This is a genomic window from Curtobacterium sp. MEB011 (genome assembly GCF_030209655.1).
Classification (GTDB): Bacteria; Actinomycetota; Actinomycetes; order Actinomycetales; family Microbacteriaceae; genus Curtobacterium; species Curtobacterium poinsettiae.
The window spans coordinates 227,549-340,447 of record NZ_JARVRN010000006.1; the positions used below are offsets into that span (position 1 = coordinate 227,549).

Consider the following 112,899-nt stretch of genomic DNA (forward strand, 5'->3'; position numbering starts at 1 on the left):
GGCGCGTCCGGTGGTGAGGGGGATGTCGTCGTGCATGGGGCCTTCCGGGGTCAGGGCGTGGTCGCGGGGTGGGCGACGCGGACGGTGGTGGTGTCGAGGTCGGACGGCACGTCGACGCAGCGGTCGATGCCACGGTCGGCCAGCAGTGCCGTGTCGGACAGTCGGGAGCGCAGGACGACCTGGGGGCCACGGCCGTCCGGCGCGGCCTCGGCCAGCGCGAGCCAGGCGGCGGCGAACCGCCCGCCGGGGGCGCAGTCGGCGCGGGTGCCGCGGCGGTCGGTGCCGTCGGTCAGCACGTCGTCGAGGACGAGTGCGGTGGCCGGCGGCGCTGCGGGGGCGTCGCGGGTGCGCTCGGCACGGGCGAGGGCGGCGAACGCCTCGCCAGCGGGCTTCAGCCGTCCGTCGTTCGTGAACAGCCCGAGGTCGTACTCGAGCTCGGGGAAGTCGGCGAGGGACCGCGCGACGTCGTGGGAGCACCACCACGTCACCCCGAGCACGTGCTGCGCGTCGAGGACGTGCCGGATGGTCTGCTCGGTGAACGCGGCGGCGTCGGCGGGGTCGACGACGTTGGTGGGGGCGCCGACCTCCTGCAGCCAGTTCGGCCGGGCGGCGTCGCGGTTCCAGGCCGCGGCGAGCTGGAGCAGGTACTCCCCGTGCCGCACCGACCCGGGCCCGAGGGCGCCGTGCAGGGCCGCCGAGCCGTTGAACACCCACGAGTGCGTGACCGTTGCGTCGCCGTGGTCCGCCGCGTGCTCGGGGCCGAAGGGCTGGGCGTCGTCGTACCAGGCCGCGTCGTACTGCGCGACGGTGACCAGGGGCCCGGGACGCGACCCGGTGGCGGACGGGACCGACGAGGCGGCGCCGAGCCGCGCCTCCAGACCAGATCCCAGCCCCGCTCGCGCCGCCGCGACCATCGCCGCCGCCCACGCGTGCCCCTGCTCCGCCGAGACGGCGTGCGGCGCGGGGTGCGGCGCGTGCGCGAACTGGTTGACCTCGTTGCCGATGGTGATGCCGAGCAGGTTCGGCTTGTCGGCGACCGCTCCGGCGAGCGCCCGGACGTACGCGGCGGTCGAGGCGACCACGTCCGGGTCGGTGAACATGTTGCGGCGGTGCCAGCTGTCCAGCCACGACGGCACGAAGTCGAAGCTCGACAGGTGCCCCTGCAGGGCGTCCACGTTGACGTCGAGCCCGAACGAGCCGGCGAGGTCGACGACCGTCGCGACGTCGTCGAGGGCCTGCTGCCGGATGAGGGTCCGGTTGGGCTGGACGACCGGCCAGAGCGGGAAGATCCGCACGTGGTCGGCGCCGAGCGACGCGATGGCCTCGAGGTCCCTGGCGGTGTCCGACGGCGAGAAGTCCAGCCACGAGTGGAACCAGCCGACCGCGGGCGTGTAGTTGACCCCGAACCGCATCAGCCCTTCACACCGCCCTCTTCGACGCCCTTGAAGAAGAAGCGCTGCAGGACGGCGAAGATCACGGCGATCGGGATGAACGCGATCATGGTGCCGGCCGCGATCATCCGCTGGTCGGTGGCGAACGTGCCCTGCAGGTACTGCAACCCGACGGTCAGGGTGAGGTTCTCGGGCGACTGCAGCACGATGAGCGGCCACAGGAAGTCGTCCCACGCCCCGATGAACGAGAAGATCGCGATGACGGCGATCGTCCCCTGCACGGCGGGCAGCGAGATGTAGCGCAGCCGCTGCAGGGCGTTCGCACCGTCCATCACCGCGGCCTGGTCGATCTCCTCGGGGATCTGCCGGAACGCGTTGAACATCAGCAGGACGTTGAGCGCCGCGATCATGCCGGGCAGGGCGACGCCGACCAGGTTGTCGGCGAGGCCGAGGTCCTTCACGGTGACGAACTGCGAGATGATCGTCGCTTCGCCGGGCAGCACCAGGGTGCCGAGGAACAGGCCGAGCACGAGCTTCCGGTGCCACCACTGCAGACGGGCGAGGGCGAAGCCGGCCAGGGTCGCGAACACGATGTTGCCGAGCACGTCGATCGCGGCGACGAGCAGCGAGTTGCCGATGTACCGCCACACCGGGATCGCGGCGGCGACCTTCAGGTAGTTCTCGATGGTCGGTTCGGACGGGATGAACGACGGGTTCGCCGTGTAGATGTCCTCACCGGCGCCCTTGAGCGACGTGGACAGCTGCCACAGGAACGGGCCGATCGTGATGAAGAGCACCACGATGAGCAGGACGTAGCGGACGACCTTCTCGCGGGTGGACATGACGCCCCAGACCGCGCGGCGCCGCTTGCGTCCGTCGCGTCCGCCTCGTCCGTTCTGCCTGGAGGCCCGTCCAGCGCCCGTCGCGCCGGTCACGTCCGGCGTCGGGCTGGCGGCGCCCTGCGCGCCGCCGATGACGGGTTCGGTCGTGCTGGTCGTGTTCGTCACTTGTCCGCCTTGCTGTTCATCCGGGCGAGGGCGAGCATCGGCACGAGCGTCACGACGAAGAGCAGGAGGCTCAGTGCGGACGCGTAGCCGAGGTTGCCGGTGAAGCCGCGGGCGTACTGCTGGATGAGCATGACGAGCGAGTTGTCCTGCCCGCCGGGTCCGCCGGTGCCGTTGGTGAGGATGTAGAGCTCGCTGAACACCCGGAGCGCGGAGACGCACACCAGGATCCCGACGAGCGTCATGGTGCCGCGGACCCCGGGCATCGTGACCGACCAGAAACGTCGGACCGCGCCGGCGCCGTCGAGGGCGGCGGCTTCGTGCAGGTCCTTGCCGACGTTCCCGAGGGCGGCCAGGAAGATGATCATGTAGTAGCCGAGCCCCTTCCACACCGTCAGGCTGATGGCGCTGAGGAGCAGCAGCCACCGGTCGGTCAGGAACGGGACGCTGCCCTGCACGACGCCGAGGGCCTGCGCCATCTCGTTGATGACACCGCGGTCGTCGAGGATCCACGTCCAGATGAGCCCGACGACCACCGCGGACGCGATGACCGGCGTGTAGAACGCGGTGCGGAAGAACGCGATCCCGGGCAGCTTCTGCTGCACGAGCACCGCGATGAGGAGCGGAAGGACCGTCAGCAGCGGCAGGCACACCGCCATGTAGATGACGCTGTTGAGCAGCGCCTCCCACACCTGCGGGTCGGCGAGCAGGGTCTCGAAGTTCTTGACCCCCACCCACTGGCTGACGCCGCCGAGCGGGCTGGCGTTCGTGAACGACAACCGGACCGTGTTGATCGATGGCCACAGGCTGAACGCGACGAGCCAGATCAGTGCCGGCAGGACGAGCAACCAGGGTGTGTACCAGCGGTTGGCGCGCATGGCGATCCTCCCTCTTCTTTCGTCGGGGCCGGATCAGCCGTTGGCCAGCAGGCTGTTCATCTTGGTCTGAGCGGTCTCGAGCGCCTGCTTCGGCGCCACCTGCCCCTTCATCGCGAGCGCGATCTGCTGGTCGAGGAAGTCCGTCATCGCGGAGTTCGCCTCGACCGGGTTGATGACTTTCGCCGACTTCAGGGCCTCGTTCGCCAGGACCCGGGCCTCGCCGTTCACGGTGCCGTCGTCCTTCGAGAAGTACGGGTCGGACTGCGACGACGTGGTGGACGGGAAGATGTTCACCTTGTGGGCGAACGCCTCCTGGTTCTTCGCGTTCGTCATGAACTTCGCGAAGGCCTCGGCGGTGGCGAGGTGCTTCGACTTGCTCGACACCGACAGGCCCTGCACGTAGAGCGGCGGGGTGTCGAGTGCGGGGCTGACGGTGACCTTGCCCTTGAGCGACGGGTTGTTCTTCTCGAAGTCGGCGAGCGAGGTGGCGCCACCGGTCGTCCAGGCGACCTTGGCCTGTGTGAACAGGGTGGAGTTGCCGAGGTAGTCGCTGTTCAGCACGTTGGAGGGCATGTAGCCGTCCTGGTACGCGTCCTTGTAGCGGTCGATCAGGTCGGCGGCCTTCGACGAATCGGCGAAGGTGAACTTCGTGCCGTCGGCGTTGAGCACCTTGACGCCGGCGAGCGTGAAGTCGCCGAGGCCGGGCTTCCGGCTCATCAGGTAGTCGGTCGGGCAGTTGTCGTGCATGGTCTTCGCCTGCGTGAACAGCTCGTCGGTGGTCTTCGGCGGGTTCTTCGCGTCGAGGCCGCACTTGGCGAACATCGTCGAGTTCCAGTAGTTCACGTCGGTGTTGAGGTACCAGGCGTACCCGAACGTGCCGTCCACTCCCTTGTACTCGTACGAGTCCACCGCGCCGGCGACGTACGTGCTGGCGAGCTTCGAGTCGTCCTTCGCGACGTCCTGCAGGAACCCGCGCTTCGCGAGCGGCAGGGCGATGTCCGGCGGCAGGTTGATCACGTCGGGCAGGCTGTTCGACGAGGCCTGGCTGAGCACCTTGTCGGCGTACCCGTCGCCCGGCTGGTCCTGCAGCTTGACCTTGGCGTCCGGGTGGGCTTCCTCGAAGTCCTTGATGACCCCGTTGAGGTACCCCGTGTAGGTGGGCGTGAGTGCCCAGGTCTGCAGGGTGATGGTGCCGCTGATCTCGCCGCCGCCGTTGTCGGCCGCGTTCCCGCCGCTCGAGCAGCCGGTCAGGACGAGCGCCGTGGCGGCGGCCGTCGCGAGCAGCGCGGTGGCGCGGCCCCTCGTCATGCGTGTGGTGGTCCTCATGGCGTCTGACTCCCTCGTCATAACTGAACCGGTTCAGCAGCAGTCACCGAACCCGTGTGTGGCAGCCACTGTGAATGACTAAAGCGCTATAGTCAACCCCGTGGCCACCAAGCGTCGAACGACGATCGCCGACATCGCCGCGCGGGCCGGCGTGTCCATCAGCGCGGTGTCGTTCGCGTTGAACGACCGCCCCGGCGTCTCCGACGAGACCCGTCGCCGCGTGCGCGAGATCGCCCGCGAGCTCGATTGGCAGCCGCACACCGCTGCCCGGGCGCTCGGCGGCGCGAAGGCCGGTTCCATCGGGTTCGTGCTGAACCGCCCGGCCCGGACCCTGGGCACGGAGTCGTTCTTCGGCGACCTGATCTCCGGTATCCAACTCGGCCTCGCCGGCACCCACGTCGGCATGAACCTGCTCGTCGCGCGCGACGCCGAGGAGGAACTCGAGACCTACCGGGACTGGTGGCGGGGCCACCGTGTCGACGGCGTGATCGTGATCGACCCCCGTCGCGACGATGCCCGGCTCGCCCTGCTCGCCGACCTCGGCATGCCCACCGTCGTCGTCGGCTCGCACCCTTCCCCCGACGGCGCCGCCCCCACGGTCTGGATCGACGACTCGGACGCCACCGACACCGTCCTGCGGTACCTGCACGCGCTCGGGCACCGGCGCATCGCCCACGTCGCCGGGCGGCCCGAGTTCGAGCACACCGCGATGCGCATGGACCGGCTGCGCGCCTTCGCCGCAGACGAAGGGCTCGACGACACGGTGTCCGTACCGACCGACTACTCCGCCGAGGCCGGCGCGAGCGCCACCCGGACCCTGCTGTCCCGGAGCGTCCGACCGACCGCGATCGTCTACGACAACGACGTGCTCGCCGTCGCCGGGCTGGGCGTGGCGAGCGAGATGGGCGTCGCGGTGCCCGGGGACGTCTCGATCGTGTCCTTCGACGACTCGGCGATGATCCGGCTCGTCCGCCCCGCGATCACCTCGCTCACCCGCGACACCGTCGAGCTCGGACAGCGTGCGGCGACCCTGCTGCGCGCGCAGATCGACGCCAGCGCCCCGCTCCCCTCACGCCCGGGTCCCTCGCTCACCCTGAGCGTCCGCGAGTCCACCGGCCGCGCCCCCGCCTGACCCGCACCGGACGTCGGCGCCGACGACTCGCTCCCGCCGCCGCCGCGCCCCCACCTGACCCGCTCCCGCTGCCGCCGCGCCCGCCGCAGCTTCCGAAGCGCGGCGCGGCTGCCTGCACCTGGCGCGCACGCACCGCACTGCGCCGACGCGGGACGACGTGGTCTTCTCCGCGCCGTGACGGTTCTGGTTCACGAAACCCGAGGATCGCGAACCAGAACCGTCATCGACGCGGAGCGGAACCTCCTTCTCCCGCGGGCGACGGTCACCGGCGGTTCCTCGGGGGTCGGACCCGCTCGAGGGCACGCCACATGGACGACGTCGTGCTGAAGCCGAAGCGGGTCGCGACGTCGGACGGGCGGTCGCCCCGCGCGAGTGCGCTCCGGACGGCGAGACTGCGGTACCAGCGGCCGAGCTGCGCGGGCGAGCATCCCGTCGCTGCGACGCACCGGCGCTCGAGGGTGCGCTCCGACATGTCGATGTCGGCGAGGAGCGCCCGCACGGATGGTTGACCGGCCGGATCGAACAGGCGGTCGAGGATCCGCGCGAGACCGTTGTCGCCGAGCATCGGGGGCGGGTTGTCGCGGAGCACCGTCGTGACGACGAGCCGGGCGAGGGCCTGCTGCTGCGCGCCGTGCCACCTGCCGCCGTCGAGGTGCCCGACGTGGCGCAGCGCGAGGCCGACGTCGGGCGAGGGAGCGCCGGGCGGGCCGGTCGTCGCGACGGGTGGGAGCGCGAGGACCTCGTCGGCGAGCGGGCCGAGCGTTGCGGTGCCGACGTCGACGATCGCGATGTCGTCTCCGCGCCGGATCCAGACGGAGCGGGACCGCGTCGCCACCCAGACGTGCGTGCCCGTCGGTTCGACGTCGAGCGTCCATGCCTCGTCGTCGGAGCGGACCTCGGTGCCCGGCCCGACCTGGAGCCCGACGGCGTCGATCAGTGCTCGGAGCGCATCAGCCATCCGACGAGCGTGATCCACGGGCAGGACGCGCGGACGTGGAGCGGGCAACCTGTGGAAGAGGGGGGATAACCCCACCCGGGGTGGGGAGAGGGCAGGATGGGGGAACGGCTCCGCGATCGCGAGGCTGGATGCATGACCGACACCGACCGCCTCGACCAGGCGCGAACCGTCCCGCTGGACGACGTCACGCCTTCGCCCGACCAGGCCCAGACCGTCCCACTGGGCGAGTCCGTGCCCCCTGGAGCCACCAAGCCGATGCCCCAGTACCCGCGCCAGCACCAGCACGACACCGGGGACACTCAGGGTGCCCGGCAGTCCCCGCCGGCGTCGTGGAGCGCCACCCCGCGCGTCGGGTCCGGCCCGGTCGGCGACCCCGGTTCGGGTCGTGGGTCCGGCATGACCGCTGGACAGTTCTACCGCGACGCGTGGAGGCGCCTGCCGCGGGACTTCGGCTACATGGCACTCACCGCCGTACTGCTCTGCACGCTGTACTTCGCGTTCCCGGCGGCGGTCTTCGGCGGCGGCTTCCGCGACCTGTTCAACCCGTTCGTCCTGCTCATGTTCTTCATCGCGCTGTTCGTGGCGCGGTGGCTCGGACAGTTCGAGAAGCTCCGCATGAGCTGGGCCGACCGACGCCCGATCCGCCCGGTGGACTGGACGCCCCGCTGGCAGCAGAACTGGTGGACCCGCACCGGCTCGGCAGTCGCCAACCCGCACTACTGGCTCTACCTGCTGCACGCCGCGGTCGTCTACCCGCTCGTCGCGGTCGCGACCGTCGGGACCGGTGCACTGCTGCTCGTCGGCTTCGCCTGGCCGATCGTCGTGGGCGGACTGTACTTCGCGAACAACGTCCGGGTCGGCTACTTCACGGACAGCGTCGGGTTCGTGACCGGCGTCGGTGCCCTCGGCCTGCTGTCGATGACCGCTTCGGTCGTGCTCTTCCCGCTCTGGGCCCGCGGGTCCGTCCTCGCGCACTACTGGGTCGACTTCGGCCTGCTGGGTGGCTTCCGGGCCGAGCAGCTCGAGCAGCGCGTCGCCGGCCTGCAGGCCTCCCGTGCCGGTGCCGTCACCGCCGAGGGGCAGGCGCTCCGCCAGATCGAGCGCGACCTGCACGACGGCCCACAGCAGCGGCTGGTGCGACTCCGCATGGACCTGTCCGCCGCCGAGCGCGCCTTCGAGAAGGACCCCGAGAAGGCCAAGCAGCTCATCGGTGAGGCATCCGAGCACGCCCAGGACGCCCTCGACGAACTGCGCGCACTGTCCCGCGGCTTCGCCCCGCCGATCCTGCTCGACCGCGGACTCGTCGCGGCGCTCGAGGCACTGGTCGCCCGCACCCCGATCCCGGTGGGCCTGGACGTCCGGCTGCCCGAGGGCCTGGAGCTCGCCACGGAGATCCAGCGCAACGTGTACTTCACGGTGAGCGAACTCCTGACGAACACGATGAAGCACGCCGGCGCCACCACCGCCGGGGTGTACCTCGGCCTGGTCGTCGACGCCTCGGGTCTCTGGTACCTGACGGTCAGCGTCACCGACGACGGCCGGGGTGGCGCACGACCGCAGCAGGGCCACGGGATCGAGGGCCTGATCGGCCGCATGCGGGCCCTCGACGGCGACCTGGTCGTCTCGAGCCCCGAGGGCGGCCCGACCGAGGCCACCGCCCGGATCCCCCTCGGAGCCCTGAACGGCGTGCCGACGGCGGCGAACCAGCGGTCGTGACCCCACGGGGGCGCCCGCGCTCCCACTAGGCTGGTCGGCATGACAGACGGCCCGGATGCAGCACGCATCCGGGCCGTCGTCGTCGACGACGCCGTCCTGCTGCGCGAGGGCCTGGCCCGCGTGCTCGACGAGGCCGGCATCGACGTCATCGGGCAGTACTCCGACGCCCGGGCCTTCCTGGCGACGCTGCCCGACGGTGCGCCGGACGTCGTGGTGATGGACGTGCGGATGCCGCCGACCTTCACCGACGAAGGGGTCCGCGCCGCCGTCGAGACCCGCCGGATCGCGCCACGGACGGGTGTGCTCCTGCTCTCCCAGTACGTCGAGGCCACCTACGCCGAGGACGTCCTGGCCGCCGGTGCGACCGGCATCGGCTACCTGCTCAAGGACCGTGTCACCCGGCTCGAGGAGATCGACGACGCCGTCCGCCGCATCGCCGCCGGGGGCACCGTGCTCGACCCCGAGGTCGTCACGCAGCTGATGAGCCGCCGCCGCGACCCGCTCGCAGCCCTCACCCCGCGCGAGCGTGACGTGCTCGGGCTGATGGCCGAGGGCCGCACGAACGCCGCGATCGCCCGCGCCCTGGTGATCGGCACCGGCGCCGTCGAGAAGCACGTGTCGAGCATCTTCGGCAAGCTCGCGCTCGAGGACACCGGAGAGGACCACCGCCGTGTCCTCGCCGTCCTCGCCTACCTCGGATGAGCCGAGCCCTGTGATGAACCGGGTCCCCGCGCCCCTGCTGGCCCTCACCGCGATGGTGTCCGTCCAGCTCGGCGCCGCGATCGCGAAGACCCACTTCGACGACGTCGGTGCGGTCGGGGCCGCCACGCTCCGGCTCGTCATCGGTGCCGTCGTCCTCGCCCTGGTGGTCCGTCCCCGCGTCCGGCACTGGACGCGGGCGCAGTGGCTCGGTGCGGTCGGCCTCGGCCTGGCGCTCGGCGGCATGAACGTCTTCATCTACCTGTCGTTCGCGAGCATCCCGATCGGTGTCGCCGTGACGATCGAGTTCCTCGGGCCGCTCGCCCTGTCGCTCGTGCACACCCGGCGCTGGCGCGATGCACTGTGGGCCGTGCTGGCGCTCGCCGGGGTCGTGCTGCTCGGCGTCGGCCCGACCGCCGTGACCGAGGTGGGCGGGGTCGTCTGGGCGGTCCTCGCGGCCGGGTGCTGGGCGGGCTACATCGTGATGAACCGGCACGTCGGCGCCGCGATCCCCGGTGTCGACGGGCTCGTCGTGTCGATGGTGGTCGCGATGCTCGTGTCGCTGCCGTTCGGGCTCCGGTCTGTGGTCGACGGTGTCGTGCGCGAACCGGCGCTCCTGCTCGTCTTCGGTGCCGTCGCCGTGCTGTCCAGCGTGCTGCCGTACGCCCTCGAGATGCTCGCGCTCCGCCGGATGCCGACACGGGTGTTCGGGGTGCTGCAGAGCCTCGGCCCGGCGATCGCCGCCCTGGCAGGCCTGGTGGTGCTGGCCGAGGGGCTGTCGGTGCTCGAGACGGTCGCCCTGGCGTGCGTCACCGCCGCGAGCGTCGGCGTGACGCTGTCGGCGCGTCGCCGACGTGGCGGACCGGTGGGGTGAACGAAGAGGAGGCCCGGATCACGTCCGCCGACGGCGGTGCGTGATCCGGGCCTCCTGAGAAGTCCGTCTACTCGTCGCGCAGGAAGTCTGCGTACGTGGGTTCCGACTGCTCACCCGACAGCAGGGCCGGATCGTTGATCCGACGCTCGACGTAGGCGCTGATGACCTCGGGCGGGGTGAGCACGTGGGCGACCCAGGACGGCACCGCTGCGTTCTTCATGGTGCCTCCTTCGTGAGCACGGGTCCGGACCGAATGCCTCGATCAGTGAGTTACTTGCTGAACCCGTGTTCGCTAAACCATCCTCGGGGTGTGGGCGGAAGTCAACGCAGTGCGTTCTGCGGACTCCGGTTCGCGCTGTCCCGGTCGGCACGGAGCGTGCGGTGCTTCACCGCGGAACGCCACACCCACGCCTCGGCCTGCTGCCCGAACTGCGCCCACTCCACGAGCACGGCGTCGCGGGTCCAGCTCTTCGCGAAGGCCTTCACCCGAACGTGGAAGGTCGGGAACTGGATCCACGCCCAAACCGGCTTCGGGGTGACGGCGTGGCAGACGTCGTCGCCGCGGGCGTCCTCGGACAGGGAGTAGGCGCGCGGACGCTCGACCTCCGGGTGTTCCGGGGGCTGCCACCGGTTCTCGCGACGCCGTCCCACGACGGTATTCGAACGTGTGTTCGAACAGCCGTCAAGTCGACCGCGCCGTCTGGACGACGACCCGGTGCCCGACGGGCGTGTCGCAAGGGGCGCCGAACCGCGGGGAACGTGTTCCGCTGGCGCCGCCCCGGGGCATAGGGTGCGGGCATGCAGAGCAGCACGGGGGTACGGGTGGTGTCGGCGGCCGCGGTGGTGGCGGCGCTGGTGTTCGGAGCGGCCGGACTGGTCGGGACGGTCTGGTTGGCGCCCTGGGACCTGCCCCGCGGGCTGCTCCTCGGCGCCACGGTCGTCGGGGGCATCGCCGCCGCCGTCGTGCTCGTCGCCGCGGTGCGTGCTCGGGACCGCCGGGCGCTCACGTTCGCGGTGTCCGTGCTCGCGTTCGCGCTCGTGTCGCTGGTTCCCGGACTGTTGATCGACGTGTTCCTCGTCGTCGCGCAGGCGGCGCTCGTGGCCTTCGGCGTGGTCACGGTCCGGAGCGAACCGGGTGCGCAGCGGGCCTTCGGCTGGATCGTCACGGTGGCGGCTGCGGCGTGGTTCGTCACCGCGCTGCTGTCGAACACCGTGCTCCTCACGGCACTCCCGCAGGAGTCCCTCGGCGTGGCCCTCGCGGTCCCGGGCCTGCTGCAGACCGTCGCGTACCTGGCCGCCGCGGCGCTCGTCGCCGTGCCGCTGCTGCGCCCGGTGGGCCGCGGCGTCGGCGTGCTGTGGGCCTCGGCCGAGGTGCGCTGACCCGGACTCCCGCCCGCCTCAGCCCGCGCGGGCAGCCAGACGCTCGGAACGCCGTCGTGCCTGCTCCCCGGGGTCCGGCACCGGGGCAGCCTGGATGAGCCGTCGTGTGTACGGGTCCTGCGGCGAGCGCAGGATGGCGTCGCGCGTCCCCTGTTCGGCGACCCGGCCCCCGTGCAGCACGACGACCCGGTCGCACAGCGTGTCGACCACGGCCAGGTCGTGGGTGACGAACAGGCACGCGAACCCGAGGCGCTCCTGCAGCTCGCGGAACACGTCGAGCACGCGGGCCTGCACCGACACGTCGAGTGCGCTCGTCGGCTCGTCGGCGATCAGGAGCGCGGGGTCGAGCGCCACCGCGCGGGCGATCGCGACGCGTTGCCGTTGGCCGCCGGAGAGTTCGTGCGGGTAGCGCTCGGCGTACACGCCGTCGAGACCGACGTCGGCGAGGAGCCGCTCGACCCGTTCCTCGACCTGCACCGCCGGCAGCCGGAGGATCTGGCGGAGCGGCTCGGCGACGGTCTGCCCGACGGTGTACCGGGGGTTGAGCGACCGGAGCGGGTTCTGGAACACCACGCCGACGTGCTGGCGCATCTGCCGTCGGGCGGCTCGTCGTGCGCCGGCGACGTCGGTGCCCTCGATGACCACCGAGCCCGAGGTGATCGGCGCGAGGCCGACCGCGGCCCGGCCGATGGTGGTCTTGCCGCTGCCGGACTCCCCCACCAGGCCGACGATCTCGCCACGGCCGACGGTGAACGACACGTCGTCGACGGCACGGAACCGGCCCCGCAGGGCGCCGCCGTACTCGACCACGAGGTGCCGGACGTCCAGGACGGCGGCCGGGGGCTCCGTGGCGGAGCCGAGCCGGGCCTCCAGACCGGACCCGGTGCCCATGCGCGGGACCGCAGCGAGGAGTTCCCGCGTGTACTCGGCGGACGGTGCGGCGAAGACCGCCTCGGCGGTGCCGGTCTCGACGACGCGGCCGCGGCGCATCACGACCACGCGGTCGGCGAGGTCCGCGACGACACCCATGTCGTGGGTGATGAGCAGGATCGCGGTGCCGGTGCGTTCACGCAGCGCGCGGAGGACGTCGAGCACCTCGGCCTGCACGGTGACGTCGAGGGCGGTCGTCGGCTCGTCCGCGATGAGCAGGTCCGGGCCCGCGGCGAGCGCCATCGCGATCATCACGCGCTGGGCCTGCCCGCCGGAGAGTTCGTGCGGGTACTGGCCCAGGCGGCGTTCGGGTTCGGGGACCTCCACGGCGCGGAGCAGCTCGAGCGAGCGTTCCCGGACGGCGGCGCGGTCGTGCGGGCCGCCGGTGCGTCGGACCGCCTCGGCGAGCTGGAACCCGATGGTGAACACCGGGTTCAGGGCCGCGGACGGGTCCTGGAAGACCATCGACACGCTGCGGCCCCGGACCGACCGGAGGGTGCGCTCGTCGGCGCCGATGACCTCGAGGTCGCCGAGCCGGATGCTCCCCGAGGCACGGGCGCCGTCGGGGGCGATGCCCATCGCGGTCATCGCCGTCATGCTCTTGCCGGAGCCGGACTCCCCCACGACGGCGACGACCTCGCCCCGGGCGACGGTGAACGAGGCGTCGTCGACGGCACGGACGACCTCGCCGTCGACGTCGAAGGTGACGGTGAGGTGCTCGACGGTCAGGACGTCGGTGGTGCCGCTCATGGGGTCTCCGGGGGGTCGGTGTCGTCGCGGGCGGCCTTGAAGGCCTCCCACTCCTCGAGCATCTTGCGGTGGTAGCCCTGCAGCCACTGCATGTAGTCGCGGCCGTTGAGCAGACGTTCGCGGACCTCGGCGTCCACGTCGCCCGTGCCGGTGCGGCCGGCTCCCTCGACGACGGCGAGCCCGCGGCCGATGATGTCGCGCTGCCGGTCGAGGTACTTCCGTTCGCTGGCGAGCCAGGAGCCCCAGACGTCGGCCTCGGCACGGAAGTAGTGGCTGCGCTCGCCGGGGACGATGTGGCGCTTCACGAAGCCGGTGTCGACGAGCCGTCGGGTGGCCATCGACACCGACCCCGAGCTGGCACCGAGCGCTGCCTGCAGGTCGGACGACGACGAGTGCGGTGCGCGGGTCATCATCAGGTAGCCGAGCACCCGGGCGTCGGTGAGGGGCATGCCCGCACCGTCGTTGAGCATCAGGGCGAACTCCTCGACGAACGCCTGGCGCTCCGGTCCGAGCAGCCGGTCGTCGTCGGCGTCGGTGCCGACACCGTCGGTGCCGTCGGTGCCCCGGTCGTCGGTCACGAGGCCAGTCCGGCGGCCACCTCGGGTCGTTCGTCCGGGATCGACCAAGGCTCCTGGGACATGCCGCCACCGCCACGGATCGCCCGCACGGTGCCGTCGTCGTCGCGGGTGTAGGTGATGTCCTCGTCGACGGAGCCGAAGCGGTTGCCGTGGGTCATCCGCAGGGTGTCGGCGTCGACGACCTCGAGCCGGGTGGGTGTGTCCATCGGCTCGGGGCCGGACGGGTCGACCTCGACGAGCCGGTCACCGATCCGGGCGACGTCGGTGACACCCCACGGGTTCGCGAAGCGTCCGGTGAAGGCGGTGGTGTCGACGTCGTCGGGCACCGGGGTCCCCGGGGCGCCGGTGTCGGCCGCGGCGTCGAGCATGGCGATGACCGCGGTGGCGATGACCGTCGCGGGTCCGGCGGCGGCGCTGGTCAGCACGGACACGACGAGCCCGGACGCCGGGTCGAACATCGACTGGGTGATGTGGCCGGGGAACCCGCCGGAGTGGCCGCGGATCTCGCGTCCGCCGATCCGGTCGACGATGAACCCGGCGCCGTAGCCGCGGGCCGCGGGGTCGTCGGTGGCGCTCCAGGCCTTCCGCTGTGCGAGGCGCTTGGAGTGGTCGTCGAGCAGGGTGCCCTGCCCGATCACGTGCTGCGAGAAGTAGCGGACCAGGTCGGACGCGGTGCCGTGGAACCCGGTGGCGGCGGCCATCGCGCGGGTGTCGACGTGGTCGATGCGCTGCCGGTGCCTGGCGGTGTGGAACCCGGTGTACCCGACCACGAAGTCGTCGGCGCGTGCGGGGTCCCAGTCGGGGCCGGTGTTCCGCAGGCCGAGGGGTTCGGTGATCGACTCGCGCACGAAGTCGTTGTACGACTGCCCGGACACCGCGGCGATGACGAGGCCGAGCAGGGAGTAGCCGAGGTTCGAGTAGTTGAACGACGAGCCGGTCGGTACCTTCTGGCCCCGGTCGAGCACGAGCGCCAGGAGTTCCTGCTCGTCGGGGAACGGGCGGAGCAGGGACCAGTAGTCGCCGTCGTGTCCGTCGCGGATGACGCCGGCCCCCATCTCCATCAGCTCGCGCAGGGTGGCGTCGGCGAGCGGGGAGCCACCGTCGACCAGCGCCGGGACGTACGTGCCGACGGTGTCGTCGAGCCGGAGCGACCCGCGCTCGGCGAGCTGCAGCAGGGCCGTCGCGGTGAACGTCTTCGAGTGCGAGGCGATGCGGAACAGGTCGGTGGTGGTCAGGCGGCGCCCGGCCTCGACGTCGGCGTAGCCCCAGGCCTCGTCGAACAGGACCTCGCCGCCGAAGCCGACGGCGACCTGCACGCCGGGCACCCGCAGCTGCCACACCTTGTACGACACCCACTCACGGATGTAGGGCAGGGTCTTCCGGTAGGCGGAGAGGGTGTCGGTCACGGTGGTCCTTTCGAGGGGCGGTGGTTCGAGTCTGGCGCGTCGATCGCTGCGGCGTCCGCCGCGACGCACGTCAGCGCCGACGTGGGTCGAGCGCGGCGCGCAGCGTGTCGCCGAGCGCGATGACGGCGAGCACGGTCACGGCGAGGAACGCCGCCGGCGCGATGAGCATGTGCGGGGCCCGGAGGAACTGCGACGTCGCCGCGGACAGCTGCAGCCCCCACGAGATCGCCGGACGCTCCAGCCCGATGCCGAGGTAGGTCAGCGACGACTCGGACACGATGACCCCGCCGACGGTGATGGTGGCGAGCACGAGCAGCGGCGAGATCGACGACGGCAGCACGTACCGGGTGGTGATCCGCCACGTCGACAGCCCCATCGTCCGGGCGGCGAGCACGAACTCGGCGCCCCGGACGCTGCGGACGCTCGACCGCACGAGCCGCGCCATCGTCGGCCACCCGAACAGGGCGAGCACGAGCGACACGGTGAGCACCGACCGCTCCCCCACGCTGTTCAGCACGACGACGGCGCCGAGCAGGAACGGGAACCCGAGGAACACGTCGGTGAGCCGGGCGAGGACGGCGTCGACCCACCCGCCGACCATGCCCGCGACGGTCCCGACGACGACCGCGACCATGCCGGCGAGCAGGGTCGTGAGCACCGCGACGGCGATCGACGACCGGGTGCCCCAGATGACGTTCGCGTACACGTCGCAGCCCTGCAGGTCGAAGCCGAACGGGTGCCCGGCGGTCGCTGACGCCCCGCTCCGGCCGAGGTCGCACACCCGCGGGTCGCCGTGGCCGAACAGTCCGGCGAACAGCTGCGGGAACGCCGCGATGAGCAGGACCACCACGAGCACCGACGCGGGCACCCAGAACCCCGGCGTCCGTGCGGCGGCGAGCAGTGGCCGACGCCGGACCCCGACGACGGGTTCGACGGTGGCGCCGAGGGCTTCGGTGGTCATCGGGAGGCTCCTGTCCGGACGCGCGGGTCGAGGGCGGCGTGCAGCAGGTCGACGAGCACGCTCGTGACGAGGAACACCAGGATGAGGGCGGTCGAGATGCCGACGACGACGGCGCCCTCGTGCGAGCGGATGCCCTGGAACAGCAGGTTCCCGACGCCCGGCAGGTTGAAGATGCCCTCGATGATGACGGTGCCGCCCATCAGGTACCCGAGGTCGGTCGCCAGGTAGGTGGCGGTGGGGATGAGCGAGTTCCGCAGCACGTGCACACCGACGATCCGGCCCGGCGCGAGCCCCTTCGCGCGGGCCGTCCGCACGTAGTCGGCGTCGAGCGTCTCGATCATCGACGTCCGGGTGAGCCGGGACACCGCGGCCAGGCCGAACAGGGCGATCACGAACGCCGGCAGGACGTACGCGGTCGGCCACCCGGCGGTGACGCCCGCGACCGGGAACCAGTCCAGCCGCACCGAGAACACCAGCTGCAGGGCCACGCCGAGCACGAACACGGGGACCGCCCCGACGACGATGGTGCCGACGAGCACCGTCTTGTCGAGCACCGTGCCGCGCTTGAGCGCCGAGACCACGCCGAGTCCGATGCCCAGGACGATCTCGAGCGCCCACGCGCTGAGCGCCAGCGTGATCGTCACCGGCCAGCGCGAGGCCATCTGCTCGCCGACGGACTGCCCGTTGAAGTCGGTGCCGAAGTCACCCCGGAACAGGCCGCCCAGGTACTGCACGTACTGCAGCCACAGCGGCTGGTCCAGGTGGTACTCCGCCCGCAGCGCCCGCACGACCGAGTCGGTCAGGGGGCGCTCGCCGCCGAGGGCCTTGATCGGGTCGCCGGGCAGCGCGAACGTCATCGCGTAGATGAGGAAGGTCACCCCGAGGAACACGATGACCAGGCCGCCGAGCCGGCGACCGACGGCGAGCGTCGGACGCATCACGCGCCTCCCGACACGGCCGCCGACACCGGACGGGAGGCACGGCTCGGGTCCGCCACGTGGCTCGCGCAGGCGAGGATCGCCCCGTACTGCACGCCCACGAGCTTCCCCACCGGGATCGGCTCGGCACCCGTCGACGCGTCCGCCTGCCAGTGCGCGTACCGCTCGGCCAGGCGGTCGCGGAGCCGCCGGAGCGGCGCGGACGCCGTGCCGGCGGTCGTCTCCGCCTCGACGGCGCGCAGGAGCATGCCGCCGTAGCGCAGGCGGAAGCAGCGGACCAGGTCCTCGCAGCCGAAGCGCTCCGCGACGGTGGCCGTCCGGTCGGCCGGTTCCCGTTCGGCGCGGCGGCGGTCGGTGTCCGCCATCCCGGCGAGCATCGGCACGAACGCCCGGGAGGCCTCGACGAACGGCGACGGGATCGAGAGCATCGGCGACGCCTCGTCGAGGAACGCCTGCAGTTCCGCACCCGAGGCGCCGAGCTCGTCCGCGCACCGGCGCAGCAGGTCGGCGTACGACTCGTCGGTCGCGGTCTGGTCGTCGGCGTCGGGGTGGCTCCAGTACGGCAGCTCGGCCACCATGCAGAGGGCCCCGTGCCGCATCGCCCACGCCGCGCTCGACCCGCCGTGGATGTGCTCACCCGGGTCGACACCGAGCTCCTCGAGGTAGGCGTACGCCGTCTCGATGCCATCCATCGCGAACACCGCCGGTGCGAGCTCCCGCAGGTACGGGGACTCCGGCTCCCCGGTGTCGAGCGGCAGCCCGAGGGCGGCCGGCACCGCGTGCAGGGTGTCGACGACGTCGGGCAGGTCCTCGGACAGGTAGTAGTAGACGCCGCCCATCTCGCCGTTGTGCAGGCTCACGAGCAGCTCCGGCTCGGTGTCGTCGATGAGCCGCATGAACGCGAGCGTCTCGGGCAGCACCTGGTCGAAGTACACGGACCTGTAGCTGTTCGGGAACGTCCACTCGACCTGGCTGTCCGGGGCTGGCCGGTAGAAGTGGCGCGAGTAGAACACCCGGTCGTGCGGGTCGTGGAACCACGCCTCGTTGAGCCGCATGCCGTCCGGGTCGATCGTCGGGACGATGTGCCAGGTGACGTCGAGCGCCTGCACCCGCTCGTCACCGAGGGCCGTCTCGGCGAGGTGCAGCGCCGTCCACGAACCGATCGGCTCGTTCGGGTGCACCCCGCCGACCACGACGGCCGCGTGCGACCCGGTGCCGATGCGGTAGCTGTGCAGGGGTTCGCCGAGGCGGCTCGTGCCGATCCGGGTGACCGTGACCCGGTCGGGGTGCGCCACGGCGAGCGCGGCGAACCGGGCGTGCAGGTCGTCGACGAGCGGGAAGCCGTCGTGGTCGGGGACGTCGCGGACCAGGTCGAGGACGGTGTGCTGCTCCATGCTCCGCCCTACTTCACGGCGATCTGCGCGATCACGGGGCTGCCCGCCACCGCCGGCAGCTTCGCGATCTTGTCGCTCGTGACGTACGAGTACTTGTCGAAGAAGGTCGGGACGATCGGGAAGTCCTCGAGGACGGCCTGCTGCGTCTTCGTGTAGTACCCGTTCGCCTCGTCCTGGGACCCGGCGGAGTCGGCCTTCGCGAGCAGCGAGTCGACGTCGTCGGACTGGTAGTACCCGGTGCACGGGGAGCACCCGCCGGCCGTGGTGAACAGCGCGCGGAGCGTGTTCTGCTGGCTGATGTAGAGCGCGCCCCAGTGCCCGAAGTGCGGGCCGGCGACCTTCTTGTCCGTGAGCTCCGAGTAGTACGACGCCCAGTCGGTGGTGGCCTTCGCCTCGGCGTCGATGCCCAGGTTCTGCCGGATCTGGTTGGCGTACGCCTCGTACAGGGAGTCGAGGCCGGAACCGCCCGGGTAGACGAGCGTCATGGTGCCGTCGAACCCGCCGGCACCGGCGAGGAGCTTCTTCGCCGCCGCCGGGTCGAACTCGCAGGCGTCGCCGCAGATGCCCTCCTCGGTGCCGGACATCGACGGCGGGGTCAGTGCGGTGGCCGGTTCGTACAGACCGCCGTAGATGGCGTCGTTCACCTGGTCACGGTCGATCGACATCGAGATCGCGCGGCGCACGTCGGGGTCGGAGTACCGGTCGTCCCACAGCGGGAAGCCGAGGTAGTCGATGCCGGGGGCGTCGAAGGAGTGCAGGCGGTCGCCGAAGTCGGCCTTCGCGCTCGTCATCTTGTCCGTCGGCAGGAACAGCACGTCGGCGTTGCCGGCAAGGACGTCGGTGTACGCGGTGTTCATGTCGGAGTAGCTGCGGAAGGTCACCTCGTCGGTGGCGGGCTTCGTGCCCTCGTAGTCCTTCCAGGCCGTGACGGTGAACTCCTGGTCCGCCTTCCATGCCTTCGTCATCTCGTACGGGCCGTTGCCGATCGGCTTCTCGTCGTACGCCTTCAGGTCGTCGTAGGCGGCCTCGGGCATCGGGTAGAACGCGGTCTGGGCCTGGCTGAGCTGCAGCGGGAACTGGCTGTCCGCGTGGGTGAGCGTGACCGTGAAGGTGTCCTTGCCGGTGACCTTGAGCCCCGACATCTCCTTGGTCTTCGGGGTGCCCTTCGCCGGGTTGAGGTCGGAGTACCCGACGATCCCGGCGAGCTGGCCGCTGTTCTCCCATGCGTTCGGGCCGTAGGCGACGTGGTTCCAGGCCTTCACGTAGCTCTCCGGCGTGACGGGCTCGCCGTTCTGGAACGTCCAGCCGTCCCGCAGCGTGATCGTCCACGTGGTGGCGTCGTCGCTCTCGACGCTCTTCGCCGCGACGTCGTGCAGGTCGCCGTCGGCGTCGGTCTGGGTCAGCGGTGCGAAGACGCTCATCACCTGGTCGAAGGCCACGGTCTGCCGGCCCGGGGTCAGGTGGTCGGGCTCGCCGGTCGCGTACACCAGGCTCGAGGGAGCGTCGTCGTCGGCCGTGCCGCCCGCCGAGCAGCCGGTCGCCACCAGGGCCAAGGTTGCCGCCGCGGCCAGCGCGGCGATCGTCCTGCGTCGCATGATCTCTCCTCGATCGGGTGCGGCCGGATCCCTGCCCGGTCGTCGTGGTGGGAAAGCTAGGACGGTTCGAATCCCGACCACAAGACTTCTTTCAATGCGCTCTGAGAGTGTTACCGCGCAGAAACACCAGCGAAACCACGCCCGTCGCAGGACCCGGCTCGTTGTGCCACGCTCGGAGGATGCGCCACACACCGCACTTCCTGCTGACCGACGTCGACGAGGTCCGACGCCTCATCACCGGGAACCCGTGGGCGACGATCGTGTCGCACACCGCGGACGGACTGGTCGCCTCGCACTACCCGGTGCTGCTCGAGACCCCCGGCCCCGACGACGACCCGGACGCCCTCGTCCTGGTGTCCCACGTCGGCCGACCCGACGAGGTCGCGCACGAACTCGGACAGCACGAGGTCCTCGTCGTGTTCCAGGGCCCGCACGGCTACGTCTCCCCCGCCTGGTACCCGCCGGAACAGTTCGTGCCCACCTGGAACCACGTCACCGCCCACGTCTGGGGCACCCCCGAGATCCTGTCCGACGACGAGAACTTCCGGGTGCTCGGCGAACTCGTCGACCACTTCGAGCACGTCATGCCCTCGCCCGTGTCGTTGCAGGTCGACGAGGAGACCGCCCGCCGGATCGCGAAGGGCACCGTCGGCATCCGAATCCGCGTCACCCGGTTCGACGCCCGCGCCAAGCTGTCGCAGAACAAGGCCCCCGAGGTGATCGACCGCATCGTCGCCGGCCTGCGGGGCGACGGCCCCTACGCGTCGCCGGCGCTCGCCGACGAGATGGCACGAGCGCACGCTGCGCGCGCTGACGACCGGGAGGCTCGATGAGCGAGATCCTGCTGCGCACGGTCCGCAGGGTGGGCACCTCCGGGGCCCCTGCCGACGTCCGCGTCGTCGACGGCCGGGTCACCGAGATCGCCCCGACCGGCACGCTCGACCCCACGAGCGTCGACACCGACGTGGTCGAGGCCGGCGGCGCCTGGCTCGGTCCGGGCCTGCGCGACCACCACACGCACTTCGACCAGTGGGCGCTCGTCCGCCGCCGTGTCGACGTCACCGGCTGCGACTCCGCCGAGGCGACCGCCGACCTGCTCGCCGCCGTCGCGCGGGCGGGCGTGACGGACCGCGTCCTGGTCGGACACGGCTACCGCGACGGGACGTGGCCGCGCCCTGCGCGACGCGAGCTGCTCGACCGTGCCGCACCGAGCCTCCCGACCGTCGTCATCAGCGCGGACCTGCACGCGGTGTGGTGCAACGCCCTCGCGCTCGCGCACTTCTCCGCCGCTGTCGGCCGCCCGCTCGAGGCGGGCGAGGACGGGGTCCTGCGCGAGCAGGACGCGTTCGACGTGACCGGTGCGTTGTCGCAGGTGCCGGACGATGCGCTCGACGCGTCCGTGGCGGACGCTGCCGAAGCAGCGGCGGCCCGCGGGGTGACGGGCGTGGTCGACCTCGAGATGCGCTTCGGGCTCGACCGCTGGCGCCGCCGGATCCACGCCGGCACCGACGCGATCCGGGTCGCGTCCGGGGTGTACCCGGCCGAGCTCGACGAGGCCATCGCCCGGGGGCTGCGCACCGGCGACGTGGTCGAGGGCACCCGTGGGCTGCTCACGATGGGACCGTTCAAGGTGGTCACGGACGGGTCGCTCGGCACGCGGACCGCCGCGATGACCGACGGCTCCGGCGTGCTCGCCTGGCCGTTCGAGGACCTCGTCGCGATCACCCGGCGTGCCGTCGACGCCGGACTCGTCCCCGCGATCCACGCGATCGGCGACCGTGCGAACGCCCTGGCCCTCGACGTCTTCGAGACCGTCGGGACCCGCGGCACGATCGAGCACGCGCAGTTGCTCGTCGACACCGACGTCGACCGGTTCGCCCGGCTCGGGGTCGCCGCGTCGGTGCAGCCCGAACACGCCATGGACGACCGGGACATCGCCGACCGGCACTGGGCCGGGTACACCGACCGGGCGTTCGCCTTCGCCTCGCTCGCACGGGCCGGAGCGCGCCTGCTGCTCGGGTCGGACGCCCCGGTGGCGCCGCTCGACCCGTGGGTCTCGATGGCGGCGGCCGTCGGGCGGGACCGCGACGGCCGCGATCCGTGGCACCCGGCCGAACGGCTCTCGTCGCTCGTCGCGTGGCAGGGGTCGACCGACGGGCGGGTCGGGGTGTCCGTCGGCGACGTGGCGGACCTGGTGTTCGTCGAGTCCGACCCGCTGGCGGCATCGTCCGCCGCTCTGCGCGGCATGCGGGTGCTCGGGACGGCCGTCGCCGGGCGGTTCACGTACCGGGAGCTGTGAGCAGGAGGACGGGCGGGTGCGTCCGTGTTCCGTGGGCTACTTCTGGTCCTTCGGGCACCAGTAGAGCTTCCGGCCGGCCATGTCGGCCATCCGGATCTCGGTGCCGCACACCCGGCAGGGCTCGCCCTGACGGTGGTAGACCCAGTGGCGGTCCTTGCGGGAGCGCAGGGCCTTCTTGTGGTCGGCCTCGGACAGGTCGTCCATCGTCATCATCAGACCGTCGCGGACGCCGTCGTGCAGCAGCTTCGACCAGTCCGCCCAGAGCGCCTTGGCCTGCTTGACGGTGATCTTCTTGCCCGGCTTGTACGGATCGATGCGCTGCCGGAACAGCAGTTCGGCGCGGTAGATGTTGCCGATGCCGGCCACCACGGACTGGTCCATGAGCAGCTGCCCGATCGCGACGTTGCGCTTCCGGACGTTGTCGACGAAGGTCTTCTCGGCCTCGGGCCCGTCGTCGTTCATCGGGTCGGGGCCGAGCTTGTCGAGCGCGCGCTGCACCTCGGCCGGGGTCTCCACGACGCACGCGGTCGGGCCGCGCAGGTCGGCGATGGTGTCCTCGGTGAGGATCCGCACGCGCACCTGGCCGACCGGGTCCGGCGGGAACGACTCGATCGGGTCCTCCGCCTTCTCCTGCTCGGCCATCCGGTAGCGGGCGAGCCGCGGTGCGCCGATCGAGCTGAGCGACTCTTCGCGGTCGTCGTCGTCGGACAGCGCCTCGGCGGTGGAGATCACGCCCGCGAAGTCCCACGCGCCGTACAGGCCGAGGTGGACGCGGAGGAACAGGTCGTCCTCGAACTCCAGGAACATCTGCTTCGCGACCGCCCGGGCGGCGATCAGGCGCTTGCCGTCGAGCTGCGCGGCCCCGGCGGCGAAGCGGCCCTGGGGACTCGACACCTCGCAGCGCTTGCCGACGAAGTGCCGGGTGAACTGGTTGGCGATGCGGTGGACGGAGTGACCCTCGGGCATTGGTCTTGTCTACTCGGTGCTGCTCGGTGTTGCTGGACCGTGGGTCCGAGCCCTACGCGTCGATCTGGCGACCGGCGATCAGCCCGGTGGTCTCGTACTCGGCGAGCTGGGCGATGCGGCGGGCGTGGCGCTCCTCGCCCGAGAACGGCTCGGCGATGAACAGGTCGACGAACCGGATCGCCTCGTCCTCGGTGTGCTGGCGCGCGCCGATGGAGATGACGTTGGCGTCGTTGTGCTGACGGGCGAGCAGCGCGGTCGACTCGTTCCAGACGAGCGCGGCCCGGATGCCCTCGACCTTGTTGGCGGCGATCTGCTCGCCGTTGCCGGAACCGCCGAAGACGACACCGAGGGCCTGGACACCGTCGCGCTGGTCCTGCACCACGGCGTGCGCGGCGTTGATGCAGAACGAGGGGTAGTCGTCGAGCGCGTCGTACTCGGTCGGACCGTGGTCCACCACCTCGTGCCCGGCGTCGGTCAGATGGGTTGCGAGGGTCTTGTTGAACTCGAGGCCGGCGTGGTCCGTTCCGAGGTGGATGCGCATGGAACCGATCCTATTCCTGCGGCTCCGGGGCCTGGACCACCACGGACTACGGTGCGCGGACCACCACGACGAGGTACCGGGTGGGGTCCTCGCCCGGGTTGCGGTAGACGACGTCGGCGGGGTCGCCGAGCTCGATCCGGTCCCCCGCCGCCAGCCGCGTCGGCTCACCGCCGACGACGACCTCGAGCACGCCGTCGACGACCCAGATGCAGTGCCGCAGGAACGCGTAGGCGGACGCCGGGTAGGCCACTTCGCGGCCGGCCGGGAGGCGCACCTCGGTGACGTCGGCGGGGAACGCTGCGCTCGAGACCGGACGGCGGCGGTACCCGGTGTCGGGATCGGTCCAGGAATCGGCGGTCGCGCCGCGTTGCACCCCACGCGCCTCGTCGGGGTCCGTCGCCCTGGGCACCTCGTGCTCCAGGGCATCGTCGAGGAGCTGCGAGATCGTCAGGCCGAAGGCGCCGGACAGGCGACCGAGGATCGTCGCGGTGGGGCTGGAGACCCCGCGCTCGACGCGGTTGATCATCGCGCGGGAGACGCCGGACTCCTCGGCGAGCTCGGTGAGGCTCCACCTGCGCTCGCTGCGGAGGCGCTGGAGCCGTTCGCCGAGCGCCCGCTGCTCGGCGACCGAGGTGTCGTCGGCGCCGGTTGCGGGATCGGCATGCGCGTCGTCTACGATGTGAGACATGACGACAGCATATGCGACGAACGGGGTCGTGATCCGCGACTGCACCCCGGCCGACCTCGACGTCGTGCACGCCCTGCACGTCGATGCCGTCCTGCACTCCACCGCCATCTGGCAGGACATCCCGCACCCGCGTCCGTACTTCGACGGGTGGCTCGCCGAGCGGCAGGGCGGCGGGTACCCGGTGGTCGTGGCCGAGGTCGACGGGGTCGTGGCTGGCTACGCGACGTACTCGCAGTGGCGGCAGCCGGACGGGTACCGGCAGACCGTCGAGCACAGCGTCTACGTGGTCGAGGCGTTCCGCGGCCGGGGCATCGCGACGACGTTGATGGCCGAGTTGGTCGCGCGGGCCACCGCCGAGGGCCGACACGTGATGATGGCCGGGATCTGCAGCACCAACACGGGGTCGATCGCCCTGCACGAACGCCTGGGCTTCGCCACGGTCGCGGTCGTGCCCGAGGTGGGACGCAAGTTCGACCGCTGGCTCGACCTGACGCTCATGCGGCTGCCGCTCATCTGACGCGACGGGCGGGGCGGGCGCACCACGGGCCTCCCGGCCACCCGTCCCCCGCCGGTCAGCGCCGGATCAGTCGGTGGTGTCGAAGATCGGGCCGACGGTGCGCGAGCGCTTGAGCTCGAAGAACGCGGGGACCTTCGCGACGGCGACGACGCCGTCCCACAGGTCGAGCGCCTCCTGGCCCTTGGGGGCCGGGGAGATGACCGGTCCGAAGAACGCGGTGCCCTCGACGGCGATGACCGGCGTGCCGACGTCCTGCCCGACACGGTCGATGCCGTCCTGGTGGCTGGCGCGCACGGCGGCGTCGACCTCGTCGGTCCAGGCGTACTCGAGCAGGTCGGCGTCCAGGCCGAGCTCCGCGAGCACGGCGGGGACGACCTGCTCGGGGTCGGACTCCTGGCGGTGGTGGATGTGCTCGCCGAGGGCGTCGTACAGCGGCTTCACGACGTCCTGGCCGAGCCGGAGCTTCGCCGCCGCGACGATGCGCGGGTAGACCTGGCCGGCGTGCAGGCGCTCCTTGTAGCTGTCCGGCACGTCCTGGTCCTCGTTGAGGACGAACAGGCTCATCACCTTCCACGTCACGTCGAGGTCGCGGTGCTCGGCGACCTCACCCACCCAGCGGCTCGTCATCCAGGCCCAGGGGCAGTTCGGGTCGAACCAGAACTCCACGGCGGTGCGCTCGGTGGTGGGGTCGGTCGGGTTGTCCACAGTCGTCTCGGTCACGATCCGAGCGTACGCGGCGTCGCTAGGCTGGAGCCCATCGTCCCGCCGGCGCACGACGCCGTCCGGGGCCCCGTACGCGGACACCGATCGTCCGCGTCCCCAGCGAAGATGGAGCGTTGCGTGCCCGGAGAGAACCTCACCCGAATCGAAGCCCAGGAGCGCGCGGCCGTCGTCGCCGTGCAGACGTACGACGTCGAGCTCGACCTGACCCGCGGTGCAGAGAGCTTCGGCAGCACCACGCGGGTGCGCTTCACCGCCACCGCCGGCGCATCGACCTTCATCGACGCCATCACGAAGACCGTGCACTCGATCACGCTGAACGGCACGGCGCTCGACGTCGCCGCGGTGAACGACGGCGTCCGCATCCAGCTCGACGACCTGCAGGAGCAGAACGAGCTCGTGGTCGTCAGCGACGCGCTGTACACGAACACCGGCGAAGGCCTGCACCGCTTCGTCGACCCGGTGGACGACGAGGTGTACCTGTACTCCCAGTTCGAGGTCCCCGACTCGCGCCGCATGTTCGCGGTGTTCGAGCAGCCCGACCTGAAGGCCGAGTTCTCCTTCACCGTGACGGCGCCGTCGCGGTGGCAGGTCGTCTCGAACTCCCCCACGCCGGAGCCGCACGTCGACGGCGACGTCGCGACGTGGGCGTTCCCGCCCACCGCGCGCATCTCGAGCTACATCACCGCGCTCGTCGCCGGCCCGTACGAGGTCGTGCGCGACGAGCTGACCAGCCGCGACGGCCGGACGATCCCGCTCGGCGTGTTCGCGCGCAAGTCGCTCGCCTCGTACCTCGACCCCGAGTACGTGTTCGAGACCACGAAGAAGGGCTTCGCGTACTTCGAGGAGAAGTTCGACGTCGCCTACCCCTTCGACAAGTACGACCAGCTGTTCGTGCCGGAGTTCAACGCCGGCGCGATGGAGAACGCCGGGGCCGTCACCTTCACCGAGACCTACGTGTTCCGGTCGAAGGTCACCGACGCCATCAAGGAGCGCCGGGTCGTCACGATCCTGCACGAGCTCGCTCACATGTGGTTCGGCGACCTGGTCACCATGAAGTGGTGGAACGACCTGTGGCTCAACGAGTCCTTCGCCGAGTGGGCGTCGACGATCGCCACGGCAGAGGCCACCGAGTGGACCGAGGCCTGGACCACGTTCCAGGCGATGGAGAAGTCCTGGGCCTACCGCCAGGACCAGCTCCCCTCGACGCACCCGATCGTCGCGACGATCAACGACCTCGAAGACGTCCAGGTCAACTTCGACGGCATCACCTACGCGAAGGGCGGCTCGGTCCTCAAGCAGCTCGTCGCGTGGGTCGGCATCGACGCGTTCTTCGCCGGTGTCTCCGCCTACTTCAAGAAGCACCACCACTCGAACACCGAGCTGCGCGACCTGCTCGTCGAGCTCGAGGCGACGAGCGGCCGTGAACTCACCGAGTGGTCGAAGCTCTGGCTCGAGACCGCGGGCGTCAACACCCTGCGCCCCGAGATCGAGACCGACGAGTCCGGCGTCATCACGTCGTTCACGGTCCTGCAGGAAGCCCCCGCCGACTACCCGACGCTGCGTCCGCACCGTCTGGCCATCGGCGTCTACGCGTTCCGGAACGACGAGTCCGCACCGTTCGGCGCGGACACGGCATCCGCCGGCGGCAAGCTCGAGCGGGTCCAGCGCGTCGAGATCGACGTCGACGGCGCCCGCACCGACGTGCCCGAGCTCGTCGGCGTGCACCGCGGCGACCTCGTGCTCCTGAACGACGACGACCTGGCCTACGCCAAGATCCGTCTCGACGAGCACTCCCGGCGCACCGCGATCGAGCACCTCGCGTCCATCGCGAACCCGCTCGCCCGCTCGATCGTCTGGGGTTCCGTGTGGGACGCCACGCGCGACGCCGAGTCCCCCGCCAGCGACTACGTCCGCCTGGTGCTCGGCAACATCGCGACCGAGACCGAGTCGACCACCATCCGCACGACGCTCTCGCAGCTGCTGCTCACCGCACGCAACTACGTGGCGCCGGGCTCGGTCGAGGCCACGGTCCGCACCGTCGGCGACACGCTCTGGCAGCTCGCGTCCTCGGCCGAAGCCGGTTCGGACGCGCAGTTCCAGTTCGTGAAGTTCTTCGCGCAGATCCCGTCCACGCCCGAGCACGTCGCGACCCTGCAGGGACTGCGCGACGGTTCGGTCACGCTGCAGGGCCTCGAGATCGACACCGACCTGCGCTGGGAGCTGCTCGAGGGCCTCGTGCTCGCGGGCGCCGCGGGCAGCACCGAGATCGACGCCGAGCTCGCTGCGGACAAGACCGCGTCCGGCGAGCAGGCCGCGGCCCGCGCCCGGGCGACGATCCCGACGGCCGAGGGCAAGCTGGCGGCGTTCTCGTCGCTGGTAGACTCGTCCGAGCTGCCGAACGCGATCGTGCGGCAGACCACGGTCGGGTTCCAGCACGTGAACAGCCCGGTCCTGCTCGAGGGCCTCGTGCCCAAGTACTTCGAGGTGCTCACGCGCATCTGGGCCGAACGCAGCTACCACATGGCGGACACCATCGTCTCGGGCCTCTACCCGGCGCCGCTCGCGTCGGCCGAGCTCCGTGACGCCGCCGCCGCGTGGCTCGCGGAGCACCCGGAGACGCCGGCGCTGCGCCGCATCGTGTCCGAGAGCCTCGCGGGCACCGAGCGGGCGCTCCGGGTCCAGGCCGCGGACGCCTGAACCCTGCGCTGATCCGGCGGGGTCTTGGTGTTCCTCCAGGGACGCCGAGGCCCCGCCGCTTAGCATCGACCGGATATGAACCTGGCTGCAGCAGACACCACCGACGTCCCGAAGTGGGCGTCCAACGCGTTCCTCCAGTTCGTCGACGCCTGGCAAGCACCGATCACGATCGTCATCACGATCCTCGCGGCGATCGTCCTCCGGCTGATCCTCCGTCGCATGATCAAGCAGGTCGTCGACCGGATCGTGAACGGCGTCAAGAAGCGTCAGGGGGCGGCCGACACCCAGGCCCTCATCGCCTCCCCCGTGCAGACCGCGCGTGTCGTGCAACGGACCCGGACGCTCGGCAGTGTCCTCGAGAACCTGGCCACCGTGGTCGTCGTCGTGATCGCGCTCGTGGTCATCGCCACGGCGTTGTGGAAGGGTGCTGCGGTCGGCATCGTCGGCGGTGCGTCCCTCGTCGCGGCCGGCCTCGCCGTCGGCGCCCAGTCCATCGTGAAGGACCTGTTGTCCGGCATCTTCATGATCCTCGAGGACCAGGCCGGCGTCGGTGACGTCGTCGACACCGGGCAGGCCACCGGCGTCGTCGAGAACGTCGGGCTGCGCGTCATGCAGATCCGCGACGTGAACGGCATCCTCTGGTTCGTCCCGAACGGGCAGATCCTGCGCGTCGGCAACCTGTCCCAGGGCTGGTCACGGGTGCTCGTCGACATCACCGTGCCGTACGACACCGACATCGACGCCGTGCAGGACGCCCTGCTCAAGGCCGCCGTGACGATGTCGCAGGAGCCGCGCTGGCGCCAGCGGATCGTCGAGAAGCCGGAGATCTGGGGCCTGCAGTCGATCACCGACGCCGGGATGGTCTTCCGCCTGGTCGTGAAGACCCGCGCCTCCGAGCTCGACGTCGTCGGCCGGGAGCTCCGCACCCGACTGAAGCACGCCGTCGACGAACTCGGCATCACCCTGCCCGCGATGGCGATGATCATGCCCGAGGGCTGGGAGAACGCCACCTCGATCAACGGGCTGCGCACCGTCCGCACCCAGCCGATGGCTGCGACCACGAAGCCGCGGCGCACCAAGCGCAACATCCTCGGGCAGCCGATCCGCACGGACGACGAGCCCGACAGCGGGAAGGACCCCCGATGACCGACCTCACACCCCCGACCGGCCCGGGTGGGCCAGGAGCACGCGGTTCGCTCGGCATGCCCGGCGTTCCCGCGCAGCCGATCACCCTGCGCGTCGGTGAGCACGGCACCTCGGCCACCGGGTCGCTGTACGAGCGGATCGGCGGTGCCCCCACCTTCGACCGGCTCGTCCGGCGCTTCTACGAGGGCGTGCAGCAGGACGAGGTCATCTGGCCGATGTACCCGGCCGACGACCTCGAGGGCGCGATCTGGCGCCTGTCCGCCTTCCTGCAGCAGTACTGGGGCGGGCCGGGCACGTACAGCGAGCAGCGCGGGCACCCCCGTCTGCGGATGCGCCACAACCCGTTCCGCATCACGTCCGAGGCGCGGGAGCGCTGGCTCCACCACATGCACGAGGCGGTCGAGTCGCTCGAGCTCGCTCCCCTGGACGAAGCCGAGCTCTGGGGCTACCTCGACCGCGCTGCCCACGCGATGACGAACACCTTCGACTGACGCGCGTCCGGCGCGGACGCCGTCGTGTCGTCGAGACGCCTCCGGATCCGGCGGCGTCTCGACGCTCCCGCGGTGTCTTCCGCGGACGCCGGCGTGCAGTGATCGTCACGAGCGCCGGACGGGAGGCCCGTGGCGGCGTCGCCACGGGCCTCCCGTCCGGCGGTTCCTGCGTTCTCGTGCTGGCGAGACGCCGGCGTCTCCGTCCGACGCCGCCACGTGCGTTCCGCGCCTCCGAATTCGACGGCGTCTCGCGGAATCGGCGGCGTGCCCGCGGGACGCCGGCGTCTTCGGGCAGTGCGTCTCAGCGCGGTCAGCGGACGTACGAGCCGGAGGCGAGGTCGTCGACCAGCGACGGCCGTGACGGCCGCCAGCCGTGGGCCGACCGGGCGTGCGCGCCGGACGCCTCTTGGTGCAGCAGCAGCGCGTCGGCGAAGTCCTGCCCGAGCCGTTCGCGGCTCGCATCGACGCTCTCGGCGACGACCGGTGCACCGTGGGCCCCGGCCTCGGCGAGCTCGCGCACGGTCGGGTTGTCCCCGGTCGCCGCGACGATGTACCCGTCGAGCTCGCCGCGGTGCAGCGCGAGGACGTAGAGCTCGCCGAGGTCGTCCACGTGCACCGTCGTCCACCGCTGGGAGCCATCCCCGACCAGCCGCACCGGCTGCTCGCCGTCGCCGACGAACATCGCCGGGATGCCGGCGCCGCGTCCGTACACGATGCCGGGCGCGACGATGGTGCTCCGGACGTCGCTGGCGCGCAGCAGGGCCTCGTTCGGACCGCGCCACGCGGTCAGCGCCGGCGGGTCGATCGGCGATTGCTCCGAGATGTCCGTCGAGTCGCCGAAGGTGAAGATCCCGCCGGTGTGCACGAACGGCTTGGGGGTGCCGGCCAGTGCAGCGATCGCGGTGCGGATGAAGTCCGGGTCGACGTCCGGGGCCGATGCCGTGTGGACCACGCCGTCGCTCTCGTGCAGCAGCCGTTCGACGACCTCGGTGTCGGTGACGTCACCGACCAGGGCTCGGCCACCGGCGTCACGGACGTGCTGGGCCTTCTCGTCGGACCGGACGAGTGCGGTGACCTCGTCGCCGTGGGCGACCAGGGAGCGGAGGACGGAGGAGCCGATGTAGCCGGACGCACCGGTGAGGAAGACGTGCATGCGGCCAGCCAACCACGGCGGCCGGGCGGCGTGGTCCGCGGCGGTCATCGTCCTCGCCGTCTTCTTCGTCGTCGTCGTCGTTACGAGCTCAGGGTCCAGGCGCGCCGCTTCACGAGCACGTGGCCACGCGAGGTCGTGAGACGGCTCCACGGACCGGTCTCGAACAGGCGCACCGGGTCGTGCCCGAGGAAGCCGAGGCTCTCGCCGGCGAACCCCGCACCAGCCGGCAGGTGCTCGACGCCGGGGACCGGTCTGCCCCAGACCTCGGCACGGATCCGCCGGACGATGGCCTCACCCGAGTTGGACGGCACGGCGTCCGCGACCTCGGCGATGCCGTCACGGGTGGCCCGGCGGAGGAGTTCGGGCGAGACGTCCGGCAGCGGGACCCAGCCACCGCGGGGCGGCGAGATGGCCGCCCACGTGACCGTGTGGACCTCGTGCGGCAGCTCGACCTCGATCGGGGTGGCCCGCGTCGGGTCCGCGCCCTCGGCGTGCTCGGCGTCCTGCGTCTCTGCCAGCAGGCGGAGACGCTCGAGCAGCGACTGCAGCGGCACCACGGTGTCGATCGAGGCGGGCTCGGTGAGCGAGAACGTGCGGAGACCGAGCACCGTCGGCAGCTCGTCGAGCAACCCGAGCGGGTAGAGGATCGCCGTGTACACGGCCAGGACGCCCGAGTCGGCGATGAGCCGGACCGAGCCGTCCTCGATCCGAGCGGCACGGCCGAGGTACGTGCGGAGGTCACCGAGTGAGGCGGCGTCGGGAAGCGTGAACGAGTTGCCCATGTCGTCCACGATCCTACCGGCCGTCGACGTCGCACCGCCTGGGCGTGGTGACCCTGCATCGAGGCCGGGCAGCCGTTCGTAGACTGCACAGCGTGAACGGCGAACCCGACTTCCTGCGGACCCTGCGACTCGAGGACACCGGCGCGAGCACGGGCGAGACGATCCTGACCGGTGCCAGCCACTGGTCCCCCGGCGGACGGGTGTTCGGCGGGCAGGTCCTGGCCCAGTGCATCGTCGCCGCGCAGACCACGATCGACGGTCGCGACGTCCACTCGATGCACGGGTACTTCCTGCGGCCGGGCGACGTCGACGTGCCGATCACCTTCGCCGTCGAGCGCATCCACGACGGTCGTTCGTTCGCGACCCGCCGCGTGCAGGCGTACCAGCGCGGCGTCCCGATCTTCTCGATGATCGCGTCGTTCCAGGTGCCGGACACCGGTCTCGAACACCAGGACCCGTACCCGGTGGACACCCCGGACCCGGAGTCCCTGCCGTCGGCCGCGTCGATCCTGTCCGCCATCGACCACCCCGTCGCACGGGCGTGGGCCGCACGGTCCATCGACCTGCGGCACGTCGAGGGTCCGGTGTTCATCGACGTGCAGGGCGAGCACGTGCCGCACCAGGCGGTCTGGTTCCGGGTGCAGGGCGACCTGCCCGAGGACCCGGCGCTGCACCGTGCGGTGCTCGGCTACGCCAGCGACATGTCCATCCTCGAGCCGATCATGCGGCGGCACGGCGTCGCCTGGGGCACCCCCGGTGTGAAGAGCGCCAGCCTCGACCACGCGATGTGGTGGCACCGCGACGGTCGCGCGGACGAGTGGATCCTGTACACGCAGGAGTCCCCGAGCGCGCAGGGCGGACGGGGACTCGCGTTGGGGCGGATGTTCTCCCGCGACGGTCAGCTGCTGGCCACCGTCGCCCAGGAGGGCATGATGCGGGTGCCTACGGGCGGCTGAACTGCACCGGGTCCTCGAGGTAGCGCTCACACGCGGCACGCTCGGGGTCGGTCAGCCGACGCGGACGGTTCGTCGCCGCGTCGACCATCACGAGTGCGGTCGTGGCCCGGGTGTACAGGACCGCGGGGGACTGTCCCACGGGCGACCAGACCTCGTACGAGACGTCGATGCTCGCACCGCCCACCCGCCCGATCCACATCTGGATGTCGAGCGGCTGACGGAGGTACGGGATCGATGCCAGGTACTCGAGGCGTTGCCCGGCGATGATCGTCATGGTGCCCGAACCGGGCCGACCGTCGATGATCGGCTCGGGCAGGGCGCCGTCGGGGTCCTCACCGGGGTCGGCACCCCAGAACCCCACGATGCGCGCCTCTTCGAGGAGGCGCAGCATCGCGGAGTTGTTGACGTGGCCGTAGGCATCGATGTCGCTCCACCGCATGCGGATGGGAGCGTGCAGTCTCGCCACGCGGGTCAGTCGCGGGTGAGCTTGCGGTACGTCGCGCGCCCGGGCTTCGCGGCATCGGCGCCGAGGCGCTCGATCTTGTTCTCCTCGTACGCCTCGAAGTTGCCTTCGAACCAGTACCAGTTCGGCGTGCCGTCCTCGTTCAGGCCTTCCCACGCCAGGATGTGCGTGGCGATGCGGTCGAGGAACCACCGGTCGTGCGTGATGACCACGGCGCAACCGGGGTACTCGAGCAGGGCGTTCTCGAGGCTGCCGAGCGTCTCGACGTCCAGGTCGTTGGTCGGTTCGTCGAGCAGAAGCAGGTTGCCGCCCTGCTTGAGCGTCAGCGCGAGGTTCAGACGGTTGCGCTCACCACCGGACAGGATGCCGGCGCGCTTCTGCTGGTCCGGCCCCTTGAAGCCGAACTGCGACACGTAGGCGCGGGACGGGATCTCGGTCTTGCCGACCTGGATGTAGTCGAGTCCGTCGGACACGACCTCCCACAGGTTCTTGTTCGGGTCGATGCCGCCACGGCTCTGGTCGACGTACGAGATGTCGACCGTGTCGCCGATCTTCAGCGTGCCGCCGTCGAGCGGTTCGAGGCCGACGATCGTCTTGAAGAGCGTGGTCTTGCCGACACCGTTCGGGCCGATGACGCCGACGATGCCGTTGCGGGGCAGCGTGAACGAAAGGTCGCCGATGATGACGCGTTCACCGAACTGCTTGCGCAGGTGCTCGGCGTCGATGACCTGCGAGCCCAGACGCGGGCCGACCGGGATCACGATCTCCTCGAAGTCGAGCTTGCGGGTGCGCTCGGCCTCGGTGACCATCTCTTCGTAGCGAGCGAGACGGGCCTTGGACTTCGCCTGGCGGCCCTTGGTGTTGCTCCGGACCCAGTCGAGTTCCGAGGACAGGCGCTTCGCGAGCTTGGCGTCCTTCTTGCCCTGGACCTCGAGGCGGGCGCGCTTCTTCTCGAGGTAGGTCGAGTAGTTGCCCTCGTACGGGTACAGGCGACCGCGGTCGACCTCGGCGATCCACTCGGCGACGTGGTCGAGGAAGTACCGGTCGTGGGTCACGGCGAGGACGGCACCGTGGTACTGCTGCAGGTGCTGCTCGAGCCAGAGCACGCTCTCGGCGTCGAGGTGGTTGGTGGGCTCGTCGAGCAGGAGCAGGTCGGGCTTCTGGAGCAGGAGCTTGCAGAGCGCGACGCGGCGCTTCTCACCACCGGACAGGTGCGTGACGAGCTCGTCCCCCGGGGGGCACTGCAGCGCGGCCATCGCCTGGTCGAGCTGGGAGTCGAGGTCCCACGCGTCGGCGGCGTCGATGTCTTCCTGCAGCGTGCCCATCTCGGCCAGGAGCGCGTCGAAGTCGGCGTCCGGCTCGGCCATGAGCGCCGAGATCTCGTTGAAGCGCGCGAGCTTGCCGTGGATCTCGCCCACGCCTTCCTGCACGTTCTCGAGCACGGTCTTCGTCTCGTCGAGCTCCGGCTCCTGCATGAGGATGCCGACCGTGAAGCCGGGCGTGAGCTTCGCTTCACCGTTGGACGGCTGGTCGAGACCCGCCATGATCTTCAGGATCGTCGACTTGCCAGCACCGTTCGGTCCGACGACGCCGATCTTGGCACCGGGGAGGAACGACATCGTGACGTCGTCGAGGATCAGCTTGTCGCCGACCGCCTTGCGGGCGCGGACCATCTGGTAGATGTACTCAGCCATATCGGCCCCAAGTGTAGTGACACCGTCGGAGCAGCGCTCGCCCGACGCCGGATCGCCGCTTCCCGCACCTGTACGAACCGGCCTGTTGTTCGCGTCACGGACGACGTAGCTTTGCCTCACCCAGCAACCTGGGGCCCGTCGCCCACCACGACGAGGACCAGGATCAGGACCACGGACAGGACGAGGACCATGACCACGCACACGACAACGACCCCGTCGCGGCTCCGCCGCCTCGCGCTCCCCTTCGTCGGAGCGATCGCACTCACCGTCGGACTCATCGCACCGGTGTCGCCGGCATCCGCCGTGGCCCTGCCGAAGGGCGCCCCGTACCTGCTGTACACCGCGAGCATCAGCGCGAACGGCTCGGGGACCGGCTACTCGTCGTACATCAACGTGCACGACGCCCACAACAACGCCTACGCCTTCGGGATCCAGTCGGACAAGGGCTCCACCGTGAGCAAGGGCAAGCCGCGGTACATCTGGGAGCGCGTGCAGAACGGCAAGTTCACGTACGGCTACCTCGGCCCGGCGACGAACAAGCTCACCCCGATCGGCATGCGCTGGTACAAGAACGACGTCGCGACGATGATCGTGAACCACAAGACCGTCGCCAACCTGAAGCTCAACCTGGACGGACGGCTGTTCTTCAACGCCGAGGCCAACGCCCGTCTGAACGGTGACGTCGTGCACTCGACGGTGCAGAACACCCGCATCACGGTCGGCGACCGCAAGTCGAACACCGGGCTGAACGGCAAGTGGAACACGGGCTTCTCGTTCCACGGCCTGAAGGCCACGCAGACCAACAGCCCGCGGGTGCAGGGTGCGAGCTTCAAGATCGACGGCCGTGTGACCGGGCTGCCCCGCGGTGGCAACTGGGACACCGACCAGGTCTCCGGCATCGGGATGATCGCCCAGAAGTGGTGACCGACGCGAGGCGGTGAACCGCACGCGGAACACGCGGCCTGACCCGGCGCACCGACTCCGATCGGCTGCCGGGTCAGGCCGCTTCGTCGTGGTCGGTGCGGTCGGCGTGGTCGGCGTGGTCGTCGAGGGGTGGCGCAGGGTCCCAGGGCGCGGCGTCCTGCTCGAGGACGTGTTCGGACGGCCCCGCTGGCTCCGTGCCGTCCCCGAGGGTCGGTGCGCCGTGCAGCGCATCGGCGTCGTCGTCCGACCCCGGGTCGGTCGACGGTGCGTGTTCGTGGGGCTCTGCGGTGTGCTCCCCGCGGTCGGGTCCGTCCGCGGCGCCGTGACCCACAGCGGGGTCACGGACCTCGCCGGTGCGGGGGTCCACCCCACGCAGTCCACCGTGACCCGATGCGGCGTCGCCGACCTGCCGCGGAACCCGCAGCCAGTTGCTGATCCCCCACGCCAGGTCGTGGCCGATGCCGTCGGCGTCGATCTCGACCGAGGTCCCGCCACGACCGTCGCGTTCCCACGTGCGGATGCGAACCCGGCCGGCGACGACGATCCGGTCGCCCTTCTTCAGGGACTTGAACACGTTCGACGCGAGCGACCGGAACGCGGTGACGGTGTACCAGTTGGTCGCACCGTTGACCCAGGCCGAGGTGGCCCGGTCCCAACGACGCGAGGGTGACGCGAGCCGGAGACTCGTGATGGCGATGCCGGTCTCGGTGACGAGGTGCCGGGGCTCGGTGGCGACGATTCCGCAGACGGTGATGATGTCGTTCATGGGTCGATCGTCACGGAGCCCGGGGCTGCCTCAGCAGCCCCGGGCTGGATCTGTGGCGTGTGGACCCGATCAGGCGACCTGTGGAGGACGAGTCCCCCGGGCCTCCTGTCCGGACCCGCTCAGTGCGCTCGGAACTCGGGCCGGGCGGCCAACGGTCCGAGCGCGGCGTGGACCGCGCCCTTCGCGGACTCGAGGGACGGGTAGGGCCCGCCCGCCCGTCGGCGTCCGTAGAGCTCGACCTCGAAGCCGTCCGCCGCGCGGTGGATGCTTCCCACTGCTCCGGCCGGACCGATGGCGACCCAGGTTCCCGTGTTGTCCGTCATGTTCGAACCACCTCCTCGTGGCCCTGCCGCCCCGGGGTCAGGACGCCAGGATGTACTGACTGTAGGCCTTCCGGACCTTGTTCACCTTGGGCAGCGCGACCGCGAGGCAGTAACCCTGCCCGGGGTTCTTCGCGAAGAAGTCCTGGTGGTACTCCTCTGCCGTGAAGAACGTCGAGAGCGGCTCGATGGTTGTGACGACCCCGCCGTCCCAGATGTCCGACGCCCGCTCGATCGCGCGCTCGAACAGCTCGCGCTGCGCGTCGTCGGCCGGGAACATCGCCGAGCGGTACTGCGTGCCGACGTCGGCGCCCTGCCGGTTCAGCTGACGGGGGTCGTGCAGCGTGAAGAAGACGTCGAGGATCACCTCGGCTGGGATCACCGACTCGTCGAACGTCACCGCGACCGCCTCGGCGTGCCCCGTCGTCCCGGTGCACACCAGTTCGTAGGACGGGTCGTCGACCTGTCCGCCGATGTAGCCCGACACCACGTCCTGCACACCCTGGAGCGTGCGGTACACGGCGTCGAGACACCAGAAACATCCACCTGCGAGCACGAACGTGGTCATGACGACACCCTCTCTCCGGGCCACGCGTGCGGCCCACTCGTTCCTCCACAACAGTGTGCGCGGAGACCCTGTTCCCCAGATCGGACGGCACCCCTCGGCGTGTCGGTGGTCCCCCGTAGCGTCGGCACCACACCGACCAGGAGGCCAGCGATGCAGACCATCACCGAACCCGCACTGCGGATCCGCACCGTCCCGCTGGCCCGCGCCCGGGGCGACTACCGCATCCTCGACGTCCGCGACGACCTGAGCCGCGTGACCCGGGCCAACGGTGAGATCGTCGGCTACGTCGACCGCATCGACGTCGCCGGCGACACCGCCTACCGTGCGCGCCGGTACGTCGCGACCGAGCGCCGGTTCGTCGAGCTGCCGAGCGTCTGGTCCGCCGACGACGCCGTGGACACCCTGCGCTGGTCATGATGTTCCACATTGGAATCATCTGCGCTGGGATGCGCGGAACGCCGTCCGACCTCCCCGACGCCTGATCGTCCCGTGGGTATGGTGCGCACATGGACTGGTGGAACGACCTGACCGACTGGACTTCGTCCGACACGGGGTGGCGGGTGCTCTCGGGCGCTGTGATCCCCTTCGTCGCGATCGTCGTGGCTGGTGTCATCGCGGCGCTCATCGGGCGCAGCGCGACCAAGCGGGTCGTGGCGCTGCAGGAGCGGGAATCGAAGAACGCGGCCGTGGCCGCGATCCTGACGGCTGCGCGCAAGGCTGCCGCGTGGGGATCGCTCGGACACGACGAGCGCGCCTACGCCGACCACCTGGCCGAGGACGCCGACATCCGGCTGCGCCTGCTCGCCGTGCAGGGTGCGCCGCTGGCCGCCAACTGGGCCCAGCACGAGATCGCCGACATCAAGAAGAACTCGTCGACGTTCAGCTTCCAGGCGGACCAGTCCCTCGCCGAGTTCCGTGACCGCCTGCTCGACTGGCAGGCACGTCCGAGCCGTGCGCGCAAGCTCTTCAAGGCCGACCTCGAGCGCTGGAAGTTCGAGTCTCCGGACCCCGACGCCGACCTGATCAAGCGCCAGCAGGACTGGAACGCCGACCAGGGCGAGGCCCCGCGCACCCAGGCGCAGGCCCCGGCCCCGGTTGCTCCGGTCGAGCGCGCCACCCCGACGACGACCTCGCTGCGTCCGGCGCAGCGCCCCGCATCAGCGCCTTCGGTCCCGGCAGCCACCGCACCCGCTGCTGGTTCGCCCGCTGCCGGTGCGGCTGCGCCCGGAACCGCAGCCGCCGGATCCACCGGTGGGACGACCCCGTCGTTCTCGGTGAACCGCGGTGCCGGCACGAACCAGAACCGCGGGAGCACCGACCCGAACGCCACACGCTCCTTCGGCGAGAACACCACCCGCGTCTACGGCGACGACGAGGCTGCGCCGCCGGTGCGCCCGGCGCTCGGCACCCCGACCTCACCCGCACGCTCCACCCCGCGTCGCAGCACGGACGAAACCGAGGCCGTGGACGACGCCAGCGCCACCCGTGCCTTCGGCGGCGCGAGCGCCACCCGTGCGTTCGGCGACACCGACCGCGCACCGCGGAACGACCGCCCGTCCTCTACCGACCGCGCCGTCGCGACGCCCACGGCAGCCGAGGCGCACGTCAACCGCACACCGGCGAACGACGTCCCGCCGGCGTCGGCTCCCCGGGTCGAGACCCCCGGAACGACGAACACCACGTCCGTCCCGACGCGTCTGGGCCAGGCCCCCGCCGAACCGGCCGACGCGAACGAGACATCGGAAGCGCCGTACACGCAGCCGATCAGCGCCGCCGAACTCCGGCGCCGCGCCGCGGACGACGACGAGTAACAGCCGCCACGACGCCACAGCGACGAGAACAGGGCCGCCATCCGCACAGGATGGCGGCCCTGTTCGTCTTCGGTGCCCCCGGCAGGAATCGAACCCGCGGCACGGTGGGTAGAAACCACCTGCTCTATCCACTGAGCTACGGAGGCAAGCAGCGTCGATTGTAGCGCCGTGACCAGATCCGGCGGTTGCCCAACGGTCGGCCGCCGTCTGCTCTCCGTTCCCCTCCGGGACACCCGCGCTTCGTAGCGTCCGGAGCATGCGCACCACCGGTTCCGTCCTCGCCGTCGTGCCCGCGCGTGCCGGGTCGAAGGGGATCCCCGGCAAGAACCTCCGCACCGTCGCGGGTCGTTCGCTGGTCCGTCGTGCGGTCGAGTCGGCTCGGCTGGCCGCGAGTATCGACGAGGTGGTCGTCACGACCGACGGCGACGCGATCGCCGCTGAGGCGGTCGCCTCCGGTGCCGCCGTGGTCCGCCGTCCGGCCGAGCTCGCCGGTGACGAGGCATCGTCCGAGTCCGCGCTGCTGCACGTCCTCGACGCGATCAGCACGCCACTGCCCGAGGTCCTCGTCTTCCTGCAGGCGACCTCGCCGTTCATCGACCCGGCCGACCTCGACGCCGCCGTCGCGCGCGTGGTCGACGGGCACGCCGACGCGGTGTTCGCGGCCGCAGCGTCGCACGCGTTCCTGTGGCGGACCGCGCCGGACGGCACCGCGGTCGCGGTCAACCACGACGCTGCGACCAGACCGCGCCGCCAGGACCGTGAGCCGGAGTTCCGCGAGACCGGCGCGTTCTACGTGATGCGGACGTCGGGGTTCCTCGAGCACCGGCACCGGTTCCACGGCCGCGTCGAGCTGGCCGTCGTCGACGGTGCCGGCGCGATCGACATCGACGACGAGGCCGACCTGGCCCTCGCCGAAGCCCTCGCCGGCGCGCGGAACGAAGCCCCCGGCCACGGCCACGCACGCGTCGGCGCCCCTGCCCCCGCACCCACCACGACCCGAGACCCATCCCCGACGCGGGCCACCCCCGCACCGAACGGAGCACCATGACCGTCACCATCGGTACGTCCACGATCGGCGCGGGCCACCCCGCCTACCTCATCGGCGAGATCGGCCTGAACCACAACGGCGACGTCGACATCGCGAAGCAGCTCATCGACGTCGCTGCCGACGCCGGCCTGCAGGCCGTCAAGTTCCAGAAGCGCACCCCCGCGATCTCCACGCCGGAGCACATGAAGAACACCCCGCGCAGCACCCCGTGGGGCGACATGACCTACCTGGAGTACCGCTACCGCGTCGAGTTCGACCGCGACCAGTACATCGAGATCGGTGACCACGCGACCCTCCGCGGTCTCGACTGGTTCGCGTCGCCGTGGGACGAGCCGTCGGTGGACTTCCTCGAGGACCTCAACGTCGTCGCCTACAAGATCGCGTCGGCGTCGGTGACGGACCTCGGGATGCTCGCCGCGGTCGCCGCGACCGGCAAGCCCGTCATCCTGTCGACCGGCATGTCCACGCTCGAGCAGATCGACGCCGCCGTCGAGACCCTCGGCACCGACCGCCTCGTCCTCATGCACGCGACGTCGACCTACCCGCTGCCCGCCGAGGAGGCGAACCTCCGCATGATCGACACGCTCGCCCACCGGTACGCGGGCGTCCCCGTCGGCTACTCCGGCCACGAGCCCGGCCTGCAGATCTCGATCGCCGCGGTCGCCCTCGGCGCCACGGCCGTCGAACGGCACATCACGCTGGACCGCACGATGTGGGGCTCCGACCACGCCGCGTCCCTCGAGCCGCACGGTCTGAAGACGCTCGCCCGTGACATCCGCATCATCGAGACCGCCCTCGGCGACGGCGTCAAGCGCATCTTCCCCGGCGAGCAGGCACCGCTCGCGAAGCTGCGTCGTGTCGGCGCGTGAGCGCATGCAGTCCCCATCCGGGCACCGGCGAGCAGGCACCGCTCGCGAAGCTGCGTCGCGTCGGCGCGTGAGCGCATGCAGTCCCCATCCGGGCGCCGGCGAGCAGGCACCGCTCGCGAAGCTGCGTCGCGTCGGCGCGTGAGCGGAGCGCACGTGAGCACCGCGCACGTGACCGGCCCGGTCGACGGGACCCGCGCCCTGGACGTGCCGGCTGACGGCGGTGGGTCGACCGGCGGACGGGAGGCGCGCCTCCCGTCCGCCGCGCCACCACGCGTCCGACGCGTGGTCGGCCTGGTCGACACCGACTCGTTCGCGAAGTGGGGCGCCCACCTGCTGGCGACCGCGCCCGCCGACTGGGACCTGGAGCTGCGCACCGTGGCGACCCCGCGGTCGGCCAGTCCGAAGCAGCTGCGCTCGGCGTTCCGCGGGTTGGACCGACGACTCGCCCACCTGCACCGCGAACCGCCCGCACCGAAGGACGTCGACGCCGCCGTCGAGGAGCTCCGACAGGACCCGCCGGACGCCGTCCTGGTGTCCTTGATCGGGCCCGTGGCCGAACTCGTGATCGACGAGGTGCACCGGCGGATCCCGGACCGGCCGGTGCTGGTGTCCGGGCTGCCGGGGATCTCGTTCCCCGCGAAGTGGAAGGGCATCTTCTTCCGCGCCCGGGCCGACCTGTTCGTGCTGCACAGCCACCGCGAGGTGCGCGCGTACGAGGAACTGGCGCGCGAGGGCGGGGTCGAGCCGCACTTCGCACTCGCCACACTGCCGTTCGCCCGGGGTGCCGGCGCGACCGGCGGTACCGGCGCGACGGGCGCGCCCGTCCGCGACTCCGTCGTCTTCGCGGCGCAGCCGAGTGTGCCGCTCGAGCGGGCCGACCGGGCCCTCGTCGTGCGCTGGCTCGTCGACACGGCCCGCGCGCACCCGGAGTGGCGCGTCGTCATCAAGACCCGCGCCGCGGCCGGCGAGCACCAGACGCACCGCGAGGAGCACCCGTACCCGGACCTGGTGCCGGCGGACGCCCCGGCCAACCTGGTGGTGGAGAGCGGCCCGATGGCCGACCACCTCGACCGCGCGGTGGCACTCGTGACGATCAGTTCGACGGCCGTCCTCGAGGCTGCGGCCCGGGGTGTCCCCGCGCTCACGCTCACCGACTTCGGGATCGGTCGGCACCTGATCAACGAGGTGTTCGTGGGGAGTGGCCTCGAGGGGGACGCCGTCGACCTGGTCGACGGCCGGTTCGGGGTCGTCCGGCCGGAGTGGATGCGGGACAACTACTTCCACCCGGCCGCCGAGGACGACTGGCAGCGCCGACTGGTGGACCTCATGGCCCGACGGGACGCCGGGAGGCTGGTGGACCGGGCACCGGCTCGGCGGAGCCGTGGTGGGGCGCTGCGACGTGCGTGGGAGCGGAAGAACGCCCTCGGTGGGGCCGATCGAAGCCCGCTCGGGCTGGTCGCGCTGGGCATCGGGGCGCCGATCCGGAGTGCGAAGCGCCTGGCTCGGCGCATGCGGGCACTGATCGATCCGCCGGAGCCCGTCGTGGTGTCGGCGCCGACGTCGCAGCGCGCAGGAGGGCGCGCCGCTGCGCCCGCGTCGGGGGCCGCCGCTGGGACGGCCGCGGCAGCGGCTCGGTCAGACCGCCTTGGCCACCGCGAGCAGGAGCTGGTCCCGGGTCGGGACGCCGGGTGAACGGAAGACCTCGGTGCCGTCGTCCTGCCGCACGATGATCGTGGGCGTGGACCGGACACCGAGGTCTTCCGCGTCGTCGGGGTGCGCCGCCACGTCGTGTTCGGTCACGGTGAGCCCGGGGACGAGCGCCGAGGCCTCGGCCGACACCCTGCGGGCGGCGGCGCACGGCGCACAGAAGGCGGACGTCCAGAGATCGAGCTGCATGTGGTCCTGCAACGCGGCGGGTGGGGGTTCTACTCCCGGTCGAACTCACCGCTGCGGTCGCCGCGGTCCTGCAGGTCGTCCACGGGGTCGGACTCGCTCGGCTCGTAGGTGAACTCGACCGAGATCTGGTCGAGCACCTGGCGGGACTTGGTGGCGCGGTAGGTGAAGGCCGTCTGCAGGCCCTCGACGTCGGCGAACACCGTGACCTCGTCGTCCAGCGCGTCGCTCGTGGCGGTGCGGGTGTCGGTCGTGCCGTCGAAGGGGCCGCCGTGGAAGATCGCGGTGTACTCGTCGCCTTCGTGGATGGTGATGTCGCTCATGCGTCCCTTCTACCAGGCGGCGGCTGGGGCAGCCTGTTCAGCCCGTGCTTGCGCGGCGGTCCTCGCCGGTTGCGCGGCGGCCCTCGCACGTTGCACGGCGGTCTTCGCCGGTTGCGCCCCGGTCGCCGCCGTTGCGGAATGCATAGCATCGCTATATAGTTCCGCTATGGAAACACCGCGTGAGCAGACGATCGAGACCCTCCTCGTCTCCGTCAACCGCCTGATCCGCCGCGCCGTCCAGTCGACGGGCAACACGTCCTCCACCGCCGTCTGGCGCACACTCGGCATCCTCGAGACCGACGAGCCCCTGCGGCTCGGCGAGCTGGCCACCGCGTCGCGCGTGGCGCAGCCCACGATGACCCGGCTCGTCGCCGGCATGCTCGCCGACGGTCTGGTCAGCCGCAGCGTCGACCCCGGCGACTCCCGCGGGCAGCTCATCGAACTCACCGGTGCCGGGCGCGACCGGCTCGCGGCCTGGCGTTCCACCCTCACCAGCACGGTCGGCCCGTTGTTCGCCGACCTGACCGACGACGACTGGGACGTCCTGCACCATGCGGCGGACCTGATCGCCCAGCGCACCCGGACAACCCCCAACGGAACGGAGATCCCCGCGTGAACGCCCACGCACCCGCCGGCCGGTCCGGCTCCATACTCAAGCAGTCGTCCGCGGTCTGGGCGATCGCCTTCGCCTGCGTCGTCGCGTTCATGGGCATCGGCCTCGTCGACCCGATCCTCCCCGCGATCGCCGCGTCCCTGAAGGCGACCCCGGCGCAGACCGAGCTGCTCTTCACGAGCTACCTCGCCGTCACCGGTGTCGCGATGTTCTTCACGAGCTGGGTCTCGAGCCGCATCGGCGCGAAGCGCACCCTGCTCATCGGACTCGCCCTGATCGTGGTCTTCTCGGTCCTCGCCGCGACGTCGAACAGCGTGTGGAGCATCATCGACTTCCGCGCCGGGTGGGGCCTCGGCAACGCGCTCTTCATCTCCACCGCGCTCGCGACCATCGTCGGGGCAGCGTCGGGCGGCACCGCCTCGGCGATCATCCTGTACGAGGCAGCGCTCGGCCTCGGCATCGCCGTCGGCCCTCTCGTCGGCGGTCTGCTCGGCTCGGTGAGCTGGCGCGGCCCGTTCTTCGGCGTGACCACCTTGATGGCCGTCGCGTTCATCGCCATCGTCGCCCTGCTCAAGACCGGCAGTCTCGAGAAGCCCACACCCACCAAGCTCTCCGCACCGTTCCGCGCTCTCGGTCGTCCCGCGCTCGCCGCACTCGCCGCGACCGCGCTGTTCTACAACATCGGCTTCTTCGTCCTGCTGGCGTACACGCCGTTCCCGCTCGGCTTCGGCGCGCTCGGCATCGGGTTCACGTTCTTCGGCTGGGGTGTCGGCCTCGCCATCACGTCGGTGTGGGTCGCCCCGATGCTCACCGCCCGGCTCCGCAGGACGACCGTGCTGAAGATCGTGCTGCCCTTGCTCGCACTCGACCTGTTCGCCGCCGCGCTCGTCGTCCGGTCGCAGGTGGGCCTGATCATCTGCGTCGTCATCGGCGGCCTCGTGCTCGGTGTCCTGAACACCGTGTTGACCGAGTGCGTCATGGAGGCCACCGACCTCCCCCGCTCGGTCGCCTCGAGCGCCTACTCCGCCGTCCGCTTCATCGGCGGCGCCATCGCCCCGCCCGTCGCGACCCTGCTCGCCGACGAGTACTCCCCCTCGGCGGCGTACGTCTTCGCGGGTGCGTCCGTCGCGGTCGCCTTCGTCGTGATCCTCTGCACCACCAAGGTCCTGCGCCGCGTCGACGACGGTGCCGAGCCCGAGCGCGTCGAGGCCGAGGCGATCACCGCCGGCGAGATGGTCTAGGGGCGGGGCGGGTCCACCGCCACGCGGACGCTCCCCGCTCGCCCCGATTCTCCCGCCTGCCCCGCTTCTCCCGCTTCTCCGCGAGCGGGCGAAATGCCCGGGTGTCCCCCGTGGGCACTCCGGCATTTCGCCCGTTCGTGCATCTGCGCGCCCGCTCCCCGTACACCCGTGCACTCACTCCCCTCTCCCCCTGAGCGGGCGAAATGCCCGGGTTCGCCCGCAGGGCGACCCGGGCATTTCGCCCACTCGCGGAGGACTCGAGCGGCCGGCGGGAACGCCGCGGCAGGCGGGGTGGAACGAACCGCCTGGAGGCGCGACGCAGCCCGCCGGGGTCGCCACGGGCCTCCAGGCGGTCGCCGGCAGTGCTGTCGGCTCACGTCGCGGCCGAGCGGGCGGAACATCCGGGTGCGTCCGCCCAGCGGGCCCGGCATTTCGCCCGCTCGGCTGGACGCGAGCACGCGAGCGGGCGAAGGCGTGACGGAGCAACCGGAGCGCCGTCGTCGGCGAGCGGGCGAAATGCCGTGCCCGCCGGCGGAGCGGCCGCGGCATTTCGCCCGCTCGTGGTGGGGACGCAAGTCCGAGCGGGAGCGCCGCGGCAGGCGGGGTGGAACGAGCTGACTGGAGGCGCGGGGCGGCCTGCCGGGGTCGTGACGGTCCTCCAGCCGGTCGCGTGTACCGCCTGCGCTTCGTGTCCCGGACGAGCGGGCGAAATACCCGGGTGCGTTCGGAGGGCGACCCGGGCATTTCGCCCGCTCGCGGATCGGACCCACGGAACGGGCCGACGGGATGACGGGCACGGGCGCGGGCACGCACGGCCGCCCCCCGCGCCCGCGGCCCGTACGGGAGGCACGCAGGGCGGGAATAGGATCGAGGACATGGCAACCGCGAATGACCGCCTCGTCTGGATCGACTGCGAGATGACCGGCCTCGACCTCGAGGTCGACGAACTCGTCGAGGTGGCCGTGGTCATCACCGACTTCGACCTCGAGCCCGTGCACCCCGGGTTCGACATCGTCATCAAGCCGGACCAGTCGGCGCTCGACAACATGAACGAGTTCGTGACGAACATGCACGTCACCTCGGGCCTCATCGAGGAGATCCCGAACGGCGTGAGCCTGGCGGACGCCGAGTACCAGGTGCTCGAGTACATCCTCGAGCACGTCCCCGCCGAGGGCTCCGCGCCCCTGGCCGGCAACACGATCGGCACCGACCGGGCGTTCCTGTCGAAGTACATGCCGCGCGTCGACGGACACCTGCACTACCGCAGCGTCGACGTGTCCAGCATCAAGGAACTCTGCCGCCGCTGGTTCCCGCGCGTGTACTTCAACGCGCCGGAGAAGCACGGTGGGCACCGTGCCCTCGCGGACATCCTCGAGTCGATCCGCGAGCTCGAGTACTACCGCCGCGCCGGCTTCGTCGCCGAGCCCGGCCCGAGCACCGACGACGTGCGCGCCGTGCAGGCCGGCGTCGTGGCGAAGTGGGAGTCGCGGCTGGCGCAGCCCACGGCCGAGTAGCGACACGGGTGGTCCGCACCCCGTCCCGCATGTACTACTATTGAGTGGTCGCGCCGGTCCGCCGGTTCGAACATGGTGGATATAGCTCAGTTGGTAGAGCGCCTGGTTGTGGTCTAGGAGGTCGCGGGTTCGAGACCCGTTATTCACCCCAGTACTGAAGAACAGACGAAGGCCCCGGTCCGTTGGACCGGGGCCTTCGTCGTTCCGCGAACATGTTCGGGTCTTGTGTAAAATATGTACTTCTGTATATTGTAGATCAGTGCAGACCCGATCCTTTCGACCAGACATCCAGGGCCTCCGTGGGATCGCCGTCGCCGTGGTCGTCCTCGACCATGCGTTCCGTTGGCCGAGCGGTGGGTTCCTCGGCGTCGACGTCTTCTTCGTGATCTCCGGGTTCGTCATCACCGCAGGGCTGCTGCGTGAACACGGGCGGACCGGACGGATCCGCCTCCGGGCCTTCGCCGCCCGCCGCGTGCGCAGGCTCGCGCCGGCATCCCTCCTCGTGATCCTCGTGACCACGGCTGCGGCCTGGGTCCTCCTGCCGACGAGCAGGTTCGCGTCGGTCGCCGCCGATGCCGTCGCCTCCGTGCTCGCCGTGCAGAACTGGCGGTTGGCAGCAGCGGGCACCGACTACTTCGCGGCGACGGCAGCCGCCTCACCGTTCCAGCACTTCTGGTCCCTCGCGGTCGAGGAACAGTTCTACCTGGTGCTCCCGGTCCTCCTGCTGCTCCTGCTCGGGCGTCGCGCACGCCGAGACGATCGAACCGTCGGGCGCTCGGCACGTGCAACCGTCGTGATCGGCGGCCTCACGGTGTGCTCTCTCGCTTGGGCCTTCGTCGCTGCTGCGGTCGACCCTGCCTCCGCGTACTTCTCGACGGCGACGCGTGCATGGGAGCTCGGCGTGGGTGTCCTCGCCGCGATCGCTGTGCACCGTGCCCGGTCGGTCCGCCCGTGGGTCGCGGAGTGCATGGTCGTCATCGGACTCGGCGCGATCGCCGCGTCCGTCCTGCTCGGGCGGGAGAGCTTCGGCATGCCGGCACCGCTCGCACTCGTCCCGACGCTCGGTACCGCGCTCATCCTGGTCGCCGGAGCCGGAGCCGAAGCCGGAACCGGAGCCGGCGCCAGCTCCCGCTCCAGCTCTGGTCCCGCACCCACCCGCACGGCCTGGGCAGCGGCACCGCTGCGCTGGCGTCCCCTCGTCGGACTCGGGACGGTGAGCTACTCGCTCTACCTCTGGCACTGGCCGTTCATCGTCCTGCTGCCCCTCTTCACTTCGCTTCCCGTCGGCATCGCGGTCGTCCTCGCACTGCTGACGTCGATCGCGAGCTACGCAACGGTGGAGACCGCCTTCCGGCACCGCGGCCTCCGCGCCACGCTCCAGGAACACCGTCTGCGGCTGCAGGTCGGCGCGCTGGCCGCGCTGACCGTGCTCACCCTCGTCACCGTCTCGGGAACCGCCGAGCGGCTCCGGCCGCTCCCACCGGTTCCCGCTGCCGCACCCGCCGCCGGGGACGACACCGACCTCGCCGCCGACGACTCGTTCCCGGCGCTGCAAGCCCGCGCCGACGCCATCGCAGCAGGGCTGGGCGCGCGATCGTGGCCGGACGACCTGACTCCGAGTGCCGAGGCGATCAGCGCCCCTGGCTACGCAGACTCCCTGACGAAGACCTCGAGTTGGGCGCCCACCCTCGGGTGCTCGGTGATCGGTGCCGATTGGCGCGCGGACTCGTGCACGTGGGGCGCCGCTCCGGGGACGTCCGTGATGCTCACTGGCGACTCCACCGGTGCGTTCTCGGCGCCGGGGTGGAGAGCGCTCGCAGAAGACCCCGACGCCGATGTGCAGGTCCGGAACGGCGCACAGATCGGCTGCCCCTTCTCCACGACGGCGCTCACCTCGGACGTCGACACCTGCGCCGCCCACAACGCGGAGGTGCTCGCCGAGCTCGAACGGACGACCCCGGACATCCTGGTCGTGACGAACCGGTTCTGGGACAAGGAAGACCCGAGCCTCGAAGGGATCACGCGAGAGTCCTACGAATCCGGCGTCAAGGGGATCATCGAGGCCGCCCGACCGCACGTCGGCCGCGTCGTCGTCGTACCCGCCACCCCGCCGGGGTACGCGCCGACCGGCTGTGTCGCCGGCACCCGGGGGCCACAGGACTGCCGAGAAGGCGATGCGACAGCCCGCGCCCAGATGCGTTCCCTGACCACCCTGCTCGACGACGTCGACGAGACCACGGTGCTCGACACGACCCCCCTCTGGTGCTCGTTCGGTACCTGCCCGCTGCTCATCGGGAACGTCCTCACCCGCTTCGATCCGGTCCACGTCACACCGGAGGCTTCGCAGGCATCGGCGCCGGCGCTGCTCGACCTGCTCCGGAAGGAGGACATCCTGCCGGGTGTGCGACCATCGACCCCGTGATGGAGATGTCCGCCGAGGCCTTCGAGCAGCTCGTGACCGACGAACTCGACCTGCTCCCCGACGAGATGGTCGACGGGCTCGACAACGTGGTGTTCGTCGTCGAGGACGAACCGGAGAACGGCGAAGAGTTCTTCGGTGTCTACGACGGCATCGCAGCCACCGAGCGCGGGCAGTACGGCTTCGGCGAGCTGCCCGACCGCATCGTGGTGTTCCGGAAGCAGCACCTGGCCGAGTGCGACACCGTCGAGGAGCTCAAGGACGAGGTGCACACCACCCTCGTGCACGAGATCGGGCACTTCTACGGCATCGACGACGAGCGGCTGCACGAGCTCGGCTGGGCGTAGCGGCCAGCGACGCGCCCGCGCACCGCACCCGCACCGCACCCGCACCCGCGCCTCAGAACCGCGTCGGCCCCACCTCGTGGTACTTCTCCCACGCCCCCACCGGCCCCCGCCCGTGCAACGCGTACTCCCCCACCATCCGCTCCTTGTAGGCCGCCGGGTTGTGCGACGCCACCACCCGCGCGTTCCGCCAGTGCCGGTCGAGCGCACGCGTCCGGTCGGCCGCTGACGCCCCGCCGACCTCGAACAGCTCGGACGCCGACCGCAGCACCCGCGGCCCGATCTCGACCTGCGCCTGGTACACGGCGTTCTCGGCCGCGTCGAGCAGCACGCGGTCGACACCGGCCCCGGGTTCGTTCGTCGCGACGACCCCGTCGAGCAGCCCGGCGGCGGCGGCGACGAGCGACCGGGCGGTGAACGCGCCGGCCGACAGTCGCCCGAGCACCGCGAGCACCTGCGGGTCCTGGCCCGGCACGGCTGCGTTGGCGTGGATGTACGTGCGGGTCCGTGGTCGCACGAAGGCCACGGCGTCGTCGGACACCGCCTGCCCGATCCCGGCGAGGACCGCCAGCAGGTACAGCTGGTAGAAGGCCTGGATGTGCGACAGCGGGGCGTCCCGGTACGCCGACACCACCGACGGGTCGACCGACACCCCGTCGAACACGGTCGTGCCGGACGCGGTCAACCGCTGCCCGAAACCGTCCCAGTCGTCGATGCTCGTCACGCCCGGCGCGGAGGCGTCGACGGCGAACGTCACGCGCTCCCCGTCGCGGTCCGCCGCCAGGTAGATCCAGTCCGCGTAGAGCGTGCCGGTCGAGTCGTACTTCGTGCCGTCGAGTCGCACCGCCCCGGGCCCGGACGGCGTCACGGTCGTCGAGATGTCGGCCAGCGTCGTCCCGGTCCGCTCCGAGGTCGCGTTCCCGATGATCGCGCCGCCGACGATGCGCTGGAGCCACTCGTCGCGCGACGCGGAGTGCGGCCGCAACAGCACCAGTTCGGTGTACCCGAAGTGTCCCCGCCACAGGTGCGCGATGTTCGAGTCCGCCGCCGCCAGGTCCGCCACCAGGTGCGCGAGTTCCACCAGCGTCACGCCGAACCCACCGCGGTCCTCCGGCACGCGCAACCGCCCGAACCCCGCGTCGGCCAGCGCCCGGACCTCGGCGTGCGGCAGCGGCCGGTCGCCCGGCTTCCCGGACGCAAGCTCACGATCCACCGCGCCGTCGCGGATCGTCGCGAACACGGGCGCGAAGCGTTCGCGCAGGGTCGCCAGACGGTCGGCCGGGAGGCCCGGCATGCGTCCGTCAGTCGTCGTCGCGTCCGTCATGCGGGCACCTCCACCGCACGGGCCGCGTCCGCGACGCCGCTCGCGCCACCGGAGAACGCCCCGCGCCACTGCCGGGCCGGGTGCGAGTCCGGTAGCTGCGCGTGGCCGAAGAGCTTCTCGCGCAGGGTGCCCTCGCGGTACTCGGACTGCATCAGCCCGCGCTCCTGCAGGGTCGGCGCGATGTGGTCGACGAACTCCTCGTAGGAGCCGGGCAGCGTCCAGTTGATGACGTTCACGCCGTCGACGCCCACCCGCTGCCAGTCGGCGAGCTCGTCGGCGATCTGCTCCGGCGTCCCGACGACCCGGGCGCGGAGCTTGGCGGACAGGCGTGCGAGGTCGGCGATGGTCGGTTCGCGGTCCCCGGCGGCCTCGCGGAGCCACTGCAGGTGCGACTGCCCGGCGTGGGTGCGGACCTCGGACAGCGGGGTGTCGGGGTCGAGGGGCTCGCCGGTGTCCGCGTCGAAGCCGAGGTTCGAGTGCACCAGGAACCCGTCGGCGGCCAGGTACTCGTCGATCTCCGCTTCCTTGGCCTTCGCCTCGGCCTCGGTCGAGCCGGTGACGAAGGTCAGGCCGAGGAAGAACGCGATGTCGTCCCGCTGGCGGCCGGCGGCCTCGGCCAGGTCGCGGGTCTCCCGGATGAGCTGTTCGGTGGCGTCCCGGTTCGAGGTGAGGATGAACTGGGCCTCGGCGTTCCGGGCGGCGAAGGCACGGCCTGCCGGCGACGACCCGGCCTGGAACAGCACCGGGGTCCGCTGCGGCGACGGTGCCGACAGGTGCGGGCCCTGCACGTCGTAGCGCTTGCCGTGGTGGTCGATGCGGTGCACCCTGTCGGGGTCGGCGTAGCCGCGGACGGGGTCCTTCAGCACGGCGCCGTCGTCCCAGGATCCCTCCCAGAGCTTTGCGCAGACCTCGAGGTACTCCTCGGCCCAGACGTAGCGCTCGTCGTGCTCCTCGAGCCGGTCGGCGCCGAAGTTCCGGGCGGCGCTGTCGAGGGCGCTCGTGACGACGTTCCAGCCGATCCGGCCCCGGGTGATGTGGTCGAGCGTGGAGACCTTGCGGGCGAAGTCGAACGGGTGCGCCTGGATGACGCTCGAGGTGAACGCCAACCCGAGGTGCTCGGTCGACACGGCGAGCGCGGAGAGCAGCACCGAGGGATCGTTCGAGGGGATCTGCAGCCCCTCGCGCAGGTTGGTCGAGTAGTCACCGCGACCCGGGCCGTAGGTGCCGACGACGTCGGCGAAGAACACCGCGTCGAACTTGCCGCGCTCGAGGGTCCTCGCCAGGTCGGTCCACAGCGTCACGTCGTCGAAGTCGGCCTGCCGAGCATCGGGGTGCCGCCACAGGCCGTGCTGGATGTGCGACGTCGTGTTCATGACGAAGGCCGCGAAGCGCAGCGGGCGGTTCGGTGCATCGCTCATGCGACCCATCGTGGTCGGCGGGCACCGCCCGCCGACAGCGACGTGACCTCACGTTACGCGTGGTGTTCCCCGGCGCAGTGGACGCGACCATGCTCCTGAGGCATGCCGAGCCAGCCCACCGTCACCGCGCCTCCCGGCCGTCCCGCCGCACCGTCGACCAGCGCGACCCGTCGTCGGGTCGCGCTCGCGTCGTTCATCGGGACGACCGTCGAGTACTACGACTTCTACCTCTACGCGACGGCCTCGGCGCTGGTGTTCGCACCGACGTTCTTCCCGTCCGTCACGCCCGCGGTCGGGGTGATCGCGTCGTTCGCGACCTACGGCGTCGGGTTCGTGGCGCGGCCGCTCGGCGGGGTGGTCGCCGGGCACCTGGGCGACCGGATCGGGCGGAAGAAGCTGCTCGTCGCATCGCTGGTGCTGATGGGCATCGCGTCCACGCTGATCGGGGTGATCCCGTCCGCCGCGACCATCGGGGTCGGCGCCGTCGTGGCGCTCGTGTTCCTGCGGCTACTGCAGGGTGTCGCGGCCGGAGCGGAGTGGGGCGGCTCGGCGCTGCTGTCCGTCGAGCACGCGCCCGAACGGCACCGCGGGCTGTTCGGGGCGTTCACGCAGATGGGCTCGGCCGGTGGGATGCTCCTGGCGACCGGGGTCTTCACGCTCGTGCGGTCGCTGCTCGGCACCGAGGCGTTCCTGGCCTGGGGCTGGCGGCTGCCGTTCCTGTTCTCCGCCGTGATCGTCGCGGTCGGGCTCGTCATCCGGCTCGGCGTGCAGGACGCCCCGGTGTTCCAGGAGCTGCGTGCCTCGGGTGGGGTCGAACGGTTCCCGGTGTGGCAGGCGATCCGGCAGCACCCGCGGTCGATCCTGGTGACGGCGGGCCTGCGACTCGTACAACCGGCGCTGTACTCGATCCTGACGACGTACTCACTGACCTACCTCGGCAACGTGCGGGGGCCGTCGGGCTCGGACGCGGGGCTGCAGGCCGTGCTCGTGATCTCGGCGGTGTCGCTCGTGTCGACGCCGTTCTGGGGGTGGCTGTCCGACCGGGTCGGGCGGCGGGTGCTCACGATCTGGTCGGCTGTGGGCATCGCGGTGCTCATCTGGCCGTTCTTCGCGTTCCTCGACGCCGGGCCCCTCGTGCTGCTGCCGCTCGTGGCGCTGATCGGGATGTGCGTGTTCCACGACAGCATCTACGGCCCGCAGGCGGCGTGGTTCGCGGAGCAGTTCCCGACCGGGCGGCGGTACTCGGGGATGTCGCTCGGCTACCAGATCGGGTCGACCTTCTCGGTGGGGCTGACGCCGCTGCTGGCCGCGGTGTTCGTGCAGTTGGGCGGTGGCTCGCCGTGGATCCTGTGCGGGTACCTCGGGGTGTACGCGGTGCTGACGATCGCGGCGGCGGTGTTCGCGGTGGATCCGCGCGCGGTGGCGCGGCGGGAGGGCGGCGCGGGTGCGGGGGCGGGCGGGCGCGGGCGCGGGCCGAGTCTCGGCTTGACGGACAGTTCTCGCCTTCCGTAGCCCGAGAACTGTCCGAGGACGCGTGACTCGCGGCCGCCGCAGGGCGCTACGTCCGCAGGACCACGTCGGCCAGGGCGGCCGGGTCCTCGGCGGCGATGAAGGCCTGCTCCTGCGCGGCCCAGCGGTCCCACTCGCGTGCGAAGACCTCGCCGTCGCGTCCGATCGCCCGGTCCCAGCGCACGGCGTCGTCGGCCTCGAGCCACACACGCAGCGACGCCAGCGGTGCCGACGCCCGCGACAACGCCCCGCAGCCCTCCACCACGATCGGCAGGTCGGGGTCCACCGACGTCCACTCCGCGGGTCCGTCGGCGTCCCAGTCCCATCGTCGGTAGCCGCTCGGCGCTCCGAGCACGTCGGTCACCAGGGCGTCCGAAGCCGCTCGCAGGCCGTCCCAGCCCGGGTAGAGGTCGTCCAGGTGCACGAGCTGCGCTCCGAGCTGTTCCGCGACCTGCGCGCCGAGGGTCGTCTTGCCCGTGCCGGACCGGCCATCGATGAGCACGATGGCACGGTGGCCCGTGGCGGCGGCGACACCGGCGGCAGCAGCAGCGAGGCCCGGGGCGAGGTCCCCCGCGGTCGTGCCGGTCCCCGCGGTCGTGCCGGTCGTGCCGGTCCCGCCGGTCGTGCCGGCCCCGCCCGTCGTGCCGGCCCCGCCCGTCGTGCCGGCTCTGCCCGTCGTGCCCGTGGCACGTTCCGCGTCAGGCACGCCAGGTCCCCGTGCTCACCGCGACGGCGATCGACACCACGCCGATGCCGACCAGCACCGCCACCGTCGCCCACTCCGGCCCGGCGAACCGCGCGACCCGCGCCCAGGTCCGCCGTCCGGGAGCGCCGAACCCGCGTGACTCCATCGCCACCGCCAGGGTCGTCGCCCGGCGCAGCGCGAGCACGAGCAGCGCGAACGCCATGGTCGCTCCGCGGCGCAGCCTCCCGGAGTCCGCCAGTCCCCGGGCACGCCGGGCCATCGCGAGCTGTCGCCAGTCGTCGACGAGCAGCGTCATCATCCGGACGGCGGCGAGGGCCCCGAGCACGAAACGCGCGGGCAGCCGCAGCACCTGCGCGAGCCCGTCCGCCAGGTCGGTCGGGTCGACCCGCACGAAGAGCGCGATGGCTGGCACCCCCACCGCGAGGACCCGGAGCGCGGTCGCCAGCGCGAGCGTCAGCGATCCGTCGGTGATGTGCGCGAACCCGAGGTCGAACCACTCCCGACCCGAGGGTCTGCCGTACAGCGCGATGCTCACCGCCGTCAGCGGCACCGCGACCAGCACCGGTGCGAGTCGGAAGAGCAGTGTCCGGACCGGCAGGCGCAGGAGCGGCAGGAGCGCGAGTTCGAGCGCCAGGGCGACGGCGGCCGAGACGACGTCGAGGCTCAGCACCAGGCAGACACCGAGTGCGAGCACGCCGATCAGGGAGGCGACGGGCTGGACGCCGGGGATGCCGGTCGCGCGCGCGGCCAGCGGTCGTCGCGTGGGGTCCGACGCGTCGGTCGCGGCGGTCCGGTCCGTGTCGGTGGTCCGGTGCGTCCCGGCGGTCCGGCCTGGAGGCCCGGGGCGGTTCCCGGCTGTCGGTCCCGTCTCCGGGATGGCCGCGTCCGACGGTCCCTGGTCGCGCCCGACGGATCGCGCGCCGTCCGGCCCGAGGACGACCTCGTCGGCGTCGAGTGCCCGGACGAGGTCGCGGTCGTGGGTGACCGCCACCACCGCGGTGCCGGCATCGGCGAGTGCTCCGAGGCGCCCCACGACGGCCTGCCACGTGGCACGGTCCTGCCCGGAGGTCGGTTCGTCGAGCACGACGACCGGCGGACGGGCCGCGATGGCCGAGGCGATCGCGAGTCGTCGCTGCTCGCCGCCGGACAGGGTGAACGGGTTGGCGTCGGCCAGGTGTGCGAGCCCGAACTCGTCGAGCAGCGCGGAAGCCCGTTCCGCTGCGTCGGGAGCACCGAGCACGCGGGGGCCGGCTTCGACCTCCTCGCGCACGGAACGGGCGACGAACTGGTGCTCCGGATCCTGGAACACCGTGCCGATCCGGGCCGCGAGTTCGCGGCTCGTCCAGGTGTGGGGCGTCGTGCCGATGCCGTCGGCCAGGAGGTCCGTGGCGTGGAGCTCACCGGCTGCCGGCGGGAGCAACCCCGCGAGGGTCAGCCCGAGCGTCGACTTGCCGACACCGTTCGGTCCGGTGACCGCGAGGACCTGCCCGGCTCGGAGCCCGAGGTCGATGCCGTTCCCGACCGGCCGCTTCCCCCGTGCTGTGCCGAGCCCCCGCGTCTCGAGCAGCACCGTGGTCCCCGCCTCCCCGGCCCCCTCGCCCAGCGCCCCTTCGCCGAGCGGGCGGAATGCCGCAGTCACCCCGCCGGGCGACCCGGGTATTTCGCCCGCTCGTCCCGCCGCACGCTGCCCTCGCGCAGAACCGCGCTCCGGCTCGGCACCGGGCACCCAGACCCCGGCCGCGGTGAGCGCCTCGCCGTGGGTCGCCAGCACCTGCGCCGGCGGACCGTCCGCGACGACGCCGCCCGCCGGTTCGAGCAGCACGAGCCGGTCGACCAGGTCGAGCCAGGTGCCGATCCGGTGCTCCACCACGAGCAGCGTCGCCCCGGTGTCGTCGAGCAGTGCCCGGACGGCGTCGTGCACCTGCGCCACACCCTCGGGGTCGAGGTTGGCGCAGGGCTCGTCGAGCACGAGCGCACCGGGCCGCATCGCGAGCACGCCGGCGAGCGCCAACCGCTGCCGCTGCCCGCCGGACAACTGCGCGGTGGAGCGGTCGAGCGGCAGGTCGAGGCCGACGACGTCGAGCGCGGACCGCACCCGGTCCCAGGTCTCGTCGCGGGGGACGCCGGCGTTCTCGCAGCCGAAGGCCACGTCGTCGCCGACGCGGGACATCACGGTGTGCGCCTCGGGGTCCTGCATGACGAGGCCGACACGCCCGCGGACCGCGCGGGGGTCGGACTCGTCGACCAGGAGTGTCCCCTGCACCGACGCCGCGGTGGCGTCGGTGGCGTCGGGTTCGTCGGGCAGCACGCCGGCGACGGCTCGCAGGAGCGTCGACTTGCCGGCCCCGGACGGTCCGACGACGGCCACGCGCTCCCCCGGCTCGACGACCAGGTCGACTCCGCGGACGGCCCAGGCGTCCCGTTCCGCGTACCGCCAGCCCCAGCCACGGAACACGATGCGCGCCCCGCGGACGCCGACACCGGCACCGGCACCGGCGTCGCCACCGGCAGAGGAGGGCGTCACCGACGGAGCGGGCACGGTCACACCAGGGCGCGGGGTTCGCGACGGCTGTGCTCGCGGCCGGCGGCGAAGGACGACAGCACCCCCGTGCGGGCGAGTGCCCGCACGATCAGCCAGGAGCCCGCTCCCGCGATCACGGCACCGGAGACGACGGCACAGATCACGTAGACGACCTTGAAGGCGACGTCGAGTCCCGGGTACCAGAGGACGGTGTCGTTGATGCCGAGCGCGAGCCCGGCAGCGGCACCGGCGAGGACGACGACCGGCAGGCGGTAGACGCGGTACAGGAACAGCGCGAGGACGATCTCGGCGCCGAGGCCCTGGACCAGCCCGGCCTCGAGGGTGAGCCATCCCCACTGCGTGCCGAACAACGCCTCGACCGACGCGGCCACCATCTCGCCGTAGAGCGCGGCGCCGGGCTTCCGGACGACGATCGCGACGATCGGGCCAGCGAGCAGCCAGACCCCGCCGAACAGGGCCTTCGTGCCGGGGAGCACGAGGTCCATCACGGCGCTGATGGGTTCGTAGCCGAACTCCCAGAGCCGGAAGACGACTCCGAGTGCCACCGCGAGCACACTCGCGACGACGATGTCGACGACCCGCCAGCGCAGCGATCGCCGCGGAGCGGTGGTGACGGTTGTTGACGTGCCTGAAGGCATGCTGCTGACTCCTCCCTGCGCCGGCATGATCCGGATCAGGTTCGACGGTCGGAGCGCCGATCGCTCCCTCTCAGCCCGGCGGTCCCGGACTCCCGTGTGTGTGCCAGCAGTCTAGACGCGGTCGCGACCGCGTGAAGGACTGGAGGCCCGTGGCGGCGTCGCCACGGGCCTCCCGTTGCGTCAGGTGGTCACTTCTTGAGCGCGCGCACCAGCTTGCGCAGGACACGCCCGGCCACCCACACGAAGGGGATGCCCACGACGATCAGTGAGATCGGGTTCGGCTCGAACACCAGGTCCTTGCCCGGGCGACGGACGTAGGCGCCGACGGGGGCCGACAGGCCGCCGCCACCGCCGCCACCGTTCTCGTCGTCCCCGCCGCCACCGAAGCCGAACCAGCTGACGGACACGGGGATGAGGGTCTGGTCGCCGACCTCGACGGGTTCTCCGTAGTTCGTGGAGACCCCGAGCGGGCGGACCTGGTCTGCGATCTTCGAGACGATGTTGGCCATGCGCGCGACGCTACTCGTCCGTTCCTCAACAGGCCGCGGGGCGCCTCACGCATCCACAGCTGGGGCTTGTCTGCGGACGCGGACGAGTGCCGCCGATATGTTGGCCGCACCCACACCTGGAGGACCGTTTGCACACCTGGCCCGGAAACCCGTACCCGCTCGGGGCGACCTACGACGGGAGCGGCACGAACTTCGCGCTGTTCTCCGAGGTCGCCGAGCGCGTCGAACTCTGTCTGTTCGATTCCGACGGCAACGAAGAATGCGTCCGCCTGCTCGAGGTGGACGCCTACGTCTGGCACGCGTACCTCCCCAACATCGGCCCCGGGCAGGAGTACGGCTTCCGCGTGCACGGCCCGTACGACCCGGACTCCGGCGCGCGCTGCAATCCGTCGAAGCTCCTGCTCGACCCGTACGCCAAGGCGACCAGCGGCGAGATCGACTGGGACCAGTCGCTCTTCTCGTACACGTTCGGCGACCCGGACTCGACCAACGACGAGGACTCCGCGTCGCACATGATGAAGGGCGTCGTGATCAACCCCTTCTTCGACTGGCAGGGGGACCGTCCGCCACGCACGCCGTACGGCGAGACCGTCATCTACGAAGCACACGTCAAGGGCCTCACCGAGACGCACCCGGACGTGCCGGAAGAGCAGCGCGGCACCTACGCCGGCGTCGCCCACCCTGCGGTGATCGAGCACCTGCAGCGCCTCGGCATCACCACGCTCGAGCTCATGCCGGTGCACCAGTTCGTGAACGACTCCACCCTGCAGGACAAGGGGCTGTCGAACTACTGGGGCTACAACACGATCGGTTTCTTCGCGCCGCACTCGGCGTACTCGTCGTCGGGCGACCAGGGCCAGCAGGTCCAGGAGTTCAAGACGATGGTGCGCGAGCTGCACCGCGCCGGCATCGAGGTCGTCCTCGACGTCGTCTACAACCACACCGCCGAGGGCAACCACCTCGGCCCGACGCTGTCGTTCCGCGGCATCGACAACGCGGCCTACTACCGCCTGGTCGACGACGACAAGAAGTTCTACATGGACTACACGGGCACGGGGAACTCGCTCAACGTCGGGCACCCGCACTCGCTGCAGCTCATCCTCGACTCGCTCCGCTACTGGGTGACCGAGATGCACGTCGACGGGTTCCGCTTCGACCTGGCGTCGGCGCTGGCGCGCGAGTTCTACGAGGTCGACCGCCTGTCGGCCTTCTTCGAACTGGTCCAGCAGGACCCGATCGTGTCGCAGGTCAAGCTCATCGCCGAGCCGTGGGACGTCGGCCCCGGTGGTTACCAGGTCGGCAACTTCCCGCCCCAGTGGTCCGAGTGGAACGGCAAGTACCGCGACACCGTCCGTGACTTCTGGCGCGGTGAGTCGTCGACGCTCGGCGAGTTCGCGTCCCGGATCTCGGGCTCGGCCGACCTGTACGAACACGACGGTCGCACGCCCAAGGCGAGCATCAACTTCATCACCGCACACGACGGCTTCACGCTGTACGACCTGGTGGCCTACAACGAGAAGCACAACGAGGCCAACGGCGAGGACAACAACGACGGCGAGAGCCACAACCGGTCGTGGAACTCCGGCGCCGAGGGCCCGACCGACGACGAGGCCGTGAACGCGATGAGGCTGCAGCGCCGCCGGAACTTCCTGGCGACCCTGCTCCTGAGCCAGGGTGTGCCGATGCTCGCGCACGGCGACGAACTCGGTCGGTCGCAGTCGGGCAACAACAACGTCTACGCGCAGGACTCCGAGCTCAGCTGGATCGACTGGGACAGCGCGGACGAAGACCTCATCCAGTTCACCGCCGACGTGGTGAAGCTGCGGCACGACCACCCGACGTTCCGCCGGACCCGGTACTTCAACGGCCGTCCGGTCCGTCGTGGCGAGGGCGAGCCGCTGCCCGACGTGGTGTGGCTGACCCCCTCGGGCGACGCGATGGACCCCGAGGACTGGGACTCCGGCTTCGGCAAGAGCGTCGGCATGTACCTGAACGGCGAGGGCATCCGCGGCCGCGATGCCCGCGGTGAGCGCGTCACCGACGTCGGCTTCATCACGTACTTCAACGCCCACGACGACGTCGTGACCTTCACCCTGCCGCCCGAGGAGTACTCCCCCGGCTGGACCGTCCGGATCGACACCGCGGACCCCGGCGCCCGTGACGAGGTGCTCGACGCGGGCACCCCGCTCGACGTCCCCGCACGGTCGATGATCGTGCTCCGCGCCGAGCCCGACCACGAGGTCACGAGCACCCCGGTCGACGCCGAACAGGACGGTGCCACCGAACCGGCAGCACCGCAGGACGCCGTCACCCCGGTCAACCCGGCCGGGTCCACCGCACCGAGCGGAACCGCCCGATGACCGCCGGAACGCCCGGCGCCGCGAACCGCGTGCCCGCGTCGACGTACCGCCTGCAGGTCTCCGCCGACTTCGACCTCGACGCCGCGCGCGACCTGGTCGGCTACGTGCACGACCTCGGCGCCGACTGGCTGTACCTGTCGCCCGTGCTGCAGGCCGAGTCCGGGTCGAACCACGGCTACGACGTGGTCGACCACACCCGCGTCGACACCGACCGCGGTGGCGACCAGGCAATGCGGGCGCTGGCCGAGGCCGCGCACGCCGTCGGCCTCGGGGTCATCGTCGACGTGGTGCCGAACCACGTCGGTGTCGCGACCCCCGAGTCGAACCCGTGGTGGTGGTCCCTGCTCGAACTCGGCCAGGGCTCGCCCGTGGCCTGGGCGTTCGACGTGGACTGGGAAGCCGGCGACGGCAAGCTCCGGGTCCCCGTGCTGGACGACCGGCTGCTCGACGCGATCACGCTGGACACGTCCGACGCCGAGCGTCCGGTGCTCCGCGTCGGCGAGACCGCCTACCCCACGGCGCCGGGCACGGTGCACGACGGCGACACCGTCGAGACCGTCCACGAACGCCAGCACTACGCGTTCGTGCACTGGAAGCGTGCCGACCACGACCTGAACTACCGCCGGTTCTTCGCGGTGAACACCCTCGCGGCGATCCGCGTCGAGGAGCCCGAGGTCTTCGCGGCCTCGCACGCGGTCATCGGCGGCTGGTTCCGCGACGGGCTCGTCGACGGCCTGCGCATCGACCACCCGGACGGGCTGTACGACCCGGCGGGCTACCTGCAGGACCTGGCGGAGCTGACCGGCGGGGCCTACACCCTCGTCGAGAAGATCCTCGAGCCCGGCGAGCAGCTGCCGAGCTCGTGGCCGGTCGACGGCACCACCGGGTACGACGCCCTCGGGGTGCTCGACCGCGTGTTCGTCGACCCGGCGGGCGAACAGTCCCTGACCGCGGCGTCGGGCGCCGAACCGACCGACTGGCAGCAGCTCACGCACGACACCCGACGGGGCATCGCGGACGGCATCCTCGGCAGCGAGGTCGAGCGGCTCGCTCGTCTGCTCGCACCGAGTGCCGTCACGGAGACGATCACGCACGAGCGGATCGTCGACGCGGTCGCCGAGGTCGTTGCCTCGTTCGACGTGTACCGCACGTACCTGCCCGAGGGCGCCCACCACCTGATCACCGCGCTCGAGCGCGCCGCCGCGGCCCGCCCGGACCTCGACGACGTCATCGACCGGATCGCACCGGCCCTCGTCGACCCGACGAACGCCGCGGCCCTCCGACTGCAGCAGACCAGCGGCATGGTGATGGCGAAGGGCGTCGAGGACACCGCGTTCTACCGCACCTCGCGCCTGTCGTCCCTGAGCGAGGTCGGCGGCGACCCGAGCGTCTTCGCGGTCTCCGTGGCGGACTTCCACCAGGCACAGCGCGAACGGCTGGGCAGCTGGCCGCACACCATGACGACGCTCACCACGCACGACACGAAGCGCAGCGAGGACACCCGCGCCCGCATCGCCGTGCTGGCCGAGCTCGGCGACGAGTGGGCCGCCACGCTCGAACGGCTGCAGTCGCTCGTGCCGCTGCGGGACCGCGTGTTCGCCGACCTGCTCTGGCAGGCGATCGTCGGCGCGCGGCCCGCCAGCCGCGAACGTCTGCACGCCTACGCCGAGAAGGCCTCCCGCGAAGCCGGGGACAGCACCACGTGGACCGAGCCCGACGAGGCGTTCGAGCAGCAGATGCACGCGATCGTCGACGCCGCGTTCGACAACCCGGACGTGGTCGCCGTGCTCGATGCCCTCGACGAGCAGATCGACGCTGCCGGGTGGTCGAACGGTCTCGCCCAGAAGCTCGTCCAGCTCACCGCCCCCGGCGTCCCCGACGTCTACCAGGGCACCGAGTTCTGGGACCGCTCGCTGGTCGACCCCGACAACCGACGCCCGGTCGACTACGCCGAGCGGCGTCACGTGCTCGCCGAACTCGACGGCCCGGACGACGACGGCCCCGAGGACTTGCCGGCCATCGGCATCGACGGAGCCGCGAAGCTCCTGGTCACGACCCGCGCACTGCGGATCCGACGGGACCACCCGGAGCTGTTCACCCGGTACCTGGAGCTCGAGGCCACCGGCAGCGCGGCCGACCACGTCATCGCGTTCGACCGCGGCGGCGCCGTGACGATCGCAACGCGCCTGCCGATCGGCCTCGACCGCGTCGGCGACTGGGGCGACACCCTGGTGCACGCCGTCCCGGTCGAGCGCATCGACCTGCTCACCGGCCGACACGTCCCCGCTGACCGCGGGATCGCGCTGGCCGACCTGCTCACCACCTACCCGGTCGCGCTGCTCGTGCCCGCCGACGCGGTCGGTGCAGCCGGCCACGCCGACGCGGTGACCGCCGTGTCCGACGCGAGCGGTGCCTCCCGGCCCGCCGCCGGCACGACGGACGCCACCGAGTCCGACGCGCAGGCCGAGATCGACATCCTGGAGGGTCACGCATGACCGCACCCGACCGTTACGCCGTCTGGGCGCCCGAGCCGGAACGGGTCCGGCTCGTCGTCGACGACGTCGAGTACCCGCTCACCAAGGGCACCGACGACTGGTGGTCCACCGACTCCGTGATGCCGGTGGTCGGTGCCCGGTACGGGTTCCGCATCGGCGACGACGACGCGGTCCGACCGGACCCCCGGAGCCGGTACCAGCCCGAGGGCGTGCACGGCCCGTCCGAGGTCGTCGACCCCGCTCGGTTCGCGTGGACCGACGAGTCGTGGACCGGACGCCCGGCCCGCGGCGCCGTGATCTACGAGATGCACATCGGCACCTACACGCCCGAGGGCACGCTCGACGCCGCCGCCCAGAAGCTGGACCACCTGGTCGAGCTCGGGGTCGAGTTCGTCGAACTGCTCCCCGTCAACGCGGTGAACGGCGAGTGGAACTGGGGCTACGACGGGGTCGGCTGGTTCTCGGTGCACGCGCCGTACGGCGGCCCGGACGCCTACGACCGGTTCGTCGACACGGCGCACGCGCTGGGGCTCGGTGTCATCCAGGACGTCGTCTACAACCACCTCGGCCCGAGCGGGAACTACCTGCCGCTGTACGGCCCCTACCTGCTCGCCGGGCTCGGCAACACCTGGGGCGACTCGGTGAACGTCGAGCACCCCGAGGTCCGTCGGTACGTCCTCGACAACGTGCGCATGTGGTTCCGCGACCACCACGTCGACGGGCTCCGGCTCGACGCCGTGCACGCGATCCGCGACACCACCCGCCCGCACGTGCTGGCGTCGATGGCCGACGAGACCGACGCCTACTCGTCGTTCATCGGTCGTCCGCTGTCGCTCATCGCGGAGTCCGACCTCAACGACCCGGTGATGTTCCGGCCGCGCGAGGCCGCCGGGTACGGCCTCGCCGGACAGTGGTCCGACGACTTCCACCACGCCGTGCACGTGGCGCTCACCGGTGAGACGAACGGCTACTACGCCGACTTCGCTCCGCTCTCGGCGCTGGCGAAGGTCCTCCAGGACGGCTTCTTCCACGACGGCACCTGGTCGTCGTTCCGCGGTAAGCGGCACGGCCGACCGATCGACCGTGGGACCTCCCCCGCGACGGCCCTGGTCGTCGCGAACCAGAACCACGACCAGATCGGCAACCGGGCCGCCGGCGACCGGCTGGCCGCGACCCTCGACGACGAGGGGCTCGTGATCGCCGCAGCCCTGACGCTCCTCGGGCCGTTCACGCCGATGCTGTTCATGGGCGAGGAGTTCGCGGCCTCGACACCGTGGCAGTTCTTCACCTCGCACCCGGAGCCCGAGCTCGGCACGGCCACCGCCGAGGGGCGCATCGCCGAGTTCGCCGAGCACGGCTGGGACGAGTCCGCCGTGCCGGACCCGCAGGACCCGACGACGTTCACGAACTCGAAGCTCGACTGGGCCGACGTGAGCTCGGAGCGCGGTGCGGCGATCCTGCGCGCGTACCGGGTGCTGATCGCCCTGCGTCGCACCGACCAGGCGTTCGTCGACCACCGGTACGAGGCGAACGCCGTCCGCTTCAGCGAGGACCATCGCTGGCTCGTGCTCACACGCGGACTGCTCGGCCCCGACGTCACGCCGGTGCACGTCGTCGTGAACTTCGCCGATGACGCTGCCGAGGTCCCCGTCCCTGAGGCCGAGGGCGAGGAGCTCTACGGCTTCGGGGCGACCGAGGTCGATGCCGGCGTCGTCCGGTTCCGCGGCCGAGGCGTGGTCGTGCTGCGGTAGACGCGCGTCCGCGTGCTGCGCTTGACGCGCGTCCGCGTGCTGCGCGAGCCGCGCGTCCGCGTGCTGCGCGAGCCGCAGTCCCGCACACGCGAACGGCGACGAACCCCTTGGTTTCGTCGTCGTTCGTGCGTTGGTGTGTTCGTGTGTTCGTGGCCTCAGGCCGCGTGGTCAGCCACCGCGTGCGCGTTCTTCCGCACGGAGGGCAGCTTGCGGTGGTCCTTGACCAGGGAGCGGGTCTCACGGATGCGACGGTCGATGCCCCACTTCGTCACGAGCGCGAGGCTCTCGCGGACGATGTTGCCGCTCATCTTCGAGACACCGAACTCCCGCTCGGTGAACGTGATCGGGGTCTCCACGACCCGCAGGCCTGCCTCGAGGGCGCGCCAACAGAGGTCCACCTGGAAGCAGTACCCCTTCGACGCGACGCCGGCGAGGTCGATCCGCTCGAACGCCTTCGAGGTGAACACCCGGAAGCCGCCGGTGGCGTCGCGCACCGCGATGCCGAGTGCGAGGCGGGTGTACAGGTTGCCGCCGCGGGACAGCAGGAGCCGGTACCAGGGCCAGTTCTCGACCTTGCCGCCCTTGACCCAGCGGGAGCCGAGCACCAGGTCGTTGGAGTCCGCGAGCTCGAGCATCCACGGCAGGTACTCGGGGTGGTGGGAGCCGTCGGCGTCCATCTCGACGAGCTTGGCGTAGCCGTGTTCCAGGCCCCACGCGAAGCCGGACAGGTACGCCCCGCCCAGGCCGTCCTTGACGGTGCGGTGCAGCACGTGCACACGGTCGGTCTCGGTCGCGATGACGTCCGCGATGTCGCCGGTGCCGTCGGGTGAGTTGTCGTCGACGACGAGCACGTGCACCGTGTCGTCCGTCGCGGCCAGCGTGCGTTCGACGATGGGCCGGACGTTCTCGGCTTCGTCGTAGGTCGGGATGATGACCAGGGTCTCGCTCATGGTGCTCCTCGTGCTCCACCCGAATGTACCGAACGGCGGCTGCGGTCCTCCGAAGAGCGCGCTGCGAACCTGATCAGCGAGACCGGTCCTCGTCTGGGTGACGGCGGGGTGCACCCGCACCGGGACGGACGGGAGGCCCGGTGCCAGCTGGCACCGGGCCTCCCGTCCGCCGGTCGGTCGCGTCTACGCGGGGCGCGAAGACGGGGACACGTTCTTGGACGCGTCGCGCTCCGGGATGTCGCCGAGTGCCTCGTCGATCGCCGCGAGGGCGTCCGCGTCGAGCTTGACGCCGGCGGCCTTGACGTTGTCGGTGACCTGCTGCGGACGCGAGGCACCGACGATCGCCGAGGCGACGTTCTCGTTCTGCAGGGTCCACGCGATCGCGAGCTGCGCGAGCGTGAGGCCGGCTTGGTCCGCGACGGGCTGCAGGCGCTGCACGGCTTCGAGGACCTCGTCGCGCATGAACCGCTTGATCATGTCGGCGCCGCCCTTCTCGTCCGTGGCCCGCGAGCCCTCGGGCAGGGGCTGACCGGGCTTGTACTTGCCGGTCAGGACGCCCTGCGCGATGGGCGACCAGACGATCTGCGACAGGCCGAGCTGCTTCGAGGCCGGGACGACCTCACCCTCGATGACCCGCCACAGCATCGAGTACTGCGGCTGGTTCGAGATGAGCTGGAAGCCGAGCTCCTTGGCGAGTGCGGCGCCGGCGCGGATCTGCTCGGCGGTCCACTCGCTGACGCCGATGTAGAGCGCCTTGCCCTGACGGACGACGTCGGCGAAGGCCTGCATCGTCTCCTCGAGGGGGGTCTCGTAGTCGTAGCGGTGCGCCTGGTAGAGGTCGACGTAGTCGGTCTGCAGCCGCTCGAGCGAGCCGTCGATCGACTCCATGATGTGCTTGCGGCTGAGGCCGACGTCGTTGTGCCCCTTCGGGCCCGTCGGCCAGTAGACCTTCGTGAAGACCTCGAGGGACTGGCGCCGCTCGCCCTTGAGCGCCTCGCCGAGGACGGTCTCGGCGGCGGTGTTGGCGTACGTGTCCGCAGTGTCGAACGTGGTGATGCCGGCGTCGAGCGCTGCCCGAACGCACTGGGTGGCGACGTCGTTCTCGACCTGCGAGCCGTGCGTCAGCCAGTTGCCGTAGGTGATCTCGGAGATCTTGAGTCCGGAGTTGCCCAGGTACCTGAATTCCATGGTCCCGACGCTACTGGAGTGAGCGCGCACGTGAGGGGTCCCGCGAGTGCCTGTCGGGCGCGGGTGAGGCGGGGGTGCGGGTGCGGGTGCGGGTGCGGCCGAGCGGTGGGGCCAGGCGGCGCGTCCGGGCGGTGGGGCCAGGCGGTGGGGCCAGGCGGCGCGGCCGGGCGGTGGGATCGGCGAGCAGGATCGGCGAGCGGGCGAAATGCCCAGGTGTCCTCGACGACGCACCGGGACATCTCGCCCGCTCGCCGTGAGAGCGCTTCGGGCGATCCCTCGGGAGCCAGTTCCCGAACCGTCCAACGGCCCCGCCGACGAGCCCCGCGAACCCCGCGAGCCCCGCGAACCCCGCGAACGGGCGAAACACCGGCGTGCGACGGCGGGATGCGCCCGGTGTTTCGCCCGTTCGACGGTGTCGCCATCCCTCCACAACCGCACGAGCGCGGTCACGATCCACAATGGAGGCGCTACTCCCGTCCGCACCGTCAGCTCGCGGCCACGATGTGGAGATGACCGCCAGACGCCGGCTCCCGATGGCACTCCGTGACGCTTCCTTCCGGGTGCGGGACGCGCTGCACCGCGGGGTCTCGCGTGGTCGCCTCGACGCACGCGACCTCGTCCGACCGTTCCACGGCATCCGGTCCGCGTTCCCCCCGGAATCCGTGGACGAACGTGCTCGGGCACTCGCTCCTCGACTCCGCCCCGATCAGGTGTTCAGTCACGTCACCGCCGCAGCGGTCATGGGCGTCCCCCTCCCCCGTCGCCTCGAACGTGATCAGCGGTTGCACGTCACGACGATCGGCACCGACCAAGCGCTCCGGGTTCGTGGCACGGTCGGCCATCGAGCGCGGTACGGGTCGGTCCGGGCGACGATCGCCCGAGGTGTGCCGCTCACCACACCTGCCGACACCTTCGTCGCGCTCGGCTCGATGTTGACGCTCGACGAACTCATCGTCGCCGGGGACGCGCTCGTCGGGTGGCTCGGCTGGGCAACGCTCGACGAACTCGCTCTGGCTGTCCGTCGGCGACGTGGCATCCGCGGGATCGTGAAGCTCCGCCTCGCGCTCGAAGAGATCCGGCAGGGTTCTCGGTCGCCGGGAGAGACCAGGACACGACTGGCGCTGCTCCGCCGCGGACTCCCGGAACCCGCGCTCAACCACGATGTCGTCGTCGACGGGGAGTGGATCGTGTGCGTGGATCTCGCGTACCCCGAGGCCAGGGTGGCGATCGAGTACGAGAGCGATCTGCACCGCACCGATCCAGCCAGCTTCCGCAAGGACCTCACGCGCGGTGAGCGCCTCAAGGACGTCGATTGGTGGCTCGTCAGGGTGACGGCGGACGACCTTGCGCACGGAGTCGAGCGCTTCGTCAACCGCATCCGTCGGCTGCTCGACGTCGGTGCGCGAGGAGCCCACGACACGCGGTTTGCGACACTTGGGTGAACAATGGTTGACGCTTCAACCAAAACGGTGCACACTGTCGTAGTATCAACTCGATGCAGGCGCATGGAACGCGTCGCACCGCAGACTCTCGTTCGGAAGAAGGACCACCATGACGCTCACCGCTGACACCGTTCCCGGCTACCAGACCGGCACCTGGAAGATCGACCCGACCCACTCGGAGGTCACCTTCTCGGTCCGCCACCTCGCCATCAGCAAGGTCAAGGGCAAGTTCGAGACGTTCGACGCCACCGTCGTCACCGCCGAGAACCCGCTCGAGTCGACCGTCGAGGCCAGCATCGACGTCGCGTCGATCAACACCGGTCAGGAGCAGCGCGACCAGCACCTCAAGACGAGCGACTTCTTCCTCACCGAGGAGCACCCGCAGCTCACCTTCCGTTCCACGAGCATCGAGGCGAAGGGCGACGACCTGCACATCTCGGGCGACCTGACCCTGCGCGGCGTCACCAAGCCCGTCGTCCTCAAGGCTGAGCTCGGCGGATTCACCACCGACGGTTACGGACAGGTCAAGTTCGGCGCCGAGGCGACCACCAAGATCGACCGCACCGAGTTCGGTGTGAACTGGAACGCGGCGCTCGAGGCCGGTGGATTCACGCTCGGCAACGACGTCACGATCAACCTCGACGTCCAGTTCGTCCTCCAGGCGGCCTGAGCCTCCTCGTACTCGTCGCCCCACTGAGGGCACCGAACGGCACCACCCGAACCCGAGACGAACGCCCCGACTCCCGACGGAGTCGGGGCGTTCGTCGTTCCCGCGCTTCTTTGCCGACCACGAGCGGGCGAAATGCCCGGACCATCGCCCTCATGAGCCTGACATTTCGCCCGCTCGTCGGCCTGTGCACCCATGCCACGCCGCGCCACCCACGAGCGGGCGAAACACCCTGCCGATCCCCGTGGCGCTCCTGACATTTCGCCCGCTCGCGAGAGCGGGACCGGGAGCGGGACGAGCGGGAGCGGGACCGGCGGGGGCACGCGCCGCGGCCGCGACCCCGCGTACCGTGGGGCGCGCAGGGGCCGCCGGGGAATCCGCACGCCGAACCCCGAGTTGCACGAAAGGCACCACGAGCACCACGAGCACCACCACCACCCGCACCGCCCGCACGACGAACAGGAGCACCACCATGGCCACCGACTGGATCGCGATGCAGGCCCTCGCGGCAGCCGAGTTCGGCCGCCGCGTCGCCGCCGTCACCGACTGGGACGCCCCCACCCCCGACTCCGAGTGGTCCACCCGCGACCTCGTCGCCCACGTCGTCGACGAGCAACGGTGGATCCCGAAGCTCCTGACCGGGTGCGACTACGCCCAGGCGCAGGCCGACCTCGAACCCATCGGCGATGACCTGGTCGCCGAGTGGCACCGGTTCGCCACCGCAGCCACCGACGCCTGGCGGAACGCCCCGCAGGACACCCCCGTGCACCTCAGCACCGACGTCGTGCCCGCCGCGCAGTACCTGACCGAGCAGACGAGCGACATCACGATCCACACGTGGGACCTCGCCCGGGCGACCGGCACCGAGGAGTCCCTGCCCGACGAGCTCGTCCGTGCCGTGTGGGAGTACTTCGAGCCGCAGATCGAGGACCTGGCGGCGACTGGCCTCTACGCGCCCCCGGTCGACGTCACCGAGGACACCCCGCTGCAGGTGCGCCTGCTGGCGGTCACAGGCCGCGATGCCAGAGTGTCGGCATGACCACCGACACGAGCGGCACCACCACGGAGACGAGCAGCATGACCACCGACACGAAGCGCCTCGGCAACTCGGGGCTCGAGATCAGCAGCGTCGTCCTCGGCATGATGTCCTACGGCGACTCAGACCGGGGCTCGCACGCCTGGAGCGTCGGGATCGACGAGGCCCGCCCGTTCGTCCGCCGTGCGTTCGAGGCCGGCATCACGACCTTCGACACGGCGAACGTGTACTCGGATGGCAGCAGCGAGGAGATCACCGGGACGCTCCTGGCCGAGCTGGCTCCGCGCGAGGACGTCCAGGTCTTCACGAAGGTCTTCAACCGGATGCGCCCTGGTCGGAACGGCGCCGGACTGTCCCGCGCGGCGATCATGCACGAGATCGACGCGTCCCTGACCCGCCTGGGTACGGACTACGTCGACCTGTACCAGATCCACCGCTTCGACCCGGAGACCCCGGTCGAGGAGACGATGGAGGCCCTGCACGACGTCGTCAAGGCCGGCAAGGCGCGCTACATCGGCGCGAGCAGCATGTGGGCGTGGCAGTTCGCCGAGATGCAGCACACCGCCGAACGCCACGGATGGACGAAGTTCGTCAGCATGCAGGACCAGTACAACCTGCTCGAGCGCGAGGAGGAGCGCGAGATGCTCCCCTTCTGCGAGCACACCGGCGTCGGCGTGATCCCGTGGAGCCCCCTGGCCCGCGGCCGCGTCACGCGCCCCTGGGACGCCTCCGGGTCGGGTTCGCGCGCGCAGACCGACGAGTTCGGCAAGACCCTCTACAAGCAGGACGAGGACGCCAACCGCGCGATCGTCGACACGGTCGAGGCCGTCGCTGCCGAGCGCGGCGTCCCGATGGCGCAGGTCGCCCTGGCCTGGGTCGCCGGCAAGCCCGCGGTCTCCGCGCCCATCGTCGGCGCGACGAAGGAGCACCACATCGACGACGCGGTGGCCGCAGCGTCGCTGACGCTCACCGACGACGAGGTCACGCGGCTCGAGTCCGCGTACACGCCCCGGGTGCCGTCCGGTTTCTGACGCACCACCAGACGGACGGGAGGCGCGGATCGGCCTGGCCCCGTTCCTCCCGTCCGTCCGTCGTCACCCGACGGCCCGCGACACGCCGTCGTGTCGGTACCACGCCTGCGTCCTCGCGCAACGCCGCCGGACAGGGCGGCGTCTCGACAAGACGACGGCGTCCTGCGCAGGCGATCCCTGGAAGCGGCTACGCGCCGCGCTCGAGTCGTGCGATGCGCACGAGCGCTGCGCGCTCCGTGCCGGTCTGGTTGCCGAGCACGCCCCCGATGCCGTCGAGCACCAGGCCGGCCGTGCGGCTGACGGGCAGCTCGACAGGACCGATCATCGGGGCCCGCAGGCCGAGCATCGAGCGGTGGCGGGGGTCCAGCGTCGACACGGCGCCCTGGAACAGGGCCTGGTAGCCGGGCCGAAGCATCAGCGCGAGCGGTGGGTTCCGGATGAACTTGACGACGTCACGGGTGCGGGCCGTCACCGCCAGTTCGCCACGGTCGAGGTACCCGTTCATCTGGGCACGGAGCTCCGCCTCGGATTCCGGCGGGTCCTCGACGCGCATGAGCCGGCCGGCGGTCGCCCACTCGCGCACGTAGGCGTCGGCTCCTCCCGGGATCGGATCGCCCCAGCGCTGCGCGGCGCGGAGGAACGCGTCCGTGAAGGCCAGGTGGACCCAGCGCGCCATGAGCGGGTCGTTGGCGGAGTAGTCCCTCGTAGTGCCGTGTCCGTCGACGTACTCGCCGCGGACCCGCTCGTGCAGGCGCAGCACCCACTCGCTGGCCCCGCGGGCGGTGGCGGTGTCACCGTGCGAGACGGTGAAGATCCAGCGGATGGTGCCGGCGAGGCGGCCGAACGGGTCCTCGCGGTAGCGGGAGTGGTCGGCCACGCCGGCGAGGACCCCGGGGTGGAGGGCCTGGACGAGCAGCGCCCGGACCCCGGCGACGATCGTCTGCTTGCCACCGTGCACGGACCACGTCGCGGAGCCCGGGCCGAAGAACCCGGCGTCGGTGCCCTGTTCGAGCTCGTCGATCCACTCCGGCTTGCTCGTCGCGCCCCCGGTGAACGTGTCGTTGAGGCGAGACCGGAGGGCGTCGGAGACGGAGGGCATGGCGTCATCGTCCGTCCGCCCCCTGGGAACGCACTCGGCTTCGCGCGGGCCGACCGTTCCCAGGGTGCACGGGGGTCGCCCGCTACGTTGGTCGAGTGAGCATCGACACGCCTCGTCCCTGGCTTGCCTCGTACGCCCCGGGGGTCCCGCACGACATCGAGGAACAGAGCGGTTCCCTGTACGACCTGGTCGAGCAGTCGGCTCGGAAGTTCCCCAGGCAGGTCGCCCTCGAGTTCTTCAAGCGCACCACGAGCTACGCCGACCTCGAGGAGCAGATCCTCCGCGCGGCGAACGGCCTGCGGAAGCTCGGCGTGGGGGCGGGTGACCGCGTCGCCATCGTCCTGCCGAACTGCCCCCAGCACATCGTGGCGTTCTACGCGGTGCTGCGGCTCGGCGCGATCGTGGTCGAGCACAACCCGCTGTACACGCCGCGGGAGCTCCGCCACCAGTTCGAGGACCACGGCGCCAAGGTCGCCATCGCCTGGGACAAGTCCGTCGCGACGCTGCAGGACTTCCCGGCCGACGTGCACCTCGACGCGATCGTCTCGGTCGACATCACCCGTGCGATGCCCCGGAGCACCCGGCTCGCCCTGGCGCTGCCGGTCGCGAAGGCCCGCGAGTCCCGCGCGAAGCTGACGACGAAGGTCCGTGGCACGGTGAAGTGGGACGACGTCGCCGACACCCGCAAGCTGTCGAAGCGGCACCCGCGCCCGGCCACCGACGACGTCGCACTGATCCAGTACACCTCCGGCACCACCGGGACGCCGAAGGGTGCGGTCCTGAGTCACCGGAACCTGCTGGCGAACGCCGCCCAGGCCCGGGCGTGGGTGCCGCAGATCCGCCGCGGCGACAACGTCGTGTACGCGGTGCTGCCGATGTTCCACGCGTACGGTCTGACGCTCTGCCTGACCTTCGCGATGAGCATGGCCTCGCGGCTCGTGCTCTTCCCCGCGTTCGACCCCGCTCTGGTCCTGAGCGCCATCAAGCGTCACCCGCCGACGTTCCTGCCGGCCGTGCCGCCGATCTACGCCCGGCTGCAGCACGCCGCCGACTCGGCGAAGGTGTCGCTCAAGGGCATCGAGATCGGCATCTCCGGCGCCATGCCACTGTCGCAGGACATCGTCGAACCGTGGGAGGCCCGGACCGACGGCTACCTGGTCGAGGGCTACGGCCTGTCCGAGTGCTCCCCCGTCCTGATGGCCAACCCGGTCTCCCCGGAGCGCCGCCTCGGGTCGATCGGCCTGCCGTTGTCCTCCACCGAGGCACGCGTGGTCGACCCGGACGACGACACCAAGGTGCTCGGCGTCGACGAACCCGGCGAGCTGCAGGTCCGTGGCCCGCAGGTGTTCCGCGGCTACTGGGGCAAGGCGGAGGCCACCGACGAGGTCTTCACGCCCGACGGCTGGTTCCGCACCGGCGACATCGTGGCCATCGGTGCCGACGGGTACGTCCGGATCGTCGACCGCCTGAAGGAACTCATCATCACCGGCGGCTTCAACGTGTCGCCGTCCGAGGTCGAGGACACCCTGCTCAAGCACCCCAGCGTCAAGGAGGTCGCGGTCGTCGGCATCACGCAGGGTGGCAACGAGCAGGTCGTCGCCGCGGTCGTGCCGAAGGACCCGTCGACGTTCGACCCCGCGGCGCTGCGGGCCTGGTCTCGCGAACACCTGGCGGCGTACAAGGTGCCGCGCCGGGTCGTCGTGGTCGAGGACCTGCCGCGCTCGATGATCGGCAAGGTGCTGCGGCGGAAGGTGCGCGACCAGATCCTGGACGGCTGACGCGCCGGCGCCCGGGCGGCGCGGCAGGGCGCAGACGCCGCTGCTCGTCAGCTGAGGCGTCGCGCGGGCAGCGCCAGCACGGACAGCCCGACCACCACGAGCCCGATGCCGGTCCAGCCGCCGAGTCCCAGGTGCTCCCCCACCACGAGCACCGCCAGCACCGCGGCCACGACGGGCTCGAGCAGTGAAAGCAGCGTCGCGACCGATGCCGTCACCGACCGGAGTCCGACCGCGTACAGCGAGTGGCCGATGACCGTCGGCACCAGCGCCAGGTACAGGAACACCGGCCAGTCGTCGGCCTCGGCCAGGAACGGCCCGCCCGCCACCACGGCGAGCACGACGAGCGGCACCGCGGCCATGCCGAACACCGCACCGACGAGTCCGCGCTCGTTCGGCCCGCGGGCTGCCCGTGCCGCGGCGACCCCGACGTCGCCGCCGACCCGCATGGTGTCGGCCTCGGCGCGACCGACGGCGATCGGCATCCGGCTCGTCGCCGCGTGCATCCCCCGCGCCACCGCCCACGAGTACAGCGCGTACGTCAGACCGGCGACCAGGGCGCTGCCGACGCCGACCGCGAGCGATCGCCCGCCGTCGCCGTGCCCGGAGCGGGCGAGGGTGACGACGACCATGCCGACCACGCTCACCAGGGTGGCCACGAGCCAGCGGCGCGTGACGGGCCTGCGGTCGACGACCCACTCGACCAGGCCGGCGAAGACGGGCGACGAGCCGATGGCCAGGGTCGTGCCGAGCGCGACACCGGCGTCGGCGAGGGCCGCGTAGAACGCGATCGCGTAGACCACGAGCGACACGGCACCGAGCAGGGCCCAGCCCCGGGTCCGGCGCTGGCCCACGGCTCGCAGGGTGCCCCGGCCCGCGGTCGCCGCGAGCACGAGCCCGCCCAGGCCGAAGGTCACCGCGCCGAACACGAACGCCGGCACACCGGGCGCGAAGTGCGTCGCGGTCCCGGTGGTGCCCCACACCGCCGCGGCGACCACGATCGCCGCCAGGCCGCCGACGGGCCTGGAGGCACGTCCTGCGCCCGGTCCGCGGCTCACGCGACGTGGACGTTGGGCCGTCGGTTGACCTCGGGTTCCGCTTCGCGCAGGACCTCGCGCGTCACGGGGGCGACGTCGCCGGCACCGGTGAACACGAAGCGCAGGGCGTTCCGGATCGGGCTGCCCTCGTTCCACTCGAAGTAGATGCTCGGCACCACACCGGCGAGGTCGCGGATGGCGAGGAGGGTCGACGCGATGGTGTTCGGGACGTTGCCGGAGCGGACCTTGAGCACGCGGAACCCGTGGATGACGTGCCCTTCGACCACCAGGTCCTCTTCGAAGTCGGACGAGTCGGCGGGCAGGACCTCGAGGAACATCGTCGGCACGCGCGCCGGGATGCCGGAGTCGCGACGTTCCTCGCGCCCCTTCGCCCGGTACGCCTCGGCCGTGCCGGCACCGGGTTCGTTGGCGATGATGCAGATCGAGCTGAACTGGTCGGCGTCGGCCTCGACGAACTGGCGGGCCGTCGCGTCCAGCTCGATCGACGACGCCCGGAGTTCGAACGAGCGGCGCACGCGCGAGATGAGCGAGACCACGACGATCGCGATGATGAAGATCGCCGCGATCCGCACGCCGTCGGGCCGCTCGATCACGTTGGCGACGGTGGTGTAGACGAACACGACCGAGATCACGCCGAACGCGATGGTGCGCTTGCGCTGCTGCTTGCGGCGCGCGGACAGCGTCACGGCGACCGCGGCACTCGTGATGAGCACGAGGACGCCGGTGGCGTAGGCGCCGCCCTGGGCATCGACGTCGGCCTGGAAGATGATCGTGATCACGAACGCGATGAGCGTGAAGATGATCACGAGGGGACGCACGGCGCGAGCCCACTGGGGTGCCATGCCGTAGCGGGGCAGGAACCGCGGCACGAGGTTCAGGAGCCCGGCCATCGCGCTCGCGCCGGCGAACCACAGGATGGCGACGGTGGAGAAGTCGTAGATCGACCCGAACACGCCGCCCATGTACTCGTGCGCCAGGTACGCCAGCGCACGACCGTTCGCACCACCGCCCGGCTGGAACTCGCGCTGCGGGATGAGGAACGTCGTCACGATCGACGAGGTGATGAGGAACGAGCTCATGATCAGCGCCGCGACCGTCAGCAGGCGCTTCGTGCCACGGATCCGGCCTTCGGGTCGGTCGCTGGTGCCGTCGGTGGCGTCGCCGCGGACCTGCGGCATCACCGCGACGCCGGTCTCGAAGCCGGAGAGCCCGAGCGCGAGCTTCGGGAACACGATCAGGGCGATGCCGACCATGACGAGCGGGTTGCCGTGCTGCGCCGTCAGCCCGGACCACCAGTCGCTCGCGACCATCGGGTTCTCGAACACGTGCCAGAGCGCGACGATGATGACGACGGCGTTCAGGGCGAGGAACACGGCGACGAGCCCGACCGCGATGCCGATGGCTTCCTTGAAGCCGCGCAGGAACACGATGCCGAGCAGGAGCAGCAGCGCCAGGGTGAGCGGCACCGGGATCTCGGTGAACCAGTGCGGCGTGTACGGGTTCTCGGCGATGTGCGCCGTGGCGTCGGCCGCCGACAGGGTCATCGTGATCATGAAGTCCGTCACGGCGAACCCGAGCAGCACCAGCACGAGCAGCTTGCCGGCCCACCACGGCAGGAGCTTCTCGAGCATCATGATCGACCCGGCACCCCGGAAGCTGTCATGGGCGATCCGGCGGTACACCGGCAGCGCCCCGAACAACGTGACGAGCACGAGGACGATCGTCGCGATCGGCGACAGCAGCCCCGCGGCGAGCGCGGCGATGGCGGGCTGGTACCCGAGGGTGGAGAAGTAGTCCACGCCGGTCAGGCACATGACCCGCCACCACGGGTGGGTCTTCTCGACCTCGACCTGGTGCGGGCCCTGGTGGGAGGCGCCCTGGTCGGCCCCGTGCAGCATCCACCGGCGCAGGCGGGTGCTGCGGTCGAGGGGCTGCTCGGTGGCGTCGCGCTGGGCGGCCCGCTCGGCGTCTGTCGCGGTCACGAGGATGATGCTAAGCCGTCCGGGTGGCCCCCGCGCACACCCGGACGACCCTGTGCACGGGGCGCTCCCACTACCGCCGTGTGCGGGACAGGGTCGCCACGATCCCGGCGACGACCAGCAGGACGCCGGCGGCGATGCAGGCGGCCAGCAGCAGGGTCGTGGTGTCCACTGAGAACATCGGCAGCGCACTCACGGCCATCGCCCCGGCGAACACGAGCATCAGCACGCCCCACAGGATCGTGCCGAACCGTGCACCGCGGCGTGCAGGCCGGTGGCCGCGCCCGTCGGGAACCTCCGGCGGAACCGTCGGCGCTGTCGTCTCGTCGTTCGTGGTGTCGTCGTTCGTCATGGTCCCGTTCCTCACTCGCCGACCGTGATCGCCCGCGGCACGTCGACGCCGCCGCCGAGGATCCACAGGTGCACGGTCGTGGTCTCGTCCGCATCGGCCGTGCGCGCCGCGCGGTTCTCCAGCGTCGTGGTCCGCAGCACCCCGCCGGTGTCCGCTCCGTCGTCGCCTCCGCCGGTGTCCACGCCGTACCCGACGCCGCTGACCTCGACCCGGACCGGCAGGTCGGTCGGCAGCAGCACGTCGGCTCCGCCGGCGCCCAGCCAGAGGGTCACGTCGCCCCCGGTGGCCGACGGTTCGAGGCCGCGGAGGTCCAGGGTGGGCCCACCGGCCAGCATCGCGAAGTTCCGCTCGGTGCCCGGCGCGGCCCGTTCCACCTGCCACGTGGTGCCGCCGATCAGCGAGACCTGTGTGCCGGCGGGCAGGACCCCGGTGACCACGAGGGCCACCGCGGCGACCGTCGAGAACAGTCCGAGCACGTCGTCGTCGCGGCCGCGGACCCCGGCGACGATCGTGGCGATCGCCAGCACCGCGAGCGCGGCGGCGATCCCGAGGACCGGGACGGACCACCCGGCCTGCTGCGCCCAGAACGCGACCCCGGCTCCGGCGACGAGTGCGAGTCCGAGGGACACGGCGACGTACGCCGCTCCGGGGCGCCGCTCCGCCCGCTCGGCCTGCCGTTCGGCAGCCCGCTCGCGTTCCGCGCGCAGCCGCTCCTCGTGCTGCCGTCGCCGGTCCTCGGCGCTCACCGGCACGTCCCACTGCCAGGAGGCCCGACCCGGCTCCGGCGCGCCGGTCGCCTCGGTGGTCCACGCGGTCCGGGCCGGGCGCGGCTCCTCGGGGCTGGTCCAGAAGTCGCCCCGCGGCGCGGCCGACGGGTCGGCTTCGGTGTGCGCGGTCCGGTCGCCGTCCACTCCGCGTCGGGCCAGGACCACGATGAGCCAGACGATCCCGCCGACCAGCACGATGCTCCACGCGGTGGCCAGGGTCGCCTCGAGCCAGCTGGGCATCCCCCAGGCATCGGGCACACCCTGCCACCACAGCCCCCGGGCGGCGGGCACGAAGGTCAGTGCCACGAAGGCGCCGATCGCGATGAGTGCGGGGTCGAGCACCCCGCGGATCATCCGGTCGACGTGGATGCGTCCGGCGGAGTCGGGCAGCAGCGCCCAGCCGACGGCGTACGCCAGGAAGACCGGCCCGCCCAGCAGTGCGACGACGATCGCCACGCCGCGGACCACGAGCGGGTCGAGCCCGGTGCGGCGGGCGACGGCGCCGCACACGCCGGCGAGCCAGCGGTCGTCGGTGCGCGTGATGCCGAGGCCGCGGACCCAGTCGAAGAACCGGGTCGTCGAGTCGGCGCTGCCGGCAGCGGTGCCGGGAGCGGAGTCGTGCTGGTGATCGGTCATGACCACCAGCATCCCGGCAGGCGTGCGTCGGCACCATCGGGGTTCCCCCTGACCGGTCCCTGATCCCGGCCCCGGACCCTGCTGCGGGCGCCGTCCGGGTGCCAGGATTGGCCCATGGCCACCGCGACGATGACGCGCCCGACCCCGAGGGTCGTCGGCGGCGTCTGCAGCGGGTTCGCGGCGCACACCGGGCTGCCGGTCGGGGCCGTCCGGCTCGTCACCGCGGTCCTGGTGGTCTGCGGTGGCGCCGGCCTGCTGCTCTACGCCTGGCTCTGGGCGACCGTCCCGAGTGCGCCCGCCGGTTCCGCCTCGGGCCGCGCACCACTCAAGTCCTTCCTGACGCCTGCCGTCGGCGTGGCCGGAGACGACGACCCCGTGTCCGCCCTCCGCGCCCCGGTCGTCGAGATCCTGCTCGGCGTGGCCCTGCTCGCCGCCGCCGGCGCGGTGGTGGCAGCGCGGATGGGCATGGCGGTCCCCCTCGAGTTCGTCGTGCCCGGCGTCGTCGTCGTCACCGGCGCCGCACTCGCCTGGCGACAGTTCGACGCGCTCCGCAACGTCCGCACGGCCCGGTCCTCCGCCCTGGTCGTGCGGGCGCTCGGGGCCCTGGTGCTCGTCGTGCTCGGCATCCTGCTGTTCTTCACGACGAGCAGCCGCCCGAACGTCTGGACGGTCCTCACCGCCGCGGTCGCCGTCCTGGTCGGGGTCGCCGTCGTGGTCGCCCCGTGGGTGGTCCGGCTCGTCCGCGACCTCGCCGAGGAACGCGCCGCCCGCGTCCGTGACCTCGAGCGGGCCGAGTTCGCCGCGCACCTGCACGACTCGGTGCTGCAGACGCTCGCCCTCATCCAGCAGAAGGCCGAGCCCGGCTCCGACGCGGCCCGGCTGGCGCGGGCGCAGGAGCGCGAGCTGCGGTCCTGGCTCTTCACCGAGCGGGCGGAACCGGCGCGCGACCTCGGCGCACAGCTGCGGGACACCGCCGTGGACATCGAGGCCGAGTACCCCGCCCGCATCGAAGTCATCGCGGTCGGACCCGCCCGCAGCGACCTGCCGGACGGGCTCGTCGCCGCCGCCCGCGAGGCGATGCTCAACGCCGCCCGGCACGCCGGTGGGACCGTGAGCGTGTACGCGGAGACCGCCCGCGACCGGGTCGAGATCAGCATCCGCGACCGCGGACCGGGCTTCGACGTCGAGCAGGTGCCGGCGGGCCGGTACGGCGTCCGCGAGTCGATCATCGGCCGCATGCAGCGCCTCGGCGGCCTGGCAACGATCGCGCCCGGCCCGGGGCACACGGGCACCGAGGTCCGACTGACCCTGCCGCTCGCACCCGCGAGTCACGACGAGGAGCACGCATGACCGAACCCGCCCCGTTGACGGTCGCGATCGTCGACGACCACTCCATCTTCCGAGCCGGCGTGCGCGCCGGGCTGCCACCGGGCCTCCAGGTCGTTGGTGAGGCGGCGACCGTCGACGAGGCCGTGACACTCGTCGCGGCCACGCGCCCGCGCGTCGTCCTGCTCGACGTGCACCTGCCGGGTGGCGGCGGGGGTGGTGGTGCCGAGGTGATCACGCGGTCCGCACCGGGGAACCCGGACACCCGGTTCCTCGCGCTGAGCGTGTCGGACGCCGCCGACGACGTCGTCCGGGTCATCCGGGCCGGCGCCCGCGGGTACATCACGAAGAGCTCGTCGAGTGCTGAGGTCGCCGAGGCCGTGACCCGTGTGGCGGACGGCGACGCGGTGTTCTCGCCGCGCCTGGCCGGCTTCGTGCTCGATGCGTTCGGGGCGGTCAGCGGCGAGACGGCGCAGCACGACACCGAGCTGGACCGCCTGTCCGCCCGCGAGCAGGAGGTCATGCGGCTCATCGCCCGCGGGTACGCCTACAAGGAGGTCGCGACGGAGCTGTTCATCTCGGTGAAGACCGTCGAGACCCACGTGTCGAAGGTCCTGCGGAAGCTGCAGCTGTCGAACCGGCACGAGCTGACCGCGTGGGCGCTGCAGCGCAAGCTGCTCTGAGCGCCCACACCGGCGTCACTTCGCGCTGATCCTGGGGGTGAATGGCACAGCCTTGTTGACCGCCCATGGCGTCACTTCGCGCTGATCCTGGTGTACTTGTTCACCGACCACGGCACGAACACCACGAGCATCACGGCGATCCCGATCAGGACCGTCAGCACGGGGTGCTGCATCGTCCAGATGTCCGGCACCGGCGCGGAGCCGACGTTGCCGAACAGTTCGCGCGCGGCCTGCACGAGCGACGACACCGGGTTCCACTCCGCGAACACGCGCAGCACCAGCGGCAGGGTGTCGCTCGGCACGAACGCGTTCGAGATGAACGTCAGCGGGAACAGGATCATGAACGAGGCGTTGTTGATGACCTCGGGTGTCTTGACGCTCATGCCGAGCAACGCCATCACCCAGCTGAACGCGTAGCTGAAGAGCAGCAGCAGGGCGATGCCGGCCAGGAACTCGAGCGGGGACGAGTTGACGCGCCACCCGACCGCCAGACCGGTGAGCATCATGATCGCCATCGAGATCGAGTTGAGCACGAGGTCGGAGTTGGTCCGTCCGACCAGCACGGCGGACGCCGACATCGGCAGCGTGCGGAACCGGTCGATCAGTCCTTCCTTCAGGTCCTGCGCCATCGCGGACCCGGAGAACGTCGCGCCGAACACCACGGTCTGCGCGAAGATCCCCGCCATCAGGAACTGCGTGTAGTCGGTGCCCTGCACCTGGATGGCGCCGCCGTAGACCTGGCTGAACAGCAGGACGAACATGATGGGCTGCAGCACGGCGAAGACGAGCATGTCCGGCGACCGCTTGAGCTTGATGAGGTTGCGCTTGGTGACGGTCCAGCCGTCCTCGACCCAGACGGCGAGCGGCGAGGTGACGACGACGGGCAGCTGACGGCCCGGAGCCAGGGAGGTGGCGGTCATCCTGCCGTCTCCTTCTGCTTGGTCTTCTGCGTGGTCGCCGCGGGGTCATCGGCGTCGTCGTCCGTCGCGGCGTGGCCGGTCAGGCGGAGGAAGACGTCGTCGAGGGTCGGGCGCCGCATGCCGGCGTCGTGCAGGTCGATGCCGGCCGCACCGAGGTCGGCGAGCACGCGCTGCAGGGCGGCCGGTCCGGCCTCGACCGCGATGGCACGGGTGCGGCCGTCGCCCGAGGTCTCGACCTCGCCGACCCCGTAGCGGCGGAGGACGGTGGTCGCCGCGTCGCCGTCGGCCTCGTCCACCAGGGTCACGACGACCCGGTGCCCACCGACCTGCGCCTTCAGGTGGTCGGAGGTCCCCTCGGCGATGACCGTGCCGTCGTCGATGACCGCGATGTCGTCGGCGAGCCGGTCGGCCTCTTCCAGGTACTGGGTGGTGAGGAGCACCGTCGCGCCCTCGGCCACGAGGTCCTCGATGATGCCCCAGAGCGCCAGCCGGCTGCGGGGGTCGAGGCCCGTCGTCGGCTCGTCGAGGAACAGCACCCGCGGGTTCATCACGAGGGCCCCGGCCAGGTCGATCCGTCGTCGCATGCCGCCCGAGAAGCCCTTGACCGGGCGGTCCCCCGCCTCGGACAGGTCGAAGACGTCGATGAGCTCACGAGCCCGGTCGCGCGAGGTCCGACGACCCAGGTGGTACAGCCGCCCGATCATCTCGAGGTTCTCGAACCCGGTCAGGTTCTCGTCGACCGCCGCGTACTGTCCGGACACCCCGATCGAGCGCCGGGTGGCCTGCGGATCGGCGATCACGTCGATGCCGTCGATCGTCGCGGTGCCGGAGTCGGGCGTGATGAGGGTGGTCAGCACCTTCACGGTGGTCGTCTTGCCCGCGCCGTTCGGCCCGAGCAGTGCCTTCACGGTGCCTTGCGGCACCGACAGGTCGAGTCCGGCCAGTGCGTGCACCGGCCCGGACTTCGACTTGTAGGTCTTGGTCAGCCCGGAGGCTTCGATGATGGCCATGTCGCTCCTTCGTCGGACACGGTGGGTACCCGGGGGTCCGGTGGAGCGACGGACGTCACTCAGACGTCGAAGTCGCCACCACCGAAGTCGCTGAAGCCACCGCCGAAGTCGGATCCGCTGTCGCCCCAGCCCGCATTGTCGAAGCCGCCGCCGTCGGATGCGCCACCGTCGGACGCCCCGGCATCACCGGATTCAGAACCAGTGTCCTCCGAACCGCCGTCACCCGCAGCGTCGGTACCGCCATCGAACGAACCGGGGTCGGGCAGGAAGGCGCTCATGATCGCGGATCCGATGACGTAGCCGGCCACCGTCCCGAGGATCGAGGCACCGATCATGCTGCCGAACGAGGGTCCACCGCGCTGCCCACCGAAGCGGCCTCCGCCCCCGCCGACACCGCCGAGCGAGCGCTCCATGAAGCCCGGCTGGCGGATCTCGGACCGGGTCGCCGACTGGGCCAGCGAGCGTGGGTCGTCCCCACGGGGCGCCTCCCCAGGAGGGGCCGTGCGGGTGAACTCGTCGTAGACCATCCGGCGCTGCTCGTCGGTCAGCTTGGCGAAGGCCTCGGCGTGGACCTCTTCGATGCGCTCCGGCGGCGCGGTACGGAGCAGGTAGCGGTAGCGCTCGACCGCACGCTCGTCGTCGGTCGTCGCACCCTGCTGCTGCGTCGGTGCGCCACCCCACTGCGGGACGCCGTACTGGCCGCCCTGCGGTGCGGACGGTGCCGGCTGCTGGTAGGACTGCTGGCCGTACCGGTAGCCCTGCTGCGGCGGCTGCCCCCACTGGTTCTGCTGTGCGTCGGCGGATCGGTCTCGCTCCGGACGTCCGAGCAGGCGGTCGAGGAATCCCATGGTCGATGCTCCTTCGGGTGCACGGTCGGTCCGGACGGACCGGTCGTGGACTGCAACCCTACGAACCCGCGGCGTCCGATGACTGAGCGCCCGCTCAGAGTCGGCCGGGAGGCGCGTACCGGACCGGCACCGCGCCTCCAGCCCGCACCATGCGCACCTGCGCACCCCGTGCGCGGTTCCCAGCCCCGTGCGCGGATGCAGCACCGCACCCGGCAGCCAACCCCGCACCAGATCGCAGACCCCGCACCGTGCACCACCCACCGGCCGGGAGGCGCGTACCGGGCTGGCACCGTGCCTCCAGTCCACACCGTGCGCACCTGCGCACCCCGTGCGCGCTTCCCAGCCCCGCACCCGGCAGCCAACCCCGCACCAGATCGCAGACCCCGCACCGTGCGCACCACCCACCGGCCGGGAGGCGCGTACCAGGCTGGCACCGCGCCTCCAGTCCGCACCGTGCGCACCTGCGCACCCCGTGCTCGGTTAGCCGCACCGTGCGCACCTGCGCACCCCGTGCTCGGTTAGCCGCCCCGTGCGCGCTTGCAGCACCGCACCCCGCAGCCAACCCCGCACCGCATCGCAGACCCAGCACCGTGCACCACCCACCGGCCGGGAGGCGCGTACCGGACCGGCACCGCGCCTCCAGTCCGCACCGTGCGCACCTGCGCACCCCGTGCGCGCTTCCCAGCCCCGTGCGCGCTTGCAGCACCGCACCCGGCAGCCAACCCCGCACCGGATCGCAGACCCAGCACCGTGCGCCGCGCGGCTCACCCCGCGGCGAGCGCCGCCGTCCACACCGCGTGCAGTTCGTCCGCGGCCCCCGGGTGCGCCACCAGGAAGGGGTCCCCCACGGGCGGGAAGCCCTCGACGGGACCGGATCGCGTCAGCACGACGCCCCCGGCCTCGTGCACGAGCAGCACCGCGGCGCCGTGGTCGATGGGGTTGAACGCCGACACGCAGCCGCCGATCCCCCGTCCGGCCGCGACCTGCGCGATGGTCAGCGTCCCCGATCCCTGCACCCGGAGCGTGCACGACCGGTCGGCCAGCGCGTCGAGGAACGCCCCGAAGCCCGCCCACGGTCGGTGCCCGTCGAGCTCGGTGCCGACGACGGCGCCGGCGAGCGGCCGGGGTGCGTCGTCGAGCCGGAGCTGCCGGTCGCGCAGGGTGGCACCGCGCCCGCGTCGCGCCTCGAGCACCTCACCGCGCCAGGGGTCCGCGACGACGCCGACGAGTGGGCGTCCGCCACGGGTCAGGCAGAGTGACATCGAGGTCCAGGGCACACCGTTCGCCAGGTTCGTGGTGCCGTCGACGGGGTCGAGGAACCAGCGGTGCCGGTCGCCGGGGGCCTCGCCGTACTCCTCGCCGGTGAACCCGTGCGTCGGGAACACCATCCGGACACGGGAGCGGACGTGCTGCTCCACCAGGCGGTCGACGTCGGTGACCAGGTCGGCGGGGTTGGCCTTCGTGTGGACCTCGCTGACGGGGTGCTCCCGCGTGTAGGCGATGACCTCGTGGGCGATGCGGTGGGCCAGGGCCTGGGCGCGCGAGGCGACCTCGGTCTCGGTGGCCTCGCGGTCACGCTCGGGCCAGCCGTCGCGTTCCGCCGCCGACAACGCGGCGCCGATGGCCCCGACGTCGTTCGTGGTGATCGAGTCGACGCCGAGCCGGGCGGCCCAGATCGCGGGTTCGACGTCGTCGATGGTCCAGACGGCGACGCGCAGGCCCAGGGCGTGCGCGACCTCGACGGTGTGCGGGGTGAGGAAGGCGACGTCGAGGTTGAGCGTCGACGGGTGGAGCGCGTCGAGGTCCGCGGGGACGGGCGGGTCGAGCGACTCCCACGCCAGCCAGACGTCGGCGTCGGGCAGCACGGAGCGGACGGCTGCCATCGCCGCGGGCGCCCCGCACCAGGCCACCGCGGTGGAACCGGTGAAGCCCGCGACGGTGCGGGCGGCGACCAGGGCGTCCTCGGCGTCGGTCAGGTCGACGAGCAGGGTCGACCGGCAGCCGTCGAGGCGTTCGAGCGCACCGTCGAGCCGCGGGATCCGGTCGAGGCCGTTGCCGAGCCGCGCGACGTCGCACCAGTCGACGTCGGCCACGCGGCGGGCGTCGCCCCACATCCGGCCGAGGGTCTCGTCGTGCAGCAGGACGGCGACGCCGTCGGCGGTGCGACGGACGTCGACCTCGATCACCTCGGCGCCGAGCGCCTCGGCGACCGCGAGGGCGGGCAGCGTGTTCTCGCGCCGGACGCGCGGCGCACCACGGTGGGCGACGAGGCGTGGCGGACGCACGCCGGGCCTCCCATCCAGGCTGGTCGAGACCACACGGTCGACCGCAGCGACAGACGCAGACGCAGACGCAGACGCAACCGAGGCTGACGCAGCCGACGCAGACGACACGGCCGCAACCGGCGTCGGGACCCCCGCGCTCATCGTGCGACCTCGAGCAGCACGCCGTCGCGGTGCACGAGCACTTCGCCCAGGCGCACGCCGGTCTCGGTGCCGACCGCCGGCGGTGGCCCGGTGACGTAGGCGCGGAGCTCCGCGCCGTCGGTGCTGAGCACGACCTCGGCGAAGTGGCCGCGCATGAGCACCCGTGCGACGGTCGCACGGATCGGCGAGTCATCGGTGAGCACGACCTGCTCCGGGCGGACCAGCACCGTGTCGGCCGCGGTCGGGCTGACGGACGTGCCGGCGAGGAACCGGCCGGTGACGACGCTCGTCGAACCGATGAACGACGCGACGAACCCGGTGGCGGGGCGGGCGTAGAGCTCGGTCGGTGTGGCGATCTGCTCGATCCGGCCGTCGTGCATGACGGCGATCCGGTCGGAGATGCTGAGCGCTTCGTCCTGGTCGTGCGTCACGATCACGGTCGTGATGCCGAGGCGCTGCTGGATGCGCCGGATCTCGTCGCGGACACTGACGCGGAGCTTCGCGTCGAGGTTCGACAGCGGCTCGTCGAGGAGCAGCACGTCCGGCTCCTGCACGATCGCGCGGGCCAGGGCGACGCGCTGCTGCTCACCGCCCGAGATCGCGGTCGGCTTCGAGCCGGCGTGGTGGCTCAGCCCGACGAGTTCGAGCGCGTCCCGCACCCGCTCGGCGACCCGCTGCTTCGGCACCCGTCGGGTCCGCAGCGGGAACGCGACGTTCTGCGTCACCGTCATGTGCGGCCACAGCGCGTAGTTCTGGAACACCATCGCGCTCGGTCGGCGCTCCGGACCGAGCGACGTGACGTCGCGGTCCCCCATCGTCACGACGCCGCCGTCGGCGGGCAGGAACCCCGCCACCATGCGGAGCGTCGTGGTCTTGCCGCAGCCCGACGGGCCGAGGAGCGAGACGAGCTCGCCCTTCGCGACGTCGAGGTCGATGCCCGCGACGACGTCGCGTCCGCCGAGCGTCTTGCGCAGTCCGCGGATGGTGAGTCCGCCGGTCCGGTCCGTCGTGCTGCCGTCGGCCTGGAGGCCCGGTGTGCGTTCCGCGACGAGCGCCTTGTCCGTCATCTGGTCGCCTTTCGTGCTGGTGGTGGTCATCGGATCTGGAAGCCGTCCGCCAGACGGCCGCCCATGATGTGCTTCCGGGCGAGCAGCAGCAGGACCACGGACGGGATGCTCAGCGCGATCGCGAACACCGCCGAGACCTGACGCGGGGAATTGAGGACGAGCGAGTACATCGCCGTCGGCATCGTCATGTACGTCGGGGCGCCGACCAGGTACGTGCCCTGTGCCTCGTCGAAGGACGCCAGGAACGACATCACCATCGCGACGAGGATCCCCGGCCAGGCGATCGGGAACGTCACCTTCCAGAAGGTGCGCCAGCGGCTGGCCCCGGCGTCGCGGGCGGCTTCCTCGAGGGACCGTGGCACGGCCGAGAACGCCGCGGCGGGCAGCCACGTCATGAAGACGACACAGCCCAGGACGTGCACGATCAGGATCCCGGTCACCGTGTTCATGAGGTTCAGCGCGGTGAACATCGCCGACATCGTGACGAAGAGGCCCATCTTCGGGAACGCGTTCGTGGCGAACAGTCCGACGAGCACGAGCCGCCGCCCGGGGAACTCGATGCGGCTGATCGCCCAGGCGGCGGGCAGGCACACGACCGCGGCGATGAGGACCGTGAGCGGCGCGAGGACGAGCGAGTTCTGCACCGCGACGGCCAGGCTGCGGTCCTCGAACACGGTGCCCCACCACTGCAGGGTCCAGCCGTCGGGCAGCAGGTTCGGGTAGGTCCACGTCGTGGCGAAGGCACGGGCGGCCAGCCAGACGAGCGGACCGAGGATGAACACCGCCAGCACGATCGCGGTCGCCCAGACGAGGGCGTTGCCGGTCAGACGCTTGATCACTGCTGCTCCTGACGCTTCTTGTCGAGCTCGCCCGCGTTCGAGCGGACCGTCGAGCGGAGGTAGAAGACGCTCGCGGCCGCGGCGAACGCGAACACGATGAACGCCATCGCCGTCGACTGCTGCGGACGGTTGTAGGCCTGGAAGTACTTCGAGATGTCGACGCCGAGCATCGTCGGGGCGTTCGGGCCGGTGAAGTACGGCACGGTGAACGACCCGAGGACGCCGATGACGGTGAACGTCGTCGCGATGACGAGCGGGGTCGCGGCCATCGGCAGGAGCACCTGCCAGACGACGCGCCAGGTGCTCGCCCCGGCGTCCTTCGCGGCCTCGACCAGGGCATCCGGGGTGCCCTGGAGCGCCCCGGCGATCATCAGCACCGCGAACGGCAGGCTGGTCCAGACGCTGCCGAACACCACGGCGACGAGGGTGTAGCCCCACACCGGGACGTCGAGGCCGAACTGCGCCCCGAGGCTGCGGAGGAAGCCCTGCGCGTCGGTGAAGGTCAGGATCGACCAGCTCGCGATGACCACCGGCACGAAGATCGGCACCACGGCCAGGACGCTGAGGGTCTTGCCGAGGAAGCCTCCGCGGAGCCGCAGGATCACCGCGACGACGACCGCCAGCCCCACGGTCAGGCCGGTCGACAGCGCCGTGACCCCGAGCGTCGCGACCAGGTCACGCAGGAACGTGGGGTTGCCGAGCAGGGTGGTGTAGACCGCGAACGAGAAGCCGCGCACGGTGTCGCCGCCGATGTCGGCGAGCGCCTGGTTCAGGCCGCCCGTGAACCCGAGGCTGAACAGGGCGGCGTTCACCACCGGGACGCCGACGAACAGGATGACGACGAGCACCGGGGCGGCGACGAGGGCGAGGCCCTGCCACCGCCGGCGGCGGGCCAGCCGTTCCTGCGTCGTGCGCCCGCCAGCGGGGTGCGCCGGGCCCTGGGCGTGGGGCGGGACGGGCGGGAGGCCAGTGGCGGAGTCGCCACGGGCCTCCCGGCCGGTTGCCGGGCCGTCCTGGACGGTCTGGGTCACTGCGGGACCTTCGCGTCCCACGCCGCGTTCATGTCAGCGGCGAAGTCGCTCTGGAACCCGAGGCGGAGCTGCGAGGGGTTCGCGTCGGTGAACTGCTCGGCGACCGACTTCGGCAGGCTGTCGAGCGGGATCACCGGGTAGCCGGAGACGGCGCTCGCGACGAGCTGCTGCCCCTTCGCGCTGAGCACGAAGTCGGCGAGCTTCTCGGCTGCCGCCTTCTTCGCCTTGGGCTCGGTCTTCGGGATGCCGAGGAAGCTCGCGCTGCCGGTGAACGACGGGTCGTCGATCTGCACGGCCTTGGTGGTCTTCGGGATGATGCCGGTCTTCTGCGAGGTGATGAACTGGTCGCTCCAGACCGGGGCCATCGCGATCTGACCGCTGCCGAGCAGCTGCACGACCTGGTCGTTGCCGTTCGGGTAGACGCCCTTCTGGTACGTCGACGGGCCGAGGTCCTTCAGGGCCGCGAAGCCCTTGTCCCACTTCGACTCGAGCGACTTGTCGTACTTCGTCTGCATCGTCTCCTGCTCGGCGGGCGTCAGGTACTTCGCGAGCACCGTGGCCACGAACGAGCCACCCGAACCGCCGGACGACGGGGAGTTGTAGGCGAACTCGCCCGGGTTGGCCTTGATCCAGGCGAGCAGGTCGTCGAGGGTCTTCGGCGGGTCCGTGACCTTCTTCGCGTCGTACGCCAGCAGCACGCTCGAGGCGCGGTACGGGATGGCGCTGTCGCCGCCCTGCTGCTTCGTGGCGTCGGGGACGTCCTTGAGGTTCGGGATGGTGCTGTCGCTGACCGTGCTGAGCAGCCCGGCCTTGCCGGCGGTGGTGACGAAGCCGGCGTCGACGAGGTCGTACGCGACGGACTTGCCGGCCTTGACCGCGGTGGCGAGGTTCGCCTGCGTCTGGGCGTCGTGCTCGCCGTGCAGGTCGATGCTCGTGCTGACCTTGATCTTCGGGTTCGCCTTCTCGAAGGCGGGGATGAGCGACTTGTCCCAGAGGTCCTGGACGTTGGTGTCGCCGCTGATGAACACGGTGAGGCTGGTGGTGCCGTTGCCGTCGGCAGCGTTCGAGGCGTTGGCGCTCTGGACGCAGCCGGAGAGTGCGACGGTCGCGGCTGCCGCGATGGCGAGGCCGGCGAGGGCTCGGGTCTTCACGTGGGTACTCCCTGTTCCGTGGGTGATGCGGTGGGGGTCGTGCGGGGTGGGGGTGGTGCGGGGGTGCGTGCGGTGGTGCGGGGTGCTGGTCGGGCGGGCCGTGTGGGAACGTTCCCGCGCCGGGGTCGAGTGTGGCGCTGCCGGGTGAACTCCGGGTGCCTCCGGCGTCGCCGCCGGGTGAACTCCGGGTGCGGGGCGCGGGTGGTGGGCGAGGGCGGGCGGTGGGCGCGGGCGGCGGGCGCGGTGACGGCGCACGGTGCGAGTTCCGCCGCCCCGTGCGGGGTTGACGGCTTCGTGCCCGGCTACAACCCGGCACGGAGCGGGCTGCTCGCCCCCGACCGGCGAACGATGCACGGTGCGCGGCCCCGTTCGCTGCCGACGACCCCGCACCGAGCGGCCAGGTCCGCGGTGGGCGACGAACCGCGCACCGTGCGCACCGGCAAGATGCCGAACAATCTCGCACGGTGCGTGACTGATGGCCCTCAGCGCGACATGCGGACTCCGGCCTTGCGGAGCTTCGCGCGGAGGACCCACTCGTTGCGCAGGTCCGACCAGGTGAGCCACACCACGGTTCGCACCTCGGGGAACGCGCGGAGCCGGTCTTCCCGGATCTTCTCGTCGAACAGCGCTTCCTCCGGTGTCCGTCCCCGCAGGTACGCACTGCTCCGGTACTTCACGGCTCCGTCGAACTCGACCACGACCCCGACATCCGGGAACCAGAAGTCCACCACGATGTCCGGCTCGCCGAGTGCCCGGAAGCGGTGCTGGAGGACCGGCGGTGGTGTCCCGAACTGGTCGAACCGCGCTCGTGCGTACGACTCCCCCGGTGAGTCCGATGCGGCATCGGCGAAGCCAATCGCCCGGAGTGCCCGACGTCGTCCCTTCTGCCCGCGCCGCTCGATCGCCGATAGGACGTCCTCGCGCTCGACCTCGCGACGCAGGAGCGCATCGAGGGACACGACTGCGTCGGTGAACGGCAGTGTGAGTGCGAGGTCGGTCGCCAGCCGATCGAGTCCGCACAACAGCAGCCCGTCGGGCGTGGCGACCGGACGCTCGTTCCGTTCGGCGTCGAGGTCGGCGTGCACCACGAAGGTCGCGTTCGTGGTGCGCCGGTCGGCACCGCGTGAGGTCACGTGGATCCGGGTCGGTGGCGGGGTGAGCAGGGGCACACCGAACACGACGGCGGCGGAGACGTGTGAGATCAGGTCTCCTGGCCGGATCCGGTCGGCGAACGAGCGCAGCCGGAGGTGGTGCTGTTCAGTGGGGCGGAGTGCGGCCCATCCCGAAGACTCCGCGTAGAGTCCGCGTGCTACCCGTGTGAGCTCCCCCGCAGCGGCCCGACGTCTGATGACATCGGACTCGTCGGGGCGCTGGGCGGAGGTTCGGTACGTGAGGACTTCGGGGACCGGTGCGAGCTTGAGGTTCATCGACATACTCGTGATGCTCCGGATCCTTCGCCTTTGGAGCAGCACCGCGTGGGCGTGCTGTGGAGGAGCAGCCGCGCCGAGCACCTTGTGGAGGAATGAGCGAGCAGCCCGAGGCCTGCGAGAATGAGCGGGTGAACGCACGCATCTGGGGTTGGCTCGCAGCCGTCATCGACGTCGTCCTCATCGTTGTCTTCGCGCTCATCGGGCGCTCGTCCCACGGTGAGGCGAACACGGCGCTGGCGCTGTGGACGACCGCCTACCCGTTCCTGGCCGGTTGGGCGATCGGGTACGTGGCGAGCGGAGCCTGGGCACGACCACTGCGTTTGTGGCCGACCGGCGTCGTGGTCTGGGTGCTGACGGTCTTCGTCGGTCTGGCGATCCGTGTCGTCACCGGCCAGGGCGACGTCGACGGCAACCCGCTGCCGATCTCGTTCGTCATCGTCGCCACGATCGTGCTCGGGGTGTTCCTGCTCGGTTGGCGGGCGATCGTCCGCGGTGTGCTCCGGTTCACCTCGTCGCGGTCGCGGCAGGATGCTGCAGCGACCGACGCGTGAACGGCAGCCGCGGTTCCCAGCCGACCATCCTCGACGTCGCCGCACGTGCGGGTGTCTCGAAGTCGGCGGTGAGCCGGGTCCTCTCCGGAACAGGTCGGTTCTCCGACGAGACGCGTGAGCGAGTCGAGCGCGCCGCGACCGAGCTCGGGTACGTCGCGAACGCGATGGCCCGCGGGCTGGTCAGCGGGCGCACGAACACGATCGGGATGCTCGTCCGTGATGCCTCGTCGATGGTCTACACGGCACTGCACGCCGTGATGGAGCGCCGCGCATCGGAGCTCGGCTACCGCGTCGTCACCACGACGGGCGTCGGCCGGGTCGAGGACGAGAAGTCCGCCCTCGCCGCCCTCGTGTCGATGCGCGTCGACGGCCTGGTCGTGTGCAGCGGCCTGATGCCGTCCGCCGACATCGCCGAGTTCGCGCCCCGCATCGCCACCGTCGTCGCCGGTCGGCCCGAGCTGCACCCGGCGCTCTCGAGCGTCTACTGCGACGAGGTCGACGGTGGGGCTTCCATCGCGGACGCCGTCGCCGATGCCGGCCACACCACTGCAGTGGTGTTCACGGTCCCGCTCGACGACGCCATCACGCAGCACGCGCGATCATCGGCGATGGTCGAGCGGCTCCGAGCACGTGGCGTCCGGGTGCTCGACATCGACGCGAGCTTCGTGCGGCCACCCGACGACCTCGCCGCCGACCTGGTGGACGCCGTGCAGGAGTCGGGCGTGACCGCGGTGATGTGTCCGACCGACCGGCTCATGCTCGACGTGTGCGAGGCGCTCGCCCGCCGCGGTGTCGAGGTCCCGCGCGACCTCTCCGTCACCGGGTTCGACGGCGTCTACCCGCTGGCGAGCGACTGGATCGGCTTCACGACACTCGAGCAACCGATCGAGCGCATCGGCCGCGAGGCCATCGACCTGGTCATCGGCCGCATCGACGACCCCACGCGCCCCGTCGAGCACCGGTCACTGCGCGGCACCGTGATCCCCGGCCGCACCCTGCTCCCCCGCTGACGCCGCCCCGCTGACCTCGCACGGTGCGCGTCGACTCACCCCGTGCAGGCTCCGGGCACCGCGAACGGTGCGAGGTCGCGCAAACCCGCGCACGATTCGTGATGCGGTGCGAGGTTCGAGCAGCACGCACGGTGCGAGGCTCGTCAAGCGGTGCCACCGTGGTGGCTCGGTGCGGCGCTACAAGCGCGCACCGAGCGGTCAACCTCGCACGGGCCGGCACAGACAGCACCGAGCGGCTTCCGCCCACGGCGACGCCCGCCCGCCCCTAGAACAAGCCCGAGCGCGGCCCGTCCTCCGGACCGTCGAACCCGCGGAACATGTCGGACACGAGCGCCTCGATCTGCGGCTCGACCAGGCGTTCGACGGCTTCGGCGATCCGCGGGCGGTGGTCGATGAGCGCCAGGCACACCGCCGTACCGGTCGACCGAGCGCACTCGTCGGACAGCGCGATCTCGTGCCGGAGCGCAGCCTTCGCCTCGTCGGACAACGGCTCGCGCGGCGTCTGCTCCCCCGCGCCGGTGCCGGCCAGCTCGCCGAGCGTGAACAGGAACGGCGACCCCGGCGACGGCTCGGGGTCCACGTCGAGGCCCTGGAACTCCGGCGACAACCCCTCGGCCGGCTGGTACCCCGCGTGCCGCTTCCGGGCCGCTGCGCGCTCGAGCTCACGCTGCAGCAACGGCAGGTTCTTCGCCGTGTAGTCGTCGACGGCGTCCTCGACGATGGTCGAGATCCGCCCGATCAGCGCGTGCTGGACGGCGTGCGGCACGTCGGGTCCGAACCCCGCGGCCGCGGCGATCGGGGATCCGGTGCACTTCCGGCAGATGCGCGTGCGCGGGCGGGCGGTCCCGATCTGCCAGCGCGGCAGCCAGCGCAGCCACAGGTCGACCGCGCCCCGCACGCGCCCGTCGATGCCGTCCATCCCCCAACAGTAGGCCTGGAGGCGCGGATCACCCCCGGCGCACCGCGCCGGTCGGGCAATCCGCCGGTCCTCAGGCCTGTGGTTCCGTCACGAAGTCGATCAGCTCCTCGACACGGCCGAGGAGCTCCGGCTCGAGGTCGGCGAAGGTACGCACCTGCCCGAGGATCCGCTGCCACGCCCGAGCGATGTCGGCCTGCTCGGCGTGCGGCCACCCGAGCGCCTGGCAGATGCCCGCCTTCCACTCGATCGAGCGCGGGATCGTCGGCCACGCCCGCAGCCCGACCCGCGCCGGCTTGACCGACTGCCAGACGTCGACGAACGGGTGCCCGACGACGAGCACGTGCGCGCCCCACTTGCCGCGCATCACGGCGTCGGCGAAGCGGGACTCCTTCGACCCGGGCACCAGGTGGTCGACGAGCACCCCGACCCGCCGCTCCCGCGTCGGCTGGAACTCGTCGAGCACCGCGGCCAGGTTGTCGACGCCGGAGAGTTCCTCGACCACGACGCCCTCGACCCGCAGGTCGGCGCCCCAGACCTTCTCGACGAGTTCCGCGTCGTGCTTGCCCTCGACCATGATGCGGCTGGGGAGCGCCACCCGAGCACGCTGCGACTCCACGGCGAACGATCCGGACGCGGTGCGGAGGCGACCACCGTCGGACGCCTGCCGCACGGCGGGCGCGGCCCCGGGCCTCCAGTCCGCGTGCACGGCACCGACGGAACCAGCAGCACCAGCCCGGCCAGCGGCACCCCCGGCAGAACGACCGACCGGCGCCGACGGCCGCCCCAGCGTCACCAACTCACCCTCGAGCAGGAACTGCCCGGTGAAGGGGAAGGAGCGCGTGCGGCCCTTCCAGTCCTCGAGCGCGATGTTGCCCGCCTCGAGCCCCACCACGGCACCGGCCCACCCGGAGTCCGGGTCCTCGAGCACCATGTCCCGTTCGAGCGGCACCTGCCGCACCTTCTTCACCCCGCGCGAGCGCCAGTCCCCCGAGAGCACATCGCCGCCGTACCGGTCGTCGTCCACCCGCACGAGGGTACTGTCGACGACGGCCCGGACGACGTCGACCGCGCCGGTTCCCCATCATCTCGACGGAAGGCCCGCCCGTGCGCGCAGCGATCATCCACGCCCCGAACGACATCCGCGTCGAGGAGCGCGACCGTCCCGGACTCCTGTCCGGCAAGGACGTCGTCGTCAAGGTCCTCGCGGCCTGTGTCTGCGGGTCGGACCTCTGGCCCTACCGCGGCGTCACCGAGACGAAGCAGCCCCGGCCGATCGGGCACGAGCTCGTCGGCGAGGTCGTCGCCGTCGGTGACGACGTCACGGGCCTGCACGAGGGCGACTTCGTCATCTCCCCCTTCACCATGAACGACGGCACGTGCCAGGCCTGCCGCAACGGCATGACCACCGGCTGCGACCACCTGTCCGGGTTCGGCAGCACGGACGCCCACGGCGACCCGGTCGGCGGCGCGCAGGCCGAGTACGTGCGGATCCCGGACGCCGACGCCACGCTCGTCGTGGTGCCCGGCCCGGTCGACCCGGCGCTGGTGCCGTCGCTGCTCACCCTGTCCGACGTCTTCTCGACCGGCCACCACGCCGCCGTGTCGGCAGCGGTCGGCCCCGGCAAGACCGTCGTCGTGGTCGGCGACGGCGCGGTCGGCCTGTCCGCCGTCCTCGCGTCGAAGCGGCTCGGTGCGGAGCGCATCATCGCGATGAGCCGGCACGCCGACCGTCAGGCGCTCGCCCGCGAGTTCGGTGCCACCGACATCGTGGCGGAGCGCGGCGACGAGGGCGTCGCGGCGGTCCGCGCGCTGCTCGGCGGCGACCTGGCGGACTGCGGCGTCGAAGCCGTCGGCACCGAGGAGAGCATGGACCAGGCGCTGCACTCGGTCCGGCCCGGCGGCAACGTCGGCTTCGTCGGGGTCCCGCACGGAGTGCCGACGATCGGCACGCGCTACCTGTTCGACACGAACATCGCGATCGCGGGCGGCATGGCCCCGGCCCGGAAGTACATCCCGGAGCTGCTGCCGGACGTGCTCTCCGGCGCGATCGACCCCGGTCGCGTCTTCGACCTGGAGCTGCCGCTCGACGAGGCCGCCGAGGCCTACCGCGCGATGGACGAGCGCCGGGCCATCAAGGTGCTGCTGCGCCCGTAGCGGCGTGCGTCGTGGACGCACCGGTAGACGGACGGGAGGCCCGTGGCGGCGTCGCCACGGGCCTCCCGTCCGTCGTCTGGTCGCGTCCCGACCACCGGACGCCGCCCGGTCACGCGTCGCGGATCGCCAGCACCCGGTGCGGCGCAGCCGCCTCGGCCCGCCACCCACCGGGGAGCACATCGCGGAGTTCGGGCACCGTGAAGCTCCGTCGGATGGACCGCAGGCCGTCGACCCGGACGAAGGTCCCCGTCGCGACGAGCGGTGACGCCAGCGCGTACGCGCGGTAGGCGGCCGACGACCGTCGGATGTCGGAGTGCAGGCTGCGTCCGCTCGCGAGCAGCTCGGAATCGGCCAGGAACCCCCGCCGTTCCTCGTCGCCCAGGTGGTGCAGCACGTGGTTCGAGACGACGACGTCGAACCGCTCGCCCGCCGCGACCAGGTCGCCGCTCGACTGCTGCCGGAACGTGACGCCGGCCGGTGAGGACCGCCGTGCGGCGGCGATGGCGCGTTCGTCGGGGTCGACACCGACGACCTCGAGGTCGAAGCCGTCACTCGCCGCCCACCGCACCAGCGACCGGGCCAGGTCGCCGCCGCCGCACCCCAGGTCGAGCACGCGGCCACGCCCCTGTGCGGGCAGCGCGGGCACGACGTGCGAGCGCCAGGCCGCGCGCCAGCCGCTGACGAGCGCGTTCACGACGGCGAAGCGCCGGAAGGTGCGGGCGAGCGCGCGCGGATCGCAGTCCGGGTCGTCCATCAGCTCGGTCAGGTCGAGCGCGCGGGTGCGCAGGTCGACGGCCGGGAGGCCCGTGGTGCCGCCGTCCGGACGGCTCACGCCGCGCCCGTGGTCGCGACGGGCACGCGCAGCGGCTCTCCGGCGAGCGACGCCTCGGTCCGCACCGCGGTGAGCCGGGCGCTCTCCACCGTCAGGCCGGGACCGAAGGCCAGCGCGACGACCGCGCTGCCGTCCGCCAGGCCGGCGTCGACGGCGTCACGGAGCACGAAGAGCACGGTGGCGCTCGACATGTTGCCGTGTTCCCGGAGCACCCGCCGGCTCGACTCCATCGCGCTGTCGGGCAGGCCGAGGGACTCCTGGGTGCGGTCGAGGATGGCGCGGCCGCCCGGGTGCACCGCCCACACCGGCACGTCCGACGCCGGCCCGCCGTCGAGCAGCGGTTGCACGGCGCTCGGGACGTGCAGGCCGACGAGCTTCGGCACGGCGGTGGACAGGACCATCTCGAACCCCTCGTCCCCGATGTTCCACGCCATCTCGGACGAGCCCTCGGGCACCACGGCCGTCGTGAAGTCGTCGAAGCGCAGGCCGGCTCCGTCCCGGGCGACGACCGCGGCTGCCGCACCATCGCCGAAGACGCTGTTCGCGACGATCTGGTCGGGGTCGTTCGAGGCGCGGACGTGCAGGGTGCAGAGTTCACCGCACACCACGAGCACGACGGCGCCCGGGTCCTGGTCGACGAACGCGGCGGCGATCCGGAGCGCGGGGAACGCGGCGCAGCATCCCATGAAGCCGATGTGGTGCCGGAAGACCCCGGCGGGGAGTCCGAGCTGCTCGACGACGTCGATGTCGGGCCCAGGCTGCGTGAACCCGGTGCAGGACACGGTCACCAGGTGCGTGACGGACTCGGGCGCGATGCCGGCACGTTCGACGGCGTCACGGGCGGCGCCGACGAACAACGGCGGGGCGAGTTCGCGGTACCGGTCGTTGCGTGAACCGGTGGACGGCGAGCGAAGGGTGCCGTCGTCGTCACGGAAGGCACCACCGGCACGTGCGGAGTCGAGTTCCTCGAGGACGGTGTGCCGCTGGTCGACCGCCGACCCGTCGAACGCGGCGGGGACCAGGCGCTGGCCGAGCCGCCCGAGGTCGGGTTGGGCAGAGAAGAGGTCACGCACCCGGGGCTGGTCGAGGGTCGTCTCGGGGACGGCGGTTCCGATGGCGCGGATCGTTGCGGACACGGTTCATCCTGTCACCCGATCGCTGACGTGTCCCCAGGATGCACACGGCAACCGGGACGCACGGAGGGCACGGCACCGACCGGTACCGTGCCCTTGCGAGGTGGGACCGCCTACGACTGCTGCGCGCGCTCGAGCACGAGTTCACGCACGCGTGCGGCGTCGGCCTGGCCCTTCATGGCCTTCATGACGGCACCGATGATGGCTCCGGCCGCCTGGACCTTGCCGTCCTGGATCTTGGCCAGCACGTCGGGCTGCGCCGCGAGCGCTTCGTCGACCGCGGCGGTCAGGGCGGAGTCGTCCGAGACGACCTTGAGCCCCCGGGCCTCGACGACCTGGGCCGGCGAACCCTCGCCCGCGATGACGCCCTCGAGCACCTGGCGCGCCAGGCGGTCGGTCAGGTCACCGGACTCGACGAGCGCGATGACCTCGGCGACGTGCTTCGGCGACACCAGGTCACCGGGGGCGGCGTCCTGCGCGTTGGCGACGCGGCTGATCTCACCGGTCCACCACTTGCGGGCGGCCTGCGGTGCAGCGCCGGCGGCGACGGTGCCCTCGACCTCGTCGAGCAGCCCGCCGTTGACGACGTCCTGGAACTCCAGGTCGGCGAAGCCCCAGTCCGCCTTCAGACGACGGCGACGTGCGACCGGGGCCTCGGGCAGCGAGGCCCGGAGCTCCGCCACGACGGCCGGGTCGGGCACGACGGGCAGCAGGTCAGGCTCCGGGAAGTACCGGTAGTCGTCGGCGTCCGACTTCGGGCGACCGGCCGAGGTGCGACCGGTGTCCTCGTGCCAGTGGCGGGTCTCCTGCGTGATCGAGCCACCGGCGGCGAGGATCGCGGCCTGACGCTGGATCTCGTAGCGGATCGCACGTTCGACGGCGCGGAACGAGTTGACGTTCTTCGTCTCGGTGCGGGTGCCGAGCTTCTCCTGCCCGCGGGGACGCAGCGAGATGTTCGCGTCGCACCGCAGGTTGCCGCGCTCCATGCGCGCCTCGGAGACACCGAGCGCCCGGACGAGGTCGCGGATGACCTGCACGTACGCCGCACCGAGCTCGGGGGCGCGGTGCTCGGCACCGAAGATCGGCTTCGTGACGATCTCGACCAGCGGCACACCGGCACGGTTGTAGTCGACGAGCGAGTACTCGGCACCCTGGATGCGGCCGGTGGCACCACCGACGTGGGTCAGCTTGCCGGCGTCCTCTTCCATGTGGGCGCGCTCGATCGGGATGTTGTAGATCGTGCCGTCGGCGAGCTCGACCTCGACCTCGCCCTCGTAGGCGATGGGCTCGTCGTACTGCGAGACCTGGTAGTTCTTCGGGTTGTCCGGGTAGAAGTAGTTCTTCCGGGCGAACCGCGAGGACTCGGCGATCGAGCAGCCGAGCGCGAGCCCGAGCTGGATCGAGTACCGCACGGCCTGCGCGTTCACGACCGGCAGCGACCCGGGCAGCCCGAGGTCGACCGGGGTGACGTTCGTGTTGGGTTCGCCGCCGAAGAAGTTCGGGGCGTCCGAGAACATCTTGGTCTTCGTCGCGAGTTCGACGTGGACCTCGAAGCCGAGCACCGGCTCGTAGCGCTCGAGCGCCTCGTCGAAGTCCATCAGCGCGTCCTTCTGCGCCATCAGATCACACCTTCCTGCGCAGCGGACTGCTGACTCTGGTCGAGGTCCGGGACGGACGCGATGAGCGGTGCGCCCCACTGCTGTTCGAGCAGACGCTCGAGCGCGGCACCGTAGCGGTACAGCCGGGCGTCCTCGCGCTGGGGCGCCATGAGCTGCACGCCGACGGGCAGGCCGTCCTCGGGCGCGAGACCGTTCGGGATGCTCATGCCGGGCACGCCGGCCAGGTTCGCCGGGATCGTCGTGAGGTCGTTGAGGTACATCGCCAGCGGGTCGTCGATGCGCTCACCGATCGGGAACGCGGTCGTCGGCGCGGACGGGCTGACGAGCAGGTCGACCTGCTCGAACGCGGCCTGGAAGTCGCGCTGCACGAGCGTGCGGACCTTCTGCGCCGAGCCGTAGTAGGCGTCGTAGTACCCGGCGCTCAGGGCGTAGGTGCCGAGGATGATGCGCCGCTTGACCTCGGGCCCGAAGCCGGCTTCACGCGTGGCGGCCATGACGTCCTCGACGGTGGCACCGTTCTCGGGCGTGACGCGGAGGCCGAAGCGCACCGAGTCGAACTTGGCGAGGTTCGACGACGCCTCGGCCGGGAGGATCAGGTAGTACGCGCTGATGGCGTACGCGAACGACGGCGCATCGATCTCGACGACGACCGCGCCGGCCGACTCGAGCAGCGCGACGGTCTCCTGGAAACGCTGCGTGACACCGGCCTGGAAGCCGTCACCACCGGCGAGTTCCTTGACCACGCCGACCCGCAGGCCGCGGAGCGTGTCCGCCTGCAGCCCTTCGCGTGCGGCGGCGGCCATCGAGGGCCAGGCGTCCGGGATGGACGTGGAGTCCTTCGGGTCGTGCCCGCCGATGACGTCGTGCAGGAGCGCGGCGTCGAGGACCGTGCGGGACACCGGACCGATCTGGTCGAGGCTGGACGCCAGGGCGATGGCGCCGTAGCGGCTCACCCCGCCGTAGGTCGGCTTCACACCGACCGTGCCCGTCACCGCACCCGGCTGGCGGATGGAGCCACCCGTGTCGGACCCGAGGGCCAGCGGTGCCTCGTGCGCCGCGACCGCAGCGGCCGAGCCACCACCGGACCCGCCGGGGATCCGGTCGAGGTCCCACGGGTTGCGGGTGGGCCCGTAGGCCGAGAACTCGGTGGTCGAGCCCATCGCGAACTCGTCCATGTTGGTCTTGCCGAGCGGCACGAGGCCGGCGGCGCGGAGCTTCGCGACGGGGGTCGCGTCGTACGGCGGCACCCAGCCTTCGAGGATCTTGGACCCCGAGGTCGTCGGCATGTCCTGCGTGCACAGGACGTCCTTGACGGCGATCGGCACACCCGCGAGCGGCCCGAGGTCGTCGCCGGCGGCACGGCGCGAGTCGATCGACTTCGCGGCTGCCAGGGCGTTCTGGTTGACGTGCAGGAACGCGTGCACGTCGCCGTCGACGGCGGCGATCCGGTCGAGATGGGCCTGGGTGGCCTCGACGCTCGAGACGTCGCGGGCCACCAGGGCGTCGGCGAGCGCCGCGGCGCTCAGCTTGGTGATGTCGTCGGTCACTGTTCTTCGCCCTACTGTTCTTCGCCGAGGATGGCGGTCACGCGGAACCGTTCGCCGTCGGAGTCGGGCGCCCCGGAGAGCGCCTGCTCCTGCGTCAGCGTCGTGCCGACCACGTCGGGTCGGGTGACGTTGCCGAGCGGCACGGGGTGGCTCGTCGCCGGGACGTCGTCGGTCGCGACCTCGGCGACCTTGGCGACGCTCTCGACGATGTGCGACAGCTCCCCGGTCAGCTTCTCGATCTCGTCGGGCGTGAGTGCGATACGTGCGAGGTTCGCCAGGTGCGCGACCTGCTCGCTCGTGATGTCAGGCATGGTGCTCCGTCGATCGGTTCGTGGAATGCCCAACAGTCTATTGGCTGCGCCGAGCGCGCAGGCGCGGCTGTGGACAACGCACGCCCGGCCCGGTGCCGGGCGTCCGGACCGGCAGCGGGCCGCGCCCCACGGGCACGGCCTGCCCGACGCTGGCGCGTCGTTCAGGAACCGGCGGCGTGGACCCGAGCGGTCACTTCCCGTCCTTGCCGCCGCCAGCCGGCGCGGCCGGAGCCGCCGGAGCCGCCGGTGCAGCGGGAGCAGCCGGAGCGGGAGACGCGGCAGCACCCCCGTCGGGCGCGGACGTCGGCGCCGGTGTCGCCTGGTCGTCCTGCGCGTTCCCCTGCCCGGACGAGGAGCCCGACGACGAGGAAGACGACGACGAGGACGACTTGCTCGCCTGCCCGATCATCGCCTGGCTCGGTGCCGGCAGCGCTCCCCCGCCGACGGTCTGGTCCAGGTACGCCATCATCGACTTCCCGACCCCGAACTTCGCGCTGTACCCGGTCGTGCCCTGCAGGAACGGCCAGTGCGCCAGGCTCACGCCGCCCTGGACGTTGCCGATCCAGGTGGCGTTCGTGTACTTCGTCGACGACGCCACCAGCCAGTTCTGCACGTCACCGTCGGTGGTGCCGGTCTTCGCGAACTTCGGCACGCTGTCCCCGGGGTTCGCGGTCGCGGCGGTCCCCGATCCGGACAGCACACCCTGCAGCGCGTAGTCGACGGTGCCCGCGACGTCGGCGGAGACGCCCTGCGTGCAGGACGACGGCGTCGGGGTGATCTTCGTGCCGTCGGCCTCGGTGACCGAGTCGATCGCGGTGGGCGTGCAGACGACGCCGTCGTTGGCGAAGCCCGCGTAGGCCTCGGCCAGGTCGATCGGCGACAGCTCGTTCACGCCGAGGATCGACGACGGCGTCTGGCCGAGGGCGGCTCCGTCGGCACGGTGGATCCCCATCGCCTGCGCGAGCTGGGCGATCTTGCACAGGTCGAGCTGCTTGCCCATCGCGCCGAAGGCCGTGTTGATCGACTCGACGGTCGCGGCCTGCACGGTCATCGACGCCGGCACCGTCTCGGCGTTCGCGACGGGCCAGACCCCGCCGCTGACGTTCTGGCACGAGTTCGTGAACTCGGAGTTCTGGAACGTGTGCTCGGTCGTGGAGACGGATTCGGACAGGGTGTGGCCGCTGGCGAGCCACTCGGCCAGGGTGAACACCTTGTAGGTCGAGCCGGTCTGGAACCCGCCGGAGTTGCCGTACCCGGAGTCGGCGCTGTAGTTGACCGCGGTGGCACCGGCGCCGGCGTTGTCGCCCTGCGTGTACGTGGTGTTCTGCACCATCGACATGATCCGCCCGGTCCCCGGCTCGACGGTGACGTTCGAGCCACCGACGTCGACGCCGGCCATGGTCGCCGGCACGTAGGTCGACAGGGCGTTCTGCGCCTGGCCCTGCAGGTCGAGGTCGAGCGAGGTGTGGATCTGCAGGCCCTTGGTGTCGAGCGTGGCGATGCGTGCCGCTGCGGTCTTGCCGAACGCCGGGTCCTGCAGCACCTGATCACGGACGTAGTCGCAGAAGTACCCGGCGTCGTAGCTCGTCGCGGCCGCCGAGCACCCGTTGGCGGTCTCCGTGATCTTCGGCGTCACGGGCGTCGCGATCGCCTTCGTCATCTCGGCCTTCGTGATGGAGCCGTGCACCTGCATCCGGCGGAGCACGTAGTCGCGGCGCTCCTTCGTCAGCGCGTACCCGTTCGCCTTGCCGTTCTCCTTGTCGCCCGGTACGTCGATGCGCAGGTTCGACGGGTTGTTCAGGATCGCGACGAGCGTGGCGGACTGCACGAGCGACAGGTCCTTGGCGTGCACGCCGAAGTAGTACTCGGCCCCCGCCTCGGCACCGTAGACCCGGCCGCCGAGCCCGACGAGGTTCAGGTACCCGGTCAGGATCTCGTCCTTCGAGTACTTCTTGTTGACGGCGATGGCGTACCGCATCTCCTGCAGCTTGCGCTGCGGGGTGACGCCGGCGACGTCCAGGTAGCACGCGTCGATCTTCTTCTTGGTCGCGGCCTGGTCCTTGCCGGTGAGCTGTTCGCACTGCTGCACCAGGACGTTCTTGACGTACTGCTGCGTGATGCTCGAGCCGCCCTGCACGTCCCCGCCGACGACGGTCGCGGCGACACCGCGCAGGGTGCCGAGGACGTCGATGCCGCCCTCGTCGTAGTAGCGCGGGTCCTCGGTGTCGATCGCGGCTTCCTTGAGCGTGTCCGCCATCTGTTCGGCCGTCACGTTCGTGCGGTTCTCGGCGTAGAACGAGGCGATCTTGACCTGTTTCCCGCCCTGCTCCGCGTACACGGACGACACCTGCTGCGGGGTCTGCACGTCGAGGTAGGTCGGCAGGTCCTCGAAGAACGACACCGCCCCCGACGTCCCCTCTCCCGCGACGGCGACCGCCGGGGTCACCGCGACGGCGACGAGCATGCCGGCGAGCACGGACATCACCACGAACATCAGGAGAGCACCAGGCCATCGCACCACACGCATGACGGAACCGTAGGCAGCAGGGCTGTACTGGTTCTGCCCTGGAACGAGTGCAGGCTGCGGTCGCGTTCAGGTTGCCACCCAGGCGGCCTTCGAGGCGGCGTCGCGATCCGCACGTGTGCACCGATCCGGCCGGGAGGCCCGCGGCGGCCCCGGCACGTCGGCCGGCGGTCACGATCGGGTCACGCTCACCGCGTCGTCAGGATCCGCAGGGCACCGCCCGTCGGGCACGGCCCGTCAGTCACGGCCCGTCAGTCACGGGGCTGCAGGTCCTGCGGGCGCACGAGGTACATGTCCGGCGAGGCACCGACGATGCCGTCACCACCCGACCGTCCGCGCCGGATCTGCTCGCGCACCAGGTCCCCGCGCCCGATCCCGATCAGGGCGACGTCGTGCAGCGACGCCGTTCCGGGCTTCAGGTAGTCGTTGTGCCCGACCGGTCGGCGGAACACGTCCCCGGCGGACAGAGCGTCGGCGCCGCCGGCCAGGTCGAGCACGGTGGACCCGAACGAGGCTCCGCCGGGGTCGGTGCCGAAGTACCCGGAGCCCGCGATGGGGTCGCTGTGCGCGCCGCCGACGAAGACCTGCCCGGTGGCGACGGCGAGGTCGGACGCGGAGCGGACGTCGCTGCCCGGTGACCCGAGGACCGTCAGGGTGTCCGCGGTCATCCGGCCCGACGCCAGGGCCATCATCGCCGCCGTCGACCCGTACGAGTGCGCGACGATGTTGACCCGCGGTCGGTCGTCCGCGCGGAGCGCACGCAGTCCGGCGACGGTCCGTTCGAGCCGCTGGGCCCCGGTCCGCGCGAGTTCGAGCGACATGATGTTGGACAGGTCCGGCGTGCGGTACCCCATCCAGGCGACCACGGCGACACCCGACCCGTTGCCGGTCGCGGCGAGCGGGGCGAGGGTGGCCTGCTCGCTGGACAGGTCGTTCGCCGTGTTCGTGAAGTCGGTCATCTGTCCGGTGACCGTGAAGAACATGCCCGGCACCACGACGGTGACGTCGGCCGCCGTGTCGAGGTCACCGATGCTGATCGCCGCACGCCCGGAGCCCCGGGTGTCCAGCGTCACGAGGAAGCGCCGCGGGTCACCCGGTTCGTGCACCAGCGAGTCCCGCACCTGCCCGAGCATCGCGGCCCGGGCGGCACCGACGTGGGCGTCGGCGAGACCGGAGTGCAGCGTCGCGCGGTTCGCCTGGTCGCGGACGACGTAGGGCACGCCCTCGAGGTTGCCGACCAGAGCCGGTGCGTGCACGAGGAGGCGGTCCTGCTCGTCGGCGGGCAGGTGCGACCACCACTGCGCGACGGTCTGGGCGGGCGGGGGGTCGTCCTGCACGGCTGCCACGACGCGGCGGTCAGTGGCCGCACGGCGCAGGGCTGCGGGCCCGAGTGCACCGAGGTCCTCGACGAACGCCCGCCCGTGGGCGACGGCGAGGTCGTCGACCCCGACCCGTCGCAGCGACGCCGACGTGGCGACGACGGTGAGGTCGTCGAGCGGCACGATGCGTGACGGGGCCGTTGCGACGGCGGTGGCCCTGGCGACCGGGACCGGGGGCACGCCCGGGGCCTCGATCACTCCGAGCGAGTGCATCGAGGCGGTGAGCAGAGCCGCGGCGATGAGCAACAATCGGATCTCCCCCGGGAAGGCCGTCCCGACGTCCCCCTGCAGACGACGGGTGATGCTCCGCCGAGTCTACGGAGATGTCCGCGGATCATCCATGCGTGATGCAACTTGTCCCCCGGACTGGGCGCCGTCGGCTCCGCGCCGCGCGCAGCGGATGGGATCCCGTGTGCTCGCGCCCCGCTCAGTCCTCGGTCGCGGGCGCCTCCGGCTCGGCGAGCGCCGCAGGCCCTTCGGTGACGAGCAGGTGGAACTGCTCGGCGTCGATGATCCGGACCCCGAGCTGTTCGGCCTTCGTGAGCTTCGAACCGGCTCCCGGTCCGGCGGCCACGAAGTCGGTCTTCTTGCTCACGCTCGAGGCTGCCTTGCCGCCGGCGGTCATGATGGCCTCGAGCGCACCTTCGCGCGTGTAGCCCTCGAGTGAACCGGTCGCGACGACGGTGACGCCGCTCAGCACGCCGCCCTCGACCTCGGCGCTGCCGGGGCCGGGGTGGCCCGGGGTGGTGAACTGCACGCCGGCCGCGGTCCACCGGTCGATGATCTCGCGGTGCCAGTCGACCTCGAACCAGGCGAGCAGGGCGTCGGCGATGATGCCGCCCACCCCGTCGACGGCGGCGAGGTCCTCGCGCGAGGCCGACCGGATGGCGTCGAGGGAGCCGAAGTGGTTCGCCAGGGCACGGGCGGCGACGGGTCCGACGTGGCGGATGCTCAGGCCGACCAGGATCCGCCACAGCGGCTTCGTCTTCGCGGCGTCGATGTTCGCGAGCATCTCGAACGCGTTCTTCGACGGGTAGCGGCTCGGCTCACCGGTGTAGTCGGCACCGCGCGCTCCGGGGTCGAACGGCGGGTCGGTCTTCTTGCGCGCCCGGCTGAACGGCGTGACGCGCTTGGGTGTGCCGTCGTCGTCGACCTTCTCCATGCCGGTCTCGGCGTCGCGGACGATGACCTCGATCGGGACGATGTCCTGCAGCGTCAGGTCGAACAGTCCGGCCTCGGTCACGAGCGGCGGGGTCTCCGGGCGGAGCGGCTGCGTCAGAGCCGCGGCCGCGACCTCGCCGAGCCCCTCGATGTCGAGCGACCCGCGCGAGGCGATGTGCTCGACCCGGCCGCGCACCTGCGCCGGGCAGCTCTTCGCGTTCGGGCAGCGCAGGTCGATGTCGCCTTCCTTCGCCGGGGCGAGCTCCGTGCCGCACTCGGGGCAGTGGGTCGGCATCACGAACTCGCGCTCGGAGCCGTCGCGGAGCTCGACCACCGGGCCCAGGACCTCAGGGATGACGTCGCCGGCCTTCCGCAGCACGACGGTGTCCCCGATCAGCACGCCCTTCGCCTTGACGACCTGCTGGTTGTGCAGTGTGGCCTGGCGGACGACGGACCCCGCGACCTCGGCCGGGGCCATCACGGCGAACGGGGTGGCACGGCCGGTCCGACCGACGCTGACCACGATGTCGGTGAGCGTCGTGTGGACTTCTTCCGGCGGGTACTTGTACGCGATCGCCCACCGCGGCGCACGCGAGGTCGACCCGAGTTCTTCGTGCAGGGCGAGGTCGTCGACCTTGACGACGACGCCGTCGATCTGGTGCTCGACCGACGATCGGCGTTCCCCCGTGGTGCGGACGAAGCCGTTGACCTCGTCGATGGTGTCGAACACCCGGTAGTGGCTGCTCGTCGGCAGTCCCCAGGTCTGCAGGAGCTCGTACACCTCGGACTGGCTGCGGACGTCGGTGCCCTGCTCGAGTTCACGGACGGGCCACGCGCCGATGCCGTGCACGAGCATCCGCAGACGCCGCAACCGGTCGACCATCAGTGCCCGCTTCGCCTCGGACTTGCCCTCTTCCTTCTGGCGGAGCGACCCGGCGGCGGCGTTGCGCGGGTTGGCGAACACCCGCTCCCCCGCTTCGCGCTGGTTGGCGTTCAGCTCGTCGAACTCGGCGACCGGGAAGAAGATCTCGCCCCGGACCTCGACCAGGGGCGGGTGACCGGTGCCGGACAGGCGGTCCGGGATCGTGCCCATCGTGCGGACGTTGCCGGTGACGTCCTCGCCGACCACGCCGTCGCCGCGGGTGGCCGCCGAGACGAGCCGACCGTGCTCGTACCGCAGGTTGATCGCCAGACCGTCGATCTTCAGCTCGGTCAGGAACCGCACCCGCTCGGCGCCGGCGTCCCGCTGCACCTTGACGCCCCACTCGGTCAGTTCGTCGGGGCTGAACACGTTGTCGAGCGAGAGCATGCGTTCGGCGTGCTCGACGGGGGCGAACTGCGTCGTCTGTGCCTGCCCGCCCACGGTCTGCGTCGGGCTGTCGGGCGTCACGAGTTCCGGGAACCGCCGCTCGATCGCGTCGAGGCGGTGCACCAGCGCGTCGTAGTCGGCGTCGGACAGGGGCGAGGCGTTGCCCTCGTAGTAGTCGTGCCGCAGCTCGTTGACGCGGGCGCGCAACCGGTCGACTTCTCGCGCGGCCTGGGCGGCGTCGAGCCCGTCGGGGTCGATGGTCTCGAACGTCGCGTCGGTCTCGCTCATGGCATCAGTTCTACCGTGCACCACCGACGCGGCGTGCAGCGGGCGTGTGCCCCGGGAGCGGCGGGGTCAGGCGTCGACGGGGACGGCGCTGACCGTGGTGTCGATCGTGCACTGGCCGAGCACCCGCGTGCCGACGTAGACCACGGCCGTCTGTCCGGGAGCGACCCCGTGCAGCGGCTCGTCGACGTCGATCACGAGCACGTCGTCCTGCACCCGGGCGGTCGCGGGCACCGGGTCGGCGTGCGCGCGGATCTGCACGTCGCAGGCGAACGGCGTCGCGGGGTCGGCCGGCGCCGTGCCCGCCCAGGTGAAGCGCGAGCCCGACATCGAGGTGACGGCGAGGGCTTCCTTCGGGCCGACGACGACGGTGTTGTCCTTCGGGCGGATCTCGAGCACGAACCGCGGCTTGCCGTCCGGCGCCGGACGACCGAGGGCCAGGCCGCGACGCTGTCCGACGGTGTAGCCGGTCGCGCCCTCGTGCGAGCCGACGACCGTGCCGTCCCGCTCGACGACCTCGCCGGGAGCCGTGCCGACGCGGTCCGCCAGCCAGCCGCGGGTGTCGCCGTCCGGGATGAAGCAGATGTCGTACGAGTCCGGCTTCTGGGCGACCGTCAGCCCGCGCTCGGCGGCCTCGGCTCGGACCTCGTCCTTCGACGGGGTCGCGCCGAGTGGGAACATGGCGTGCTGCAGCTGCTCGGCGGTCAGGACCCCGAGCACGTACGACTGGTCCTTCGCCCAGGCGGCCGACCGGTGCAGCTCGCGGGAGCCGTCCGGGCCGGTGACGATCGAGGCGTAGTGCCCGGTCGCGACGGCATCGAAGCCCAGGGCCAGGGCCTTCTCGAGCAGCGCCGCGAACTTGATCCGCTCGTTGCAGCGCATGCAGGGGTTCGGGGTGCGGCCGGCCTGGTACTCGGCCACGAAGTCGTCGACGACGTCTTCCTTGAACCGGGCCGAGAAGTCCCACACGTAGTACGGGATCCCGAGGGCCGACGCGGCGCGCTGGGCGTCCATCGAGTCCTCGATGGTGCAGCACCCGCGGCTGCCGGTGCGCAGGGTGCCGGGCATCCGGCTCAGGGCCAGGTGCACGCCCACCACGTCGTGGCCGGCGTCGACCGCCCGGGCTGCGGCCACCGCCGAGTCGACACCACCGCTCATCGCCGCAAGAACACGCATGCCCCCAGGGTAACCCGCCGACGAAGCGGTACCGCTGGCGTACGGTTGGTCGAGCGATGGCCACGACGGGGAACGACTCATTCGACTTCCGGTCCGTCCTGCTGTCCGGGTTCCTGCCCGCAGCGCTCTTCGCGATCGGCGAGGGCGCGATCATCCCGATCATCCCGATCGCCGCCGACTCGCTCGGTGCCAGCCTGGCGTTCGCGGGCTTCGTCGCCTCGCTCATCCTGGTCGGCGAGCTCATCGGCGACGTGCCGTCCGGCATCGTCGTCGCCCGCATCGGTGAGCGGAACGCGATGATCGGCGCCGCACTCGTCTCGGTGGTCGGGCTCGTGGTCGCCACGACGGCCACGAACGCCTGGGTCCTGGCACTCGGGGTGTTCCTGGTCGGTGTCTCCACCGCGGTCTTCGCCCTCGCTCGGCACGCCTACATGACCACCGCGATCCCGCTGCGGATCCGCGCCCGGGCGCTGTCCAGCCTCGGCGGCGTCTTCCGCTTCGGCTACTTCGTCGGGCCGTTCATCGCCGCCGGTGTCATCCACCTGACCGGCACCACCAGCAGCGCCTTCTGGATCCACGTCGTCTGCTGCCTGGCGGCGGCGGTCGTGCTCCTGGTGCTGCGCGACCCGGCGACGGGCACACGCGGTCTGCGGTTGCCGCCACGGGCCTCCAGGCAGTCGACCGGCCACGGGGCGGACGCGAGCGGCCACGCGACCGAACCGCCCGCCGACACGGGCGCGCAGTTCGTCCAGCAGGAGGCGCAGGGGCTCTTCCGCACCATCCGCGCGAACGGGGCGGTCCTGCTGCGGCTCGGCAGCGGCGCCGGCCTGATCGGAGCGATGCGCGCCGGGCGGCAGGTGATCCTGCCGCTGTGGGCGGTGAGCGTCGGCCTCGACGACTCGACCGCGGCGCTGGTGATCGGCATCGCCGGAGCGGTCGACTTCGCGCTGTTCTACACGAGCGGGCAGATCATGGACCGGTGGGGGCGGCTCGCGAGCGCCCTGCCCTGCATGCTCGGCCTGAGCATCAGCTACTTCCTGCTCGCCTGGAGCGGCCACCTGGACGCCCGGGTCGGCTGGTTCGTCGCGATCGCGATGGGCATGTCGCTGGCGAACGGCGTCGGTTCCGGCATCCTCATGACGCTCGGCGCGGACCTCGCCCCGCGCGACGCCCCGGCACCGTTCCTGGGGGCGTGGCGGTTCACCGGCGACTTCGGGTCGGCGGCGGCACCGCTCCTCATCTCCGGCGTGACCGCCGTCGCCTCCATCGCGGTCGCGAGCGGGGTCATGGGCGTGCTCGGCCTGGTCGGCGCGGGCATCCTGCTCCGCTACGTGCCCCGGTACCTGCCGCGCCCGTTGCGCTGACGCACGGCGCGCACCGTGCGCGCTGTCGCTTCGTGGCGCACCGTGCGCGCTCCTCCGCTCCGTGCGCCGTTGACCGCACCGTGCGCATCCACAGCGCCGCACCCAGCCGCCAAGGTCGCACCGGGTGGCGGATCGCGCACAGTGCGTCCCACGGCCTGGAGGCCCGGTGCACGTCCGCCGCGCACCCCGTGCTCGGTAGACTGCCGCTGCTCGCGGGAGTGGTGGAATCGGTAGACACGCAGGATTTAGGTTCCTGTGCCCCAGGCGTGAGGGTTCGAGTCCCTCCTTCCGCACCGAGTCCCCCCTGCCACACGGTTGCGGTCATCCGCACGCCTCGAGCAGGTCATTCCTGCGAGGGATGGCCCGGCCACTCCCGGGCGGTACCCTCGTCCCGCGGGTGTCCTCCCCGTGACCCCCGCCTCCACGACCGGAAGAACCATGCACTCCGTCGCACTCGCCCTGATCCCGTGGCTCGATCCGCAGTACATCCTCGACCACTTCGGGGCCATCGCCGTGCTCGTGGTCTGCGCGATCGTGTTCGCCGAGACCGGTCTGCTCATCGGCTTCATCTTCCCGGGCGACAGCCTGCTGGTCATCACCGGTCTGTTCGCCTTCGACCGCGGCGGCGAGATCGGCGGCATCCCGATCTGGGTCGCAGCGCTGATGATCGGCGCTGCCGCGTTCCTCGGCGGCGAGCTCGGGTACTACATCGGCAAGAAGGCCGGGCCACCGATCTTCGAACGTAAGGACAGCGGGCTCTTCTCGAAGGCGAACGTCGAGCGCACCAACGCGTTCTTCCACCGCTTCGGCCCCCTCGCCGTGATCCTGGCGCGCTTCGTGCCGGTCGTCCGCACCTTTGCCCCGATCGCCGCGGGCGTCGGCCGGATGGACTACAAGAAGTACTCGCTCTACAACGCCATCGGCGCCGTGGTCTGGGGCGTCGGGGTGACGTTCCTCGGGTACTTCATCGGGCACATCCCCTTCGTGGCGCACATCGTCCGCGAGTACATCGACATCATCCTGCTGGCCGCCGTCGTCGTGACCGTCGTGCCGATGGCGCTGACGTACCTGCGCAACGCCCGCAAGGCGAAGCACGCGAACGAGGCCGAGGCCGCCGCGACCCCGACGGTCGACCCGACGCTCTAGTCGCAGCACCGACTGTCCGGCGCGTCCGCGCGTCGACGGACAACGAAGTCGCCCCGGGCCACGTGATCACGTGGTCCGGGGCGACTTCGGTCGTTCGGAACGGAACGGGCGCTCAGACGCCGAAGTGCTCCCGCACGACCGGCGCGATCCCGCGGAACGCCTTGCTGCGGTGCGACAGCGCGTTCTTCTCGTCGCGGGTGAGCTCCGCCGACGAACGATCCGCGTCGTCCGGCCGGAACACCGGGTCGTAGCCGTGGCCGCCGTCGCCGACGGGTTCGGTCAGGACCTCGCCGTTCCAGACGGCCTCGACCACGTGCTCCTGACCGTCGGGCGTCACGAACGCGGCCGCGCACACGAAGGCAGCGGTGCGCTCGACGACGCCGTCCAGGTTCTGCAGCAGCAGCGCGATGTTGTCGGCGTCCGACCGGGTGCCGGCGTACCGGGCCGAGTGGATGCCCGGTGCGCCGTCGAGTGCGTCGACGGCGATGCCGGAGTCGTCGGCGAGCGCCGGCAGCCCCGTGTGGGCGACCGCGGCACGGGCCTTGATCAGGGCGTTCGCCGCGTAGCTGTCGCCGTCCTCGACCGGCTCCGGACCGTCGTACCCGACGAGTTCGACGCCCTCGCCCAACGCCGACCCGAGGATCTCGCGCAGTTCGACGACCTTGCCCTGGTTGTGGGTGGCCAGCACCACCTCGCGGGACGTCACGCCAGGCCCAGGACCGAACGCTGGATCGCCGCGAGCGACTGGTTGCCGGCCAGGCCCAGGTCGAGCAGGACGTTCAGCTCGTCGCGGTCGAACGGCGCGTGCTCGGCGGTGCCCTGCACCTCGATGAACTT

102 protein-coding genes, 3 tRNA genes and 1 riboswitch (2 of these 106 only partly in view) are annotated in these 112,899 nt (G+C 71.5%); of the genes, 41 read left to right on the plus strand and 64 right to left on the minus strand.

All coding sequences use genetic code 11. The annotated features are described in order from the left end of the window. The 5 genes in view from QRN30_RS08315 to QRN30_RS08335 are tightly spaced (at most 33 nt apart) and all read right to left on the minus strand, a layout consistent with a single transcriptional unit that may run on beyond the window. Positions 1–36 carry the beginning of an alpha-mannosidase gene (locus QRN30_RS08315; RefSeq protein ID WP_284760861.1) on the minus strand. The gene continues 2,991 nt to the left of window position 1, outside the view, so the window shows 36 of its 3,027 coding nt (coding positions 1–36); it begins with the start codon at positions 34–36; its stop codon lies off the left edge, out of view. 14 nt (positions 37–50) lie between these two features. Further along, positions 51–1,412 (minus strand): glycoside hydrolase 5 family protein, encoded by a 1,362-nt coding sequence (locus QRN30_RS08320; protein ID WP_284760862.1) that lies wholly within the window; start codon positions 1,410–1,412, stop codon positions 51–53. After that, positions 1,412–2,398, minus strand: coding sequence for a carbohydrate ABC transporter permease (locus QRN30_RS08325; RefSeq protein WP_284760863.1), 987 nt, complete (start codon positions 2,396–2,398; stop codon positions 1,412–1,414). The genes QRN30_RS08320 and QRN30_RS08325 overlap by 1 nt, the downstream gene beginning before the upstream one ends. After that, positions 2,395–3,273 carry a carbohydrate ABC transporter permease gene (locus QRN30_RS08330; protein ID WP_017886011.1) on the minus strand — a complete coding sequence of 293 codons (879 nt, stop codon included), beginning with the start codon at positions 3,271–3,273 and terminating at the stop codon, positions 2,395–2,397. Before QRN30_RS08330 ends, QRN30_RS08325 begins: the two co-directional genes overlap by 4 nt. 33 nt (positions 3,274–3,306) lie before the next feature. Next, positions 3,307–4,581 (minus strand): ABC transporter substrate-binding protein, encoded by a 1,275-nt coding sequence (locus QRN30_RS08335; protein ID WP_284760865.1) that lies wholly within the window; start codon positions 4,579–4,581, stop codon positions 3,307–3,309. A gap of 118 nt (positions 4,582–4,699) precedes the next feature. Here QRN30_RS08335 and QRN30_RS08340 point away from each other — a divergent pair, with 118 nt between their 5' ends. Beyond that, on the plus strand, positions 4,700–5,731 hold the full coding sequence (locus tag QRN30_RS08340) for a LacI family DNA-binding transcriptional regulator (protein WP_083389429.1): 1,032 nt from the start codon (positions 4,700–4,702) through the stop codon (positions 5,729–5,731). A gap of 262 nt (positions 5,732–5,993) precedes the next feature. Here the strand turns inward: QRN30_RS08340 and QRN30_RS08345 are convergent, their stop codons facing one another. Beyond that, positions 5,994–6,689: an AraC family transcriptional regulator gene (locus tag QRN30_RS08345; RefSeq protein WP_284760867.1), complete on the minus strand. Its 696-nt coding sequence runs from the start codon at positions 6,687–6,689 to the stop codon at positions 5,994–5,996. A 132-nt stretch (positions 6,690–6,821) separates the two neighbouring features. On the opposite strand from QRN30_RS08345, the gene QRN30_RS08350 reads away from it, so the two are divergent. The 3 genes from QRN30_RS08350 to QRN30_RS08360 are packed head-to-tail and all read left to right on the plus strand — an operon-like array spanning position 6,822 to position 9,978. After that, positions 6,822–8,405 (plus strand): sensor histidine kinase, encoded by a 1,584-nt coding sequence (locus QRN30_RS08350; RefSeq protein ID WP_017886015.1) that lies wholly within the window; start codon positions 6,822–6,824, stop codon positions 8,403–8,405. A gap of 39 nt (positions 8,406–8,444) precedes the next feature. Then, entirely contained in the window at positions 8,445–9,107 is a 663-nt protein-coding gene (locus QRN30_RS08355) for a response regulator transcription factor (protein ID WP_042538529.1), read from the plus strand. A 13-nt stretch (positions 9,108–9,120) separates the two neighbouring features. After that, a complete protein-coding gene (locus QRN30_RS08360) occupies positions 9,121–9,978 on the plus strand; it encodes an EamA family transporter (protein ID WP_284760868.1) in 858 nt (285 codons plus the stop codon). Between the two features lie 67 nt (positions 9,979–10,045). Here the strand turns inward: QRN30_RS08360 and QRN30_RS08365 are convergent, their stop codons facing one another. Then, complete coding sequence (locus QRN30_RS08365) at positions 10,046–10,198, minus strand: hypothetical protein (protein WP_017886018.1); 153 nt, start codon at positions 10,196–10,198, stop codon at positions 10,046–10,048. A 101-nt stretch (positions 10,199–10,299) separates the two neighbouring features. After that, the gene (locus QRN30_RS08370; protein ID WP_017886019.1) at positions 10,300–10,629 is read right to left on the minus strand and encodes a hypothetical protein; all 330 of its coding nucleotides are present in this window, start codon (positions 10,627–10,629) and stop codon (positions 10,300–10,302) included. 147 nt (positions 10,630–10,776) lie between these two features. On the opposite strand from QRN30_RS08370, the gene QRN30_RS08375 reads away from it, so the two are divergent. Beyond that, positions 10,777–11,358: a hypothetical protein gene (locus QRN30_RS08375; RefSeq protein ID WP_284760870.1), complete on the plus strand. Its 582-nt coding sequence runs from the start codon at positions 10,777–10,779 to the stop codon at positions 11,356–11,358. 18 nt (positions 11,359–11,376) lie between these two features. Here the strand turns inward: QRN30_RS08375 and QRN30_RS08380 are convergent, their stop codons facing one another. The 7 genes from QRN30_RS08380 to QRN30_RS08410 all read right to left on the minus strand — a co-directional run bounded on the left by QRN30_RS08380 (position 11,377) and on the right by QRN30_RS08410 (position 19,910). Then, the gene (locus tag QRN30_RS08380) at positions 11,377–13,038 is read right to left on the minus strand and encodes a dipeptide ABC transporter ATP-binding protein (protein WP_284760872.1); all 1,662 of its coding nucleotides are present in this window, start codon (positions 13,036–13,038) and stop codon (positions 11,377–11,379) included. Then, on the minus strand, positions 13,035–13,616 hold the full coding sequence (locus tag QRN30_RS08385) for a GbsR/MarR family transcriptional regulator (protein WP_159557677.1): 582 nt from the start codon (positions 13,614–13,616) through the stop codon (positions 13,035–13,037). The genes QRN30_RS08380 and QRN30_RS08385 overlap by 4 nt, the downstream gene beginning before the upstream one ends. Beyond that, the gene (locus tag QRN30_RS08390; protein ID WP_284760873.1) at positions 13,613–15,022 is read right to left on the minus strand and encodes a serine hydrolase; all 1,410 of its coding nucleotides are present in this window, start codon (positions 15,020–15,022) and stop codon (positions 13,613–13,615) included. The genes QRN30_RS08385 and QRN30_RS08390 overlap by 4 nt, the downstream gene beginning before the upstream one ends. A 70-nt stretch (positions 15,023–15,092) precedes the next feature. Beyond that, positions 15,093–15,983, minus strand: coding sequence for an ABC transporter permease (locus tag QRN30_RS08395; protein ID WP_042538539.1), 891 nt, complete (start codon positions 15,981–15,983; stop codon positions 15,093–15,095). Continuing rightward, positions 15,980–16,921 carry an ABC transporter permease gene (locus QRN30_RS08400; RefSeq protein WP_056071426.1) on the minus strand — a complete coding sequence of 314 codons (942 nt, stop codon included), beginning with the start codon at positions 16,919–16,921 and terminating at the stop codon, positions 15,980–15,982. The genes QRN30_RS08395 and QRN30_RS08400 overlap by 4 nt, the downstream gene beginning before the upstream one ends. Then, complete coding sequence (locus QRN30_RS08405; protein ID WP_284760875.1) at positions 16,921–18,315, minus strand: M14 family zinc carboxypeptidase; 1,395 nt, start codon at positions 18,313–18,315, stop codon at positions 16,921–16,923. The genes QRN30_RS08400 and QRN30_RS08405 overlap by 1 nt, the downstream gene beginning before the upstream one ends. A gap of 8 nt (positions 18,316–18,323) precedes the next feature. Beyond that, entirely contained in the window at positions 18,324–19,910 is a 1,587-nt protein-coding gene (locus tag QRN30_RS08410) for a peptide ABC transporter substrate-binding protein (RefSeq protein WP_071252253.1), read from the minus strand. Between the two features lie 179 nt (positions 19,911–20,089). Between QRN30_RS08410 and QRN30_RS08415 the strand changes: the two genes are divergently transcribed. Together QRN30_RS08415 and QRN30_RS08420 are read left to right on the plus strand one after the other, a co-directional pair. Beyond that, complete coding sequence (locus QRN30_RS08415; protein WP_017886028.1) at positions 20,090–20,743, plus strand: FMN-binding negative transcriptional regulator; 654 nt, start codon at positions 20,090–20,092, stop codon at positions 20,741–20,743. After that, positions 20,740–22,209, plus strand: coding sequence for an amidohydrolase (locus QRN30_RS08420; RefSeq protein WP_214519442.1), 1,470 nt, complete (start codon positions 20,740–20,742; stop codon positions 22,207–22,209). The genes QRN30_RS08415 and QRN30_RS08420 overlap by 4 nt, the downstream gene beginning before the upstream one ends. 36 nt (positions 22,210–22,245) lie before the next feature. Here the strand turns inward: QRN30_RS08420 and QRN30_RS08425 are convergent, their stop codons facing one another. Genes QRN30_RS08425 through QRN30_RS08435 form a run of 3 tightly spaced genes read right to left on the minus strand, consistent with a single transcriptional unit; the run spans position 22,246 to position 24,404 of the window. Beyond that, on the minus strand, positions 22,246–23,175 hold the full coding sequence (locus QRN30_RS08425) for an Fpg/Nei family DNA glycosylase (RefSeq protein ID WP_284760878.1): 930 nt from the start codon (positions 23,173–23,175) through the stop codon (positions 22,246–22,248). Positions 23,176–23,227: 52 nt separating this feature from the next. Beyond that, complete coding sequence (locus QRN30_RS08430) at positions 23,228–23,716, minus strand: ribose-5-phosphate isomerase (RefSeq protein ID WP_017886031.1); 489 nt, start codon at positions 23,714–23,716, stop codon at positions 23,228–23,230. A 46-nt stretch (positions 23,717–23,762) separates the two neighbouring features. Beyond that, positions 23,763–24,404 (minus strand): helix-turn-helix domain-containing protein, encoded by a 642-nt coding sequence (locus QRN30_RS08435; protein ID WP_083389427.1) that lies wholly within the window; start codon positions 24,402–24,404, stop codon positions 23,763–23,765. On the opposite strand from QRN30_RS08435, the gene QRN30_RS08440 reads away from it, so the two are divergent. Then, complete coding sequence (locus QRN30_RS08440) at positions 24,403–24,921, plus strand: GNAT family N-acetyltransferase (RefSeq protein WP_071252249.1); 519 nt, start codon at positions 24,403–24,405, stop codon at positions 24,919–24,921. The genes QRN30_RS08435 and QRN30_RS08440 overlap by 2 nt on opposite strands. 66 nt (positions 24,922–24,987) lie before the next feature. On the opposite strand, the gene QRN30_RS08445 is transcribed toward QRN30_RS08440, so the two are convergent. Then, complete coding sequence (locus QRN30_RS08445) at positions 24,988–25,641, minus strand: mycothiol-dependent nitroreductase Rv2466c family protein (RefSeq protein ID WP_259496435.1); 654 nt, start codon at positions 25,639–25,641, stop codon at positions 24,988–24,990. Positions 25,642–25,761: 120 nt separating this feature from the next. Between QRN30_RS08445 and pepN the strand changes: the two genes are divergently transcribed. The 3 genes from pepN to QRN30_RS08460 all read left to right on the plus strand — a co-directional run bounded on the left by pepN (position 25,762) and on the right by QRN30_RS08460 (position 29,978). Next, entirely contained in the window at positions 25,762–28,341 is a 2,580-nt protein-coding gene (gene pepN / locus QRN30_RS08450) for an aminopeptidase N (protein ID WP_017886035.1), read from the plus strand. A 75-nt stretch (positions 28,342–28,416) separates the two neighbouring features. Continuing rightward, positions 28,417–29,487 (plus strand): mechanosensitive ion channel family protein, encoded by a 1,071-nt coding sequence (locus QRN30_RS08455; RefSeq protein WP_262160224.1) that lies wholly within the window; start codon positions 28,417–28,419, stop codon positions 29,485–29,487. Continuing rightward, complete coding sequence (locus QRN30_RS08460) at positions 29,484–29,978, plus strand: globin (RefSeq protein ID WP_017886037.1); 495 nt, start codon at positions 29,484–29,486, stop codon at positions 29,976–29,978. Before QRN30_RS08455 ends, QRN30_RS08460 begins: the two co-directional genes overlap by 4 nt. Before the next feature lie 310 nt (positions 29,979–30,288). Here QRN30_RS08460 and QRN30_RS08465 read toward each other — a convergent pair whose 3' ends face one another. Together QRN30_RS08465 and QRN30_RS08470 are read right to left on the minus strand one after the other, a co-directional pair. After that, complete coding sequence (locus QRN30_RS08465; protein ID WP_031259241.1) at positions 30,289–31,131, minus strand: NAD(P)H-binding protein; 843 nt, start codon at positions 31,129–31,131, stop codon at positions 30,289–30,291. 80 nt (positions 31,132–31,211) lie between these two features. After that, positions 31,212–31,913 (minus strand): DUF8185 domain-containing protein, encoded by a 702-nt coding sequence (locus tag QRN30_RS08470; RefSeq protein ID WP_031259242.1) that lies wholly within the window; start codon positions 31,911–31,913, stop codon positions 31,212–31,214. Between the two features lie 92 nt (positions 31,914–32,005). Here QRN30_RS08470 and QRN30_RS08475 point away from each other — a divergent pair, with 92 nt between their 5' ends. After that, entirely contained in the window at positions 32,006–32,869 is an 864-nt protein-coding gene (locus QRN30_RS08475) for an acyl-CoA thioesterase (RefSeq protein WP_017886040.1), read from the plus strand. Here the strand turns inward: QRN30_RS08475 and QRN30_RS08480 are convergent. Together QRN30_RS08480 and ettA are read right to left on the minus strand one after the other, a co-directional pair. Beyond that, a complete protein-coding gene (locus tag QRN30_RS08480) occupies positions 32,856–33,308 on the minus strand; it encodes an acyl-CoA thioesterase (protein ID WP_263137206.1) in 453 nt (150 codons plus the stop codon). The two genes, QRN30_RS08475 and QRN30_RS08480, sit on opposite strands and share 14 nt — an antisense overlap. A gap of 32 nt (positions 33,309–33,340) precedes the next feature. Then, positions 33,341–35,026: an energy-dependent translational throttle protein EttA gene (ettA, locus tag QRN30_RS08485; protein ID WP_017886042.1), complete on the minus strand. Its 1,686-nt coding sequence runs from the start codon at positions 35,024–35,026 to the stop codon at positions 33,341–33,343. Positions 35,027–35,215: 189 nt separating this feature from the next. On the opposite strand from ettA, the gene QRN30_RS08490 reads away from it, so the two are divergent. After that, a complete protein-coding gene (locus QRN30_RS08490) occupies positions 35,216–35,950 on the plus strand; it encodes a hypothetical protein (RefSeq protein ID WP_017886043.1) in 735 nt (244 codons plus the stop codon). 73 nt (positions 35,951–36,023) lie between these two features. On the opposite strand, the gene QRN30_RS08495 is transcribed toward QRN30_RS08490, so the two are convergent. From QRN30_RS08495 to msrA, 3 genes are all read right to left on the minus strand, one after another. Beyond that, entirely contained in the window at positions 36,024–36,716 is a 693-nt protein-coding gene (locus tag QRN30_RS08495; RefSeq protein ID WP_052481732.1) for a single-stranded DNA-binding protein, read from the minus strand. 119 nt (positions 36,717–36,835) lie between these two features. After that, positions 36,836–37,039: a hypothetical protein gene (locus QRN30_RS08500; protein ID WP_017886045.1), complete on the minus strand. Its 204-nt coding sequence runs from the start codon at positions 37,037–37,039 to the stop codon at positions 36,836–36,838. A 37-nt stretch (positions 37,040–37,076) separates the two neighbouring features. After that, positions 37,077–37,604, minus strand: a complete 528-nt coding sequence (gene msrA / locus QRN30_RS08505; protein WP_042538560.1) for a peptide-methionine (S)-S-oxide reductase MsrA — start codon at positions 37,602–37,604, stop codon at positions 37,077–37,079. Positions 37,605–37,754: 150 nt separating this feature from the next. Between msrA and QRN30_RS08510 the strand changes: the two genes are divergently transcribed. Both QRN30_RS08510 and QRN30_RS08515 read left to right on the plus strand, forming a co-directional pair. After that, a complete protein-coding gene (locus tag QRN30_RS08510) occupies positions 37,755–38,021 on the plus strand; it encodes a hypothetical protein (RefSeq protein WP_017886047.1) in 267 nt (88 codons plus the stop codon). 89 nt (positions 38,022–38,110) lie between these two features. Next, positions 38,111–39,415, plus strand: a complete 1,305-nt coding sequence (locus QRN30_RS08515) for a hypothetical protein (RefSeq protein ID WP_284760885.1) — start codon at positions 38,111–38,113, stop codon at positions 39,413–39,415. Between the two features lie 73 nt (positions 39,416–39,488). Here the strand turns inward: QRN30_RS08515 and QRN30_RS08520 are convergent. Continuing rightward, positions 39,489–39,561: transfer RNA gene (locus QRN30_RS08520), tRNA-Arg, on the minus strand. A gap of 110 nt (positions 39,562–39,671) precedes the next feature. Here QRN30_RS08520 and QRN30_RS08525 point away from each other — a divergent pair. The 3 genes from QRN30_RS08525 to QRN30_RS08535 all read left to right on the plus strand — a co-directional run bounded on the left by QRN30_RS08525 (position 39,672) and on the right by QRN30_RS08535 (position 43,024). Continuing rightward, a complete protein-coding gene (locus QRN30_RS08525) occupies positions 39,672–40,463 on the plus strand; it encodes an acylneuraminate cytidylyltransferase family protein (protein WP_071252240.1) in 792 nt (263 codons plus the stop codon). Further along, positions 40,460–41,332, plus strand: a complete 873-nt coding sequence (locus QRN30_RS08530) for an N-acetylneuraminate synthase family protein (protein WP_017886049.1) — start codon at positions 40,460–40,462, stop codon at positions 41,330–41,332. The genes QRN30_RS08525 and QRN30_RS08530 overlap by 4 nt, the downstream gene beginning before the upstream one ends. Positions 41,333–41,470: 138 nt before the next feature. Further along, on the plus strand, positions 41,471–43,024 hold the full coding sequence (locus tag QRN30_RS08535; RefSeq protein ID WP_284760887.1) for a DUF6716 putative glycosyltransferase: 1,554 nt from the start codon (positions 41,471–41,473) through the stop codon (positions 43,022–43,024). Here the strand turns inward: QRN30_RS08535 and QRN30_RS08540 are convergent. Both QRN30_RS08540 and QRN30_RS08545 read right to left on the minus strand, forming a co-directional pair. Further along, positions 42,968–43,228, minus strand: a complete 261-nt coding sequence (locus tag QRN30_RS08540) for a thioredoxin family protein (protein WP_259552035.1) — start codon at positions 43,226–43,228, stop codon at positions 42,968–42,970. The genes QRN30_RS08535 and QRN30_RS08540 overlap by 57 nt on opposite strands. Positions 43,229–43,257: 29 nt before the next feature. Then, complete coding sequence (locus QRN30_RS08545; RefSeq protein WP_017886051.1) at positions 43,258–43,548, minus strand: hypothetical protein; 291 nt, start codon at positions 43,546–43,548, stop codon at positions 43,258–43,260. A gap of 166 nt (positions 43,549–43,714) precedes the next feature. On the opposite strand from QRN30_RS08545, the gene QRN30_RS08550 reads away from it, so the two are divergent. From QRN30_RS08550 to QRN30_RS08575, 6 genes are all read left to right on the plus strand, one after another. Then, positions 43,715–44,164 (plus strand): MarR family winged helix-turn-helix transcriptional regulator, encoded by a 450-nt coding sequence (locus QRN30_RS08550; protein WP_056071463.1) that lies wholly within the window; start codon positions 43,715–43,717, stop codon positions 44,162–44,164. Beyond that, on the plus strand, positions 44,161–45,402 hold the full coding sequence (locus QRN30_RS08555) for an MFS transporter (RefSeq protein ID WP_284760888.1): 1,242 nt from the start codon (positions 44,161–44,163) through the stop codon (positions 45,400–45,402). The genes QRN30_RS08550 and QRN30_RS08555 overlap by 4 nt, the downstream gene beginning before the upstream one ends. Positions 45,403–46,277: 875 nt before the next feature. Next, positions 46,278–46,916 (plus strand): oligoribonuclease, encoded by a 639-nt coding sequence (gene orn, locus QRN30_RS08560; protein ID WP_274007123.1) that lies wholly within the window; start codon positions 46,278–46,280, stop codon positions 46,914–46,916. A 75-nt stretch (positions 46,917–46,991) separates the two neighbouring features. Further along, a tRNA-His gene (locus QRN30_RS08565) sits at positions 46,992–47,067 on the plus strand. Positions 47,068–47,175: 108 nt separating this feature from the next. Further along, positions 47,176–49,338, plus strand: a complete 2,163-nt coding sequence (locus tag QRN30_RS08570; protein WP_284760889.1) for an acyltransferase family protein — start codon at positions 47,176–47,178, stop codon at positions 49,336–49,338. Further along, positions 49,338–49,682, plus strand: coding sequence for a metallopeptidase family protein (locus tag QRN30_RS08575; protein WP_284760957.1), 345 nt, complete (start codon positions 49,338–49,340; stop codon positions 49,680–49,682). Before QRN30_RS08570 ends, QRN30_RS08575 begins: the two co-directional genes overlap by 1 nt. A 52-nt stretch (positions 49,683–49,734) precedes the next feature. Here QRN30_RS08575 and QRN30_RS08580 read toward each other — a convergent pair whose 3' ends face one another. Both QRN30_RS08580 and QRN30_RS08585 read right to left on the minus strand, forming a co-directional pair. Further along, positions 49,735–51,003, minus strand: coding sequence for an acyl-CoA dehydrogenase family protein (locus QRN30_RS08580; RefSeq protein ID WP_284760890.1), 1,269 nt, complete (start codon positions 51,001–51,003; stop codon positions 49,735–49,737). Next, positions 51,000–52,421: an LLM class flavin-dependent oxidoreductase gene (locus tag QRN30_RS08585; RefSeq protein WP_259496445.1), complete on the minus strand. Its 1,422-nt coding sequence runs from the start codon at positions 52,419–52,421 to the stop codon at positions 51,000–51,002. Before QRN30_RS08585 ends, QRN30_RS08580 begins: the two co-directional genes overlap by 4 nt. 102 nt (positions 52,422–52,523) lie before the next feature. On the opposite strand from QRN30_RS08585, the gene QRN30_RS08590 reads away from it, so the two are divergent. Further along, the gene (locus tag QRN30_RS08590; RefSeq protein ID WP_284760891.1) at positions 52,524–53,933 is read left to right on the plus strand and encodes an MFS transporter; all 1,410 of its coding nucleotides are present in this window, start codon (positions 52,524–52,526) and stop codon (positions 53,931–53,933) included. Positions 53,934–53,979: 46 nt separating this feature from the next. Here QRN30_RS08590 and QRN30_RS08595 read toward each other — a convergent pair whose 3' ends face one another. The 4 genes from QRN30_RS08595 to QRN30_RS08610 form a co-directional block, all read right to left on the minus strand. Further along, entirely contained in the window at positions 53,980–54,636 is a 657-nt protein-coding gene (locus tag QRN30_RS08595) for a nucleoside/nucleotide kinase family protein (RefSeq protein WP_214585636.1), read from the minus strand. Next, positions 54,629–57,160, minus strand: a complete 2,532-nt coding sequence (locus tag QRN30_RS08600) for an ATP-binding cassette domain-containing protein (protein WP_284760892.1) — start codon at positions 57,158–57,160, stop codon at positions 54,629–54,631. The genes QRN30_RS08595 and QRN30_RS08600 overlap by 8 nt, the downstream gene beginning before the upstream one ends. A 17-nt stretch (positions 57,161–57,177) precedes the next feature. Next, on the minus strand, positions 57,178–57,816 hold the full coding sequence (locus tag QRN30_RS08605) for an ECF transporter S component (RefSeq protein WP_056071483.1): 639 nt from the start codon (positions 57,814–57,816) through the stop codon (positions 57,178–57,180). Then, positions 57,811–57,922: riboswitch (TPP riboswitch) on the minus strand. Its footprint overlaps the gene before it by 6 nt. Positions 57,923–58,004: 82 nt before the next feature. Continuing rightward, the gene (locus QRN30_RS08610) at positions 58,005–58,325 is read right to left on the minus strand and encodes a hypothetical protein (protein WP_027464636.1); all 321 of its coding nucleotides are present in this window, start codon (positions 58,323–58,325) and stop codon (positions 58,005–58,007) included. A gap of 128 nt (positions 58,326–58,453) precedes the next feature. Between QRN30_RS08610 and glgX the strand changes: the two genes are divergently transcribed. Genes glgX through treZ form a run of 3 tightly spaced genes read left to right on the plus strand, consistent with a single transcriptional unit; the run spans position 58,454 to position 64,931 of the window. Beyond that, entirely contained in the window at positions 58,454–60,685 is a 2,232-nt protein-coding gene (glgX, locus tag QRN30_RS08615) for a glycogen debranching protein GlgX (RefSeq protein WP_284760893.1), read from the plus strand. After that, positions 60,682–63,180: a malto-oligosyltrehalose synthase gene (gene treY / locus QRN30_RS08620; RefSeq protein ID WP_284760894.1), complete on the plus strand. Its 2,499-nt coding sequence runs from the start codon at positions 60,682–60,684 to the stop codon at positions 63,178–63,180. Before glgX ends, treY begins: the two co-directional genes overlap by 4 nt. Further along, positions 63,177–64,931, plus strand: coding sequence for a malto-oligosyltrehalose trehalohydrolase (gene treZ / locus QRN30_RS08625; RefSeq protein WP_194590217.1), 1,755 nt, complete (start codon positions 63,177–63,179; stop codon positions 64,929–64,931). Before treY ends, treZ begins: the two co-directional genes overlap by 4 nt. Before the next feature lie 155 nt (positions 64,932–65,086). Here treZ and QRN30_RS08630 read toward each other — a convergent pair whose 3' ends face one another. Beyond that, positions 65,087–65,881 carry a polyprenol monophosphomannose synthase gene (locus tag QRN30_RS08630; protein ID WP_159557643.1) on the minus strand — a complete coding sequence of 265 codons (795 nt, stop codon included), beginning with the start codon at positions 65,879–65,881 and terminating at the stop codon, positions 65,087–65,089. A 183-nt stretch (positions 65,882–66,064) separates the two neighbouring features. Next, positions 66,065–67,069 carry an aldo/keto reductase family protein gene (locus tag QRN30_RS08635; RefSeq protein ID WP_056073081.1) on the minus strand — a complete coding sequence of 335 codons (1,005 nt, stop codon included), beginning with the start codon at positions 67,067–67,069 and terminating at the stop codon, positions 66,065–66,067. A 509-nt stretch (positions 67,070–67,578) separates the two neighbouring features. Between QRN30_RS08635 and QRN30_RS08640 the strand changes: the two genes are divergently transcribed. The 4 genes from QRN30_RS08640 to QRN30_RS08655 all read left to right on the plus strand — a co-directional run bounded on the left by QRN30_RS08640 (position 67,579) and on the right by QRN30_RS08655 (position 71,245). Then, positions 67,579–68,511 (plus strand): putative endonuclease domain-containing protein, encoded by a 933-nt coding sequence (locus tag QRN30_RS08640; RefSeq protein WP_284760895.1) that lies wholly within the window; start codon positions 67,579–67,581, stop codon positions 68,509–68,511. A gap of 109 nt (positions 68,512–68,620) precedes the next feature. Beyond that, a complete protein-coding gene (locus tag QRN30_RS08645) occupies positions 68,621–69,181 on the plus strand; it encodes a YceI family protein (protein ID WP_017886977.1) in 561 nt (186 codons plus the stop codon). A gap of 469 nt (positions 69,182–69,650) precedes the next feature. Further along, the gene (locus tag QRN30_RS08650) at positions 69,651–70,217 is read left to right on the plus strand and encodes a TIGR03086 family metal-binding protein (RefSeq protein WP_056073071.1); all 567 of its coding nucleotides are present in this window, start codon (positions 69,651–69,653) and stop codon (positions 70,215–70,217) included. Further along, positions 70,214–71,245 (plus strand): aldo/keto reductase, encoded by a 1,032-nt coding sequence (locus QRN30_RS08655; RefSeq protein WP_284760896.1) that lies wholly within the window; start codon positions 70,214–70,216, stop codon positions 71,243–71,245. Before QRN30_RS08650 ends, QRN30_RS08655 begins: the two co-directional genes overlap by 4 nt. Before the next feature lie 187 nt (positions 71,246–71,432). Here QRN30_RS08655 and QRN30_RS08660 read toward each other — a convergent pair whose 3' ends face one another. Continuing rightward, positions 71,433–72,344, minus strand: a complete 912-nt coding sequence (locus QRN30_RS08660) for an oxygenase MpaB family protein (RefSeq protein ID WP_017886980.1) — start codon at positions 72,342–72,344, stop codon at positions 71,433–71,435. Between the two features lie 95 nt (positions 72,345–72,439). Between QRN30_RS08660 and QRN30_RS08665 the strand changes: the two genes are divergently transcribed. Further along, positions 72,440–74,122: a long-chain-fatty-acid--CoA ligase gene (locus QRN30_RS08665; protein ID WP_042541379.1), complete on the plus strand. Its 1,683-nt coding sequence runs from the start codon at positions 72,440–72,442 to the stop codon at positions 74,120–74,122. Between the two features lie 47 nt (positions 74,123–74,169). Here the strand turns inward: QRN30_RS08665 and QRN30_RS08670 are convergent, their stop codons facing one another. The 4 genes from QRN30_RS08670 to QRN30_RS08685 all read right to left on the minus strand — a co-directional run bounded on the left by QRN30_RS08670 (position 74,170) and on the right by QRN30_RS08685 (position 78,911). After that, a complete protein-coding gene (locus QRN30_RS08670) occupies positions 74,170–75,177 on the minus strand; it encodes a DMT family transporter (protein WP_284760898.1) in 1,008 nt (335 codons plus the stop codon). Then, entirely contained in the window at positions 75,174–77,075 is a 1,902-nt protein-coding gene (locus QRN30_RS08675; protein WP_228499484.1) for an APC family permease, read from the minus strand. The genes QRN30_RS08670 and QRN30_RS08675 overlap by 4 nt, the downstream gene beginning before the upstream one ends. A gap of 154 nt (positions 77,076–77,229) precedes the next feature. Then, the gene (locus QRN30_RS08680; RefSeq protein ID WP_017886984.1) at positions 77,230–77,508 is read right to left on the minus strand and encodes a hypothetical protein; all 279 of its coding nucleotides are present in this window, start codon (positions 77,506–77,508) and stop codon (positions 77,230–77,232) included. An 11-nt stretch (positions 77,509–77,519) separates the two neighbouring features. After that, a complete protein-coding gene (locus QRN30_RS08685; RefSeq protein WP_284760899.1) occupies positions 77,520–78,911 on the minus strand; it encodes a PspC domain-containing protein in 1,392 nt (463 codons plus the stop codon). Between the two features lie 114 nt (positions 78,912–79,025). Here QRN30_RS08685 and QRN30_RS08690 point away from each other — a divergent pair, with 114 nt between their 5' ends. Both QRN30_RS08690 and QRN30_RS08695 read left to right on the plus strand, forming a co-directional pair. Next, positions 79,026–80,261, plus strand: a complete 1,236-nt coding sequence (locus QRN30_RS08690) for an ATP-binding protein (protein ID WP_284760901.1) — start codon at positions 79,026–79,028, stop codon at positions 80,259–80,261. Further along, positions 80,258–80,920, plus strand: coding sequence for a LuxR C-terminal-related transcriptional regulator (locus QRN30_RS08695; protein ID WP_042541384.1), 663 nt, complete (start codon positions 80,258–80,260; stop codon positions 80,918–80,920). The genes QRN30_RS08690 and QRN30_RS08695 overlap by 4 nt, the downstream gene beginning before the upstream one ends. Before the next feature lie 71 nt (positions 80,921–80,991). Here QRN30_RS08695 and QRN30_RS08700 read toward each other — a convergent pair whose 3' ends face one another. The 9 genes from QRN30_RS08700 to QRN30_RS08740 form a co-directional block, all read right to left on the minus strand. Continuing rightward, entirely contained in the window at positions 80,992–81,840 is an 849-nt protein-coding gene (locus QRN30_RS08700) for an ABC transporter permease (protein WP_017886987.1), read from the minus strand. After that, positions 81,837–82,850, minus strand: coding sequence for an ATP-binding cassette domain-containing protein (locus QRN30_RS08705; RefSeq protein ID WP_284760903.1), 1,014 nt, complete (start codon positions 82,848–82,850; stop codon positions 81,837–81,839). The genes QRN30_RS08700 and QRN30_RS08705 overlap by 4 nt, the downstream gene beginning before the upstream one ends. 59 nt (positions 82,851–82,909) lie before the next feature. Further along, entirely contained in the window at positions 82,910–83,698 is a 789-nt protein-coding gene (locus QRN30_RS08710; RefSeq protein ID WP_274007104.1) for a hypothetical protein, read from the minus strand. Positions 83,699–84,462: 764 nt separating this feature from the next. Then, positions 84,463–85,983 (minus strand): inositol monophosphatase family protein, encoded by a 1,521-nt coding sequence (locus QRN30_RS08715; protein WP_194590223.1) that lies wholly within the window; start codon positions 85,981–85,983, stop codon positions 84,463–84,465. 137 nt (positions 85,984–86,120) lie between these two features. Next, positions 86,121–87,221, minus strand: coding sequence for an ABC transporter ATP-binding protein (locus QRN30_RS08720; protein WP_017886991.1), 1,101 nt, complete (start codon positions 87,219–87,221; stop codon positions 86,121–86,123). Further along, entirely contained in the window at positions 87,218–88,030 is an 813-nt protein-coding gene (locus QRN30_RS08725; protein WP_017886992.1) for an ABC transporter permease, read from the minus strand. Before QRN30_RS08725 ends, QRN30_RS08720 begins: the two co-directional genes overlap by 4 nt. Beyond that, positions 88,027–89,061 carry an ABC transporter permease gene (locus QRN30_RS08730; RefSeq protein ID WP_017886993.1) on the minus strand — a complete coding sequence of 345 codons (1,035 nt, stop codon included), beginning with the start codon at positions 89,059–89,061 and terminating at the stop codon, positions 88,027–88,029. The genes QRN30_RS08725 and QRN30_RS08730 overlap by 4 nt, the downstream gene beginning before the upstream one ends. Next, positions 89,058–90,212, minus strand: coding sequence for an extracellular solute-binding protein (locus QRN30_RS08735; protein WP_017886994.1), 1,155 nt, complete (start codon positions 90,210–90,212; stop codon positions 89,058–89,060). The genes QRN30_RS08730 and QRN30_RS08735 overlap by 4 nt, the downstream gene beginning before the upstream one ends. A 482-nt stretch (positions 90,213–90,694) precedes the next feature. After that, positions 90,695–91,645: a hypothetical protein gene (locus QRN30_RS08740; RefSeq protein WP_284760905.1), complete on the minus strand. Its 951-nt coding sequence runs from the start codon at positions 91,643–91,645 to the stop codon at positions 90,695–90,697. Positions 91,646–91,770: 125 nt separating this feature from the next. Between QRN30_RS08740 and QRN30_RS08745 the strand changes: the two genes are divergently transcribed. Next, a complete protein-coding gene (locus tag QRN30_RS08745; RefSeq protein WP_259575782.1) occupies positions 91,771–92,193 on the plus strand; it encodes a DUF3054 domain-containing protein in 423 nt (140 codons plus the stop codon). Next, complete coding sequence (locus QRN30_RS08750) at positions 92,190–93,203, plus strand: LacI family DNA-binding transcriptional regulator (RefSeq protein WP_017886997.1); 1,014 nt, start codon at positions 92,190–92,192, stop codon at positions 93,201–93,203. Before QRN30_RS08745 ends, QRN30_RS08750 begins: the two co-directional genes overlap by 4 nt. Before the next feature lie 265 nt (positions 93,204–93,468). Here the strand turns inward: QRN30_RS08750 and QRN30_RS08755 are convergent, their stop codons facing one another. After that, positions 93,469–94,122 carry a hypothetical protein gene (locus QRN30_RS08755; protein ID WP_017886998.1) on the minus strand — a complete coding sequence of 218 codons (654 nt, stop codon included), beginning with the start codon at positions 94,120–94,122 and terminating at the stop codon, positions 93,469–93,471. A 70-nt stretch (positions 94,123–94,192) separates the two neighbouring features. Continuing rightward, positions 94,193–95,146: a DUF3097 domain-containing protein gene (locus tag QRN30_RS08760; protein ID WP_017886999.1), complete on the minus strand. Its 954-nt coding sequence runs from the start codon at positions 95,144–95,146 to the stop codon at positions 94,193–94,195. Between the two features lie 80 nt (positions 95,147–95,226). On the opposite strand from QRN30_RS08760, the gene QRN30_RS08765 reads away from it, so the two are divergent. After that, positions 95,227–96,276, plus strand: coding sequence for a zinc-dependent alcohol dehydrogenase family protein (locus tag QRN30_RS08765; RefSeq protein WP_017887000.1), 1,050 nt, complete (start codon positions 95,227–95,229; stop codon positions 96,274–96,276). A 109-nt stretch (positions 96,277–96,385) separates the two neighbouring features. Here QRN30_RS08765 and QRN30_RS08770 read toward each other — a convergent pair whose 3' ends face one another. The 9 genes from QRN30_RS08770 to mnmA form a co-directional block, all read right to left on the minus strand. Next, positions 96,386–97,108: a methyltransferase domain-containing protein gene (locus QRN30_RS08770; protein WP_017887001.1), complete on the minus strand. Its 723-nt coding sequence runs from the start codon at positions 97,106–97,108 to the stop codon at positions 96,386–96,388. Continuing rightward, positions 97,105–98,244, minus strand: a complete 1,140-nt coding sequence (locus tag QRN30_RS08775; RefSeq protein WP_284760908.1) for a type III polyketide synthase — start codon at positions 98,242–98,244, stop codon at positions 97,105–97,107. The genes QRN30_RS08770 and QRN30_RS08775 overlap by 4 nt, the downstream gene beginning before the upstream one ends. Positions 98,245–98,354: 110 nt before the next feature. Next, positions 98,355–99,860 (minus strand): Asp-tRNA(Asn)/Glu-tRNA(Gln) amidotransferase subunit GatB, encoded by a 1,506-nt coding sequence (gene gatB, locus QRN30_RS08780; RefSeq protein WP_017887003.1) that lies wholly within the window; start codon positions 99,858–99,860, stop codon positions 98,355–98,357. Continuing rightward, on the minus strand, positions 99,860–101,407 hold the full coding sequence (gene gatA, locus QRN30_RS08785; RefSeq protein WP_017887004.1) for an Asp-tRNA(Asn)/Glu-tRNA(Gln) amidotransferase subunit GatA: 1,548 nt from the start codon (positions 101,405–101,407) through the stop codon (positions 99,860–99,862). The genes gatB and gatA overlap by 1 nt, the downstream gene beginning before the upstream one ends. Before the next feature lie 11 nt (positions 101,408–101,418). Beyond that, a complete protein-coding gene (gene gatC / locus QRN30_RS08790; protein ID WP_017887005.1) occupies positions 101,419–101,718 on the minus strand; it encodes an Asp-tRNA(Asn)/Glu-tRNA(Gln) amidotransferase subunit GatC in 300 nt (99 codons plus the stop codon). A 190-nt stretch (positions 101,719–101,908) separates the two neighbouring features. Continuing rightward, on the minus strand, positions 101,909–104,245 hold the full coding sequence (locus tag QRN30_RS08795; RefSeq protein ID WP_284760910.1) for a transglycosylase domain-containing protein: 2,337 nt from the start codon (positions 104,243–104,245) through the stop codon (positions 101,909–101,911). A 248-nt stretch (positions 104,246–104,493) separates the two neighbouring features. Next, complete coding sequence (locus tag QRN30_RS08800; RefSeq protein ID WP_056073016.1) at positions 104,494–105,870, minus strand: alpha/beta hydrolase; 1,377 nt, start codon at positions 105,868–105,870, stop codon at positions 104,494–104,496. A gap of 178 nt (positions 105,871–106,048) precedes the next feature. Next, positions 106,049–108,379, minus strand: a complete 2,331-nt coding sequence (ligA, locus tag QRN30_RS08805) for an NAD-dependent DNA ligase LigA (RefSeq protein ID WP_017887008.1) — start codon at positions 108,377–108,379, stop codon at positions 106,049–106,051. 66 nt (positions 108,380–108,445) lie between these two features. After that, positions 108,446–109,552, minus strand: coding sequence for a tRNA 2-thiouridine(34) synthase MnmA (gene mnmA, locus QRN30_RS08810; RefSeq protein ID WP_031259645.1), 1,107 nt, complete (start codon positions 109,550–109,552; stop codon positions 108,446–108,448). A 56-nt stretch (positions 109,553–109,608) separates the two neighbouring features. Between mnmA and QRN30_RS08815 the strand changes: the two genes are divergently transcribed. The 3 genes from QRN30_RS08815 (at position 109,609) to QRN30_RS08825 (ending at position 112,062) form a co-directional block, all read left to right on the plus strand. Next, positions 109,609–110,916, plus strand: a complete 1,308-nt coding sequence (locus QRN30_RS08815; protein ID WP_056073008.1) for an MFS transporter — start codon at positions 109,609–109,611, stop codon at positions 110,914–110,916. Positions 110,917–111,128: 212 nt separating this feature from the next. Then, positions 111,129–111,209 (plus strand) — tRNA-Leu (locus tag QRN30_RS08820). A 145-nt stretch (positions 111,210–111,354) separates the two neighbouring features. After that, a complete protein-coding gene (locus QRN30_RS08825; RefSeq protein WP_017887011.1) occupies positions 111,355–112,062 on the plus strand; it encodes a DedA family protein in 708 nt (235 codons plus the stop codon). Between the two features lie 112 nt (positions 112,063–112,174). Here the strand turns inward: QRN30_RS08825 and rdgB are convergent, their stop codons facing one another. Together rdgB and rph are read right to left on the minus strand one after the other, a co-directional pair. Further along, a complete protein-coding gene (rdgB, locus tag QRN30_RS08830; RefSeq protein ID WP_042539203.1) occupies positions 112,175–112,768 on the minus strand; it encodes an RdgB/HAM1 family non-canonical purine NTP pyrophosphatase in 594 nt (197 codons plus the stop codon). Beyond that, positions 112,765–112,899, minus strand: partial view of a ribonuclease PH gene (rph, locus tag QRN30_RS08835; RefSeq protein ID WP_194590229.1) — the end only. It continues 603 nt past the right edge of the window; the window shows 135 of its 738 coding nt (coding positions 604–738); the start codon falls outside the window, past its right edge; the stop codon is at positions 112,765–112,767. The genes rdgB and rph overlap by 4 nt, the downstream gene beginning before the upstream one ends.

What these genes read in the sequence shown, in the direction of transcription:
- QRN30_RS08720 (WP_017886991.1), bottom strand. Translation starts at nt 87,221, where the DNA reads ATGACCACCACCAGCACGAAAGGCGACCAGATGACGGACAAGGCGCTC.
- treY (WP_284760894.1), top strand. Translation starts at nt 60,682, where the DNA reads ATGACCGCCGGAACGCCCGGCGCCGCGAACCGCGTGCCCGCGTCGACG.
- orn (WP_274007123.1), top strand. Translation starts at nt 46,278, where the DNA reads ATGGCAACCGCGAATGACCGCCTCGTCTGGATCGACTGCGAGATGACC.
- QRN30_RS08335 (WP_284760865.1), bottom strand. Translation starts at nt 4,581, where the DNA reads ATGACGAGGGGCCGCGCCACCGCGCTGCTCGCGACGGCCGCCGCCACG.
- QRN30_RS08685 (WP_284760899.1), bottom strand. Translation starts at nt 78,911, where the DNA reads ATGACCGATCACCAGCACGACTCCGCTCCCGGCACCGCTGCCGGCAGC.
- ettA (WP_017886042.1), bottom strand. Translation starts at nt 35,026, where the DNA reads ATGGCTGAGTACATCTACCAGATGGTCCGCGCCCGCAAGGCGGTCGGC.
- QRN30_RS08660 (WP_017886980.1), bottom strand. Translation starts at nt 72,344, where the DNA reads ATGCCCTCCGTCTCCGACGCCCTCCGGTCTCGCCTCAACGACACGTTC.
- QRN30_RS08365 (WP_017886018.1), bottom strand. Translation starts at nt 10,198, where the DNA reads ATGAAGAACGCAGCGGTGCCGTCCTGGGTCGCCCACGTGCTCACCCCG.
- QRN30_RS08740 (WP_284760905.1), bottom strand. Translation starts at nt 91,645, where the DNA reads ATGTCGATGAACCTCAAGCTCGCACCGGTCCCCGAAGTCCTCACGTAC.
- QRN30_RS08680 (WP_017886984.1), bottom strand. Translation starts at nt 77,508, where the DNA reads ATGACGAACGACGACACCACGAACGACGAGACGACAGCGCCGACGGTT.
- QRN30_RS08815 (WP_056073008.1), top strand. Translation starts at nt 109,609, where the DNA reads ATGGCCACGACGGGGAACGACTCATTCGACTTCCGGTCCGTCCTGCTG.
- QRN30_RS08500 (WP_017886045.1), bottom strand. Translation starts at nt 37,039, where the DNA reads ATGACGGACAACACGGGAACCTGGGTCGCCATCGGTCCGGCCGGAGCA.
- QRN30_RS08410 (WP_071252253.1), bottom strand. Translation starts at nt 19,910, where the DNA reads ATGCGACGCAGGACGATCGCCGCGCTGGCCGCGGCGGCAACCTTGGCC.
- QRN30_RS08710 (WP_274007104.1), bottom strand. Translation starts at nt 83,698, where the DNA reads ATGGGATTCCTCGACCGCCTGCTCGGACGTCCGGAGCGAGACCGATCC.
- QRN30_RS08575 (WP_284760957.1), top strand. Translation starts at nt 49,338, where the DNA reads ATGGAGATGTCCGCCGAGGCCTTCGAGCAGCTCGTGACCGACGAACTC.
- QRN30_RS08550 (WP_056071463.1), top strand. Translation starts at nt 43,715, where the DNA reads ATGGAAACACCGCGTGAGCAGACGATCGAGACCCTCCTCGTCTCCGTC.
- QRN30_RS08345 (WP_284760867.1), bottom strand. Translation starts at nt 6,689, where the DNA reads ATGGCTGATGCGCTCCGAGCACTGATCGACGCCGTCGGGCTCCAGGTC.
- ligA (WP_017887008.1), bottom strand. Translation starts at nt 108,379, where the DNA reads ATGAGCGAGACCGACGCGACGTTCGAGACCATCGACCCCGACGGGCTC.
- QRN30_RS08580 (WP_284760890.1), bottom strand. Translation starts at nt 51,003, where the DNA reads ATGACGGACGCGACGACGACTGACGGACGCATGCCGGGCCTCCCGGCC.
- QRN30_RS08655 (WP_284760896.1), top strand. Translation starts at nt 70,214, where the DNA reads ATGACCACCGACACGAGCGGCACCACCACGGAGACGAGCAGCATGACC.
- QRN30_RS08510 (WP_017886047.1), top strand. Translation starts at nt 37,755, where the DNA reads ATGCAGACCATCACCGAACCCGCACTGCGGATCCGCACCGTCCCGCTG.
- QRN30_RS08585 (WP_259496445.1), bottom strand. Translation starts at nt 52,421, where the DNA reads ATGAGCGATGCACCGAACCGCCCGCTGCGCTTCGCGGCCTTCGTCATG.
- QRN30_RS08360 (WP_284760868.1), top strand. Translation starts at nt 9,121, where the DNA reads ATGAACCGGGTCCCCGCGCCCCTGCTGGCCCTCACCGCGATGGTGTCC.
- QRN30_RS08420 (WP_214519442.1), top strand. Translation starts at nt 20,740, where the DNA reads ATGAGCGAGATCCTGCTGCGCACGGTCCGCAGGGTGGGCACCTCCGGG.
- QRN30_RS08415 (WP_017886028.1), top strand. Translation starts at nt 20,090, where the DNA reads ATGCGCCACACACCGCACTTCCTGCTGACCGACGTCGACGAGGTCCGA.
- QRN30_RS08540 (WP_259552035.1), bottom strand. Translation starts at nt 43,228, where the DNA reads ATGCAGCTCGATCTCTGGACGTCCGCCTTCTGTGCGCCGTGCGCCGCC.
- QRN30_RS08795 (WP_284760910.1), bottom strand. Translation starts at nt 104,245, where the DNA reads ATGCGTGTGGTGCGATGGCCTGGTGCTCTCCTGATGTTCGTGGTGATG.
- QRN30_RS08825 (WP_017887011.1), top strand. Translation starts at nt 111,355, where the DNA reads ATGCACTCCGTCGCACTCGCCCTGATCCCGTGGCTCGATCCGCAGTAC.
- QRN30_RS08530 (WP_017886049.1), top strand. Translation starts at nt 40,460, where the DNA reads ATGACCGTCACCATCGGTACGTCCACGATCGGCGCGGGCCACCCCGCC.
- mnmA (WP_031259645.1), bottom strand. Translation starts at nt 109,552, where the DNA reads ATGCGTGTTCTTGCGGCGATGAGCGGTGGTGTCGACTCGGCGGTGGCC.
- QRN30_RS08440 (WP_071252249.1), top strand. Translation starts at nt 24,403, where the DNA reads ATGACGACAGCATATGCGACGAACGGGGTCGTGATCCGCGACTGCACC.
- QRN30_RS08400 (WP_056071426.1), bottom strand. Translation starts at nt 16,921, where the DNA reads ATGCGTCCGACGCTCGCCGTCGGTCGCCGGCTCGGCGGCCTGGTCATC.
- QRN30_RS08635 (WP_056073081.1), bottom strand. Translation starts at nt 67,069, where the DNA reads ATGGAATTCAGGTACCTGGGCAACTCCGGACTCAAGATCTCCGAGATC.
- QRN30_RS08455 (WP_262160224.1), top strand. Translation starts at nt 28,417, where the DNA reads ATGAACCTGGCTGCAGCAGACACCACCGACGTCCCGAAGTGGGCGTCC.
- QRN30_RS08645 (WP_017886977.1), top strand. Translation starts at nt 68,621, where the DNA reads ATGACGCTCACCGCTGACACCGTTCCCGGCTACCAGACCGGCACCTGG.
- QRN30_RS08350 (WP_017886015.1), top strand. Translation starts at nt 6,822, where the DNA reads ATGACCGACACCGACCGCCTCGACCAGGCGCGAACCGTCCCGCTGGAC.
- QRN30_RS08690 (WP_284760901.1), top strand. Translation starts at nt 79,026, where the DNA reads ATGGCCACCGCGACGATGACGCGCCCGACCCCGAGGGTCGTCGGCGGC.
- QRN30_RS08320 (WP_284760862.1), bottom strand. Translation starts at nt 1,412, where the DNA reads ATGCGGTTCGGGGTCAACTACACGCCCGCGGTCGGCTGGTTCCACTCG.
- QRN30_RS08590 (WP_284760891.1), top strand. Translation starts at nt 52,524, where the DNA reads ATGCCGAGCCAGCCCACCGTCACCGCGCCTCCCGGCCGTCCCGCCGCA.
- QRN30_RS08525 (WP_071252240.1), top strand. Translation starts at nt 39,672, where the DNA reads ATGCGCACCACCGGTTCCGTCCTCGCCGTCGTGCCCGCGCGTGCCGGG.
- QRN30_RS08755 (WP_017886998.1), bottom strand. Translation starts at nt 94,122, where the DNA reads ATGGACGGCATCGACGGGCGCGTGCGGGGCGCGGTCGACCTGTGGCTG.
- QRN30_RS08695 (WP_042541384.1), top strand. Translation starts at nt 80,258, where the DNA reads ATGACCGAACCCGCCCCGTTGACGGTCGCGATCGTCGACGACCACTCC.
- QRN30_RS08460 (WP_017886037.1), top strand. Translation starts at nt 29,484, where the DNA reads ATGACCGACCTCACACCCCCGACCGGCCCGGGTGGGCCAGGAGCACGC.
- QRN30_RS08630 (WP_159557643.1), bottom strand. Translation starts at nt 65,881, where the DNA reads ATGAGCGAGACCCTGGTCATCATCCCGACCTACGACGAAGCCGAGAAC.
- QRN30_RS08425 (WP_284760878.1), bottom strand. Translation starts at nt 23,175, where the DNA reads ATGCCCGAGGGTCACTCCGTCCACCGCATCGCCAACCAGTTCACCCGG.
- QRN30_RS08380 (WP_284760872.1), bottom strand. Translation starts at nt 13,038, where the DNA reads ATGAGCGGCACCACCGACGTCCTGACCGTCGAGCACCTCACCGTCACC.
- QRN30_RS08675 (WP_228499484.1), bottom strand. Translation starts at nt 77,075, where the DNA reads ATGCTGCACGGGGCCGACCAGGGCGCCTCCCACCAGGGCCCGCACCAG.
- QRN30_RS08650 (WP_056073071.1), top strand. Translation starts at nt 69,651, where the DNA reads ATGGCCACCGACTGGATCGCGATGCAGGCCCTCGCGGCAGCCGAGTTC.
- QRN30_RS08330 (WP_017886011.1), bottom strand. Translation starts at nt 3,273, where the DNA reads ATGCGCGCCAACCGCTGGTACACACCCTGGTTGCTCGTCCTGCCGGCA.
- gatB (WP_017887003.1), bottom strand. Translation starts at nt 99,860, where the DNA reads ATGGCGCAGAAGGACGCGCTGATGGACTTCGACGAGGCGCTCGAGCGC.
- QRN30_RS08705 (WP_284760903.1), bottom strand. Translation starts at nt 82,850, where the DNA reads ATGGCCATCATCGAAGCCTCCGGGCTGACCAAGACCTACAAGTCGAAG.
- QRN30_RS08605 (WP_056071483.1), bottom strand. Translation starts at nt 57,816, where the DNA reads ATGCCTTCAGGCACGTCAACAACCGTCACCACCGCTCCGCGGCGATCG.
- QRN30_RS08545 (WP_017886051.1), bottom strand. Translation starts at nt 43,548, where the DNA reads ATGAGCGACATCACCATCCACGAAGGCGACGAGTACACCGCGATCTTC.
- QRN30_RS08480 (WP_263137206.1), bottom strand. Translation starts at nt 33,308, where the DNA reads ATGCGGTGGAGCGACATCGATGCCTACGGCCACGTCAACAACTCCGCG.
- treZ (WP_194590217.1), top strand. Translation starts at nt 63,177, where the DNA reads ATGACCGCACCCGACCGTTACGCCGTCTGGGCGCCCGAGCCGGAACGG.
- QRN30_RS08405 (WP_284760875.1), bottom strand. Translation starts at nt 18,315, where the DNA reads ATGGAGCAGCACACCGTCCTCGACCTGGTCCGCGACGTCCCCGACCAC.
- QRN30_RS08435 (WP_083389427.1), bottom strand. Translation starts at nt 24,404, where the DNA reads ATGTCTCACATCGTAGACGACGCGCATGCCGATCCCGCAACCGGCGCC.
- gatC (WP_017887005.1), bottom strand. Translation starts at nt 101,718, where the DNA reads ATGCCTGACATCACGAGCGAGCAGGTCGCGCACCTGGCGAACCTCGCA.
- QRN30_RS08465 (WP_031259241.1), bottom strand. Translation starts at nt 31,131, where the DNA reads ATGCACGTCTTCCTCACCGGTGCGTCCGGCTACATCGGCTCCTCCGTC.
- QRN30_RS08495 (WP_052481732.1), bottom strand. Translation starts at nt 36,716, where the DNA reads ATGAACGACATCATCACCGTCTGCGGAATCGTCGCCACCGAGCCCCGG.
- msrA (WP_042538560.1), bottom strand. Translation starts at nt 37,604, where the DNA reads ATGACCACGTTCGTGCTCGCAGGTGGATGTTTCTGGTGTCTCGACGCC.
- QRN30_RS08610 (WP_027464636.1), bottom strand. Translation starts at nt 58,325, where the DNA reads ATGGCCAACATCGTCTCGAAGATCGCAGACCAGGTCCGCCCGCTCGGG.
- QRN30_RS08515 (WP_284760885.1), top strand. Translation starts at nt 38,111, where the DNA reads ATGGACTGGTGGAACGACCTGACCGACTGGACTTCGTCCGACACGGGG.
- QRN30_RS08470 (WP_031259242.1), bottom strand. Translation starts at nt 31,913, where the DNA reads ATGGGCAACTCGTTCACGCTTCCCGACGCCGCCTCACTCGGTGACCTC.
- QRN30_RS08375 (WP_284760870.1), top strand. Translation starts at nt 10,777, where the DNA reads ATGCAGAGCAGCACGGGGGTACGGGTGGTGTCGGCGGCCGCGGTGGTG.
- QRN30_RS08395 (WP_042538539.1), bottom strand. Translation starts at nt 15,983, where the DNA reads ATGACCACCGAAGCCCTCGGCGCCACCGTCGAACCCGTCGTCGGGGTC.
- QRN30_RS08640 (WP_284760895.1), top strand. Translation starts at nt 67,579, where the DNA reads ATGACCGCCAGACGCCGGCTCCCGATGGCACTCCGTGACGCTTCCTTC.
- QRN30_RS08700 (WP_017886987.1), bottom strand. Translation starts at nt 81,840, where the DNA reads ATGACCGCCACCTCCCTGGCTCCGGGCCGTCAGCTGCCCGTCGTCGTC.
- QRN30_RS08490 (WP_017886043.1), top strand. Translation starts at nt 35,216, where the DNA reads ATGACCACGCACACGACAACGACCCCGTCGCGGCTCCGCCGCCTCGCG.
- QRN30_RS08355 (WP_042538529.1), top strand. Translation starts at nt 8,445, where the DNA reads ATGACAGACGGCCCGGATGCAGCACGCATCCGGGCCGTCGTCGTCGAC.
- QRN30_RS08430 (WP_017886031.1), bottom strand. Translation starts at nt 23,716, where the DNA reads ATGCGCATCCACCTCGGAACGGACCACGCCGGCCTCGAGTTCAACAAG.